Annotated in this window: 109 protein-coding genes (2 of these 109 cut by a window edge); 41 read left to right on the top strand and 68 right to left on the bottom strand. The window is 71.8% G+C overall.

Annotated elements, in window-relative coordinates:
• A protein-coding gene (locus ACX27O_RS08490; RefSeq protein ID WP_358128206.1) for a penicillin acylase family protein crosses the window boundary here: on the top strand, positions 1-470 show its 3' end. The gene continues 1579 nt to the left of window position 1, outside the view; only the last 470 of its 2049 coding nucleotides appear in the window; its start codon lies beyond the left edge, outside the window; it ends in the stop codon at positions 468-470.
• Between the two features lie 61 nt (positions 471-531).
• Here ACX27O_RS08490 and ACX27O_RS08485 read toward each other — a convergent pair whose 3' ends face one another.
• From ACX27O_RS08485 to ACX27O_RS08470, 4 genes are all read right to left on the bottom strand, one after another.
• Positions 532-4245 (bottom strand): S8 family serine peptidase, encoded by a 3714-nt coding sequence (locus ACX27O_RS08485; protein WP_458939191.1) that lies wholly within the window; start codon positions 4243-4245, stop codon positions 532-534.
• A gap of 302 nt (positions 4246-4547) precedes the next feature.
• Positions 4548-5156 carry a bifunctional 4-hydroxy-2-oxoglutarate aldolase/2-dehydro-3-deoxy-phosphogluconate aldolase gene (locus tag ACX27O_RS08480; protein ID WP_030335564.1) on the bottom strand — a complete coding sequence of 203 codons (609 nt, stop codon included), beginning with the start codon at positions 5154-5156 and terminating at the stop codon, positions 4548-4550.
• A gap of 67 nt (positions 5157-5223) precedes the next feature.
• A complete protein-coding gene (locus ACX27O_RS08475) occupies positions 5224-6249 on the bottom strand; it encodes a sugar kinase (RefSeq protein ID WP_030335563.1) in 1026 nt (341 codons plus the stop codon).
• An 82-nt stretch (positions 6250-6331) separates the two neighbouring features.
• A complete protein-coding gene (locus ACX27O_RS08470; RefSeq protein ID WP_210866234.1) occupies positions 6332-7192 on the bottom strand; it encodes a S1 family peptidase in 861 nt (286 codons plus the stop codon).
• A 170-nt stretch (positions 7193-7362) separates the two neighbouring features.
• On the opposite strand from ACX27O_RS08470, the gene ACX27O_RS08465 reads away from it, so the two are divergent.
• Both ACX27O_RS08465 and ACX27O_RS08460 read left to right on the top strand, forming a co-directional pair.
• Positions 7363-8544, top strand: a complete 1182-nt coding sequence (locus tag ACX27O_RS08465) for a low temperature requirement protein A (RefSeq protein ID WP_357634755.1) — start codon at positions 7363-7365, stop codon at positions 8542-8544.
• Positions 8545-8715: 171 nt separating this feature from the next.
• Positions 8716-9894 carry a low temperature requirement protein A gene (locus tag ACX27O_RS08460; RefSeq protein ID WP_458939190.1) on the top strand — a complete coding sequence of 393 codons (1179 nt, stop codon included), beginning with the start codon at positions 8716-8718 and terminating at the stop codon, positions 9892-9894.
• A gap of 10 nt (positions 9895-9904) precedes the next feature.
• On the opposite strand, the gene ACX27O_RS08455 is transcribed toward ACX27O_RS08460, so the two are convergent.
• The 13 genes from ACX27O_RS08455 to ACX27O_RS08395 form a co-directional block, all read right to left on the bottom strand.
• The gene (locus tag ACX27O_RS08455) at positions 9905-10477 is read right to left on the bottom strand and encodes a nucleosidase (RefSeq protein WP_030335558.1); all 573 of its coding nucleotides are present in this window, start codon (positions 10475-10477) and stop codon (positions 9905-9907) included.
• A 37-nt stretch (positions 10478-10514) separates the two neighbouring features.
• A complete protein-coding gene (locus ACX27O_RS08450) occupies positions 10515-13205 on the bottom strand; it encodes an Hsp70 family protein (RefSeq protein ID WP_210866232.1) in 2691 nt (896 codons plus the stop codon).
• Positions 13206-13428: 223 nt separating this feature from the next.
• Positions 13429-14907, bottom strand: a complete 1479-nt coding sequence (locus tag ACX27O_RS08445; RefSeq protein ID WP_210861058.1) for a right-handed parallel beta-helix repeat-containing protein — start codon at positions 14905-14907, stop codon at positions 13429-13431.
• A gap of 153 nt (positions 14908-15060) precedes the next feature.
• Positions 15061-15513: a GNAT family N-acetyltransferase gene (locus tag ACX27O_RS08440; RefSeq protein ID WP_210861056.1), complete on the bottom strand. Its 453-nt coding sequence runs from the start codon at positions 15511-15513 to the stop codon at positions 15061-15063.
• A gap of 31 nt (positions 15514-15544) precedes the next feature.
• Positions 15545-16078, bottom strand: a complete 534-nt coding sequence (locus tag ACX27O_RS08435; RefSeq protein ID WP_210861054.1) for a DinB family protein — start codon at positions 16076-16078, stop codon at positions 15545-15547.
• 94 nt (positions 16079-16172) lie between these two features.
• Positions 16173-16880 (bottom strand): RibD family protein, encoded by a 708-nt coding sequence (locus ACX27O_RS08430; protein ID WP_030335549.1) that lies wholly within the window; start codon positions 16878-16880, stop codon positions 16173-16175.
• Positions 16877-17554 (bottom strand): GTP cyclohydrolase II, encoded by a 678-nt coding sequence (locus ACX27O_RS08425; RefSeq protein WP_030335546.1) that lies wholly within the window; start codon positions 17552-17554, stop codon positions 16877-16879. Before ACX27O_RS08425 ends, ACX27O_RS08430 begins: the two co-directional genes overlap by 4 nt.
• A gap of 59 nt (positions 17555-17613) precedes the next feature.
• On the bottom strand, positions 17614-18552 hold the full coding sequence (locus ACX27O_RS08420) for a lysylphosphatidylglycerol synthase transmembrane domain-containing protein (RefSeq protein ID WP_036412151.1): 939 nt from the start codon (positions 18550-18552) through the stop codon (positions 17614-17616).
• Between the two features lie 66 nt (positions 18553-18618).
• Positions 18619-19437 (bottom strand): class I SAM-dependent methyltransferase, encoded by an 819-nt coding sequence (locus ACX27O_RS08415; protein WP_458939189.1) that lies wholly within the window; start codon positions 19435-19437, stop codon positions 18619-18621.
• The gene (locus tag ACX27O_RS08410; protein WP_030335540.1) at positions 19434-20480 is read right to left on the bottom strand and encodes a glycosyltransferase family 4 protein; all 1047 of its coding nucleotides are present in this window, start codon (positions 20478-20480) and stop codon (positions 19434-19436) included. Before ACX27O_RS08410 ends, ACX27O_RS08415 begins: the two co-directional genes overlap by 4 nt.
• Positions 20477-20875 (bottom strand): 6-pyruvoyl trahydropterin synthase family protein, encoded by a 399-nt coding sequence (locus ACX27O_RS08405; RefSeq protein ID WP_458939188.1) that lies wholly within the window; start codon positions 20873-20875, stop codon positions 20477-20479. The genes ACX27O_RS08410 and ACX27O_RS08405 overlap by 4 nt, the downstream gene beginning before the upstream one ends.
• A 2-nt stretch (positions 20876-20877) precedes the next feature.
• Positions 20878-21861: a zinc-dependent alcohol dehydrogenase gene (locus ACX27O_RS08400; RefSeq protein ID WP_458939187.1), complete on the bottom strand. Its 984-nt coding sequence runs from the start codon at positions 21859-21861 to the stop codon at positions 20878-20880.
• A 149-nt stretch (positions 21862-22010) separates the two neighbouring features.
• Positions 22011-22991: a DUF2804 domain-containing protein gene (locus ACX27O_RS08395; RefSeq protein WP_030335534.1), complete on the bottom strand. Its 981-nt coding sequence runs from the start codon at positions 22989-22991 to the stop codon at positions 22011-22013.
• A gap of 339 nt (positions 22992-23330) precedes the next feature.
• Here ACX27O_RS08395 and ACX27O_RS08390 point away from each other — a divergent pair, with 339 nt between their 5' ends.
• Positions 23331-24653, top strand: coding sequence for an LPXTG cell wall anchor domain-containing protein (locus tag ACX27O_RS08390; protein WP_458939186.1), 1323 nt, complete (start codon positions 23331-23333; stop codon positions 24651-24653).
• A gap of 59 nt (positions 24654-24712) precedes the next feature.
• Here ACX27O_RS08390 and ACX27O_RS08385 read toward each other — a convergent pair whose 3' ends face one another.
• Positions 24713-26536, bottom strand: coding sequence for a glycoside hydrolase family 35 protein (locus ACX27O_RS08385; protein WP_210866226.1), 1824 nt, complete (start codon positions 26534-26536; stop codon positions 24713-24715).
• A gap of 82 nt (positions 26537-26618) precedes the next feature.
• Between ACX27O_RS08385 and ACX27O_RS08380 the strand changes: the two genes are divergently transcribed.
• The 6 genes from ACX27O_RS08380 (at position 26619) to ACX27O_RS08355 (ending at position 33353) form a co-directional block, all read left to right on the top strand.
• Positions 26619-27632 (top strand): LacI family DNA-binding transcriptional regulator, encoded by a 1014-nt coding sequence (locus ACX27O_RS08380; RefSeq protein ID WP_030335527.1) that lies wholly within the window; start codon positions 26619-26621, stop codon positions 27630-27632.
• 152 nt (positions 27633-27784) lie between these two features.
• On the top strand, positions 27785-29107 hold the full coding sequence (locus tag ACX27O_RS08375; RefSeq protein ID WP_357634739.1) for a carbohydrate ABC transporter substrate-binding protein: 1323 nt from the start codon (positions 27785-27787) through the stop codon (positions 29105-29107).
• Between the two features lie 70 nt (positions 29108-29177).
• Positions 29178-30152: a carbohydrate ABC transporter permease gene (locus ACX27O_RS08370; protein ID WP_245233718.1), complete on the top strand. Its 975-nt coding sequence runs from the start codon at positions 29178-29180 to the stop codon at positions 30150-30152.
• A gap of 11 nt (positions 30153-30163) precedes the next feature.
• Entirely contained in the window at positions 30164-31042 is an 879-nt protein-coding gene (locus tag ACX27O_RS08365) for a carbohydrate ABC transporter permease (protein ID WP_210866224.1), read from the top strand.
• A 19-nt stretch (positions 31043-31061) separates the two neighbouring features.
• Positions 31062-31241 carry a DUF6903 family protein gene (locus tag ACX27O_RS08360; RefSeq protein WP_387221746.1) on the top strand — a complete coding sequence of 60 codons (180 nt, stop codon included), beginning with the start codon at positions 31062-31064 and terminating at the stop codon, positions 31239-31241.
• Positions 31242-31361: 120 nt separating this feature from the next.
• Complete coding sequence (locus ACX27O_RS08355) at positions 31362-33353, top strand: discoidin domain-containing protein (RefSeq protein ID WP_458939185.1); 1992 nt, start codon at positions 31362-31364, stop codon at positions 33351-33353.
• A gap of 88 nt (positions 33354-33441) precedes the next feature.
• Here the strand turns inward: ACX27O_RS08355 and ACX27O_RS08350 are convergent, their stop codons facing one another.
• From ACX27O_RS08350 to ACX27O_RS08340, 3 genes are all read right to left on the bottom strand, one after another.
• A complete protein-coding gene (locus ACX27O_RS08350) occupies positions 33442-34971 on the bottom strand; it encodes a hypothetical protein (protein ID WP_387221750.1) in 1530 nt (509 codons plus the stop codon).
• A gap of 9 nt (positions 34972-34980) precedes the next feature.
• Positions 34981-35844, bottom strand: a complete 864-nt coding sequence (locus tag ACX27O_RS08345; protein ID WP_030335515.1) for an alpha/beta hydrolase — start codon at positions 35842-35844, stop codon at positions 34981-34983.
• A gap of 82 nt (positions 35845-35926) precedes the next feature.
• The gene (locus ACX27O_RS08340; protein ID WP_357634727.1) at positions 35927-36523 is read right to left on the bottom strand and encodes a helix-turn-helix domain-containing protein; all 597 of its coding nucleotides are present in this window, start codon (positions 36521-36523) and stop codon (positions 35927-35929) included.
• 78 nt (positions 36524-36601) lie between these two features.
• On the opposite strand from ACX27O_RS08340, the gene ACX27O_RS08335 reads away from it, so the two are divergent.
• The 3 genes from ACX27O_RS08335 to ACX27O_RS08325 all read left to right on the top strand — a co-directional run bounded on the left by ACX27O_RS08335 (position 36602) and on the right by ACX27O_RS08325 (position 40783).
• Positions 36602-38176: a bifunctional NAD(P)/FAD-dependent oxidoreductase/class I SAM-dependent methyltransferase gene (locus ACX27O_RS08335; protein ID WP_357634724.1), complete on the top strand. Its 1575-nt coding sequence runs from the start codon at positions 36602-36604 to the stop codon at positions 38174-38176.
• 267 nt (positions 38177-38443) lie between these two features.
• On the top strand, positions 38444-40117 hold the full coding sequence (locus ACX27O_RS08330; RefSeq protein WP_358128238.1) for a coiled-coil domain-containing protein: 1674 nt from the start codon (positions 38444-38446) through the stop codon (positions 40115-40117).
• 99 nt (positions 40118-40216) lie between these two features.
• Positions 40217-40783 (top strand): DinB family protein, encoded by a 567-nt coding sequence (locus ACX27O_RS08325; RefSeq protein WP_458939184.1) that lies wholly within the window; start codon positions 40217-40219, stop codon positions 40781-40783.
• Positions 40784-40855: 72 nt separating this feature from the next.
• Here ACX27O_RS08325 and ACX27O_RS08320 read toward each other — a convergent pair whose 3' ends face one another.
• Positions 40856-41047, bottom strand: coding sequence for a hypothetical protein (locus ACX27O_RS08320; RefSeq protein WP_357634717.1), 192 nt, complete (start codon positions 41045-41047; stop codon positions 40856-40858).
• A gap of 172 nt (positions 41048-41219) precedes the next feature.
• On the opposite strand from ACX27O_RS08320, the gene ACX27O_RS08315 reads away from it, so the two are divergent.
• A complete protein-coding gene (locus ACX27O_RS08315) occupies positions 41220-42614 on the top strand; it encodes a dihydrolipoyl dehydrogenase family protein (RefSeq protein ID WP_458939183.1) in 1395 nt (464 codons plus the stop codon).
• Between the two features lie 26 nt (positions 42615-42640).
• Here the strand turns inward: ACX27O_RS08315 and ACX27O_RS08310 are convergent, their stop codons facing one another.
• Genes ACX27O_RS08310 through ACX27O_RS08300 form a run of 3 tightly spaced genes read right to left on the bottom strand, consistent with a single transcriptional unit; the run spans position 42641 to position 45267 of the window.
• The gene (locus ACX27O_RS08310) at positions 42641-43408 is read right to left on the bottom strand and encodes a nucleotidyltransferase domain-containing protein (protein WP_210861102.1); all 768 of its coding nucleotides are present in this window, start codon (positions 43406-43408) and stop codon (positions 42641-42643) included.
• Between the two features lie 36 nt (positions 43409-43444).
• A complete protein-coding gene (locus tag ACX27O_RS08305; RefSeq protein WP_210866215.1) occupies positions 43445-44785 on the bottom strand; it encodes a hypothetical protein in 1341 nt (446 codons plus the stop codon).
• Positions 44786-44790: 5 nt separating this feature from the next.
• Entirely contained in the window at positions 44791-45267 is a 477-nt protein-coding gene (locus ACX27O_RS08300; RefSeq protein WP_458939182.1) for a cupredoxin domain-containing protein, read from the bottom strand.
• 124 nt (positions 45268-45391) lie between these two features.
• Between ACX27O_RS08300 and ACX27O_RS08295 the strand changes: the two genes are divergently transcribed.
• Both ACX27O_RS08295 and ACX27O_RS08290 read left to right on the top strand, forming a co-directional pair.
• Positions 45392-46234 carry a copper resistance CopC family protein gene (locus ACX27O_RS08295; protein WP_458939181.1) on the top strand — a complete coding sequence of 281 codons (843 nt, stop codon included), beginning with the start codon at positions 45392-45394 and terminating at the stop codon, positions 46232-46234.
• Between the two features lie 247 nt (positions 46235-46481).
• On the top strand, positions 46482-48887 hold the full coding sequence (locus ACX27O_RS08290) for a ricin-type beta-trefoil lectin domain protein (protein ID WP_458939180.1): 2406 nt from the start codon (positions 46482-46484) through the stop codon (positions 48885-48887).
• Between the two features lie 34 nt (positions 48888-48921).
• On the opposite strand, the gene ACX27O_RS08285 is transcribed toward ACX27O_RS08290, so the two are convergent.
• Positions 48922-49323: a hypothetical protein gene (locus ACX27O_RS08285; protein ID WP_210862237.1), complete on the bottom strand. Its 402-nt coding sequence runs from the start codon at positions 49321-49323 to the stop codon at positions 48922-48924.
• Positions 49324-49433: 110 nt separating this feature from the next.
• Positions 49434-49820, bottom strand: coding sequence for a DUF2267 domain-containing protein (locus tag ACX27O_RS08280; RefSeq protein ID WP_458939179.1), 387 nt, complete (start codon positions 49818-49820; stop codon positions 49434-49436).
• Between the two features lie 177 nt (positions 49821-49997).
• Here ACX27O_RS08280 and ACX27O_RS08275 point away from each other — a divergent pair, with 177 nt between their 5' ends.
• The 3 genes from ACX27O_RS08275 to ACX27O_RS08265 all read left to right on the top strand — a co-directional run bounded on the left by ACX27O_RS08275 (position 49998) and on the right by ACX27O_RS08265 (position 51520).
• Positions 49998-50330, top strand: coding sequence for a nuclear transport factor 2 family protein (locus ACX27O_RS08275; RefSeq protein WP_458939178.1), 333 nt, complete (start codon positions 49998-50000; stop codon positions 50328-50330).
• 242 nt (positions 50331-50572) lie between these two features.
• A complete protein-coding gene (locus ACX27O_RS08270; protein WP_307857870.1) occupies positions 50573-51037 on the top strand; it encodes an ATP-binding protein in 465 nt (154 codons plus the stop codon).
• Positions 51038-51142: 105 nt separating this feature from the next.
• Entirely contained in the window at positions 51143-51520 is a 378-nt protein-coding gene (locus ACX27O_RS08265) for a nuclear transport factor 2 family protein (protein ID WP_030335487.1), read from the top strand.
• A 1-nt stretch (position 51521) separates the two neighbouring features.
• Here ACX27O_RS08265 and ACX27O_RS08260 read toward each other — a convergent pair whose 3' ends face one another.
• Positions 51522-52058: an SUKH-4 family immunity protein gene (locus ACX27O_RS08260; protein WP_210866210.1), complete on the bottom strand. Its 537-nt coding sequence runs from the start codon at positions 52056-52058 to the stop codon at positions 51522-51524.
• 190 nt (positions 52059-52248) lie between these two features.
• Complete coding sequence (locus tag ACX27O_RS08255; RefSeq protein WP_030335483.1) at positions 52249-52719, bottom strand: hypothetical protein; 471 nt, start codon at positions 52717-52719, stop codon at positions 52249-52251.
• A 113-nt stretch (positions 52720-52832) separates the two neighbouring features.
• On the opposite strand from ACX27O_RS08255, the gene trpB reads away from it, so the two are divergent.
• The 3 genes from trpB to ACX27O_RS08240 are packed head-to-tail and all read left to right on the top strand — an operon-like array spanning position 52833 to position 55513.
• Complete coding sequence (gene trpB, locus ACX27O_RS08250) at positions 52833-54005, top strand: tryptophan synthase subunit beta (RefSeq protein ID WP_374224318.1); 1173 nt, start codon at positions 52833-52835, stop codon at positions 54003-54005.
• A complete protein-coding gene (trpA, locus tag ACX27O_RS08245; RefSeq protein ID WP_458939177.1) occupies positions 54002-54724 on the top strand; it encodes a tryptophan synthase subunit alpha in 723 nt (240 codons plus the stop codon). Before trpB ends, trpA begins: the two co-directional genes overlap by 4 nt.
• 57 nt (positions 54725-54781) lie before the next feature.
• Positions 54782-55513 carry a GntR family transcriptional regulator gene (locus ACX27O_RS08240; RefSeq protein ID WP_210861263.1) on the top strand — a complete coding sequence of 244 codons (732 nt, stop codon included), beginning with the start codon at positions 54782-54784 and terminating at the stop codon, positions 55511-55513.
• Here ACX27O_RS08240 and ACX27O_RS08235 read toward each other — a convergent pair.
• The gene (locus ACX27O_RS08235; protein ID WP_210866208.1) at positions 55510-57633 is read right to left on the bottom strand and encodes a PQQ-dependent sugar dehydrogenase; all 2124 of its coding nucleotides are present in this window, start codon (positions 57631-57633) and stop codon (positions 55510-55512) included. The two genes, ACX27O_RS08240 and ACX27O_RS08235, sit on opposite strands and share 4 nt — an antisense overlap.
• Positions 57634-57670: 37 nt before the next feature.
• A complete protein-coding gene (locus ACX27O_RS08230) occupies positions 57671-58618 on the bottom strand; it encodes a LamG-like jellyroll fold domain-containing protein (RefSeq protein WP_210866207.1) in 948 nt (315 codons plus the stop codon).
• Positions 58619-58751: 133 nt separating this feature from the next.
• On the opposite strand from ACX27O_RS08230, the gene ACX27O_RS08225 reads away from it, so the two are divergent.
• Both ACX27O_RS08225 and ACX27O_RS08220 read left to right on the top strand, forming a co-directional pair.
• The gene (locus tag ACX27O_RS08225) at positions 58752-59786 is read left to right on the top strand and encodes a LacI family DNA-binding transcriptional regulator (protein WP_030335470.1); all 1035 of its coding nucleotides are present in this window, start codon (positions 58752-58754) and stop codon (positions 59784-59786) included.
• Between the two features lie 76 nt (positions 59787-59862).
• A complete protein-coding gene (locus tag ACX27O_RS08220; protein ID WP_210862974.1) occupies positions 59863-60738 on the top strand; it encodes an alpha/beta fold hydrolase in 876 nt (291 codons plus the stop codon).
• Positions 60739-60753: 15 nt separating this feature from the next.
• Here the strand turns inward: ACX27O_RS08220 and urtE are convergent, their stop codons facing one another.
• The 6 genes from urtE to ACX27O_RS08190 form a co-directional block, all read right to left on the bottom strand.
• Positions 60754-61446, bottom strand: a complete 693-nt coding sequence (gene urtE / locus ACX27O_RS08215; RefSeq protein WP_400446371.1) for an urea ABC transporter ATP-binding subunit UrtE — start codon at positions 61444-61446, stop codon at positions 60754-60756.
• Positions 61446-62336 (bottom strand): urea ABC transporter ATP-binding protein UrtD, encoded by an 891-nt coding sequence (urtD, locus tag ACX27O_RS08210; RefSeq protein WP_400446375.1) that lies wholly within the window; start codon positions 62334-62336, stop codon positions 61446-61448. Before urtD ends, urtE begins: the two co-directional genes overlap by 1 nt.
• Positions 62333-63520 (bottom strand): urea ABC transporter permease subunit UrtC, encoded by a 1188-nt coding sequence (gene urtC, locus ACX27O_RS08205; RefSeq protein WP_030335464.1) that lies wholly within the window; start codon positions 63518-63520, stop codon positions 62333-62335. Before urtC ends, urtD begins: the two co-directional genes overlap by 4 nt.
• Positions 63517-64404, bottom strand: a complete 888-nt coding sequence (urtB, locus tag ACX27O_RS08200; protein ID WP_030335462.1) for an urea ABC transporter permease subunit UrtB — start codon at positions 64402-64404, stop codon at positions 63517-63519. The genes urtC and urtB overlap by 4 nt, the downstream gene beginning before the upstream one ends.
• Before the next feature lie 75 nt (positions 64405-64479).
• The gene (gene urtA, locus ACX27O_RS08195; protein WP_030335461.1) at positions 64480-65724 is read right to left on the bottom strand and encodes an urea ABC transporter substrate-binding protein; all 1245 of its coding nucleotides are present in this window, start codon (positions 65722-65724) and stop codon (positions 64480-64482) included.
• Between the two features lie 421 nt (positions 65725-66145).
• Positions 66146-67228, bottom strand: coding sequence for a substrate-binding domain-containing protein (locus tag ACX27O_RS08190; RefSeq protein WP_458939176.1), 1083 nt, complete (start codon positions 67226-67228; stop codon positions 66146-66148).
• A 96-nt stretch (positions 67229-67324) separates the two neighbouring features.
• On the opposite strand from ACX27O_RS08190, the gene ACX27O_RS08185 reads away from it, so the two are divergent.
• Complete coding sequence (locus tag ACX27O_RS08185; protein ID WP_030335457.1) at positions 67325-67789, top strand: MarR family winged helix-turn-helix transcriptional regulator; 465 nt, start codon at positions 67325-67327, stop codon at positions 67787-67789.
• Between the two features lie 181 nt (positions 67790-67970).
• Here the strand turns inward: ACX27O_RS08185 and ACX27O_RS08180 are convergent, their stop codons facing one another.
• The 6 genes from ACX27O_RS08180 to ACX27O_RS08155 are packed head-to-tail and all read right to left on the bottom strand — an operon-like array spanning position 67971 to position 72527.
• Entirely contained in the window at positions 67971-68687 is a 717-nt protein-coding gene (locus ACX27O_RS08180; RefSeq protein WP_036412142.1) for an urease accessory protein UreD, read from the bottom strand.
• A complete protein-coding gene (gene ureG, locus ACX27O_RS08175; RefSeq protein WP_245233715.1) occupies positions 68687-69469 on the bottom strand; it encodes an urease accessory protein UreG in 783 nt (260 codons plus the stop codon). Before ureG ends, ACX27O_RS08180 begins: the two co-directional genes overlap by 1 nt.
• Positions 69459-70193: an urease accessory protein UreF gene (locus tag ACX27O_RS08170; protein ID WP_030335450.1), complete on the bottom strand. Its 735-nt coding sequence runs from the start codon at positions 70191-70193 to the stop codon at positions 69459-69461. The genes ureG and ACX27O_RS08170 overlap by 11 nt, the downstream gene beginning before the upstream one ends.
• Positions 70193-71896: an urease subunit alpha gene (locus ACX27O_RS08165; protein ID WP_358137066.1), complete on the bottom strand. Its 1704-nt coding sequence runs from the start codon at positions 71894-71896 to the stop codon at positions 70193-70195. Before ACX27O_RS08165 ends, ACX27O_RS08170 begins: the two co-directional genes overlap by 1 nt.
• Positions 71893-72228: an urease subunit beta gene (locus ACX27O_RS08160; RefSeq protein WP_458939175.1), complete on the bottom strand. Its 336-nt coding sequence runs from the start codon at positions 72226-72228 to the stop codon at positions 71893-71895. The genes ACX27O_RS08165 and ACX27O_RS08160 overlap by 4 nt, the downstream gene beginning before the upstream one ends.
• Positions 72225-72527, bottom strand: coding sequence for an urease subunit gamma (locus tag ACX27O_RS08155; protein ID WP_030335444.1), 303 nt, complete (start codon positions 72525-72527; stop codon positions 72225-72227). Before ACX27O_RS08155 ends, ACX27O_RS08160 begins: the two co-directional genes overlap by 4 nt.
• A gap of 305 nt (positions 72528-72832) precedes the next feature.
• Between ACX27O_RS08155 and ACX27O_RS08150 the strand changes: the two genes are divergently transcribed.
• Positions 72833-73237 carry a hypothetical protein gene (locus tag ACX27O_RS08150; RefSeq protein ID WP_030335442.1) on the top strand — a complete coding sequence of 135 codons (405 nt, stop codon included), beginning with the start codon at positions 72833-72835 and terminating at the stop codon, positions 73235-73237.
• Positions 73238-73263: 26 nt separating this feature from the next.
• On the opposite strand, the gene ACX27O_RS08145 is transcribed toward ACX27O_RS08150, so the two are convergent.
• Positions 73264-74439 (bottom strand): LLM class flavin-dependent oxidoreductase, encoded by a 1176-nt coding sequence (locus tag ACX27O_RS08145; RefSeq protein ID WP_458939174.1) that lies wholly within the window; start codon positions 74437-74439, stop codon positions 73264-73266.
• Positions 74440-74619: 180 nt separating this feature from the next.
• Between ACX27O_RS08145 and ACX27O_RS08140 the strand changes: the two genes are divergently transcribed.
• The 6 genes from ACX27O_RS08140 to ACX27O_RS08115 are packed head-to-tail and all read left to right on the top strand — an operon-like array spanning position 74620 to position 80237.
• A complete protein-coding gene (locus ACX27O_RS08140; protein WP_458939173.1) occupies positions 74620-75597 on the top strand; it encodes an aliphatic sulfonate ABC transporter substrate-binding protein in 978 nt (325 codons plus the stop codon).
• Entirely contained in the window at positions 75594-76427 is an 834-nt protein-coding gene (locus ACX27O_RS08135) for an ABC transporter permease (protein ID WP_458939172.1), read from the top strand. The genes ACX27O_RS08140 and ACX27O_RS08135 overlap by 4 nt, the downstream gene beginning before the upstream one ends.
• Positions 76400-77131, top strand: coding sequence for an ABC transporter ATP-binding protein (locus tag ACX27O_RS08130; RefSeq protein ID WP_030335434.1), 732 nt, complete (start codon positions 76400-76402; stop codon positions 77129-77131). Before ACX27O_RS08135 ends, ACX27O_RS08130 begins: the two co-directional genes overlap by 28 nt.
• A 14-nt stretch (positions 77132-77145) precedes the next feature.
• Complete coding sequence (locus tag ACX27O_RS08125) at positions 77146-78552, top strand: selenium-binding family protein (RefSeq protein WP_210866204.1); 1407 nt, start codon at positions 77146-77148, stop codon at positions 78550-78552.
• Positions 78549-79178: a hypothetical protein gene (locus ACX27O_RS08120; protein WP_030335430.1), complete on the top strand. Its 630-nt coding sequence runs from the start codon at positions 78549-78551 to the stop codon at positions 79176-79178. The genes ACX27O_RS08125 and ACX27O_RS08120 overlap by 4 nt, the downstream gene beginning before the upstream one ends.
• A gap of 42 nt (positions 79179-79220) precedes the next feature.
• Positions 79221-80237, top strand: a complete 1017-nt coding sequence (locus ACX27O_RS08115) for a methyltransferase (protein ID WP_210858966.1) — start codon at positions 79221-79223, stop codon at positions 80235-80237.
• An 89-nt stretch (positions 80238-80326) separates the two neighbouring features.
• Here ACX27O_RS08115 and ACX27O_RS08110 read toward each other — a convergent pair whose 3' ends face one another.
• Positions 80327-81178 (bottom strand): alpha/beta fold hydrolase, encoded by an 852-nt coding sequence (locus ACX27O_RS08110; RefSeq protein ID WP_030335427.1) that lies wholly within the window; start codon positions 81176-81178, stop codon positions 80327-80329.
• Between the two features lie 189 nt (positions 81179-81367).
• Between ACX27O_RS08110 and ACX27O_RS08105 the strand changes: the two genes are divergently transcribed.
• The 4 genes from ACX27O_RS08105 (at position 81368) to ACX27O_RS08090 (ending at position 83425) form a co-directional block, all read left to right on the top strand.
• Positions 81368-81679, top strand: coding sequence for a hypothetical protein (locus ACX27O_RS08105; protein ID WP_030335425.1), 312 nt, complete (start codon positions 81368-81370; stop codon positions 81677-81679).
• A complete protein-coding gene (locus ACX27O_RS08100) occupies positions 81673-81957 on the top strand; it encodes a hypothetical protein (RefSeq protein WP_030335422.1) in 285 nt (94 codons plus the stop codon). The genes ACX27O_RS08105 and ACX27O_RS08100 overlap by 7 nt, the downstream gene beginning before the upstream one ends.
• Positions 81958-82024: 67 nt before the next feature.
• Positions 82025-82891 (top strand): metallophosphoesterase family protein, encoded by an 867-nt coding sequence (locus tag ACX27O_RS08095; protein WP_458939171.1) that lies wholly within the window; start codon positions 82025-82027, stop codon positions 82889-82891.
• A 198-nt stretch (positions 82892-83089) separates the two neighbouring features.
• Positions 83090-83425, top strand: coding sequence for a hypothetical protein (locus ACX27O_RS08090; RefSeq protein ID WP_030335420.1), 336 nt, complete (start codon positions 83090-83092; stop codon positions 83423-83425).
• A 107-nt stretch (positions 83426-83532) separates the two neighbouring features.
• Here ACX27O_RS08090 and ACX27O_RS08085 read toward each other — a convergent pair whose 3' ends face one another.
• Both ACX27O_RS08085 and ACX27O_RS08080 read right to left on the bottom strand, forming a co-directional pair.
• Positions 83533-83754, bottom strand: coding sequence for a hypothetical protein (locus ACX27O_RS08085; protein ID WP_081883978.1), 222 nt, complete (start codon positions 83752-83754; stop codon positions 83533-83535).
• A 593-nt stretch (positions 83755-84347) separates the two neighbouring features.
• On the bottom strand, positions 84348-84956 hold the full coding sequence (locus ACX27O_RS08080) for a hypothetical protein (RefSeq protein WP_030335419.1): 609 nt from the start codon (positions 84954-84956) through the stop codon (positions 84348-84350).
• Positions 84957-85240: 284 nt separating this feature from the next.
• Here ACX27O_RS08080 and ACX27O_RS08075 point away from each other — a divergent pair, with 284 nt between their 5' ends.
• Positions 85241-85492, top strand: coding sequence for a hypothetical protein (locus ACX27O_RS08075; protein WP_167337329.1), 252 nt, complete (start codon positions 85241-85243; stop codon positions 85490-85492).
• Between the two features lie 59 nt (positions 85493-85551).
• On the opposite strand, the gene ACX27O_RS08070 is transcribed toward ACX27O_RS08075, so the two are convergent.
• From ACX27O_RS08070 to ACX27O_RS08050, 5 genes are all read right to left on the bottom strand, one after another.
• Complete coding sequence (locus ACX27O_RS08070; protein WP_458939459.1) at positions 85552-87939, bottom strand: galactose-binding domain-containing protein; 2388 nt, start codon at positions 87937-87939, stop codon at positions 85552-85554.
• A gap of 125 nt (positions 87940-88064) precedes the next feature.
• Positions 88065-89105: a GDP-mannose 4,6-dehydratase gene (locus tag ACX27O_RS08065; protein ID WP_051708736.1), complete on the bottom strand. Its 1041-nt coding sequence runs from the start codon at positions 89103-89105 to the stop codon at positions 88065-88067.
• Positions 89106-89325: 220 nt separating this feature from the next.
• Positions 89326-90546, bottom strand: a complete 1221-nt coding sequence (locus ACX27O_RS08060; RefSeq protein ID WP_210866200.1) for a YeiH family protein — start codon at positions 90544-90546, stop codon at positions 89326-89328.
• On the bottom strand, positions 90546-90692 hold the full coding sequence (locus ACX27O_RS08055) for a hypothetical protein (protein WP_334508459.1): 147 nt from the start codon (positions 90690-90692) through the stop codon (positions 90546-90548). The genes ACX27O_RS08060 and ACX27O_RS08055 overlap by 1 nt, the downstream gene beginning before the upstream one ends.
• A gap of 268 nt (positions 90693-90960) precedes the next feature.
• Positions 90961-92814 carry an adenylyl cyclase gene (locus ACX27O_RS08050; RefSeq protein ID WP_458939170.1) on the bottom strand — a complete coding sequence of 618 codons (1854 nt, stop codon included), beginning with the start codon at positions 92812-92814 and terminating at the stop codon, positions 90961-90963.
• Positions 92815-93020: 206 nt separating this feature from the next.
• On the opposite strand from ACX27O_RS08050, the gene ACX27O_RS08045 reads away from it, so the two are divergent.
• Positions 93021-93485, top strand: coding sequence for a hypothetical protein (locus tag ACX27O_RS08045; RefSeq protein WP_400446406.1), 465 nt, complete (start codon positions 93021-93023; stop codon positions 93483-93485).
• Between the two features lie 115 nt (positions 93486-93600).
• Here the strand turns inward: ACX27O_RS08045 and ACX27O_RS08040 are convergent, their stop codons facing one another.
• Positions 93601-93873, bottom strand: coding sequence for a GlsB/YeaQ/YmgE family stress response membrane protein (locus ACX27O_RS08040; protein ID WP_030335408.1), 273 nt, complete (start codon positions 93871-93873; stop codon positions 93601-93603).
• A 69-nt stretch (positions 93874-93942) separates the two neighbouring features.
• Positions 93943-94698 (bottom strand): alpha/beta fold hydrolase, encoded by a 756-nt coding sequence (locus ACX27O_RS08035; protein WP_051708735.1) that lies wholly within the window; start codon positions 94696-94698, stop codon positions 93943-93945.
• Between the two features lie 111 nt (positions 94699-94809).
• On the opposite strand from ACX27O_RS08035, the gene ACX27O_RS08030 reads away from it, so the two are divergent.
• Entirely contained in the window at positions 94810-97848 is a 3039-nt protein-coding gene (locus ACX27O_RS08030; RefSeq protein WP_245233714.1) for a BTAD domain-containing putative transcriptional regulator, read from the top strand.
• Positions 97849-97855: 7 nt separating this feature from the next.
• Here ACX27O_RS08030 and ACX27O_RS08025 read toward each other — a convergent pair whose 3' ends face one another.
• The 11 genes from ACX27O_RS08025 to ACX27O_RS07975 all read right to left on the bottom strand — a co-directional run bounded on the left by ACX27O_RS08025 (position 97856) and on the right by ACX27O_RS07975 (position 109593).
• Positions 97856-98404 carry a dihydrofolate reductase family protein gene (locus tag ACX27O_RS08025; RefSeq protein WP_030335403.1) on the bottom strand — a complete coding sequence of 183 codons (549 nt, stop codon included), beginning with the start codon at positions 98402-98404 and terminating at the stop codon, positions 97856-97858.
• A 133-nt stretch (positions 98405-98537) separates the two neighbouring features.
• Positions 98538-99092 (bottom strand): hypothetical protein, encoded by a 555-nt coding sequence (locus tag ACX27O_RS08020; protein WP_051708734.1) that lies wholly within the window; start codon positions 99090-99092, stop codon positions 98538-98540.
• Between the two features lie 17 nt (positions 99093-99109).
• Entirely contained in the window at positions 99110-100948 is a 1839-nt protein-coding gene (locus ACX27O_RS08015) for a S9 family peptidase (protein WP_051708733.1), read from the bottom strand.
• The gene (locus ACX27O_RS08010; RefSeq protein ID WP_210861894.1) at positions 100949-102727 is read right to left on the bottom strand and encodes an N-acetylglutaminylglutamine amidotransferase; all 1779 of its coding nucleotides are present in this window, start codon (positions 102725-102727) and stop codon (positions 100949-100951) included.
• 98 nt (positions 102728-102825) lie between these two features.
• A complete protein-coding gene (locus ACX27O_RS08005; protein WP_458939169.1) occupies positions 102826-105495 on the bottom strand; it encodes a glutamate--cysteine ligase in 2670 nt (889 codons plus the stop codon).
• A gap of 239 nt (positions 105496-105734) precedes the next feature.
• Complete coding sequence (locus tag ACX27O_RS08000) at positions 105735-107087, bottom strand: cellulase family glycosylhydrolase (RefSeq protein ID WP_051708732.1); 1353 nt, start codon at positions 107085-107087, stop codon at positions 105735-105737.
• 98 nt (positions 107088-107185) lie between these two features.
• Complete coding sequence (locus ACX27O_RS07995; protein WP_030335398.1) at positions 107186-107668, bottom strand: SRPBCC family protein; 483 nt, start codon at positions 107666-107668, stop codon at positions 107186-107188.
• The gene (locus ACX27O_RS07990; RefSeq protein WP_051708731.1) at positions 107665-108009 is read right to left on the bottom strand and encodes an ArsR/SmtB family transcription factor; all 345 of its coding nucleotides are present in this window, start codon (positions 108007-108009) and stop codon (positions 107665-107667) included. Before ACX27O_RS07990 ends, ACX27O_RS07995 begins: the two co-directional genes overlap by 4 nt.
• A 59-nt stretch (positions 108010-108068) precedes the next feature.
• Positions 108069-108635, bottom strand: a complete 567-nt coding sequence (locus tag ACX27O_RS07985; protein ID WP_360054591.1) for a helix-turn-helix domain-containing protein — start codon at positions 108633-108635, stop codon at positions 108069-108071.
• Between the two features lie 4 nt (positions 108636-108639).
• Positions 108640-109200: a hypothetical protein gene (locus ACX27O_RS07980; protein WP_360054590.1), complete on the bottom strand. Its 561-nt coding sequence runs from the start codon at positions 109198-109200 to the stop codon at positions 108640-108642.
• Between the two features lie 33 nt (positions 109201-109233).
• Positions 109234-109593 (bottom strand): hypothetical protein, encoded by a 360-nt coding sequence (locus ACX27O_RS07975; RefSeq protein WP_030335390.1) that lies wholly within the window; start codon positions 109591-109593, stop codon positions 109234-109236.
• 152 nt (positions 109594-109745) lie between these two features.
• On the opposite strand from ACX27O_RS07975, the gene ACX27O_RS07970 reads away from it, so the two are divergent.
• A complete protein-coding gene (locus tag ACX27O_RS07970; RefSeq protein ID WP_030335387.1) occupies positions 109746-110156 on the top strand; it encodes a VOC family protein in 411 nt (136 codons plus the stop codon).
• 109 nt (positions 110157-110265) lie between these two features.
• Positions 110266-111243 (top strand): aldo/keto reductase, encoded by a 978-nt coding sequence (locus ACX27O_RS07965; protein ID WP_458939168.1) that lies wholly within the window; start codon positions 110266-110268, stop codon positions 111241-111243.
• On the opposite strand, the gene ACX27O_RS07960 is transcribed toward ACX27O_RS07965, so the two are convergent.
• The 3 genes in view from ACX27O_RS07960 to ACX27O_RS07950 are tightly spaced (at most 37 nt apart) and all read right to left on the bottom strand, a layout consistent with a single transcriptional unit that may run on beyond the window.
• Positions 111237-112001, bottom strand: coding sequence for a YqjF family protein (locus ACX27O_RS07960; protein ID WP_030335383.1), 765 nt, complete (start codon positions 111999-112001; stop codon positions 111237-111239). The two genes, ACX27O_RS07965 and ACX27O_RS07960, sit on opposite strands and share 7 nt — an antisense overlap.
• Before the next feature lie 37 nt (positions 112002-112038).
• A complete protein-coding gene (locus tag ACX27O_RS07955) occupies positions 112039-113196 on the bottom strand; it encodes a winged helix DNA-binding domain-containing protein (RefSeq protein WP_030335382.1) in 1158 nt (385 codons plus the stop codon).
• A protein-coding gene (locus ACX27O_RS07950; protein ID WP_081883977.1) for an epoxide hydrolase family protein crosses the window boundary here: on the bottom strand, positions 113193-113980 show its 3' portion. The gene runs 346 nt beyond the window's last position; 788 of the gene's 1134 nt are visible here — the last part of the coding sequence; its start codon lies off the right edge, out of view; it ends in the stop codon at positions 113193-113195. Before ACX27O_RS07950 ends, ACX27O_RS07955 begins: the two co-directional genes overlap by 4 nt.

Raw genomic sequence — 113980 nt, 5'->3', positions numbered from 1 at the left:
TGTTCGCGCCCTGGCTGGCGCTGACGCCGCGGGTCGGTTACGCGCTGGAGCATCTGCTCGGCGCGACCCCGCCGCCCGGTGTGGACATCGGCGCGCTGGTGAGCGCGGCGGCCGAGGAGGCCGGCGACGCGGCCGCCGGGCAGGTGCCCTGGGGTGACCTGCACCGGTTGGCGCTGTGGCGGGCGCTGCCCGGCGCGGACGCCGGGTCCGGTCCCCGGCTCGACGGTGACCACGACTGCGTGCTGGCCACCTCCAGCGTGCCCGGGGTCACCCACTGGTGCCTGCGGGGGCCGGCGGCGCGCTTCGTCTGGGACCTGGCCCGCCGCAGCGACAGCCGGTGGGTGGTCCCGCTGGGCGCGTGCGGGGTGCCCGGCGACCCGCACCACGACGACCAGAGCCGCGCCTGGCTGGCCGGGGAGCTGCTGCCGGTCGTCACCGACTGGGAGCAGCTGACGCAGGAGCGGGACTGACGGCACCGGCCGCCGCCCGGGGTGCCCGAGGCGCCCCCGGCGACGGCCGGCCACAGTGGCGTCAGCGCAGGCCGAACGCCCTGGTGATGCGCTGGCTCACGGTGTTGCCGGCGGCGTCGCGCGCGGTGGTGCGCAGGCTCACGAAGCCGGCCGTCGCCGGTGCGGCCAGCGAGGTACGCCAGCCGTCGCCGTGCCGGGTCAGCCGCTGCTTCTGCCAGCTCGCCCCGTCGTCGTAGGACACCTCCACCGTCACCGCGCCGACAGTGCCGCTGACGTCGGGCAGGTGGGAGGCGACCACGGTCAAGGGTGCCCGCCGCGCCGCCCGGCCGGCGGCGTCGATGTCCACCTGGTAGTCCAGCTGGATCATCGGCAGCACCTCGGCCGACTCCTCCCCCGTCACCGCCGAGGTGAAGCCCCACTCGGTGCGGGTCTGCCGGGAGTACGGGTTGCTCCAGGCGGCCCGGTCGTTCTCCACCACCAGCCGGTACGGCAGCCGCGGAGACGCCAGCCCGGAGACCTGGAGGTACTCGGCGTTGCCCCAGTTCAGCTCCTGGTCACCCTGGTAGAGGGTGGTCCGGTTGACCATGTCGTAGTTGGCGTACGCCTCACCGATGTGACCGCCTCCGTCGCCCCACCCGGGTGCGGGCAGGTAGACGGTGTCCAGGTATCGGACCGGCACGTAGCCGCCACCCATCCGGGGGCGCTGGATCGGCCCGAACCAGGTGACGGCGCTCGGCTTGCCCGCCGGGTAGGTCGTCACCGCCTGCAGGTGCTGACCGGTCTCGCCGGCGATGAACGCGTCGTCGATCCACCGCTGGTCGGCGCTCACCCAGTCGGTTCGCCGGCCCTGCGCCGGGGCCGGCTCCTGGTTGCTGGACGCCCACCCGCGCCAGACGTCGGTGCGGAACTCCAACGCCTTGCCCTGCCGGTAGTTGCGGAACTCCACGTCGACCCGGGCCAACTGCCGCTTCGTGGGCCGGTAGGTGGGGTCGGCCGGCACCGTGCCGGACCAGTGGTGCGCCACGTCGTACAGGTAGCTGGTCTCCGGGTGCGACTCGACGGTGAGCCGCACCGCGCCGCGCTCCAGCGCGGCGATGAGCTGCCCACCCTCGTCCGCGCCGAGCGTGGCCACTGTCACCGGGGCCGGGCTCTCCGGGCTCCACGCGAACTCGTCCCAGGGCTGCAGCCGACCGATGCCGTCGTTCACCACGAGCAGCAGCTTCGCCCCGGCCGCCGCGGCGGCCCGCGCCTGGGTGGCGATGTCGACGCTGTCACTGCGGCGCACCACCACGGCCCGGTCCCGGACCGGCCGGTTGGCCAGCCCCGCCGCCGACGCGTCAGCGACATAGACCGCGTCCAGCTGACGACGACCGGCCGGCAGCGCCGGGGTGGCCCGCTTCACCAACAGATCGTCGTACGAGCGACCGCCCGCCGAGACGGTCAACGCCGGCTGCTCCAGCCGCCACCGGGCGCCGAACTCGAACTCGCCGTCGGTGACCGGACGGCTCGTCGGCAACGCCCACATGCTGTCGTACGAGTCGTCGGGCAGCACCTGACTCTCGGTGAGACCGTTCTTCGTGGACCGGTGGATGTCCATCCGCAGCGCACTGGCGGTGGCCTCCTGCGGCACCCGGGCCTGCACCTGCCGGGCGGCACGCGCGTCCAGGGTGACGGTGCGGTCGGTGTCCAGGTTGACGTCGGTGAAGCTGAGCATCGCCATGCCCTTGGAGTGCGGCCCGTGCACACCGCGCACGTCCGCGGAGATCCAACCGTTCCAGCTCGCCACCGGCAGCCGCAGCGTCGCAGTGCCGCTCTCGGGCAGGTCCACGGCGGTGAACAGGGTGTCGGCGGTGAGGATGACCTTGCCGACGAGCGGCTTGCCGTCCCGGTCCTTGGCGACCAGCGTCAGGTTCTGCCGCTGGCCCTCCTTGCCGGCCCCGATCAGGGTGCGGCCACGCACCGCACCGGCGCCGTCGGTGGCGACGATCATGCCGCTGACCTGCTTCTCCACCGGCAGCTTGTCGTACGCGGCGGTGACCGTCACGGTGGCGGTGCCGCCGGCCGGCACGGTGACCCGGTCGGCGGAGAGCGCGAACAGACCGGTCGGCGCGGTGGCCGCGTCGAGGGCCAGCTTGAGCGCGACCGGCGTGCCGCCGACATTGGTGTAGGTGACGGTGCGGTCGACGGTCATGCCCGGCTGCTGCGGCCACGCCTGGAAGCCGGAGTACGCGCTCGGGGTGGCGAAGACGGTGGCGTGCGCGGCGGCCACCGCGTCGACCCGACCGGCACCCGCCTGGTACGGGGTGTACCCGGGGGTGGCCTTGACCGTGCTGACCAGCGCTTCCTTGATGCGCTGACCGGTCCAGTCCGGGTGCGCGGCGGCGACCAGCGCGGCCGTGCCGGCCACGTGTGGGGTGGCCATCGACGTGCCGCTCATCAGCGTGTAGTCACCGGAGCCGCCCCGCACCAAATGCGAGCGGGCGGCCAGGATGTCCACGCCAGGGGCGGTGATCTCGGGCTTGAGCCCGCCGTCGCCGGCGCGTGGGCCCTGGCTGGAGAAGTCGGCGAGGTGGTCGGTGGCGTCGACGGCGCCGACGGTGAGCGCCGAGTTCGCGGCACCCGGGCTGCCGATCGTGGCCGGGCCGCTGTTGCCGGCGGCGATCACGAAGAGGGCGCCGGTCTCGGCGCTGAGCCGGTCGACCGCCTGGCTCATCGGGTCGCTGCCGTCGGTGGACTCGCCACCCAGGCTCATGCTGACCACCCGGGCCTTCTGCTCCCGGGCCGCCCACTCCATGCCGGCGATGATCCAGGAATCCTGCCCGCTGCCCTCGCTGTTGAGCACCTTGCCGATGTGCAGCCGGGCACCGGGGGCAACACCCCGCTCGGCGCCACCGGACGCGGCGCCGGTGCCGGCGATCGTCGAGGCGACGTGCGTGCCGTGGCCCTTGTAGTCGAGGATGTCGGGCTCCGACGGCACGAAGCTGCTGGACTCGGCGATCTGGCCGAGGAGGTCCGGGTGTTCGGCGTCCGCCCCCGAGTCGAGCACCGCGACGTCGACACCGGCGGCGGTGTTGCCCTCGGCCCACAGCGTCGGCGCGCCGATCTGGGCGGTGGACTCGGCCAGGTCGGCGTGCACCCGGCCGTCCAACCAGACCTTCGCGATGCCGTTGGCCAGGGTCGGGGCGTCGCCCGTACGTCGGGTCGAGCCGGCGGTGAGCGCGGTCCAGAACCGGTCGGCGGTGGCGCGTTGGCGGGTCAGCGCCGCTCCCTGCACGCTGTCCAACGGTCGGACCAGCTCGGCGCCGTCCAGTGCGGGCCGGGTGCGGTTGCGGGCCGCCGCGTCGGTCATCGTGACGATCAGCGGGAGCGCGTCGGTGTGCGCGTCGTCGTAGCCGTCGGCGATGAGGTCGGTGACGTTGAACAGTTGCCGGTCCAGCAGGCCGCTGGTGACGTAGGACAGCGCGGCGTCCGGGTAGACGTAGGTGTCGCCGTCGCGCACGGTGCGGTGGAAGCTCGGGGTGCTGCCGTCCGGTCGGCGCACTGTCGACACCGTGCTGCCGTCCGCCGCGGTGGTGACAGTGACCGTGTCACCGGTGATCAGGGTGACGGTGGACGCGCGCCCGGCGGCGGCCGGGGGCAGGCCCGCCGGGCGGTCGGGGTGGTTCGGCGGGGCGGCGGCCGCTCCCGCGCCGGGTGGGGTGAACCCGGCCGCCAGGGTGAGGGCGGCGCCAAGGGCGATCAGCCCGGATCGGCGACGCCGGTGAGACAGAGCCACGGTGACCTCTTTGTGTCGAGAAGTGGTACGCACCACAGCATCGACGTAACACCCGCCCCGACCGCACCCCCACACCCCGACGCAGTTACGTCATGGCACAAACCCGCCACCCTGCCCCGCCCCGGCCCCCGCCCCGCCCTCCGGCCCGTCGATCTTGCACTTACTGCGCCGACCAAAGCCCTGAATCAGACCCAATCGACAACCACAAATGCAAGATCGACGGCGGAGGAAGGGGTGGCGAGGGGGGGACGGGGGACGGGGGGACGGGGGGACGGGGGGACGGGGGGACGGAGCCGGGGGGGTTAGGGGGTGGTGCGGGTTAGCTTGGCGAGGGCGTCCAGTTGGGTGGTGTCGGAGAGGGCGGAGCCGACGGCCACCACGCGGACGCCCGCGTGCAGGAACGGGCCGGCGTTGCCCGCGTCGAGGCCACCGGTGGCGACGAAACGCAACTGCGGCAACGGACCGGCCATGGCCTTGAACCAGGCCGGCCCGAGGGAGATCGCGGGGAACGCCTTGAGCCAGGTGAGGCCGTGCCGCAGTGCCTGCTGGGCCTCGGTGGGGGTGGCCACACCGGGCAGGTGCGGCAGGCCACGCGCGGCGGCGGCGTCGGCGACCGTGAGGTCCAGGCCGGGCGCGACGGTGAACCGGGCGCCCGCGTCGGCCGCCGCGGCGACCTGGTCGACGTCGAGCACGGTGCCGGCACCGACGATCCGGTCGCGTTCGGCCCCCGCCGCGACGGCGGCCCGCAGCGCCGGCACCGCGTCGGCGGTGGCCACCGGAACCTCCACCACGTCGATGCCGAGGTCCCAGGCCCGCTCGGCGAGCCGAACGGTCTCGGCGACCGGAAGGCCGCGCAGGATCGCCATCACCCGGGCGCCGCCGAAGATGTGGTCGAAGTCCGGTGTGGTCATGGAACACTCCATCCGAGGTCGCGGTGACAGTGTTGCTGCTGGCCGGGGCGCCACCCGGCGGCCCGACTCAGGTCGTCGCCCCCAGGTCGGTCAGGTCGAGCGGCGACCAGGCGTCGGCCGGGGCGTCGATCAGCTTCTCGAACCAGGCCCACGGCGGGACCGGGGCGTTGTCGGCGCTGCTGGTCAACGCCTGCGCCGCCATCAGGTGGCCGAGGCGCAACCGCCGCACGGGGTCGAGGCCGCGCAGCAGCCCGGCCAGGTAGCCGGCGGCGAAGGCGTCGCCGGCACCGACCGGCTCCACCACCGTCACCCGGGGAGCGGGCACGAAGACCGGTTCGGCGTCGCGGACCAGCGCGGTGGCGCCGACCGCGCCGTCCTTGACCACCACCGTCTCCGGAGCGGGCAGCACCTCACGCACGGCCGTCGGGTCGGTGACGCCCCAGAGAGTCTCCGCCTCGTCCTGCCCGACGAAGACGAGGTCGCAGCGGTTGGCGAGGTCACGCAGCACCGGCGCGGCCTGCTCGGCGGACCACAACCGGGCACGGTGGTTGACGTCGAAGCTGACCCGTGCCGCCGGCAACGGCCGGTCGGTCACCGCGTGCTCGACAAGCGCCCGGCAGGACGCGGACAGCGCCGGGGTGATCCCGGACAGGTGCAGCACCCGGGCACCGGCCAGCGCCGGGTCGGCCAGCGTGGCCGGGTCCATCCGGGTGGCCGCCGACCCGGCCCGGTAGTAGTGCACGGCGGTCCCCTGCGGGCCCGGGTCCTTGACGTACAGGCCGGTGGGGGCGGCCGGGTCCACGCACACCTGGTCGACGCGGACACCGGCGGCGGCGACGTGCCGCACGACAGCCCGACCGAAGGGGTCGTCGCCGACCCGGCTCACCCAGGTCGTCAGGTGTCCCAGGCGGGCCAGGTAACCGGCCACGTTGGACTCGGCGCCGCCGACCGAGACGGCGACCCGCTCGGCGTGCTCCAGCGGCTCGCCCGGCGCGGGGCAGAGCACCACCATCGTCTCCCCCACCGCGGCCACCTCCACCGACGGGTAGCCGGCCGGCACACTCGCCTGGTCAGGTCGGGGGTCGGTCGGCATCGGGCACACGTCCTCGCGGCGGGGTGCTGGGCGTCGCCGAGCCTAGGTGTCGCGCGCGGGACGGGCAAGCGGTGTCCCGCGGTCAGGGCAGCGTCAGGCCGTACGTGGCCAGCACCTCCGCGATCGGCTGGTAGTAGGTGGTGCCGCCGGCCGTGCAGTTGCCGGTGCCGCCGGAGAGGATGCCGAGGATGGTGCCGGTGGCGGCCACGTAGAGCGGTCCGCCGCTGTCCCCCGGCTCGGCGCAGATGTTGGTGCGGATCAGGCCGTAGATCACGCCGGTGGCGTAGTTGACGGTCTGGTTGAGACCGGTGACCGTGCCGCAGCGCACCCCGGTGGTGCTGCCGCTGCGGCACACCGCCTGACCGATGTACGCGTTGCCGGGGCCGTTGATGGTCAGCAGGCCGGGGTAGGTGTAGACGGCGCTCGGGTGGGCGATCCGACCGGTGTAGCGGATCAGCCCGTAGTCGTTGGTGGGGTAACTGGTGGCGGTGCGGGTGCCGAGCACGGTGCTCTGGGCGCTGTCGGCGTACCAGGTGGCGGCGGCCGCGGTGCAGTGTCCGGCGGTGATCACGTAGTAGGTGCTGCCGCTGCGTGCGTTCGCGCCGAGCGAGCAGCGCGCGCCGCCGCCGTAGATGCCCTGCCCGCCGGCGATCAGCGGGCGCAGCGTTCCGGGTTCACGGCGCAGCAGCGCGCCGGCCCGATCGGCCACCGTCCGCAGTGCGCTCAGGTCGCGGGGGGTCACGGTGTCGTCGACGGTGAGGGTCATCCGGCCGGTGGCAGGGTCGAGGCCCCAGGCGGTGCCCGCGGTGCGTACCCCGCTCAGCAGGGCCGCCGGGTCGGTGGTGGGCGCGGCGGCCCGGTCGGGGACGGCGGCCTGCGCCGCGCCGGGTGCGACGAGCAGCAGGATGGTCAGGGCGAGGGCGGCCAGTGGGGAGCGACGCATCCGAACCTCCGAAGAGATCGAGATTGATGGATGCAGTGCAGCATCGCGCGACGCTCGCACCGTGGCAAGCTCCGCCCGCCCTCTTCCCCGACCAGCGGGAATCACCGATCCGGAGGACGGCCCGTGCCAGGGCACCGATAATCCTCGGGAGACGCGGCGGGAGGCCAGGCATGACCACCGAAGGGAATGCGACGCTGGTACGCCGGCTGGACGGGTCGACCCGGGCCACGCTGCTGGAGCTGCTCTTCGACGTGGTCTTCGTGGCCGCCCTCGCCCTGACGTCGAAACTGTTTTCCGAAGAGCTCTCGTGGGCCGGCGGCGCCAAGCTGCTGCTGATGCTGACCGCCGTCTGGTGGACGTGGTCGGTCACCGCGACCACCACCGAGTTCTACGATCCGCAGCAACGCCCGATCCAGGCCATCCTGATGCTTGCGATGGTCGGGTCGGTGGCGATGGCGGCATCGCTGCCGATGGTCACCATCGGGCACCAACTGCTCTTCGTGGCCTCGTACGTCGGCACGCACGTCATTCGCTGCATCATCCTGGTCACCGCCCTGCACCGGCAGCGGCACCAGACGGCCAGGGAGCGGGCCACCCGGTTTCTCTTCTGGTTCACGGTGTCCAGCGTCTTCTGGATCACCGGCGCGCTGTCAGAAACTCCGAACTGGGCGCTCTGGGGGATCGCCATAACGATCGACCTGGTCGCCGGGGCGGCCCGCTACCCCACGCCCCGGCTGGGCAAGGTGCCACTCACCCAGTACGGCCGGACCACCGAGCACCTCGGCGAGCGGTACCAGCAGTTCATCATCCTGGCCCTCGGCGACATCATCCTGGTGCCGACGCTGCAGGTCAGCCGGGGCCATCTCGACCACCTCCGGCTCGCCTCCCTGCTCTGCGCCTTCGCCGTCATGCTGCTGCTCTGGCAGATCTACGTCTTCCGCGCTGGCGAGTTGTTGGTGGCAGCCGGGTCCAAGGGGAGCCGCGCCACCCGGTTGGCCCCGTTCACCCATCTGGTCATGCTGGCCGGCGTGGTCAGCACTGCCGCCACGTTCGACCTGGTCGTCAGCAGGCCGACCGGAACGACGCCGGTGCCGTGGCTCGTGCTGATCATCACCGGCCCGACGCTGTTCGTGGTCGGTCGCGTGCTGTTCACCATGGCGGTGTCGTGGGTCATGCCGTGGCGGCGCGTCGCCTGGCAACTGCTGCCGCTGCTGGTGCTGCCGTGGGCCGGCGGCTGGCCGCCGTTGCTGGTGGCCTCGATCGTGGCGCTCGGGTTGGCCGGTCACATCCTGATTCCCGGAGCGGCACGGGAGACCACACCGGGCCTGTGGACGCGCAAGCCCGACGAATGACGGCGCGCCATCGACCGACGTGCCCACCGGCGCCTCGGCGAGGTCCCGGGCGCGGGCGTCCGCCGTGCCAACCTCCGGGCGTCCCTCGGTGAGCGGCGGGAATCGCCGATCCGGGGACGAGCCGTGTCGACACCGCCGATAATTTTCGGAAGAAACGGCGGGAGGCCCGGCATGACCACCGGAGGCACCGGGGCGCTGGTACGCCGTCCGGACGGGTCGACCCGGGCCACACTGCTGGAGCTGCTCTTCGACGTGGTCTTCGTGGCCTCGCTCGCACTGACCTCGACCCTGCTCGCGGAACGCCACACCTGGTCCACCGCCACGATGGTCCTGCTGATGCTGACCGCGATCTGGTGGACCTGGTCGGTCACCGCCACCACCACCGAGTTCTACGACCCGCAGCAGCGTCCCATCCAGGCCATCCTGATGGTCGCCATGGTCGGGTCGGTGGGGATGGGCGCGTCGCTGCCCAAGATCGCCAGCGGGCACGCGCTGGTCTTCGCCGTCGCGTACGTCGGCACGCACGTGATTCGCGGCTTCATCCTGATCACCAGCCTGCACCAACAGCGGCACCGGTTGGCCGAGATCCGCGCCACCCGGTTCCTGTTCTGGTTCCTGGTGTCCGGCGTCTTCTGGATCGCCGGCGCGCTGTTCGACACGGTGAACTGGACCCTCTGGAGCATCGCCATCGCGATCGACCTGGTCTCCGCGGCGGCCCGCTACCCCACGCCCGGGCTGGGCCGGGTGCCCTTCGACCAGTACGAGCGGACCACCGCTCATCTGGGCGAGCGGTACCAGCAGTTCGTCATCCTGGCCCTCGGCGACATCATCCTGGTGCCCACCCTGCAGGTGAGTCGGGGAGAGTTCACCGGGCTCCGGGTCGCCGCGCTGTTCTGCGCGTTCGCGGTCATGCTGCTGCTCTGGCAGATCTACGTCTTTCGCGCCGGCGAACTGCTGGAGGCCGGGGCGAGGGCGGGCCGCCCGGCGCGGGTGGCGCCGTACACCCATCTGGTGATGCTGGCCGGGGTGGTCGGCACGGCGGCCTCGTTCGACCTGGTCGTCGCCCGGCCGACCGGTACGACGCCGGTGGGATGGCTGCTACTGATCATGGGCGGCCCGGCCCTGTTCGTGATCGGCCGCGTCCTGTTCACCCTGCTGGTGTCCATGCTCGTGCCGTGGCGGCGAATGCTCTGCCTCATCCTGCCGCTGCTGACGCTGCCGTGGGCCGGCCGCTGGCCACCGCTGCTGGTCACCACGAGCGTCGCGCTCGGGCTGTGGGCGCACATCCTGCTGCCCGGAGCCGCCCGGGAGACCACGCCGGGCCTGCGGGTGCGGCAACCCGACGACTGACCCGGCACGCTCAGCCGACGTGTCGAGCGGCCCACTCGGCGAGGTCGCGGGCGCACGCGTCCACCGACTCCTGCCAGGTCCGGGCCGCGCCCTCCCCCGCCTCGTCGCTGACCTGCTTGACCAGCCGGCACGGCACACCGGCCTGCGCGGCGGCCCAGGCCACCGCGTACCCCTCCATGTCGACCAGGTCGGCGCGCTGCGCCAACCGGTCCCGCTGCTCGTCGTCGGCCACGAAGGTGTCACCGGTGGCCAGCACCGCGCCCTCGGCGGCCAGCGACAGCGGCGCCCCGTACGTCTCGCCGGTGAGCGTGCGCAGCAGCTCGGTGTCCAGGTCGTGCTGGAGGACGGTGGCGATCTCGTGGATGCCGGCCAACCCGGGACGCAACGCCCCGGCCGTACCCAGGTTGAGCAGCAGGGCCGGGCGCGGCCCGGCGGCCAGCACCGCGGCCACCGCGCTGGCGGCGTTCACCTTGCCCATGCCGGTGAGCAGGACCGGCAGCTCGGGCGGCAGGTAGCGGGCCTCCTCCCCGACGGCGAGCACCACCAACGGACGATCGGCGCGGACCGTACCTCGAAGATTCACCGGAGCATCGTACGAGCCGGCCGGTGGGGCGCTGACGTCAGTCGGTGGTGAAGCGGTACAGCACGAAGTCCTTCTCCGCGCCACAGGCGATCAGGTGGGTGTTCCACGAGCAGGACGAGCTGCGTACGTCCTGCAGCTCGCCCAACTCGTCGACCTTCCCGGACTCGGCCCACACGCCGGCCAGCACCCGGTTGGCCACCACCACGCTGGGCGCCTTGGCGAAGACCAGCAGGTTGCCCTCGTCGAGGCGGACCGCCACCCCGCCCCGGTCCCGCAGCACCGGCTTGCCGGCGGCGTCGAAGATGGTGACGCTCGGCTCCGGGGACTCCCGTTGGGCGAGCAGTTGCTCACCCAACGGGACCAGGCCGGTCACGCCCGGCGCCGACCACTGGATCGCACGCTCACCCTCGGTGGCCGCCACCACCTCGGTGCGCGTGGCGTCACTGTTGGGCACCTGCACCAGGCAGGCCCGTCGGGGACCGCAGGCGACCAGCTCCGTCGGACGGTACTCGTCGTTCCCGGAGCGGTGCAGCACCACCGGTTCGGCGTCGGAACCCAGGTCGTAGGCGAGCAGCTGGTAGCCGCCCTCGTTGGCGGCCACGTACAGGCGGTCCTCGTGGGCGACCACCAGGTCGTCGAGGTCGGCGACGCTGCCCCACTGGCGCAGCACCGCGCCGGATGCCATGTCGAGCAGCCGCACCGACCGGTCCGCGCCCACCTGCACGAGTCGCCGCCCCTTGCCCGTCCACGGGTCGCGGGGCGTGCCGTCGAGGAAGGCCGGTCCGCCCGCCGCCGCGTCGGTGCCCACCGGCCGGACCACGGTACGGCCACCGGCGTACCGGTCGCGGGGGTTGGCTCGGGTCCACTTCGTCGCGCCGTCGGTCAGGCGCAGGCCGACCAGTTCGTCAGCGGCCCGGTCGACCAGCACCGCCGTGTCGTCGGCGACGTAGACGTCGTCGTCCCCACGGAGAACGCGCTGCCAGCGCTGCTCGCCGGTCCGACCGTCGAGGACGGCCATCGGTCGGGGGGTGCTGTCGCCGGGCGCGTCGGCGAGGACCACGACCGCCCCGGGGACGGCGATGACCGCCTCCCAGTCGTCGGCGCGCACGTCGGTCTGCTCGCGCCACACCTCGCGACCGGTGCCCGCGTCGACGGCCACCACCTCCAGCCGGTCGTCGGGCAGCGGGAACGCGAGGTAGGCCCGATCGTCGAGCACCGCCGTCCACATGTCGGTCGGACGTTCGGCGCCGGCCGAGAGCCGGGACAGTTCGCGCAGCGAGGCGAACTCCAGGTCCGGGTAGCGGTCCCGGGTCAGGTAGAGCGTCGCCGCGGTGGCCACCCCGGCCACCGCCAGCACCGCGCCGAGCACCACCCAGCGTGCCCGCCGCCAGCGGGTCCCGCCGCCGCTCGGGGTCGGGGTCGCGCCGGCCAGGCCCGGCCCGGGGGGCGGGCCCACCGGCGGGGTGGATCCCGGCCAGGGCTGCGACGGTACGACCGGCGCGGGTGCCGCGGCCGGGGCGGGCGGGCTCACCGGAGCTGGCGCGGGTGGGGCCACTGGTGGTCCCGCGTACGCCGGGGCGGGTAGCGGCTTGCGCAGTGGCAGGTCGGTCAGGGCACCCTCGGCCACCGGCAACTCGGGCTGGTCCAGCACCGTCGGCGCGATCCCCAGCTCGGCGTGCAGCATCCGGGCCACCAGCGGGATCCGCGACGACCCGCCCACGAGGAACAGCCCGGCGAGCTGGTCGGGGCGCAGACCGGCGGCGGCGATGACCTCCCGGGCCCGCTGCACCGCCCGCCGCAGCAGCGGCGTGGCCACCCGTTCGACGTCCGCCCGGGTCAGCTGGATCGGCTCGGCCACTCCCGGCACCGCGACCGGCGCGACAACGGACCGGGACAGGGTCTCCTTCGCGCCTCGTACCTCGTCCCAGAGCCGGATCTGGTCGCGGCGCTGCGCCGGATCCGCCGGTCGGGTGAGCCGGGCCCACTGCGCGGCGTGCCGCTCACCGACCAGCTCACCGACCCGCCGTACCAGCGCGGCGTCGAGGTCCAGGCCGCCCAGGTCGGGCAGGCCGCCGTCGGCGACCACGCTGAAGCCGGAGTCGCCCCAGGGGTCCGCGCCCTCGTTGCGCAGCACCGCGACGTCGAGCGTCCCGCCACCGAAGTCGAACACCGCGATGGCCCCGCCGACCGGCACCGGACGGTGCAGCACCTGCGTGTAGTAGCGGGCGGCGGCCACCGGCTCCCGCAGCAAACGGGTGCCCGGCGGGGTCGGCCCGGCGAGGGTGTGCTCGGCCGCCTGCGGCCAACCCGCCCGCAGCAGCGCGTCGGCGAGGACCTGCCGCCGCGTCGCGTCCCAGGCGGCCGGGCAGGTGACCACGGCCGGGGGCAGGAAGCCCACCGCGCCCACCGCGGCCCGCGCGACCGACGCCAGCACCGCGGCGAGCAGCTCGGCCGGAGGGTACGCGTTGTCGCCGAGCCGCACGGTCGGCTCGTCCACCCGACGCTTCGGGTTCGCCTCGAACCGGCCCGGGTCGGTCTGCGCCAACCGGCGGGCGTCCCAGCCGCTGTGCAGGGTGCCGTCCTGGTCGGCGTAGACGGCGGACGGACTGAGTGGTTGACCGTCCATCAGCAGCGGACGGGTCCGCCCGTCCGGCCAGCGCAGCACCGCGACCGTGTTGGACGTACCGAGGTCGACACCGAGTGCGAAACCCTCGTGCTGGCCTGCCATTGCCCGATACCTCCGCCGCGACGAGGGGAACTCGATCCCGCATCGTACGCAGCCCCCGCAGCGGTGCTGATCACTCGGTCAGTCGCAGTCGCAGTCGCAGCCGTCAGGACGGTTGACGTCCGCGGGACGGCGGGAGATCGGCGCGACAGCCCGCACCGCTCAGCGCGGCGGTTGACCTACCGACCGCCGGAGCACGTCGCCGCGCTCGGGCGGGGGCGTCACGTCAAAGCTGAACGTTGTCGGCGAGTACCGTGCCGGTCGCCCCGTTGCTGATGCCGCCGGCACCCAGCGAGCGCCATCGTGTGCCGGTGACCGTCATACCCGCCCCGCTGTTGATCGCGACCGCATGCTTCGCATTGCCGTAGGCGACGTTGTCGCGGGCGGTGACTCGGTTCGAGCCGACAATGTCGATGGCGCTGTAGGTGTTGGGCGTCTGGTAACCGGCGTCGGAAACCGTGTTGTGCGCGACCTCGGTGATGTCGACGCCGCTCAGGTGGATGCCCTGCTGGAGCGGTCGGTAGATCCGGTTTCCCAGCACGCGCACCAACTCGGCGTTGACCACCTTCACTCCGTAGCTGCCCGCGCCCGTTACGTGGATGTCGTTGTCGGACACTGTGATCCCGGTGACCTGGGAGAGGTTGTTCCGGGAGATCAGGACGCCGCCGTCGGTGGGCTGGGTGATGGTGTTGCCGACGATGGTGACCCCGATGACCAGGGCTGGAGTCACCGTCTCCTGGCTGAAAACTCGCACCCCGCGCTGGGGCCCGTTGAAGGTGTTGCCGTTGACGACGATGTTGGAGCTGGACGGGTCGCCGACGAAGACGCCGTCCTTGCCGCCCTTGGTGCTGTTGCCGGCGATGATGGTCGTGTTACAACCCCAGCAGTCGATGCTGTTGTCGTCGAAGCCGATGACCGTGTTGCCGGCAATCTTGCCGTTGCGGCCGTAGCGGTTCGAGATGCCCTGCGAAATCGCAACGGGCGGACTGACCGCGGTGATGACGTTGGACTGACAGGTATAGAAGTTGATGCCAACCGCGGCCGAATCGCCGCGGAAGATGATGCCCCAGTTGCAATTGAGGACGCGGTTGTCGGTGACAACGCAGAAGTCGGCATCGGCGACGTAGATCGAGCTGCGATAGTTGTTGTCGGCCACCGTGGAGCCGTGCCCGCAGTGGTCGAAGAAGCAGCCGGCGACTGTGACATGGTGCGCGCCCGAAGAGACGGACACGCCGGAGCCGCCGATGTTCGTGAACCGACAGTTGACGATGGAGCTGTACTGAGCGTCACCCTCGATGATCACACCGACGCCACCCGGCTGGCTTGTTCCGTCGAAGTTGAGGCCGTCGAGCGAGTGGCGCGCCCTGCCCAGACGCATCAGGTTGACTGCGGCACCCGCCTTGATGGTGGCACCGTGGCCTCGCAATATCTGCGGTGTGGCCTGGTAGACCGTGAGCGTGTTCGTGATCAGGTAGACGTTGCCCGGGCCGCCGAAGTCCACGGCCCGGCCCTGCGACAGGCACCGCTGCACAGCCGCGGTGTCGTCCGTGACGCCGTCACCAACCGCGCCATAGTCTTTCGGCGACACCACCGAGGTGTCGGAACCCGCCGCCATCGCCGGCTCAGCGGCGGTCAGCGCCGCAGCTCCCGCCAGCACCGGCGTGCCGTAGAGCAGAGCGCGGCGGCTAAGGCTGTTCTTCGTCATGTCGACCGATCCCCCGTAGGTTGTCTTTGCGCGGCTGGGAGCCTACGCGGGACAGGTCCGACGCGGTGCCCCTCGAAATGAGGGCGGCAGGCACCACTGTGGCGCCCGCCGAGCGCGGCCAGGCCGTCGAACAACCGAGGTGATGCCGCCTGGTCAGTGGACGGACCGGACGGCGACGATCTGACCTCCGCTGGTCTCCCCGGTCGGACGGAATCCGAGGGTGAGATAGAACCCCTCCGGGCCGTCCTCCCCCGATTCCCAGGTCGTGTAGATCTGGTCGTGCCCTCGGCTGCGGGCCTCCGCACGAACGGCGTCCACCGCGAAGCGGCCGTACCCCCGGCCCTGTTGCTCGGCGGCGATGTTCAGCCGCCACAGGCCCGAGCGCCGGTCGTCCGGTCGGTCCCACTCGATGTCGAAGAAGCCCATCAGGAAGCCGACGATCTCATCACCCTCCACGATCAGACGTGGCCAGGCGATGTCGGGCTGCGCGTACGCCTCGGCAAGGGACCAGGCGACCGGGGACGAGTACTTCTCCTGGTCGGGTCGCACCTGCAACCGGCAGGCGGCTTCCACGTTGTGTTCAGTGATCTTCACCAGTCCGGGCACGCCCGCCACCCTATCGACCAGGATCCGCGCATCACCGTCGAGACTGCTGTGCCGCGCGCATCAGCCGGAGCTGGCCGATCTCCGCGACGTTCTTCATCAGCTCGGCGTTGACCCAGCCAATCGTGTGCGTGACGGTGTGGTCGGTCCCGTCCGGCCAGGGGAAGGTCGCGGTGCGGTCGAGGTCACGCTCGCTGAGCTGGTCGAGCAGACCCAGCCACTCGGTGCGCAGGTCACGCAGCCAGGTCACAGTCGGCTCGCCCGGGCCCGGCCAGGTGACGGCCGTGCGGTCGGGCGCGGGCACCCCCCGCAGATGGTCCATCGCCACGGTCCACCACCAGCCGACGTGCCAGGTGAGCCAACCGATCGTCGGCACCGGGACCGGGTCGGGTTCGGTGTCGGCCCAGTCCGGAACCCAGGTGCCGTCGACGCCCTGCCGCACCGACCAGCAGTGGGCGGCCGGCTCCCAGAGGGCGTCAGCCGCGTCGAGTCGCTCGAGGTGGTACTCGAACAGCGACCAGGTCAGGTCGAACTGCCAGCGCAGAAGGGCCAGCGGCGAAACGGACATCCGGGGATTCTGTCCGGGCACCGGCACCGCCGTCGACAGAATAACCAATCGACGGCTCGCGGCAGAGCGCGGCGGCACAGCGCGCGGGCCCCGATCAGTCGGCCGGGCAGCGCTCGGAGAGGGCGTAGCGGAGCAGGACCACGTCGCCGATCTGGCGAGCCTCGGCCAGGCGGGCGCGGCGACCCGGGTGCCAGGGGAAGCGACCCTCGCCGACGAACCGGGGCGCACGGCCGTCGCCGACGAAGAACGGGGCGACCACCAGGTGCAGTTCGTCGGCGAGACCGGCGGCGAGGAACTGGGCGTGCACCGTCCCGCCGCCCTCCACCATCAACCGCCGCACACCCCGCGCGGCCAGGTCGCTCAGCAGCCACCCCGGGTCGACGGGCTCACCCGCGTCGACCACTGTGGCCAGTCGGCCGACCCGCTCCTCGGTCTTCTCCAGCGCGCCGGTGGCGCAGTAGACGAGCCGCACCGAATCACCGGCGGTGAAGAAGCGCGCGGTCGGGTCGAGGTCGCCCTGGGCGGTCAGCGTGACCTTGGTGGGCGAGGCCTGTCGACCGGCCGCGACCCGCTCGGCCCGACGGCTCGGGGAGCGCACCAGCAGCCGCGGGTCGTCGCGCCGGACGGTGCCGGCGCCGACCAGGATGGCGTCGCAGCTGGCGCGGACCGCGTCGACGCGGTCCAGGTCCTCGTCGTTGGAGAGCAGTAACCGCTGCTCGGTGGCGTCGTCGATGTACCCGTCGATGGAGGCGGCGCAGCTCAGCAGCACGTACGGCCGCGTCGGCTCCGGCCGGCAACTCATCGGGGCTGCTCAGGAGTGCGACCCGCGAGCGCGTCCGCCGCCTCGATCTCCGCCGCCTTGGCCGCCTTGGCCGCCAGGTACTCGGCGTTGGCCGGCGACAGGAAGACGCTGGTGAGGATCCGTTCGACCACGTCCACGCCCAGCCGGGTCAACTGGTCTTCCTTGTCCGGGTTGCTGCTGAGCAGTCGGACCCGCGGCACGCCCAATGTGGCCAGCATCTGCGCGGCGGCCGTGTAGTCCCGCTCGTCCTCGCCCCGGCCCAGCGCGACGTTGGCCTGGTAGGTGTCCAACCCGGCGTCCTGCAACGCGTACGCGTCCAGTTTGGCGTACAGGCCGATGCCACGGCCCTCCTGCCGCAGGTAGAGCAGGAACCCACCGGTCTCGGCGATCCGCTGCACCGCCTCGCGCAGTTGGGGGCCGCAGTCGCAGCGTTCGCTGCCGAACACGTCGCCGGTCAGGCACTCGCTGTGCGGACGCACCAGCGGCGCCTCTCCCCCGACCGCGAGCCGGTCCAGGGCACCGGCCCAGTCACCGAGGCCGAGGGCCAAATGCTCCCTACCGTCCACCAGGCCCTTGAAGGTGAACACCCGGGCGGTTGTGGAGTAGCCGTCGGGAAACGCCAGCGGCACCGTGACCTGCGTGCGGATCGTGGCAACCGGCAATGCTTCGGGCATGGGACTCCTTCGTCCGGCGCCACCGCCGTCCGGCGACGCGTACCGTCTCACCATCGACTTCAACAGCCGCCGTCGGAGGTGGCTTCCCGGGCGGCGGCCGGAGTTCGACGCCGACGGGCCAGCAGCACGGCGGCACCCGGCAGGCTGGCCACCAGCACCAGTGCACCGTAGACGGTGGCGGTGGCGACACCCTCGGCCGCGCTGAGACCGGCCGCGCCGAACACCCACGCGGCCACCCCCTCCCGTGGCCCGAAGCCGGCCACGTTCAACGGTAGGCCCATGGCGAGCAGGGCGAGCAGCGTCAACGGCAACAGTCGGGACAGCGGGGCGTCGGATCCGGCGGTGCGCGCCGCCACCAGGAAGGTGGCCAGGTGACCGGCGACCATCACCGCTGAGGCGACCAGCACACCGAACCAGGTGCGCCGCGCCAGCAGCCCTGACCGCACGTCCGCCACTGCGGTACGCAGCGCCGTGGCCCAGCGGGACCCGCCCCCGTTGGGCAGGACCCGGGCCGCCAGCACGACGACCAGACCGCCGGCGACGACGAGCGCGGCGGCGACCGGCAGGTACGGCCGCACCGGGGACGGGAAGGCCGCGAGCACCACCAGCGCGACGCCGACCAGGACCACCTGCCCGGCGGTACGTTCCCAGACCACCGCGCGGATTCCCCGGCTGACGTCACCGGCGTCGCGGCCGTGGCGCACCGCCCGGTGCACGTCGCCGAGCACACCGCCGGGCAGTGTGGCGTTGAGGAACACCGCCCGGTAGCAGTGCGCCACCGCCGTCGCCAGTGGCAGGCGGACACCGAGGCCGCCGGCGACCAGGCTCCACCGCCACGCCGCGCAGACCGTGGTGAGCACCCCGATGACCAGCGCCGCTGCCAACGCCGGCGCGTCGATCAGTCGTACTCCGGCGAGGAACGGGCCACTGCCCACCTGCCACAGCAGGACGGCGAGCAGACCCACCCCGCCGACCACTCGTGCCCAGGCCCAGAACATCCGCGCCGGCCCTCCCCTTGAAGATCGTCCACTTGCCCTAGTCCACGTACCCAGGGCGTGAACGGTTCATCCACCGGCGAGGAGGTCGGTGTGGTCGACAAGCACGGTGAGTCGGCCGGCGGCCGCGTCGGCCAGCCGACGGCGGGCGTACGCCTGGGCGGGGCCGGCCAGGTCGGGGCGCTGCGCGCAGGCGGCCCCGAGCCAACCTCGGAACCACTCGGCGGCCAGGTCGGCCTGCTCCGGGCCGAGCCGCCACGGGCTGGGTCGTTCCCGCACGTCGACGCCGTGCCGGGCGAACGCGGCGACCGTGGCGGCGGCGGCATCCGGGCCGAGCAGCCGCCGGCCATCGACGGTACGCCGCTGGTGGTCGTTGAACGCGGCTTCGACCTCCCCGTCGAGCGGGTCGGTCGGGCTGAGCCGGACCCGCCCGGTCACCGAGATGGCGAACAGCGCGGGCCGGCCGACGCAGGCGGCCACCACCCGTTCGACGTCCTCCGCGGTGAGCATGTCCAGCAGCGCGGACGCGGTAACCAGTGACGCCTCGGCCAGGTCGGCGGCGGTCAGCCGGGTGAGGTCACCGCAGCTCGTCCGCACTGTCACCGGGGCGCCGTCGGCGGCTCGCACCCCGGTCATGCCCTCGGCGGCGCGGGCCAGCAGGTCGGCGTCCCGGTCGTGCAGCACCCAGTGCTGCGGCCCGGGCAGCCGGGCGGCCAGCCAACGACTCATCGAGCCGGTGCCGCTGCCCAGGTCGTGGATCACCATCGGGGCGTTGGCGGTCGGCCGGGCGCGGACGGCGTCCAGCAGGTCCTCGGCGCGCGCCGCCGCGTCGGCCGGCTCCCGCAACCGCAGCCAGTCGGCGAACGGCAGGGTCTCCTCGGCGGTCATTCCGCCACCTCCTTCAGTACGCCGGCCAGCAGCGCGGCGGTCACCGACCAGTCGGTCAGGGTGTCGCGCCGGGCGAGCGCGGCACGCCGTAGCCGGGCGCGCAGCGCGTCGTCGTCCAGCCAGCGGATCAGCGCGGCGGCCAACGCCGCCGGGTCGCCGGGCGGGACCAGCAGTCCCGGTCGGTCCCCGTCGGGGGCGTGGCCGAGCGCCTCCGGCAGCCCGCCCACCTCGGTGGTCACCACCGGCAGGCCCCGGGCCAGCGCCTCGGTGACGACCATGCCGTACGTCTCGCCCCGCGACGGCAGCACCAGCAGGTCGGCGGCGGCGTACGCGTCGTCCAGCGCCGCGCCGGTCAGCGGGCCGGCCAGCCGCACCCGCTCGGTGAGACCCGCCCCGGTCAGCCGGTCGCGCAGCCGGTGCACGAGGTCCGGTTCCCGGGCCAGCGTCCCGGCGCAGAGCATCGTCCACTCCCGCCCGACCAGCGTGGCCAACGCGTCGACCAGCACGTCGTACCCCTTGTGGTGGGTGACCGCCGCGACGCAGAGCAACCGGTCGCCGGTCGCGGAGCCGGCAGCCGGCGGCGCGGGCCGCACCCCGGGCGGCGCGGCCCGGATCCGCTCGGCGAGCCTCGGGTGCCGGGCCAGCAGGGCGCGGCGGGTCCACTCGCTGGTGGTGACGACGGCCCGGGCGGTGGCCAGCGCGCGGGCCTCCGGCTCGTCGTCGAGCGGCAGGTGCACCAGGACCACCAGACGCAGCCGACGGGCGTGCGGGGCGAGCAGGTCCGGCACGGTCGAGGCGATCAGGCCGTCGAACAGCACCACGGCGTCGTCGGGCGTGGCGGCGAGCAGCCCGGCCAGCGTCGCCCGGTCGGCCGGCTCGGGGTGCGGCCACGCGCCGGGCACCGGGTGCTCGTGGACCGACCAGCCCCGCTCGCCCAGCCCGGCGCAGATCCGCCGGTCGTAGCAGTTGCCGCCGCTGGGCGTGGCCGGGTCGTCGATGTCACCGGGCAGGACGACGTGCACCGCCCGGCCCGCATCGGTCACAGTGACCGCTCGTAGCTCGCCCAGGCGATGTGCGACTCGTGCAGGGTGACCGTGATGCCGGCCAGGTCGCGCGCTCCCGCTCCCAGCTGACCGGCGTGCACCCGCTCGACCAGTCGGTCCGCGACAGTACGGGCCAGCACCTCCGTGGTGGTGTTCACCCCGGCGAAGGCCGCCTCGTCGTCGAGGTTGCGGTACGTCAGCCCGCTCAGCACGGCCCGCAGCTGCTCGGTGGCCAGGCCGATGTCCACGACGATCCCGTCGGCGTCCAGGTCGGGCCGGCGGAACGTCGCGTCCACCACGAACGTCGCGCCGTGCAGGCGTTGGGCGGGCCCGAAGACCTCGCCTCGGAAACTGTGGGCGATCATCATGTGGTCTCGAACGGTCACGCTGAACACTGTCACTCCCCGTCGTCGTAGGTGATGAGGTGGCAGAGGGCGGGCAGGTCACCCGAGCTGAGTCGGGCGAGCACGTCGGGCAGCTCCGCGAACCGGGACGCGCCGGTGATCAACGCGTCGAAGGCCGGGTCGTCGAGCAGGTCCAGGGCGAGCGCCAGGCGGTCGGCGTAGCTGCGCCGCCCCCGTCGGGCGGGTGCCACCATGCCGACCTGGCTGCTGCGGACGGTGAGTCGACCGGAGTGGAACGCGCCGCCCAGCGACACCTGCACGGGGCGGTCGCCGTACCAGCTCAGCTCGATGACCGTGCCCTCCGGTGCGAGCAGGTCCAGCGACTGTTGCAGGCCGGCGGCGGTGGCGCTGGCGTGCACGACCAGGTCACGGTCAGCGCGGGCGTCGGCCGGGTCGGCGAAGTCGACACCGAGCGCCCCGGCCACGCCGGCCCGACGCGCGTCGGTGTCGACCAGTTCGACGTGCACGCCGGGGAACCGGGCGAGCAGCGCCGCGACGCAGCAGCCCACCATGCCGGCGCCGATCACGGTGACCCGGTCACCGACCAGCGGCGCGGCGTCCCACAGCGCGTTGACGGCGGTCTCCACGGTGCCGGCGAGCACCGCCCGGGCCGCCGGCACCCCCTCCGGCACGGGCACCACGGCGGTGGCGGGCACGACGTACGCGCTCTGGTGCGGGTGCAGGCAGAAGACCGTCCGCCCGAGCAGGTCCGGCGGGCCCTGTTCGACCACGCCCACGCTGAGGTAGCCGTACTTCACCGGGCCGGGGAAGTCACCCTCCTGAAAGGGCGCGCGCATCGCGGCGTGCTGGTCGGCGGGCACCCGACCGGTGAAGACCAGCGTCTCGGTGCCCCGGCTGACCCCGGAGTAGCGGGCCCGGACCAGCACCTCGTCGGGGCCGGGGGCGGTCAGCGACACCGGCCGGATCTCGGCCGCGCCGGGTTCGCGCACCCAGCAGGCGTACGCCTCGCGGATCACCGTCGCGCACCTCACCTCTTGTTCTGGGCCGAACGGCCAGCCTTCCGTGCCCCGGTCGGGGTCGTCGATCATAAACACGGAGGCGAGGTGTCCACAGTTCGAAGCGCTGCCGTGCGCTGGCGCGGTGTGCGCGTGGTGGCGGCAAACCACTACCAGCGGTTGCGTGCCTCCTCGGCCCAACCGACGAGCCCGTCGAGGCTCACCGTCGTTCCGTCGTCGGTCTTCGCCCAGCCGGAGAAGTGCCCGAAACACTGGTGCGTCTCGTTCGCGACGACACCCAGGTTGGTGCGGGACACCTTCTCGTGGAACGGCTGGAACTCGACAGAGACCCGGTCGCCGCTGATCCGCCAGGGGCGCAGCCAGTCCGCCCGGTCGTAGGTCCAGCGCAGCTCCTCGCCGATCTTGTGCAGGCGACCGTCGACGAAGAGGCCGTTCTCGGTGACCCCGGTGCCGTCGGTCCACCGACCGCCGAGCTGGATCGCTCGTCCCGGCGCCGCGCCGGCGGCCCAGTTCCAGCTGACCGAGTACGGCCATCTGCCGCGACCGTGGTCCAGCACGGCGAACGCGTCCGGCCCACCGATCTCGTACGTCTGGCCGTGCAGTTCCAGCGTGCCGAGCACCGGGCGGCCGACGTCCTTGACCGTGTACTGGAATCGTCTGGTGCTCCACGGCACGACGACCCCGAGTGACTCGTGACCGGCCGGCAACGGCACGTCCACCTCCAGCCGTACGCCACTGGCGCTCGCCGAGATCGCGGTGCCGTCCGGGCGCTGGACGATCCGGATCGCCAGGCCACCGCCGCGGGCGCCCGCCTCGCCCACGCCGCAGTGCGGCGGTAGCACAGCGCCCCGCGCCAGCGGCACCACCACGTCGGCAGTCGTCTCGGTGCCGCTGTCCCGGTCGAGCACGTAGACACTGTGCACACCGGCGTAGTCCAGCGACGAGGCGACCAGCCCGATGATGTGCCGTGGGGTCACGATGCCCCAGTACTCCCATCGTTTGGTCCGGCCCCAGCCGCGCAGGTTCGCGGTGTGCAGGGGACGCCGGGTCCAGCCCACCGCCGCGGGGTTGAGTCGCCCGTCCCGTTGGCACAGGTCGACAGGCGAGAGCAGCTCACGTTCGTGCGTCACGAGCTGCACGATAGCCGCCCCTGCCCCGCCGGCTTGACTGACACATCGATGCGACCTACGGTCATATGACATCGGACATAGGATGTCATAGGATGTGGTGTATGCGGCAGCTTTGGCTGCTCCTGACTCTTTCTCTCCCGTCGTCCTGGTAGCCGCTCCCGCCCACCCCCACCGGTCTGGTGCGGCGGCCCGGCCCCGCCTGCGGCCACGAACCCGCACGAGACCGGCAGGAATCCCCCGTCATCGGCCGCCTTAGCGCCAAGCGGCCCGACGCTGCCGGGCGGCCACGGACATCGGCGTCCTGGCCGTCCGGCATCCCCCCTCAAGGAATAGGACCCCATGAAGCTGTCCGCCCTCGGCCGTATCGCTCTGGCCACAGGCATCACCGTGCTGGCCACCGCCACGCTCCCCGGCACCCCCGCGGCCGCCGCACCGGTGAAGAGGAAGATGCTCCCCGTCCTGGTGGAGTTCAGCGACGCCTCCTTCCAGTTCCCGGACAAGGTGAAGGCGTCCACGCCGGACACCTACTTCGGCGCGAAGAGCGACTCGGCCGCGTCGTACCTGTCGGAGTTGTCGCGTGGGCAGTACAAGCTGGTGCCCGCCGTACCGGAGCAGTTCCTCGGCCCGATCAAGCTGGACCTCAACGCCGCCGGCTGCCCGCACGGCAAGATCAATCAGATGACCCGTGACGAACTCGCCAAGCGGGGCCTGGTCGCGGGCGAGGACTACGACAGCATCTCGATCGTCTTCCCGGCGCAGAAGACGAACTGCCCCTGGGCCGGCCTCGCCACCCTGCCCGGCCCGACCACCTGGATCAACCTCTACGGCACCGCCAGTGGCATCGACGTCGTCGGCCACGAACTCGGGCACAACCTGGGCTTCGGGCACCAGGGTCGCGTCAAGTGCACCGGCGGCAACCTGGGCGCGTGCAAGTCAGGGGGCGCCAGCCACACGACCATCATGGCCGGTGGTTACCGGCCGGCCGGCTTCTCCGCACCGGAGATGATCCGTGCCGGATGGCTCAACGGCGGGGCGTCCCAGAAGGTCACCAAGTCGGGGGTCTACACGCTGCGCTCCCTGCACGGCAAGGGCAGCGGAGTCCGGGCCCTGGACATCGCCCTGGGCGGCGACCGGCTCGTCATCGAGTACCGCCACGCGGCCGGCAACTTCGACGCGAAGCTCGAGGGCGTGCACGCCTACCGTGTCCCCAAGGGCTCCTACGGTGCCTCGTCACTCATCGACACCACGACGGCGGACAAGACAGCCACCAACAACGCGCCGCCGAACGCGGACGCCATCACCAAGCTGACGGACAAGGCGAGCAAGCTGTCAGTCGCCGTCGTGTCCTCCGGCGGTGGTCAGGCCAAGGTCAAGGTCGCGCTCAACGGCGACTCGCTCGCCTCCATCGACGCGGCCCCCACGAAGTCCCCGTCCCCGTCCCCGAGCGCCACCCCCACCCCCAGTGCGAGCCCGAGCGCGAACACCGCCACGGAGGCCGAGTCCGACGGCTCCGAGCCGGTCACCGAGCTCGGCTCCCGGGAGCTGACCGCCGACGACGACAGCTCGACCACAATGCCGCTCGTCGCCGGTGGCGGTGCCGCCCTGCTGGCGGCCGGCCTGGGATTCCTCCTGCTGAAGCGTCGCCGCGGCAAGCACGCCTGACCGGCCGGTCGGGCCCGGTCGCCCGCTCGCACGGCGGGCGACCGGGAGCGGTCAGACGGTCATTCGAACTCCTCCACGTACTCCTCGGTGGGGCCCAACTCGGGCTGATCGCGCAGCTCCAGGACCGGGCCGAGCCGGTCGGTGTCCAGTACGACGATCGTGTTCTCGCCGGCGCGCAGCAGTGGCGCGGGGCAGTAGAGCGTCACCTGCGGACCGATGTCCCAGTAGCGACCGAGCAGGAATCCGTTGACCCAGACCATGCCGTGCACCGAGCCGGGCAGGGCGAGGAAGGTGTCCGCCGGCTGCTCGACGGGCACCGTCGCGACCGCGAACCCGGCGCCGGTGCTGGCCGGCCCGGCGGTGGTGGCGCGACGCAGGTCGTCAGGTGTCCACTCGGCCAGGGCGATCGGCGAGCTGGCCCAGCCGTGCACGATCCGGCGGTCGACGAGCACTGGTCCGAGCAGGCCCTTGTGCTGACCGACCAGTGGGCCGTAGTTGATCCGGCCGAGGTTCTCCACCAGGATCTCCAGGCGCACGATCGCGCCGGTGCCGCGAATCGGTATCTCCGGATGATCGGCGTCGGCGACACCGATCGGCACGCCGTCGGCGAGGACGATCGCCCGGTCGCGCACGTCGCTGAGGATGATGGTGTGCTCGCCCGTCGGGATCTTCGGGTGGGCGGTGAGCAGCACCATCCCGGCGTCCAGGCCGAGTTGTTCGAAGGTGGCCGGCCGCGGACCGGTCGACTCCGGTGCGGGCACGGCGCGCAGGCCGGCGATCAGGTCGGCGCGGTGGGTCAGCGGCACCCGCGTCGGCGGCAGCACCGGCATCCGCTCGGGCACCCGCAGTTGCCCGGTCACGCCGAGCGCCGCACGCATGGCGTGGAACTTGGCGGTGAGCGTTCCGTCCTCGGCGATGGGCGCGTCGGAGTCGTAGCTGGTGATGGTGGGCTGAAGCCGACCCCGGTCCGCGTTGGCGCCGGCCCACAACCCGAAGTTGGTGCCGCCGTGGGCCATGTAGAGGCTGACGCTTCCGCCCTCGCCGAGGATGGCGTCGAGAGTGCGCACGGCGCTGTCCACCGTGCGGACGTGGTGTCGCTCGCCCCAGTGGTCGAACCAGCCGTTCCAGTACTCGGCGACCACGAACGGTTCGTCGGGCCGGCGCGTGGCGAACAGGGCGCGGGCGGCCTCGGGCTTCGAGCCGAGGGTGGCCGCGGCGAGGGTGCCCGGCACCGTGCCCGCGTCGTGCATCAACTCGGTCGGGCCGTCCGCTGTGAACAGCAGCTCGGTGATGCCGCGCTCGAGCAGGGCTGAGCGAATCCAGTGCAGGTACGCCTCGTCGTCGCCGTAGCTGCCGTACTCGTTCTCGACCTGTACCGCCACCACCGGTCCGCCGGCATGCGTCTGCTGCCGTGCGATACGGGGAATCAGCTCGTCGAACCAACGCTCGACCGGCCGGATGAACGCCGGGTCGGAGCTGCGCAGGACCACGTCACGCGCGGTCAGCCAGGCTGGCAGGCCGCCGTTGGACCACTCCGCGCAGATGTACGGGCCGGGCCGCAGGACGACGTCGAGGCCTTCTTCGCCGGCGAGCGCGATGAACGCCTCGAGGTCACGCCAGCCGTCGAAGCGGGGCGCGCGCTCGGCGTGCGGCTGGTGGAAGTTCCACGGCACGTACGTGTCGAGGGTGTTGAGACCGAGGTCGGCCAGTCGCCGGATCCGGTCGCGCCACAGCTGTGGGTGGACCCGGAAGTAGTGCAGGGCGCCGGAGAGGACACGGTGGGGGACGCCGTGCCGGTGAAGCTGACTGCCGCTCCAGCCGAGCGCGGGTGATGGCCTGGGCGACGGTGTCAGCGTGCTGCTCGGCCGGGTCGTCTCGATCATGGCAGAAGCCTATGTTACCCGTGCCATTTATAACAATGGCGCTAGGATGCCGCCGTACCGGGTTCTCAGGAGGGCGGGGCGGATGACCGAGGCGACAATGCGCGACAAGCAACCGAGCATGACCGACGTGGCACGTGCCGCTGGCGTGTCGGCACAGACGGTCTCGCGTACGCTGCGCAACTCGCCGAACGTCAACGCGGAAACCCGACGTCGCGTACTCGACGCGGTCGAGCAGCTCAAATACCGGTACAACGGCGCTCCCCGGCTGCTGTCCTCGGGACGAAGCTTCACCCTCGGCCTGGTCCTGCTACAGGCCGGCGGCTACTACTCGCGCTCGGGGGTCACCGCCGGGGTGGAGGCGGCGGCCGGTCAGGCGGGTTACTCGGTGAGCATCGCGACCATCGCCGAGCTGGACACCGCACTGATGGAGAAGTCCCTGCTCAAGCTCTCTGATCAGGGCGTCGACGGCATCATCATCGCGGTCCCGTTGATCTCCGTGACCCAGCGGATGGAGGACATCACCCGGGACATCCCCACCGTCACGGTGGACGGCTCGCGCACGACCGGGGCGCGGGTGCTGGGCATCGACCAGCACGAGGCGGGGCGCGCGGCCACCCAACACCTGCTGGACCTGGGGCACCGCCAGGTGTGGCACGTAGCCGGGCCGGACGAGTGGATCGAGGCGCGGCAGCGTCGGCAGGGCTGGCAGGAGTGCCTGGCCGCTGCCGGGATCGACGCGCCTCCAGCCCTGGAGGGCGACTGGTCGCCCGAGTCGGGCTACCGGCTGGGGCAGATCCTCGCGATGATTCCCGAGGTCACCGCCGTCTTCGTGGCCAGCGACGAGATGGCCTTCGGGCTGATCAAGGCGCTGCGGGAGCGCGGGCGCTCGGTGCCGCAGGACGTCTCGATCGTGAGCGTCGACGACATCGAGCTGGCCGCCTACTGCCACCCGCCGCTCACCACCGTTCGGCAGGACTTCTACCGCTCCGGGGCGGCTGCTGTCGCACTCCTGCTCGACACCGAGTCGGAGGGCGAATCGCTCACGCCAGCCACCCTGATCGTCCGGGAGTCCACCGCGGCGCCGCGGCCACGCTGACCGTCCTGCTGCGGGCAGATCATTCTTGACGGGTCATGTTACGGGTGCCACAGTAACAACGCGCGGCCCGCCCAGCGATCTAGGCGGACCGTGTCTCGTGCTCGCCTCTCACTCCCGCACCGTTGTGCGTACCGCCACGGAGGACCACCCCCATGTTGAGAAAACCCATCGTCCTAGCCGTCGCCGCGGCGACGGCGCTCAGCCTGCTCACAGGTTGTTCCGGAGGCGACGACAACGCCGACGGCAAGAAGAGCCTGAAGGTCGCGGCCTTCGAGGGCGGCTACGGCCGGGACATGTACCTGCAGGTCATCGAGGCCTACAAGGCGAAGCACCCCGATGTGGACGTTCAGCTGCAGCTCTCGAAGACCCTTGAGGACGAGATCAGCCCCAACATGAAGGCCGGCAAGTTCCCGGACGTCGTGGTGCTGCCCCAGGGCCGCAAGGCAGCGCTCGCCGAGACGCTGGTCAAGGACAAGGCACTGGAGGACCTCACCGGAGTCCTGGACATGACGGTGCCTGGTGAACAGGTCACCGTGCGCTCCAAGCTCGCCGACGGGATCGTGGGCAACCTCAGCACCAACCCGTACAACGACGACAAGACCTACCTGATGCCGATGTACTACGCGCCGACCGGGCTGGTCTACAACAAGGGCCTCTTCGCGCAGAAGGGTTGGCAGGTCCCGACCACCTGGGACGACATGTTCAAGCTCGGCGACGCCGCCAAGGCCGAGGGCATCGCGCTGTTCACGTACCCGACCGCTGGCTACCTGGACTCGTTCTTCTTCGCGCTGCTCGCCGACGTCGGCGGTGAGCAGTTCTACAAGGACGTCATGACGTATTCCGAGGGTGTCTGGAAGACCGCCCAGGGGCGCCAGGTCCTGGACATCACCGCCCGGCTGCTGAGCTACGCGGCGAAGACCACCGTGGGGTACGCGAACGAGCAGGACTTCACCAAGAACCAGCAGTCCCTGCTCGACAACAAGACCCTGTTCATGCCGAACGGCACGTGGGTCGTCGGCGAGATGAAGGACGCTCCGCGCGCCCAGGGCTTCGAGTGGGCGATGGCCCCGCTGCCGGCGGTCAACGCCGGTGGTAAGCGCTACCTGACCACGATCGTCGAGTCCGCCTGGGTTCCCAGCGGCGCGCAGAACAAGGACGCCGCGAAGGACTTCGTCGCGTACCTCTACTCCGACGAAGCCGCCGGCATCTTCGCCAAGGCCAACGCGATCCAGCCGATCAAGGGCATCGCCTCGACGCTGCCCGCCGAGATCGCCCCGTTCTACCAGCTCTACGAGGACCCGAGCATCTCCGCCCTGGTGGGTGGCTTCGGAAGCACCGCGCCGGTCGAGGGCGTGAACATCAAGGGCACGCTCTTCGACACCGCGAACAGCATCATCAGCGGCGACAAGACCGTCGACCAGTGGCAGACCGCGCTGAACGACGCCAGCGAGAAGCTGCGGCAAGCGGGCAAGTGACGCCCCGGCGGCAGCCCGGAACAGGGCTGCCGCCGACCCCTCCCCCCGCGAGAACCAAGGACTGGTCACGGTGACGACGACCCTCACTCCACCACCCAGAGGCGCCAGCAAGCGCGCGCCCAGCCGACCCCCGGTGTCAGCGCGTGGCAGCGCCGCACGCGGCCGGCCCGGCGACGGCCGATTCGTCGCCGCCTGCCTGCTTCCGGCACTGGCACTGTTCGCGCTGTTCATGATCTGGCCGACCGTCAGCGTGTTCCGGATGTCGCTCTACAGCTGGAGCGGTTTCTCGGCGCAGATGCGGTTCGTCGGCCTGGACAACTTCACCAAGCTCGTCGACGACGAGCAGTTCCTCCGCGCGTTCCAGAACACCGTCGCGCTGCTCGTGGTCGTGACCGTGGTGACGATGGGGATGGGTCTGTTCCTCGCCGCCGTCATGACCCGGCAGAAGCTGCGCGGCCACACCCTCTACCGGTTCGTGCTCTACATCCCCAACGTGCTCTCGGTCGTGGTCATCGCGGCCATCTTCTCGGCCGTCTACGACCAGGAGAACGGCCTGCTCAACGGCACCCTCCGGCTGCTCTCGCTGGACGGCCTGCAACAGGTCTGGCTGGGCGACCAGAAGCTGGTGCTCTATTCGGTCGCGATAGCGATGCTGTGGCAGTCGCTCGGCTACTACATGGTCATCTACATGTCGAGCATGGCGAGCATCCCGGAGGAGTTGTACGAGGCCTCGGCACTCGACGGTGCCTCGGCAGGTCGGCAGTTCTTCGCCGTCACGCTGCCGCTGATCTGGCAGAACCTGCGCACCACGCTGACCTTCTTCATCCTCAGCGCGGTCAACCTCAGCTTCGTGCTGGTTCGGGCGATGACCGGCGGCGGCCCGGACGGTGCCTCCGAGGTGCTGCTCAGCTACATGTACAAGCAGGCGTACACGAACTCGGCCTACGGCTACGGCATGGCCATCGGCGTGGTGATCTTCGCTTTCTCGTTCCTCGTGTCGCTCCTGGTGAGCCGCGCGACCCGGCGTGAGCCCCTCCAGTTCTAGAGGACACTCCCATGACCACGATCAACAAATCCGGTCCACGGCCCGGCCGTGGACTCACCCACCTGCTCGTCGGTGCGATCACCCTGCTCATCGTCATCCCGGTCGGCTGGGTGCTGGTGGCCTCGCTGAAGCGCAAGAGCGAGTTCTTCGGCAGCCCGTGGACCCTGCCCGAGGGCCTTCACCTGCAGAACTACGTCGACGCGTTCGGCGGCGCGCAGATGGGCCGCTACTTCGCCACGTCGGTACTGGTCACGCTCCTCGGCCTGGTCTTCGTGCTGGCGGTCTCGGTGCCGGCGGCGTACGTCGTCGCCCGGTACGAGTTCCGCGGCAAGGGCATCGTCGAGGTGGCGCTGCTGGCCGGGCTGTTCGTCAACGTCAACTACATCGTGGTGCCGATCTTCCTGATGCTCGTCGACTGGGACCGCGCGCTGGTCGACGTGTTCCCCGACGGGTTCTTCCTCGACAACCCGGCGATGCTCTCGGTGGTCTACGCGGCGACCTCGATCCCATTCACGATCTACCTGCTGACTGCGTACTTCCGGTCGATTCCGGGAGACTTCGAGGAGGCCGCGCTGCTGGACGGGGCATCCCGATTCCGGATCATGACGCGGGTGATGCTGCCGATGGCCCGCCCGGCGGTCACCACGGTGATCCTGTTCAACTTCCTGGCCTACTGGAACGACTTCATCATCGCGCTGACGCTGCTGCCCGGTGAGGGCAAGACGTTGCAGGTCGGCCTGCTCAACCTGATGGCGGCGCAGAAGGCGGCCGCGGACCCGGGGCGGCTCTACGCCGGCATGGTCATCGTCATCGTGCCGGTGCTGCTCCTGTACGCGCTGATCCAGCGCCGACTGATTCAGGGCATGGCCGCCGGCGGCGTCAAGGGCTGAGGCCCGAGAAAGGGATGTCATGAAGGAACCGACGCATGCCGTGCTGCTCGTCGTCGCCCGGCTGCTGCTCGCGCTCGCCTGTGTCGTCGCCGTGGTGGTCGTCCGACCCACTGTCGGGTGGGGCCACCTCGCGATCATGCTTGTGGCGCTCGCCGTCCTGATCGGTCTTCTCGCGGACTACAACAGAAAGTTCCGGTGAGCCGCGGCGTGCGGCGGGCCCGAGCTCCGCCGGGGGCGTTCCCTCCCGGCATACGAACGAGACAGCGCAAGGAATTGACAGACTCCCCCACCCCGACCACCCCCACGGTTAGGACTCTCGATGCGCCTGTTCAGGTCCTCGTTGGTGGCTTTGACCACGCTAGCCACCGCAGTACTGGTCGCCGCGCCCCCCGCCGCGGCAGCCGCCACGAACTACTACGTCGACTGCTCCGCGAGCACGTCGGGCAGCGGCACCCAGGCCAGCCCCTGGAACAGCTTCACACCGGTGAACGCCAAGACGTTCGCCGCCGGAGATCAGATCCTGATCCGGCGGGGCACGACCTGCGCCAACCAGCAGCTCTTTCCCAAGGGTTCCGGCGCGGCCGGCGCACCGATCATCGTCGACGCGTACGGCAGCGGCGCCAAGCCGGTGCTGGCCGGCAACGGCGCTGTCGTCGACGTCGTGAAGCTCTACAACCAGCAGTACTGGGAGATCCGCAACCTGGACATCTCCAACAAGGGATCGGCGATCGCCACCCGCCGCGGCGTGCACATCATCCGTGAGAACTCCGGCACCGGCACCTACTACCGGGTGACCGGGCTCAGCGTCCACGACATCAACGGCAACCAGACCAAGAAGGACGACGACGCCAGCGCCGGCATCTTCTTCGAGGTCCTCGGCTACACCACGCAGACGAAGTTCGACGACGTGCTGATCAACAACAACACGATCGGCACCGTCGACCGCTACGGCATCCACTTCTGGACCCGCTGGATGGTCCGGCCCGAGCTGGCCAACCCCAACTGCGGTTCCACCTGCGGCAACTGGCTTCCGCAGACCCGGGTCGTCGTGCGCGGCAACACGGTCACCGACATCGGCGGCGACGCCATCGACGTGCACCACACCCAGAGCGCCCTGGTCGAGAACAACCGGGTGGACGGCTTCCGGGTCCGCGAGCCCGCGCAGTGCGCCGCCGGCATCTGGGGCTGGAACATCAACGACGCCCTGTTCCAGTTCAACGAGGTCAGCGGCGGCCGGAGCACCTGTGACGGGCAGGGCTTCGACCTGGACGAGGGCAACATCCGCACCATCTACCAGTACAACTACAGCCACGACAACGAGGGCGGCTTCATCCTGCTCTGCAACGGTGGAGGCTCGACCACCAAAGACAACATCGTGCGCTACAACATCAGCCAGAACGACCGCGGCCAGATCTTCGACCTGGTCTGCGGGAAACTCACCAACACGAAGATCTACAACAATGTCTTCTACGTGGGCGAGGCAGCCCAGATCATCAACAACGGCAACGGCTCGGCCGGCGCCAATGTCGAGTTCTACAACAACATCTTCTACGTGACCTCGACCCAGGCCAGCTACAACGCCGGCGCGCTGCTGTTCGACTCCAACGTGTTCTACGGCCAGCACCCCGCCGGCGAGCCCGCCGACTCGAACAAGATCACTACCGATCCGCTGTTCGTCGCGCCGGGCACCGCCACCTCGATCAGCAACGCCGGTGGCTACCGGCTCCGCGCCGGCTCCCCGGCGCTGGCCAGTGGCCAGGTCATGACCAGCCCGGGCAGCCGCGACTACTTCGGCAGCACCGTCACCCCGGGTTGCCGTCCGGACCGGGGCGCACACCAGCTCAGCACCGTCTGCGTGCCCAGCGCCGGCGTCATCCCCCGCACCGGATGGTCGCTGAAGTACGTGGACAGCCAGGAGACGGCCGCCGAGAACGGGGCCGCGACCAACGCCTTCGACGGCAACCTCAGCACCATCTGGCACACGAAGTACACCGGCGGCAACGCCCCGATGCCCCACGAGATCCAGATCAACCTGGGCGCGAGCTACTCCGTCTCCGGAATCCGCTACCTGCCCCGGCAGGACGCAGGCTCCGGCGCTGCCAACGGACGCATCGGCCAGTACGAGGTCTACGTCAGCACTGACGGCACCAACTGGGGTACGGCCGTGGCCACCGGCACGTTCGCCAACAACGCCAGCCAGAAGGAGGTCCGGTTCACCGCGAAAACGGGCCAGTATCTGCGACTGCGCGCCCTGAGCGAGGTCAACGGCAACCCGTGGACCACCGCCGCGGAGATCTACGCCCTCAACTGACCGACACATCAGGGAGCCTCCGGCATCGCGCCGGAGGCTCCCTGGCGTACCCATGGTTCACCACCTCGGGGTGCCGCAACCGTCTCGGTCACCGCCAGACCCTGTCCGCGATGTCGTAGACCATCGTGCGGTCGACCTGCTTCGGAAGCGACTGGCCGAGCCGCCACGACCCGGACGTGGCGTGCAGCTCGACGGTCACCGAGCCCCGCGTCGCGGGGCCCAGCTCGCCGACCCAGTGCCGGTTCTCTTCGATCAGCCGCTGCACGGTCTCGACGTCGGGCGCCGTCACCTCCACCACGGTGGTGTCGGCGAGCGCCGAGCCGACCAGCAGGGCCAGGAGCCGGCCCAGGACCGCCGCAGGCACCGCGGGGTCCGTCGTTTCGACAGACACGTAGCAGTCGTCATGCCCGGAGAACAACAGGCGTGAGCCGGCCAGAGCGGGTAGGACCGGCTCGTCGAACGTGGCCGTTCCAATGGTGACGATCATTTCGTCGACGCGCTCGGCGGAAGGCGTACCCGGCACGTCGACAAGGGTCAGCTCGTAGGGGTACCAACCGGCCAGGAACCGGGGCAGCTGCTCCCGGGGTATCAGCAGGGCCTCTTCGCTGAGGCCGACGACGCCAGCCGCCAGCGCGCGGACCTCATGCACCTCGAAGCTGACGCCCTGTTCGGCAGCGATCCGTGACGGCCGCCACTGCTGATACTCCTCGTCCAGGAAGCTGTTGGTCTCCACCCCGACAACCATGATGGTGTCGTTCCCGGCGAGCATCAGCACGTCGGCCAGCTCGGCGGCCTGCGCCGCAGTCGCATTCACCATCCAGGAGCCGCCTGTCTCGCGAACACTGAAGCTCAACGGGAAGGGTGCACCGTCCAGTCCCACGCTGTTCACGGAGAACGCGCCATGAGGTTTGACCTGGACCGTGGCGCCGTCGCGCGTGCCGTCCCCGGCGATCGGATAGCCGATCGCGGCGATGTCGGAACGCAGATCGGCGACGCTGAGCTGCGGATTCAGGGCCCTCGTCACACGGTCGGTGAGCAGCCGATGGGCAACGATGTGCTCGACCGCCGCACGGTCCACCGTCATCTCGTAGTAGTCGACGGCGAATTCGACGAAGCGGTCGACGATGTCGTCGAGCAGGATGTCGAGCATGCCGGACCCATCCGGGCCGCTGTCATCGTACGGTCGGTGCAGTGGTGGGAAGGTGATGCCGTCACCGGCGTGCCAGCGGTCGTCCTCCACCAGCCGCCACAGCACGGTGGTCGCCACGAGTCGGCCGTCCTCGTCGCAGAAGGCGGGTTCCGTCAGCTGAGAACGCAGCACCTCCGGGACGCCGTCGACCAGACCGGGCCACAGCTCGTGGTCCGGATGACGGTACGGCGACATCGCCGATTCATGGTCGAAGAGCCGGATGAAGGCGCCGTCGGGGGTGAACACGACGGCCCACTCGTCGCCGCTGCCATTGCTCATCAGCGCCGCCTCGTCCGTGCCCCAGGTCGAGGTGTAGGCGTAGTAGGGGTCCCCGCCGTCGATGATGCGCTCGAGTACGGCCAAGGCCTTGCAGCGCTGGCGCAGCCGGTCGATGTCGGGGAGTTTGGCGGCGACGTCGTAGGCGGTCACCGGGTCACCCTACGGAGGCGGCAGCACCCCGGTGTCGGGGGCAAGGACTCGGGTGAAGAACACCAGGGTGTCGCGGATCAGCGGCTCCAGCGGCACCCCGACGAAACAGTGGTCGGCGCCCCGCACCACCGACAACTCGACCTCGGCACCCGCCGCGGTCAACGCCGCGGCGAGTTCCTCGCTCTGCCCCACCGGTACGACCAGGTCCTCCTCGCCGTGCACCAGCAGCATGGGCGGGGCGTGGCCGGTGACGTAGGCGATCGGACTGGCTGCCCGGCCCAGCTCGGGGTTGCCGGCCAACGGAGCGCCGATCAGCAGCGACTCGGGCGAGTCGGCAGCGTCGTGGTCGATCGTCCCGGCCGGGTGGGCCTGCGACTGAATGGTCAGCAGGTTGGACGGCGCGTACCAGCAGACCGCCGCCTGGACGCGGGTGTCGTCCTGGTCGTCCCCGGTCAGCGCGAGCATCGAGGCGAGATGTCCGCCGGCCGACTCGCCCCAAACCCCGATCCGTTCGCGGTCCACGCCCGCCGTGTCGCCGTGTCGGCGCAGCCAGCGGACCGCCGCCGTGACGTCGTCGAGTTGGGCGGGGAAATGCGCCTCGCCGCTGAGCCGGTACTGCGCGGAGGCGACCGCGAAACCGGCCCGGATGGCGGCGGTGAAGGGATCCACCTCCATGAGCCACTCCGGTGGCTGCTTGGGCGAGCCGAACAGCCACGCGCCACCGTGGATCCACACCAGGACCGGGACCGGTTGGCGGGCCGCCACGGGCACGACCAGGTCCAACGTGAGCGGGCGGAAGCCCGGGACCTCGTTGACGACGATGTCACGGTGCTCGATCCGGTCGCTCCGGGGCCGGGATGCCGCGTCGGTCATCGCGCCATCTTCGCACCGACGGTCCGTGTTGTCGGGGCGTCCCGGTCGCGGCGACGCCCCGACAACACGGAATCCGCGTTGGTCACTGCTGTTTGTCCGGGCTGGCGGGACGGGCGCGGACGTGCAGCCGCTCCCCCTGCGGCCCGAACAGGCTGAGGGCTTCGGCGGTGCCCGGGCCGGGGTTGAAGAAGAGGTGCGGGATGCGGGTGTCGAACTCGGCCACCTCGCCGGGGGTGAGCGTCAGATCACGGTCACCGAGCAGCAGGCGGATCCGGCCGGAGAGCACGTAGAGCCACTCGTACCCCTCGTGGGCCTGCGGGATCCGGCCTCCGGCGGACGGGTCCGGCGGGAAGATCTGCTTGAACGCCTGCACACCGCCCGGCCGGCGGGTCAGCGGCAGGTACGTCACGCCGTGCCGGACGATCGGTTTGGGGCGCACCCGGGGGTCGCCGGTGGCCGGGGCGTCGACGAGTTCGTCCAGCGCCACCTGATAGGCCCTGGCCAGCGGGAGCAGCAGCTCAAGCGTCGGTCGACGGCTCCCGGACTCCAGCCGGGACAGGGTGCTCACCGAGATGCCGGTCAGGTCGGCGAGCTGGGTGAGCGTGGTCCCGCGTTGGTGACGTAGGGCACGCAGCCGGGGGCCGACGGCCGCCAGCGCGGCACTGTCCTCGTTTGCCATAACGGCAAGGATAGTTGCCGCCGGGCTGGCGGCGGCGGATGGTGGTGACAGCCGACAGAACACGAGGGGGACGAACCGGTGGACGAGACATACGACGTGGTGGTGGTGGGCGGCGGCGCTGCCGGGCTCAGCGGCGCCCTGGCGCTGAGCCGGGCCCGACGGTCGGTGCTGGTGATCGACTCCGGTGAGCCGCGGAACGCGCCCGCCGACCGGATACACAACTACCTGGGCCGGGAGGGAACGCCGCCCGGTGAGCTGCTCGCGGTCGGACGGGCCGAGGTGGCCGGGTACGGCGGGCAGTTCCGCACCGGGCGGGTGCGCAGCGCCACCCGGGACGACGACGGGTTCCAGCTCAGCCTCGACGACGGCGAGCCGGTGCGCGCCCGGCGGCTGCTGGTGACCACCGGGCTGACCGACGAACTGCCCGACGTGCCCGGCCTGGCACAGCGGTGGGGTCGCGACGTGCTGCACTGCCCGTACTGCCACGGCTGGGAGGTTCGGGACCGTCGCATCGGCATCCTGGCGACCGGGCCACTGGCCGTGCACCAGGCGGAAATGTGGCGACAGTGGAGCTCCTCCGTGCTGCTCCTGCTGCACGACACCCCGGCACCGGACGCGGAGACCGCCGAACGGCTCGCCGCCCGCAGCATCACGGTGGTGCCGGGCCCGGTCGCCGCGGTGGAGGTGACCGACGACGTGCTGACCGGGGTACGGCTCGCCGACGGTCGTGTGGTGGCGCTCGACGCGATCGTGGTGGCGACGCGACTGACCCCCCGCGCCGACCTGCTGGTGGGGCTGGGCCTGGCCCCCGAAGAGGTGACGATGGGTGAGCATGTCATGGGTGCCCAGATCCCGGCCGACCCCACCGGCGCGACCGCCGTCCCCGGTGTCTGGGTGGCGGGCAACGTGGCCGACCTCCGGGGACAGGTGATCACGTCCGCCGGGGCCGGGTTGACCGCCGCGGCGGCGATCAACGCCGATCTCATCGCCGAGGAGACCCGCGACGCGGTGGCCGCGTACCGGCAGTTGGTGGCCACGACGTTCGAGGAGCCGGCGTGGGAGGAGCGCTACCAGTCCCGGCCCTCGGTGTGGAGTGGGCGGCCGAACCCGCAGTTGGTCGCCGAGGTCACCGACCTGACCCCGGGGCGCGCGCTGGACGTGGGCAGCGGCGAGGGCGCCGACGCGGTGTGGCTGGCCACGCGTGGCTGGCAGGTGACGGCGGTGGACATCTCCAGCACGGCGCTGAGCCGGGCGGCCGCGAACGCCGAGGCCGCCGGCGTCGGTGACCGGATCGAGTTCACCCACGTCGACCTGCGGGACAAGCCGCCCGCCGAGCAGGCGTACGACCTGGTGTCCGCGCAGTTCATGCACCTGCCTCGGCAGCAGCGGCAGGAGTTGTTCGCCCGGTTGGCCGCGGCGGTGGCACCGGGCGGCGTCCTGCTGATCGTCGGCCACCACCCGTCTGACCTGTGGGGGGCGGCGCACCGGATGCACATGCCGGACGCGATGTACACCGCGCAGGAGGTGGCCGCCGATCTGGACCCGATCCACTGGGAGGTGCTGACGGCGGAGGAACGCGCCCGCCTCGCCACCAACCCCGACGGCGAGGACGTCACCCACCACGACGCGGTCCTGGTCGCCCGCCGACGCTGACCCGCACCGGCCCGTCGCCCCGCGTCCGCACGTCGACCTGCGTCGATCATGGACTTTCCCCGGATGACAAAGGTGGTGGAGCAGCACCTTTCCGGCACCACGAGTCCGTGATCGGCGCGGGAACGGGGGAACGCGGGGCGACAACGTGAGAGGGGGTGGGGCAGGACTTCGCATGAGGTCCGCTCGGCGGTAGCGTTGCGCCACACTGACGGCCCGTGGGGCAGGCGACCGCCGACCCTGACGCCCCGATCGTACGGAGGATGGTGCATGTCCATCGGCGCTGAGCCGCACGCAGCACGCGACGATGCGGCCTCCCGGCCGAGCTTCGAGCTCGCCCTGCGCGGATACGACAAACGCCAGGTGGACCGGCACCTGGAGCAGCTCGACGGTCAGATCGCGATGCTGAGCGGGGAGCACGGGCGTTCCGCCGTCCGAGTCCGTGAGTTGACCGCCGAGGTGCAGCGGCTGCGTGCCGAACTGGCCGAGCTTCAGGAGCAGCCCGTGCAGGTGGACCGCGCCTCGTTCCACGACCTCGGCCCGATGGTCGGCGAGATCATGGCCCTCGCCGAGAAGCAGGCCGGGATCATCACCGAGTCGGCCACCGACCGGGCGAACGAACTGCGCAGCGAAGCTGAGCGGATCCTCGCCGACACCCGTGAGCGGTCCGCGCAGGCACGTCAGGACCTGGCCGAGGAACTGGCCGCCCGGCGCGCCGAGCAGGAGCAGGCGTACGAGGAGCGGCGCACCCTGGCCGAGGCCGAGTTGACGGCGATCCGCGAGCACGCCGAACAGTTGCGGGCCGACGGTGAGGCCGCGCACGAGCGCGCCCAGCACGAGGCCAAGCGGATCACCGAGCAGAGCGCGCAGCAGCTCAACCAGACCCGGGTGGCCGCCGACGCGCTGATGAAGTCGGCCCGTACCCAGATCCAGCAGGAACTCCAGTCGGCCCGCGCCAAGAACCAGCAGGAGATGGCCCAGTGGCAGGCCAACGTGGAGCGAGAGGTCAACGAACGGCGCACCGTCGCCGAGCAGGACATCGCCGAACAGCAGGCCGCCGCTGAGCAGGAGCTGGCCGAGCAGCGCAGCGCGACCGAGCAGCAGATCGCCGCGCTGCTGGCCGAGGCGCAGCAGCACGTGACCGAGCTGCGCAACCGCGCCGACGAGCAGGCCGCCAGCCAGCAGCAGCAGCTCGCCGCCCTGCAGAAGGAGCTTGACGAGCGCCGGCAGGAGGCCGCGGAGCTGCACGCCGAGCTGGACACCGGCCGCCAGCAGCTCGCCGAGATCCGCCAGGAGGGCGAGGCGCTGGAGAACGAGCTGTCCCGGATGCAGCAGCGGCTCAGTGAGGTCCGCCGGGACCTCACCGCCGAGAACGCCCGCCTGGACGAGGCCCGCCGGGCCGGGGACTCCGCCGAGCGGCACGCCAAGGAGGTCCGCGCCCGCGTGCAGCGGGAGGCCAAGCGGGTGGCCGACCTCGCCGCCGCCGCGGTCATGGCCGCGGCAGCCGGCGGTACGGAGACCGCGGAGTACCCGATGGTGGGTTCCCGCGCCAGCGCCGATCGACCCGCCCCCGAGCGGACCGGTGTCGAGCAGCTCACCGTCGACCGCGTCGGCGTCGACCGGCACGCCACGGAGCGAGCCCCGGTGGCCGACGCCGACGCCGATCGCGCCACGTCCGACCGCTCCCCTGTCGACAGTGGCCCCGCCGACCAGGCCCCGGCCGAGCAGGTGGACGGCGACCCGGCCGAGCAGGTGAACGGTGAGCACGGTGGCGCGGCGGTGGTGGCGGACGAGTCGGTGGCGCCGGACGCTACTGCTGCCCGTGAGGTGAGTGCCGACGCCGAGCCGATCTTCCCCCGGCACATCGGCACCGACGCGCCGACGCCCGTGCCGTTCCTGGCCTTCGGGCAGCCGGTCAGTGAGAACGGCGCCGCCCGGCACTGACCTCAGCAGCGGTTGCACCCGGGCCCGGAGCACCTCCGCACGGGCCCGGGTCGACCGCCCGGGGTTGGCAGCCAGGTCCGTTGTCCGTAGTGTGCGGCGGTGACGAGAAGCGAGCGACTCGCCGACCAACTGGACCGGCACTGGCGCAAGAACCTGCGACCGCGGCTGGACGATCTGACGGATGAGGAGTACTTCTGGGAGCCGGTGCCCGGCTGCTGGAGCATCCGCCCACGTGGCACGTCGGCCGCACCGATGTCAGCAGGTTCGGGGGCATGGACGGTGGACCACGCGTCCCCTGACCCGGTACCGGCGCCGGTGACCACCATTGCCTGGCGGTTGGCGCACATCATCGTCTCCTGCCTGGGTTATCGGGTCGGATGGCACTTCGGCGGCCAGGACGTCGACTCGCAGACCTTCGCCTACGCGGGGACCGCTGACGAGGCGCTGCACCAGCTCGACGAGATGTACGGCAGATGGAACGCCGGAGTCCGCGAGCTCTCGGACGCGGACCTGGAGAATCCGCCGCTGGTGGGTACCGAGCGGTTTCCGATGGAGGGCATCGTCCTGCACGTCAACCGGGAGCTGATCCATCACGGCGCCGAGATCTCCCTGCTGCGCGACCTCTACCGCTGGCAGGACACAGACGTGGCTCACGACGGAGGCTGAGCCGACCGGGCGAGATACCGCCGCAACTCGGCGGCCTCCCCGTCGGTGAGGACGGGGGCGAAGTCGAGGTGCTCACCGGGCGATCTGATCCAGCGGTACGCCGAACAGGCGGGCCGCACCCTGGCGTGCCACCGTGCGCACCTCCCGCAGGCTGCCGGTGGCGCCGGCCAGCACCTCCCCGTCAGGTCCTTCGACCAGCACCGCGTACGACCGATCCGGCTCATGGCGGACCCGGGCACGGAACTGCGGCGGGATGTCAGGCATCCACCGATGATCCCTCACCGGGCTCGCCGCGTGGGTCCTCGGCACCTGGTCAGGGTCCGGGTGGATTCTGCGCGGAACCGGATCGCCGCGCCCGACGGAGCTGGCAGGCTGGGCTGGCCGCCGTGCACCAGCGGTGGCCGCCGGCCTGGCCGGTGACCGAGAGGAGCGCCGGGTGACCGACCAACCGGAGGAGTTCGACCTGCTCGTCGTCGGTGGCGGCAAGGCCGGGAAGACGTTGAGCATGGACGTCGCCCGATCCGGGCAGCGGGTCGCCATGGTCGAGCGCGGCATGATCGGCGGCAGCTGCATCAACGTCGCCTGCATCCCGACCAAGGCGTTGGTGACCAGCGCGCGGGCCGCCCGCCAACTGCGGGACGCGTCGGCGCTCGGCCTCACTGTCGACGGCGGCCGGGTCGACGTGGACCTGTTGCGCGCGCACAAGCAGGACGTGGTCGAGGGGATGGTCGCCGCCAACCGGCAGCAGTTCCTCGACTCCGGCCTGCACCTGGTGATCGGCGAGGCCCGGTTCGTCGGCCCACGGACCGTCCGGGTGGCCCTCGCCGACGGTGGCGAGCGGCTGCTGCGCGGCACCGACGTCGTGATCAACACGGGGACCCGCCCCCATCTGCCGTCGGTGCCCGGGATGGCCGAGGCCGGGGTGCTCACCAGCGACGAGCTGCTGCGCCTGGATCGGCTGCCGGCCCGGCTGGTGGTGCTCGGCGGCGGCACCGTCGGGGTGGAGTTCGCGCAGATGTTCGCGTCGTTCGGCAGCGCGGTGACGCTGGTCGAGGGCGGTCCACGGCTGCTCACCCGGGAGGATCCCGACGTGAGCGACGCGGTGATGCGCGTCTTCCTCGACGACGGCATCGACGTACGGGTGGGTGTGGCGGTAGCGCGCATCGAGCGGGACCCCGACGGCGCGTTGCGGGTGACGCTGGACGACGGCGGCGTGGTGATCGGGGACGACGTGCTGGTGGCGGCCGGCCGGGAACCGGTCACTGACGGGCTCGGCCTGGACGTCGCCGGCGTACGGCTCAGCGAACGGGGCTTCGTGGAGGTCGACGACCACCTGCGCACCAGCGCCGAGCACACCTGGGCGGCCGGAGACGTCGCCGGCAGCCCCCAGTTCACCCACGTCTCGTTGGACGACTACCGGATCATCAGGGCGAACCTCGCGGGAGGCCGGCGCAGCACCGCCGACCGGCTGATCCCGTACACCGTCTTCACCACCCCGGAGCTGGCCCGGGTCGGGCTGACCGAGACCGAGGCGCGCCGCGCCGGGTACGACGTCCAGGTCGCCCACCTGCCGGTCGCCGCCATCCCCCGGGCCCGCACCCTGCGTCAGACCCGGGGCATGTGGAAGGCGGTCATCGACACCGGCACCGACCGGATCCTCGGCGCGGCGCTGCTCGGCCCCGAGGCCGGCGAGGTGATCACCTCCGTGCAGCTGGCCATGCTCGCCGCGATGCCGTGGACCGCCCTGCGGGACGCGGTCATCACCCACCCGACCATGACCGAGGGCCTCAACCTGCTGTTCGCCTCGCTGGAGTCCCGCCCGGTCCGCTGAGCGCCGCTCGACCAACCGTGCACCGGCTACCCGGCGATCTCGTCGCGTACCCGTTGCTGGAAGGCGCGGGCCTGCGCCCCGGTGGGCGGCGGCCCGCCGTGCCGCGCGGCGACCGCCTGCCGGATGACCTCGGCCGGGTCCCCCGCGTCGATCAGCCGCTGACCGGCCGCCGTCTTGGCGAGCCAGATGCCGTCGCGGTGGCGCACCAGCGATCGGCAGGCCCCGAGCACGGCGTCCTCGGTGCCGGGTGCGGGTTGGTCGGCGGGCGGTGTGGGTAGGGCGAGCCACCAGGTCAGCGCCTCGACGAGCAGCCGGCGCAGGTCGGCCGGGGCGAGGTCGGCGAAGACCTCCCCCGCTGGCGGCCCGAGCAGCGCGAGTCCGCTCTGGTGCAGGATGCTGCGGTCGAGGCCGTACCAGAACCGGCCGTCGGCGACCGGGCGGTCGGCGGGGTCGAGGGTGCGCCGGAACGGCATGCCGGCCCCGGTGTTCAGTTCGACCTCGAAGCCGGGCTCGGGGGTGCCGGAGGCGGCCACCGCCCGGTCGTAGACCACCAACTCCAGCCCGCGCGCCGGGCAGGGCAGCGCCTCGTGCCGCAGCCGCGCGACCAGCGCCTGCTTGGCGTCGGTGCTGAGCGGCCCGGCGCTGAGCAGCGCCACGTCCACGTCGCTGCGACCGGGCTGGTACGCCCCGAGCCCGACCGAGCCGGCGGCGTACGCCCCAACCAGGTCGGTGCCGAGCACGTCCCGGGCGGTGCTGACCAGGTCGTCGAGGTAGCGCTGAAGATCGGAGTGCACGGGCCATCATGGCGCACGGCTCGGAACCGGGCGGCACTACCCCGCGTAGAGCAGCAGCAGACCGGCGACGGTGTAGGTGACCATGAGTGCCAGCAGGGGCAGTTGGCCGGCCACCGCCCGGGCCCGGGGGAACAGGTACAGTGCGCGGTCGTGGGCGAGCAGGGTGCCGAGCAGGTGTCCGAGGACGATGACGGTGATCTGCAGGGTGGCCACCCCGGAGGGCGTGACCAGCGCGGTGTGCGGTTCCCAGTCGGCGGTGCCGAGCCAGTTGGCACCGGTGCCCAGCGGGTCGGAGAGCAACGCGACGGTGCGCTGGCCCTCCAGGATCAGCAGCGAGTAGTAGTGCGCCACCACGTACCCGACCGCGATCGGCACGATGGAGTGGGCGATCTCGCCCGGCACGGCACGGGCCTCGGCCGGGTCGGCGCGACCGATGCGCGCCGCGGCGCCGGTGGCGGCGAGGTACGCCACCGCGACGGCGGCGATGACGAGGCTCAGGCCGGCGCTGCCGGTGACCGCCGGGTGCAGGCCGTTCTCCTGGCTGAAGCGCAACCAGCCCGGCGCGTTGGAGAGGCTGTCGTACATGGTCGAGCCGAGCAGCACGATCACCACGGCGACCAGCCCGGGGCGGGGACGCAGACCGGCGATCCCGTCGAGCGGGTTGCGCCACACCAGGACGCCGTCGGCGGCCCGGCCGAGCGGGGCGAGCTGACCGATCAGGGTGCTGTACGCCTCGAACGGGTCGGCGTGGTCGAACCAGCCGGCGCCGAACACCACCGCGCCGACCAGCAGGAGCACCGCGTACCCGGCCAGCCAGGCGGTGATGACCGGCAGGGTGGCCCGGTCGGGGGCGACCAGTTCCAGCCAGACGAACCCGAACAGGGTGGCGGCGGCGGGCCACCATCCGACCCCGTCGGGCAGTTCACGCAGCCCACGGTGCGGGTCTCGCCGCGCGGCCAGCGCGGCGAGCAGGTGCACGGTGCGCAGCGGGTTGACCGCCCGCCAGACCGGGCCGAGCAGCAGCGACAGCGGTGCCAGCCCGACCCAGAGCAGGACGTAGAGCGTGCCGGCCGTCGGGTTGTCAGCGGTGTCCGGCCCGCCCAGCAGGCCGAGGCAGAACCAGGCCGCGGCGAGCAGGCCGAGCCCGCGCAGCGCCCACCGGACGGCCTGCGCGTCGACGAGTCGAGCGAGCCAGCGCGGCACGGGACGACCGCCGCTGGCGTCCCGGTCGAGCCGGGGTTCGCGCCACAGCACACCCAGTGCCACGAACGTGACGACGAGGGTCAGCGCGGCGGCGACGACGAGCTGCGGCAGCGTGATCGGCAGGTCCTGGCGGCCACCGACACCGTGGGCCAGCAGCGTGGGAGCGGCCGTCATGCCGCTCAGCGGACGACGAGCTGGAAGAGCACCAGCTCGGAGTCGTGCGTCTCCACCTCGAACAGTCCGGTCTGGTCGGCGCGGAACTCGACCGAGCCGGGCGTGCCGGCCGGCAGCCGGGCGCCCAGGTCGTAGCCGTGCACGTGCAACTCGTCGGACACGTCGGAGGTGACAGTGATCCGGACCAGCTCGCCCTTACTGACGGTGACCCGCCCGGTCGGCGGATCGACCCGCCGCTTCGCGATCGTCACGGTGATCTGTCGGTCCACCGCCGGGGTGCTGGCGGCGGCGCTGGGGGTGCCGGTGGCCGTCGGGGCGGGTGCGGTGGGGGTGGCGCCCGACGGGCCGGCGGACGTCGGCGCCGTCGAGGGGGTGCCCACCGAGGGGTCGTCGTCCTGCCCGCAACCGGCGAGGAGCAGGGCGGCGAGGGCGACGGCGGCGACGGTCGCGGCGGTGCGGGCGGCGGGGGTGCGGACGAACACGGGTGGACTCCGAACGACGCGAGGGGGACGGGTGTCGGTTTGATCGTCGGGGAGGAGAACTCTACGTCTTGTTCGGTGCCGGGGAAATGACCATGATGAACGAATGCGATCGAAGCTGGTCACTGTGCGTAAGGTTCTGAGCCGTACCGTGGCGGCGCTGGCAGCGGCCCTGGCGGTGTCGCTGCTGCTGCCGGTCGCCCCGGCGTACGCGCACGGCCAGCTGGCGACCTCCACCCCGCTGACCGGCACCGTGGTACGCGAGCCGCTGACGCAGCTGGCGTTGTACTTCACCGAGAAGCCGGCCTCGAACGCGCACTTCGCCGTCACCGGGCCGGACGGGTCGCGAGTGGACAGTGGCTGGTCGCACGGTGAGCCGAAGCGACTGGACAAGCCGGTCACCGAGTACTTCATGGTCAATGGCGTGTTCGAGCCACGGCTGTACCACACCGGCTTCCCGGCCATGGTGACCGTCGCCCACTGGCCGGCGAAGGGCCGTTACACCGCCAGCTATCTCTCCGTGGCCTCCGACGGTGAGGCGGTGCGGGGCGAGGTGAGCTTCGACTACCAGGGCCCCGGCACGCCTGCCCCGGCCGGTTGGTCACCGCCCACGGCGGGGCCGGATCCGGCGCTGCTCGCCCAGGCCGAGGGTGAGGGCTCGACCAACCCCGGAGCCACCGGCAGCCCGGTCGCCCCCACCGACGCGGCGGCGGACGACCCGGCCGGCGCCGCCCCGGAGCAACGTGACGGCGGCTTTCCGGCCTGGCTGGTCCCGGCCCTGATCGTCGTGGTGGTCTCGGCGGTGGTGTTGCTGGCGGCCCGCCGTCGACCGGCGGCGCGGGGCGCCTCCCCGGCGGGCCGCCGGCCGGCCGGCCCGGCGGGTCGGGGCGCAGGCGCCCGCAAGGCCGCGGGTCCGACTCGGAAGACCGGTGCCCGGACGGGTGGTCCGGCGCGGCGCGGACGGCGGTAGCCACCGCAGCAACCGGCATTCTTCGCGTACCGCCTCGAACTTTCGCACGGACATAGGAAACTTTTGATGTATCGAGGTGAAGCCATGGACAGTGCAATCGAAACACCTTAATGTCTCGACCCATCAACCCGGTGTTTCCGCACTGTCACTCGTCGGCGTCGAGGACGTTACGGAGCCGGGGCCGACGGTCATCCTCACCGCTGATCCACGCCGGCCGTCGGGCACTCCACTGCCTCCTGGAGGAACGATGGGCACACCCCTGCTACGCCGACTCCACCATCCCGTCCTCGGTGCGCTGGCGCTCGTCCTCGCCGCCGGCCTCTGGGCCGTCCCCGCCACCGCCGCCCCCGCGCAGGAACCGGGCGTCACACTGCGCGTCTTCGACGTGCAGGTGCCGCTGTCCGAGCTGTGCACCCTCAAGCCCGCCCAGACCCCGAACGTGGACAAGCTGATGTCCACCATCAACTGGACCTCGGCGGCCGACTTCGGCTTCGAGGACAACTTCGTCTCGCAGGTGCTCGGCAACATCACCACCACCCAGGCCGGCAGCTACACGTTCCGGCTCAGCAGCGACGACGGATCCAAACTGTCCATCGACAATGCCGTGGTGATCAACCACGACGGGCTGCACGGCGCCACCCCGCCCAAGGAGGGAACCGTCACCCTCACCGCCGGCCTGCACCCGCTGCGCATCGACCACTTCGAGCGCGGCGGTGGACAGCAGATCATCCTGGAGTGGAAGACGCCCGGCTCGTCGGCCTTCGTGGTCGTACCGAACTCGGCGCTGAGCACCGACGCCGGCGTGGTCCGGGTGACCGCGCCCGGCCGCAAGGAGTGCGAAGGGGTCTTCGACTCCCCCGGCGACGGGCTGCCGCTGACCGGCGTGCACCCCGGCTACACGCTGACCAACCTGCGGCCCAGCGGCTTCCAGCCGAAGGTCACCGGGATGGACTGGCTGGCCGACGGCCGGCTCGTCATCAGCACCTGGGGCGGTAGCGACCAGTCCGGCACCTCCCAGGACGGCGAGGTCTGGATCCTCGGCAACACCGGCGGCTCGACCAGCCCAGGCACCGTCACCACCAAGAAGATCGCCGGCGGCCTGAAGGAACCGATGGGGCTCAAGGTCGTCGACGGGGTGGTCTACGTGACCGAGAAACAGCGGTTGACCCGGCTGGTGAACACCGGCGGCGACGAGGCGGCCGAGCGCCTGGAAACCGTTGCCACCTGGCCCTACGGCGGCAACTTCCACGAGTTCGCCTTCGGCCTGCTCTACGCCGACGGGTTCTTCTACCTGAACCTGTCGGTGTCGATCAACTCCGGCGGCGCCACCACCAACCCGCAACCCGCCACCAACCGGGGCACCACCATCAAGGTCAACAAGGACACCGGCGCGGTCAGTTACGTCGCCGGCGGCCTGCGTACGCCGCACGGCATCGGCTGGGGTCCGGAGGGCGGCCTCTTCGTCACCGACAACCAGGGCGGCTGGCTGCCCTCGTCGAAGCTGGTGCACGTCAAGCAGGGCCGGTTCTTCAACCACTACACGAACCCGGCGGGGCCGTTCGACACCGCCCCGGTCACGCAGCCGGTGCTCTGGATGCCGCAGAACGAGATCGCCAACTCGCCCAGCACGCCGCTCTACCTGACCAGCGGCCGGTACGCCGGCCAGTTCGTGATCGGCGACGTGACCTACGGTGGCCTGCAACGGGCGAACGTGGAGAAGGTCAACGGCGAGTACCAGGGCGCCCTGTTCCGGCTCACCCAGGGCCTGGAGGCGGGTGTCTCCGAGGTCAACATCGGCCCGGACGGCGCGATCTACGTCGGCGGGCTCGGCGCGGGCGGCAACTGGGGCCAGAGCGGCAAACTGTCGTACGGCCTGCAGAAGCTCACCCCGAACAGTTCCACCACGTTCGAGATGCTCGCGATGCGCGCCACCACCACCGGCTTCGAGGTGGAGTACACCCAGCCCGTCTCGGCGGGGACCGCCGCCGAACTGGCCGCGCGCTACAAGATCAAGCAATGGCGGTACGTGGCGACGTCGGCCTACGGCGGGCCGAAGATCGACGAGGAGACGCTGACCGTCACCTCGGCCACCCTTTCCTCGGACGGAAAGAAGGTCACCCTGGTGGTGCCCGGTCGCAAGGCCGGTCGGGTGGTGCACCTGCGCTCGCCGCGCCCGTTCACCTCCACCACCGGCCAGTCACTGTGGAGCACCGAGGCGTGGTACACGCTCAACTCCATCCCGGGCAGTCCGCCACCGCCGAGCGGCGGCACCATCACCGGCGTCGGCGGCAGGTGCCTGGACGTCGACAACTCGGGCACCGCCGACGGTACGAAGATCCAGCTCTGGACCTGCAACAACACCGCCGCGCAGTCGTGGACCCGGGTCGGCGACACCTACCGCGCGCTCGGCAAGTGCCTGGACGTGGACAATGCGGGCACCGCGAACGGCACGAAGATCCAGCTCTGGACCTGCAACGGCACCGGCGCGCAGGTCTGGCAACCGCAGAGCGACGGGTCGATCCGCAACCCGCAGTCCGGGAAGATCATGGAGGCCGCCGGCGGCAACACCGCCGAGGGCACCCAGATCCAGCTCGGCACCTATGCGGGCGGCGCACACCAGAAGTGGGTGGTCAGCAGCGGGGTGACCGGCTGACAGTCGGACGTGGGGGCGTGGCCTGATCGGCGGGTCAGGCCGCGCCCCGGCCCTTTGGCCGCAGGTCACCGGCGAGCAACGCGGACGCCGCCAGCGCCGCGGCCAGCACCCCGGTCACCGCGATGACGAATCCGCGCTCGGCGCCGCGGGGCGCCAACGCGACCCCGACGGCCAGCGCGGCGAGCGCCGCCACCGCCATCATCAGGCGGGCGGCGTCCGCGAGGCGCACCGCCCGGCGGCGGGCCGCGACCATGATGGTCAGCACGCCGAGCGCGCCGGCCGCTCCGATGATCGACCAGGACAGCCCCAGAGCGCGGGTCGGCGCGTCGACAGCTGTCGTCCCGGCGTACGCCAGCAGGCCGAAGGCGACGACCAGCAGACCGCCACGCCGCCGGGCCCGCGCGGCGTCCACACCCTCCGGGGTACGCGTCGCCATCGCCTGACCTCCACGGTTGACCGCTGTCGCACCGGCATCATCCCCCGGTCGGCCCCGCGCGGAGAAGACCCCCGCCCCGGCATCCTGTGGGAGGCGCTCCGAGGCGTCGGTCAGGGGCCGTGCGGCAGCGGCTGCGCCAGCGCCCGCAGGTCCGCCGGCAACTGGGCCAGCGCGTCCTCGAACTCCCGGTGCCCGACCACCCGGTGCATCGTCTGCAACACCGCGCGGGTGCCCCGCTCGGCGGTTGGGCGGTCGATCCCGGCGCGGTCGGCCACCCGGCGCAGGAACTCGTCGTAGTCGAACGTTTCGGCCGGCTCGGCCGCCTTGACCAGCAGCGGGCTCAGTTCGTCGGCCAGGTGGGGGGCCAACGCGCCCGCCTCCCCGCCGCTGAGCCGCTCGGTGAGGGTCCGCAGGACCGCCTCGGTGAGCGGGCGCGCCTGCTCCGGCGAAACATTCGCGCGTGCCGCAACCTTGTCGACGAACGCCAGCTCGGCCATGTCCCCGCCCTTCGCCTCGGAGACGCGTGGCTACCCGGGCCACGCGGCAGCAAACCCGGCGGCCGGCGCGATGGTTCTGCTGGTTGCCCCGCGCGACGCCGTCGGCTTCTCGTACGGTGAGGTCGGACCGGGAACCCGACGGCTGCCCGACGGCGGCCCGTGCCGCAGGAGGAGCAGATGGCCCTCGACCTGCCAGACGTGATCGACCGGTACTTCCGGGCCGTCAACGACCGGGACCTGGACGCCTTCGTCGCCTGCTTCGCCGACACCGCCAGCGTCGCCGACGAGGACCGGCTGTACGACGGGCGGGCCTCGATCCGCTCCTGGCGGCAGAAGAGCATGGACGCGTACTCGTACACCGCCGAGCCGGTCCGCCTCACCCCGCAGGCGGGCGATTCGTACCTGGCCCTCACGCGGGTGTCCGGCGACTTCCCCGGCAGCCCGGTCGAGCTGCGGTACCGGTTCACGCTGCGCGACGGGCTGATCGGCGCCCTGGACATCCGTCAGTGACGGCGAACCCGTCCACCGGCCCGACGGCAGCACCGTGCCGCGAAGTCCGCCCCGGCCGCGCGGTGACCGTGTCCGGCCAGCGAGCCCAGCCGGGCGGTCCGGCCCGCAGGTGATCAACCGCCGAACGGACGAGACGGCCAACGGGTCAGTGGATGACATGATGTGAAGAACAGCTGTCGCTACGAGAAGGGTTCCGGCTGCCCGATGGCGCACTTCGAGGCTCGCACGCCGACGACACCCGCGTGGATCGCGGTGCCGCCGGCCGGGCAGCCGCGTCGGGCGGGCTGATGCCGGGAGAGCGACGGGAGGCCGTGGCCGAGCAGAATGTCCCGACCCACGCCACAGACACCATGGCGTACCAGGTCGCGACCGACGTGCGAGCGCTGCGCGCGTTCGTCAGCGCCGGGGCGCTGGCCCGCGGCCTGTCGGCCGAGCGGGTGGAGCTGTTGACGCTGGCGGTCAGCGAGCTGGCCACCAACACGTTGCAGCACACCACCGGCGGCGGCTGGGTCCGGCTCTGGGCGGAGTCGGGTCAGCTGTTCTGCGACGTGGTCGACCACGGGCCGGCGCGGGCGTTCGGGCGGAGCATGCCGGCCGCCGACTCGGTACGCGGTCGCGGGCTGGCCATCGTCGAGCAGATCTGTGACGAGGTGGCGGTGCTCACCGGCCCCGGAGAGACCGTCGTACGGATTCGCCTGAGTCTGTGAACGTCGGCGGCGATCCCCGCCCACGCGGGCCACGACGGCTGTCACAATGCGGACAGCCCGGGCCGACGGTGGCCCCGGGTCAGCCCCGAACAGGAGGACGCCACGATGCCGGACAGCGCACGCGAGGCGGAGCTGCTCGACGCCGAGCGCACCCTGCAGGCCGCCCAGCGAGCCGGCGACGTCGCCGCCCTGGACCAACTGCTGGTCGACCAGCTGATCGCCATCGGCCCGGACGGGCGTGCGCTCACCAAGCAGGACGACCTGACCGCCCACCGGGACCGCCGCTCGGTCGTCGAGGAGTTGGTGGAGGAGGAACTGGACCTGCTTGTCGTCGGTAGAACGGGGGTCACGTTCTTCCTGGGTCGGGTGTCCGGAACCCTCGACGGGGTGCCGTTCGCGGCGCGGCTGCGCTACACCCGGACCTGGGTCCACGACGACCCACACGGCTGGCGGGTCCTGGCCGCGCACATCAGCCCGGTCTGACTCAGCTCGGGTCCTCGTCGTCCTCGTCGTCCTCGTCGAGCAGGCCCTGCTCGTCGAGGAACGCGAACCACCGGTCGTCGGCGGGGGTCAGATCGGCGTAACCCGGCCCGAGCAGGTAGTAGTCCACGAAGGATTCCACGTCGGGGGCGAGCTCCTCGAACGCGTCGGACATGAACCACTCGGTGCCGGTCGGTGGGAAGTACCAGATCGCTCCGGTGCCACGGTCCATGAAGACCGGTTCGTCGCTGCGGGTGCCGATCACCAGCCAGCCGGCCCGGTTCTGCGGAATGGCCGAGAAGTCGGGCGCGTAGTCCAGGTGGTACTGGATCCCGGGCAGGGTCGACGTGGACGCCAGCTCGACCCGACCCGCCCGTATCCCGTCGGTCACCAGCAGGAGATCCCGCAGGTCGGCCGGGAGCCCCGCCGGCACGGCGTCGATGGCCGCCCCCTCGCCGAACTCGGCGTACGCCAGGCTCTCCGGCAGATCGGCCAGGTCGGCCCGCAGCTCCTCGATGAGCTGCCGCAGCTCGGCGTTCACCGCACCACCTCTGTTCGGATGAGGCCTCGTCCGGCAAGGCTCCGGCTGCCCGGAGACCCACGAGCCGATGCGCGGTTTGGTTCTACCACGCATCGGCTCGTCGCGGCGTCACCTCGCCGATTCCGCCTAACCAACGGGAACGGGAACTGCCCACGATCCGGTCCCGGTGTGCTGCCGTCGAGCCCTTTCCTCAGGTCACGACGGCGTCGATCGGGCCGACGCGCAGGGTGCCGTCGTTGAGGGGGGTGCAGCGGATGCCGCCGGTGGTGCGCAGCGCCTTCCAGGCCCCCGGGCCGACGGTGACGTCCATCCAGGCGCACGGTCGGGCCGCCCGGTTGACCCGCAGGCTGACCGGGCCGTCGCCGGAGTCCAGCACCAGCACTCTGCCGATCAGCTCGTCGACGGCGATCCCGGTGGTGAGGATGTTGCGCCGCACCTCGGCCAGGCCGATGCCGTCCGGCAGCGATTCCCGGGCGATGACGGTGACGCTGGCGTCGCGGTGTGCCTGCTGACCGAAGTAGCGGTCGCCGACGATGCCGAGGCCGGCCCGGATCCGGACGGCGTCGACCAGCTCGCCGGGTGGGGCGGGTGCCGGACCGTCGGCGGGCCGGCCCAGGAAGCGGTGCACGGGCGAGGCCAGCAACTCGACGATCTCCGGCATGACAGGAAGTCTACGAAGCGCACGGGGTGCCGCGGCGCAGGTCGACGGATGACGAGGCGGGTCGGCTGTTGCCAGGGCACGGCAGACTGTTCTATAACTGTTGTATGAGTTCTATAACAGTACGCGCGACGGTTCCCCCCGGGCGGTACGGAAGCTATGGCGGGCGGTACGTGCCGGAATCCCTGATCCCCGCCTGCGAGGCGGTCGCCGAGGCCTTCTCTGAGGCGTGGGCCGATCCCCGGTTCCGTGGCAGCCTCACCGCGCTGCTGTCGGCGCACGTGGGACGACCGACGCCGCTGACGCCGGCCGTGCGACTGTCGGCCGAACTTGGCGTGACGGTGCTGCTCAAGCGGGAAGACCTGACGCACACCGGATCCCACAAAATCAACAACGTGCTCGGGCAGGCGCTGCTGGCCCGGCGCATGGGGCGTACCCGTCTGATCGCCGAGACCGGAGCGGGCATGCACGGCGTCGCGACGGCGACGGCCGGCGCCCTGCTCGGTCTACCGGTGACGGTGTTCATGGGCGAACGCGACGTGGAACGCCAGGCGCACAACGTCTTCCGGATGCGGCTGCTGGGCGCCGAGGTCGTTACGGTGACCACCGGCAGCCGCACGCTCAAGGACGCCACCAGCGAGGCCATGCGCCACTGGGTGACCGACGCCGACGAGGCGTACTACTGCGTGGGCTCGGTCATCGGTCCGCACCCCTATCCGATGATGGTCCGCGAATTCCAGCGCGTCATCGGTGACGAGGCCCGACAGCAGTGCGCGGCCGAACTGCCCGCTGCCACCCCCGACTACGTGGTCGCCTGCGTCGGCGGCGGCAGCAACGCGGCCGGCACGTTCGCCGGGTTCGTCGAGACGTCGGCGAAGCTCGTCGGGGTCGAAGCCGAAGGCGGCTCCGGCGCGGCGAACGGGGAGGTCGGCGTTCTGCACGGCTTCCGGTCGCTGTTCCTGCAGGACGAGCACGGGCAGATCAGGGAGGCGCACTCGATCGCGGCCGGGCTGGACTACCCGGGCGTCGGCCCCGAGCACGCGTACCTGCGCGATCTGGGGCGCGCCCGGTACGTCACCGCATCCGACGGGGAGGCGATCGCGGCCGCCGTCCGGCTCGCGCGGGCCGAGGGCGTGCTGCCCGCCATCGAGTCGGCCCACGCGCTCGCCTGGGTCGTTCGCGCCGCCGGCACACCGGAGCTGCCCAGCGGGTCGACAGTGCTCGTCACCCTCTCGGGGCGCGGCGACAAGGACGTGACCACCCTGATCGCGGAGGCGGACCTCGGATGAAGCTGTTGATGCCCTACATCACCGGCGGGATCGTGCCCGGTTGGACGGCCTTCCTGAGCGCCTTCGCGCACGCCGGGGCCGACATGATCGAGGTCGGGCTGCCGTTCTCCGATCCCACTGTGGACGGCCCCACCATCCAGGAAGCCTCGGACGCGGCGCTGGCCCGGGGCACCACGCCCGCCTCGGTCCTGGCGGACCTCGCCGGAACGCGGGTGGGCATCCCCCTGGTCGCCAGCACGTACGCCAACATCGCGCTGCGGCCCGGGTTCGGCGACGCGCTCGCGGCGGCCGGGGTGACCGGGGTGATCGTGCCCGACCTGCCCCTCGACGAGCTGGCCGGGTTGCACGTGCCGGGCGTCCAGGTGAGTCTGCTCGCCTCACCCGCCACGCCGGACGACCGGCTCGCCGAGATCGGCCGGCGCAGTCAGGGTTTCGTGTACGCCGTGTCGGTCATGGGCACGACCGGCGAACGTGACCGGCTCGCGCCCTCGGCCGTCCTGCTGGCCGCCCGGCTCAAGCAGGTCACCGACCTGCCCGTGCTGGTGGGCTTCGGCATCTCGACCCCGCAGCAGGCGGCCGAGGCGGCGGCGGCAGCCGACGGCGTCATCGTCGGCGCGGCCGTCATGCGGCGCATCCTCGACGGCGCGAACCCCGCCGAGGTCGGGGCCTTCGTGGCGTCGCTGCGGGCCGCGCTGTCGCCGGTGGCCCCCGTGCGATGATCGGCGGTGGCCGTCGACGACGGGGGGCGGACAGTCGACGCATCGGGAGGCAGACCAGTGGCACGCTATCGGGCCATCGCCGCCGACCTCGCCGCCAAGATCCGCGACGGCCACTACCGGCCGGGCGACGCGCTGCCCGCGCAACGCGAGCTGAGCGCGGCGTACGGCGTCACGGTGATGACACTGCGGCAGGCCCTGCGCGAACTGAGCGCCGAAGGGCTGATCGTCCAGCGGCCCGGCAAGGGCACCTACGTCGCGCCGTCGCCCGCGGCGTACCAGCTGGGATCCTTGCGGAGCTTCGGCGACGACCTGCGTGAGCAGGGCCACGAGGTCCACACGACGGTGCTCTCCCGCGCGCAGCGCCGGCTGCCCGCACGCGTCGCGGCCCGGCTGCGGGTCCGCGAGGCCGAGACGGGTCTGCGCCTCGAGCGGGTCCGCGCGTTCGCCGGCCGCCGCGCCATTCACCAGATTTCCTGGGTACGCGAGCCGCACGCGAGCCGGTTGCACGACGTGGACTTCACCGGCACGTCGCTGTACGCGGCCCTGGCCGACCTCGGCGTGACGGTGGCCCGGGCCTCGGAGACGATCCGGCCGGAGGTGTTGAGCGTCGACGTGGCCCGGCATCTGGACGAGGCCGAGGGAGCGCCGGTGCTGGTCAGCGACCGGATCACCTACGCGCCCGACGGGACGGCCCTGGTGACGGACCGGGCGACGATGGTGGGCAGCATGATGCAGATCACCGCCGACCGGGCCGCCACCGGGCTGTCCCTGCACTACGGCGCGGTCTAGCCCGCCATTGACCCGGTGCCGGCTGGTGTGCCGGTGACGGTCAGGTCGCGCACTCGGCCCACGTTGTCGAACGACCCGAAGCCGACCCGCCCCGCGCCGAACGTGGTGTCCTTCGCGGTCAACAGCGGGTCCCGGTCTCCGTCGACGTAGACGGCGATCTCGCCGGTGGCCGGCAGGTGCACCACCCGCACCCGGTGCCACCGGGCATCGGTGATCGCCGGGTTCGCGCCCCGGGACCGGCCGTTCCACTGGTGGTCGATGCGTTCCCGGTCGGCGTTGTCCACCTTGAAGATGCCGTTGTGCGGATAGATCGTGTTGTCGGTGGAGAGGTGGGCGTAGTAGAACTCGGTGTCCGAGCGCCAGCCGAAGACGATGATCACGTCCCGGTTGCTGACCTCCACCGGTGTGTCGAGCCGTACCTGAGCGTCCACCCGCACCGACGACCACGCCGGTCCGGCGGTCAGCACGGCGTACTCGAAGGGTCGGCGCGGACCCGGCCGGCTCTCCCCGGCCTCGGCCAGGATGACCTGGTCGCCTGCGAACCGCCACTTCGCCGGCGTCACCGGCGCCCAGTTGGCCGCCCCGGCGGTGCGGCGCAGCGTGACGTCCCCGACGTCGCCGCTGGCGTACCCGGTGGTGCCGGTCACCTTCCAGACCTTCCCGTTGGCCTTCGCGACGACGTAGAGCTCACCGGCGGCGTCGGTGCCGAAGCGCAGGTCGACCCGGTTGGGGTCGCCGGGCGCACCCGGCGCGGACAGGTCGCGCATCCGGACCGGGGTGCCCGCCGGGTCGAAGAGGGCGAGCTGGTGGATGGTGGCCAGACCCCGGCCCCGGCGCATCTCGTTGGCCTCGGTGTAGAACACCCGGCCGTCGACCAGGTCACCGAAGACGTACTTGCCGCGCAGCGCGGGCAGCGTCCGCCCCCGGTAGACGAAACCACCGGCCACCGCGACACCGACGTCGTCGGTGCAGTTCCAGCCGGCGGCGGGGTCGTGGTCGTACGCGGCGACCGGGTAGGTGTAGCCGTAGCTGGCGTCGTCGGCGGGCAGCGGGAGCAGCCGGTCGCAGGGGTTGGTGGCCGTCTTGTCGAAGACGAATGAGCCTTCCCGCTCGCTCCAGCCGAAGTTGTCCCCGGCACGGACCTCGTAGATCGCCTCGACGGCGTGTTCACCGATGTGCCCGAGGTACATCCGACCGGTCGCCCGGTCCCAGCTGAACCGGTGCGGGTCCCGGAAACCCACCGCGTAGAGCTCGCCGAGCGCGCCCGCCCGCCCCACGAACGGGTTCGTCGGTGGGATGCCGTAGCGCCCGTTCGCGGCGTTGGTGCCCCGGGGGTCGATCCGCAGCAGCTTGCCGTGCGGCACCGCCAGGTTCTGCGGGTCGGTGTTGCGCGCGCCCTGCCCGCCGTCGCCGACGGCGAGGTACAGCAGGCCGTAGTCGCGGTCGTGGCGCTTGGCAGTGGGGTCGAAGTTGATTTCCTGGATGCCGTGCACCTGGCCGCCGAAGCCGATGCGCAGCACCTCGCGGTGCGTACCGGCGAAGGTGGCGGCGCCCGGGTCGGTCGCCGTCCACTCGATGATGACGCCGTGGAAGAGCGTGTTGGGCTGGGCGTAGTCCGGTACGGCGGTCGTCGTCGACGCCAACTCGGTGTGGATGGTGTAGAACCGGCCGTTCACCCCGAACTCCGGATGGAACGCGACATACCCGAAGCCCTGGCCGAGCCCACGACCGGAGAAGAACCGCGGCGCGAACGTCGCGGCCACGTCCAGGTAGACGTGCGGCACACCATTCTCGACGAGGTAGAGGCTGCCGTTGAGGTCGGGCACCGCCCGTCGGCCGGAGCCGTCGGGCACCTCCATGATGGTGTTGATCCGCGCGGTACGCATGAGCCGCGCGTCGGTCGGCGCCGGCGTGGGGTACGACTGCGGGAAGCTGGCGTACTCGCTGAGCACCAGCCCGAGTCGGGACTGGGTCGGCATCTCGGGGATCGGGTCGTAGACCGCGTCGGCGGCCCGTGCGGGCGTGGCGACCAGTGTGGACAGGATCAGCACGAGGGCGGTGAGGCAGGCCCTCACTGTTAGCCGGCGGGTGGTGCCGGCCCGGCGGTGCACTGTGCGCACGCGTGTCTCCTTCTCGGTGGGACGGTGCCGAGGGTGGTCAGCGGGCAAGGTGGCGGTACTGCCTCCGTACGTCGTTCGCGGAGACCACACTGTCGAGGAACATCAGGCCGTCCATCCGGCAGTCGCACGGGTTGCGTTCCACCGTGTCCTGCGGGAAGCTGCCGCCGATCTTGATGCCCCGGGGGTCGGACGCGCTGGTCAGGTGCGGGCCGGGTCCGGACACCAGCCACGGGTCGTCGGTGCGGGTGTAGAAGCCGTCCACCGGTTCACCGTTGCGGTAGAGGGCGAGCGCGCCGGTGTCGAAGTCGAAAGTGGCGGCCAGGTGCACCCACTGCCCCACCGGCAGCAGCTCGCGCCAGTCCTGGGTGGCGGCGAAGGTCTGCGAGTTGCCGCCGTCGAGCCGCCGGCCGAGCGCGACGAGGCGCACCTGCCCGTCGACGTCGATCAGCTCCAGCAGGGCGCGGACGCCGTGACCGTCGGAGTCGCCGGTCAGCACCCCGGCCAGGCCGATGGCGTTGTACCTGTCGTCCGGGTCGGCGGTGGTGGAGTTGGGCAGCGGGCTGTCCATGTTCAGCTTGAACCAGCCCATCACCGTGGTGCCGGCGGTGGCGCTGAAGGCGCGCAGCGTCCGCACCCCGCTGGCCGACCAGGTGCCGGCCTTCCAGTCGTCGTTGCCGGCACCAGTGGGGTCGACCTGGCGGGTCTGCACCGCGTTGCGGCTGCCCCGGTAGGCGTGGTCCGGCACCCGCATCGCCGCGCCGCCGTTGACCAGCTCGATCTCGGTGCCGGAACGGCCCTGGTCGCGTTCCAGGGCCGGGTCGCCGGGCACCGGGTGGTCGAAGTCGTACGCGGCGACCAGATGCGTGCGCAGCGCCGGGTGGACGTCGGGCGAGGTGTGCCGGTCCGCCTGTGCCGGTGGCGTGCCCACACCGGCCAGGACGCCGATCGCCAGCAGGGAGACGGCCGCTCGTCGGGCAGTGGACATGGCTGTCACCTCGTTTCGCGGCAGGGAGGATGCCGGTCACGTAAGCGCTTACGTAAGCGCTTACGTACCCTAGGCTTCGATCAATGTCACTCGCAATAGATCGGGTGACATGAATGTTTCCGGAGGGTTGCGGATGTCCAGGGCCAGCCGGCGGCCGCGCCTCGTGGACGTCGCCGAACACGCAGCTGTCTCGCTGGCGACCGCCTCCCGGGCCCTCGCCGGCCGCGCGGGGGTCAGCGCCGAGGTGGCCGACCGGATCCGCCAGATCGCCCGCGAGCTGGGCTACGTGGCCAACCCGTACGCCCGCACCCTGGCCGGAGGAGCCACCTCCACCGTGGGTCTGATCGTCCACCAGGTCGACGACCCGTACTTCGCCGAGATCGCCGCCGGGGTCATCCAGCTCGCCGCCGAGCAGGGGCTGCTGGTGCAGATCTGCCAGTCCGGCCGCGACCCCGACTACGAGCTGCACCAGCTGCGCCACCTGATCGCCCAACGGGTCGGCATCGTCCTGATCAGCGGTTCCGGCTACGACGACCCACGGATGGAGAGCGCGGCCCGCGCCGAGCTGGCCGCGTTCCAGGACCACGGCGGCCGGGCCGCGGCCATCGGCCGACACGCGCTCGGCGTCGACGCCGTCCTGCCGGACAACGAGGCCGGTGGCCACGCCCTCGCCCAGCACCTGATGGATCTCGGCCACCGACGGATCGCGGTCGCCGCGGGCAGCGCCGGCCTCACCACCGTCGCCGACCGGCTGGCCGGGGTCTCGGCGGCAGTGCGCCAGCGCGGCCGGTCCCCCGTCGACCTCGCCGTCGTGCACAGCGCCTTCACCCGCGACGGTGGGCGCGCCGCCGCCGAGCGGATCCTCAACGAGCATCCGGAGACGACGGCGATCATCGCGCTCAACGACGTGATGGCCATGGGCGTGCTGTCCACACTGCGGTCCCGCCGGGTGCCGGTGCCCGCGCGGATGTCAGTGGTCGGCTTCGACGACGTCTCCGTGGCCGCCGACCTCGCACCCAGCCTCACCACCATCCGGCTGCCGATGACCGAGATGGGCCGCACGGCACTGACCCTCGCGCTCAAGCCCCGCACGACCCGCCCCCGCCGCCGCCCCACCGGGCACCTGCTGGTCGTCCGCGACTCGACCGGGCCCGCACCGACGAGCTGACCGCAATGCCGCACCGCGACGGCCGGACGTCTGGCACGGTCGAGGGGTCCACCCCGTGACCGGATCAGGAGAGTCAATGGCCGAGAACGCCGTACGCCACCGGACCGTCGACGTCGACGGCATCGCGATCTTCTACCGCGAGGCCGGTCCCGTCGACGCGCCGGTCGTGCTGCTGCCGCACGGGTACCCGTCGTCATCGTTCCAGTTCCGCCACCTGCTGCCCGCGCTGGCCGACCGGTGGCACGTCATCGCGCCCGACTACCCGGGCTTCGGTTACAGCGCGCTGCCCGACCCCGACCGGTTCGCGTACACCTTCGACGCCCACGCTCACCTGCTCCAGCGCTTCGTCGACACGCTGGGGCTGACCCGCTACGTGATCTACCTGCAGGACTACGGCAGCCAGTTCGGGCTGCGCCTGGCGATGGCCGCCCCGCAGCGGGTCGCCGGCCTGGTCATCCAGAACGGCGACATCTACCCCGACCAGCACGGGCCCAAGTACGAGCCGCTGAAGCGGTTCTGGCGCGACCCGACCGACGAGGGCCGAGCGGAGTTGGCCACGGCGATCAGCGAGGACGGCTTTCGCGGCGAGTTCCTGGGCGAACTGCCGGACCGGCTGACCGACCGGGTGAGCCCGGACCTGTGGCGGCTCTCCGGCGCGCTGGTCACCGATCCGCGGCGGCGCGACGCCTGGCTGCGGCTCCTCGCCGACCAGGGCAGCACCGTCGCCTGGTTCCCGCGCCAGCAGGAGTACCTGCGGACCCACCGGCCGCCCACACTGATCGTGTGGGGGCCGCACGACGGCTACATGCCCGAAGGCGCGGCCCGCGCCTACCTGCGGGACCTGCCCGACGCGGACCTGCACCTGCTCGACGGCGGCCACTGGCTGCTCGAGACGCACCTCGACGAGGTCGTCCGGCTGGTCCGCGACTTCCTCAACCGGCTCCAGCCGTGACAGACGCCCCGCCGATCAGACCGCCAGGGCGGCCCGGACCTCCCGCTCCGCCGTGACACCCCCGTCGCCGTGCGAGGTGACCCGGCCGGACTCCAGCACGTGGTAACGGTCCGCCACCCGCAACGCGAAACCCAGGTGCTGCTCGACGAGGAGCACACTGAACCCGGCCTGCCGGGTCAACTCGACGATCCGCTCCTGGATCTCCGCGACCACCGACGGCTGGATGCCCTCGGTCGGCTCGTCGAGCATCAACAGCCGGGGCCGGGTGATCAGGGCACGGGCGATGGCCAACTGCTGACGCTGACCGCCGGAGAGCAGCCCGGCCCGACGCCGCAGCAGCGGGCGCAGCGCCGGGAACAGATCCAGCACCTCCGCCGTGGCCACCGCCCCGTCGCGCCGGCCGTCGGCGACCAACCGCAGGTTCTCCGCGGCGGTCAGGTGCGGGAAGCACTGCTGGCCCTGCGGGACGTACGCCATCCCCCGCGCCACCCGCTCGTGCGGCCCGGCGCGGGTGACGTCCGCACCGTCCAACTCGACGGTGCCGGCGCTCGGACGCAGCAGGCCGGCCGCGACCCGCAGCAGTGTGCTCTTGCCGGCGCCGTTGTGCCCGAGCACCGCGGCCACCCCGTCGGGCGGGACGGCCAGGTCGACCGCGTGCAGCACCCGAGAACGCCCGTACCCGGCGTGCACCCCGCGCAGCGTCAGCATCATGCCTCCCGGCCGGTGCGGGCCGACCCGGCGTCGACCGGGTGGCCAAGGTAGACCTCCTGCACGCGCGGGTCCGCCTGGACCTGCGCCACGGTGCCCTCGCTGAGCACCCGCCCGGCGTGCAGCACCGTGACGCTGCGCGCGAACCGGCGCAGGAAGTCCATGTCGTGCTCGATCACGACGACAGTGCGGTCCCGGCTCACCGTCTCCAACAGGGCGCCGGTGGCGTCGCGTTCCTCGTGGCTCATGCCGGCGACCGGTTCGTCCAGCAGCAACAGCCGGGCGTCCTGCACCAGCAGCATGCCGATCTCCAGCCACTGCTTCTGGCCGTGCGCGAGGGTCCCGGCGAGATGCCCGGCGCGCCCGGCCAGCCCGATGGTCTCCAGCGCCGCGGCCACCTCGTCGGGGACACCACGGCGACGCCGGGCCAGCGTCGCCCAGCTGCGCCGGGCCCCGGCGGCGATGTCGAGGTTCTGCAACACCGACAGCTCCTCGAAGACCGTCGAGGTCTGGAACGTCCGCCCGATGCCGAGCCGGCTGATCCGGTGCACCGGGCGACCCAGCAGCTCCTCGGCACCGAAGCGGACCGAGCCGGTGGCCCGGACCAGGCCGGTGATCGCGTCGACCAGTGTGGTCTTGCCGGCCCCGTTCGGCCCGATCAGGAACCTGATGTCCCCGGCGGGCACCTCCAGGCTGACCCCGTCGACGGCGGTGAAACCGTCGAAGCTGACCCGCACGTCGCGGACGGACAACCCGTCCAACCGTTCCCCGCTCGTGCCGTGCAGGCCGGGCATGCGCTCACGGCCCTCGCTGCGCTCGGTGCGTTCACTCATGCCGTGCCGGTCGGGCATGCGCTCACGGCCCTCGCTGCGCTCGGTGCGTTCACTCATGCCGCAGGCACCTCCGTCCGTTCGGCGCGTCGTCGGGCCGCCGGCAACCACCCGCGCCGCACCGGCCGCGCGCCGACGTCACGGCGGCGAGCCAGCGCCCACAGCGACGCCAGGCCGCCGGGAAGGAACGCCACCACCACCACGAAGAGCAACCCCTGCAGGTACGTCCAGGTGCCCGGGAACCGCTCGGAGAGGGCGGTCCGCGCCCAGGCCACCGCCACCGCGCCGAGCACCGGCCCGAGCAGTGTGGCCCGGCCACCCACAGCGACGCCGATGACGAACTCGATCGACGGGACGATGCCGATCAGCGCCGGCGAGATGATGCCCACCGCCGGCACGAACAGCGCACCGGCCAACCCGGCCATGCCGGCCGCGACCACGTACGCCACCAGCTTGACCGACGCCGGGTCGTAGCCCAGGAAGCGGACCCGTTCCTCACCGTCGCGGACCGCCACCAGCAGCTCGCCGTAGCGGCTGTGGATGAGCTGCCGGGTCAGCGCGAGCAACGCCAGCAGCGTCCCGGCGATGATGAAGTACACCATCCGCTGGTTGACCGGGTCGTCCAGGTCGTAGCCGAAGAAGCCCTTGATGTCGGTGAGCCCGTTGGTGCCGCCGGTGGTGCCCTGCTGACCGATCAGCAGGATCACCATCGCGGCGGCGAGCGCCTGGCTGAGGATGGCGAAGTACGCGCCGCGCACCCGGCGGCGGAACACCAGTGAGCCGAGCCCGAAGGCGACAGCCATCGGCAGCAGCACCGTGGCGGGCAGCGCGAACCACGGGCTGGCGAACGGCCGCCACCACAGCGGCAGCTCGTCGAGCTGCCCGTACAGCTGCATGAAGTCGGGCATCCCACCCGGGCCCGCGTCGGCGAGCTTGAGGTGCATGGCCATCGCGTAGCCGCCCAGGCCGAAGAAGACGCCCTGGCCCAGGGTGAGCATCCCACCCCGGCCCCAGGCGATCCCGATGCCGACCGCGACCATGGCGACGCAGAGGTACTTGGCGAGCAGCGCCAGCCGGAAGTCCGACAACACCAGCGGGGCGACGGCGAAGAGCAGCGCCGCGCCGAAGGCGAACCCGGCCGCCGTCCGCAGCCGCGAGCGCCGTCCCGGCGGGTTCGGTGGTGCGGCGCCGGCGGGGGCCGGTGCGACGGCGGTGCTGGGCGGCGCGGGGGTGACGGCGGTCATGCGAGGCTCCTGGTCCGCAACGTGAACAGGCCCTGTGGTCGCCACTGGAGGAACGCGACGATCGCCACGAACACGATCACCTTGGCGACGCTGAGGGTGGTCAGGTACTCCCCGGTGGCCTGGAGCACGCCGAGGGCGAAGGCGACCATCACACTGCCCTTGAGCTGGCCGATCCCGCCGACCACGACGACCAGGAAGGCGTCGATGATCAGGTTGGTGCCCATGGTCGGGCCGATCGGGCCGAGCAGGGTGAGCGCCACCCCGGCCACCCCGGCCAGGCCGGAGCCGAGGAAGAAGGTGGTCCGGTCGACCCGGGAGGTGGCGATGCCGGACACGGCGGCGAGGTCGCGGTTCTGCACCACCGCGCGGATCCGACGCCCGAGCGGGGTGAGTCGCAGCGCCAGTGTGAGCGCCGCGACGGCGGCCAGCGCCAGGGCCAGGATGAACAGCCGGTTGTTGGCGATGGTCAGCCCGCCGGGCAGCGCCACGTTGCCGGTGAGCAGTTCGGGCGCGCGGGTCTGCACGTTCGGGCTGCCGAAGACGTCGCGGGCCAGCTGCTGCAGCATCAGTGACACCCCCCAGGTGACCAGCAGGGTGTCCAGCGGTCGGGCGTAGAGCCGGCGGATGAGCAGCACCTCCAGCAGGACACCCATGGCGCCGGCGACCACGAACGCCACCGGCAGCGCGACCACCAGCGACAGGCCGGCGCCGGTGATGCTCTGCTGCAGGACGTAGGTGGTGTACGCGCCGGCCATGATGAACTCACCGTGCGCCATGTTGATCACGTTCATCTGGCCGAAGGTCAGCGCGAGGCCGAGCGCGATGAGCAGCAGCACCGCGCCGATGCTGATGCCGGTGAAGAGTTGACCGAAGAGGACTGTCACGGTGGGTACTCCGTACTGCTGGTCGGGTGACCCGGGCGGGGCGCGTCTCCGCGCGGCCCGCCCGGGCCGGCGTCGTCAGCTCAGGCCGCTCGCCCACGGGTAGGTCTTGAGGTACGGATCCGGCGCGACCGGCTTGCCGGAGTTCCACACCTCGGTGATCAGACCGTCCGCGCCGATCTTGCCGATCCGGGCGGTCTTGGCGATGTGCTGCGTCTTGCCGTCGACGGTGACCAGACCCTCCGGCGCGTCGAAGGTGATGCCGTCCGAGGCGGAGCGGACCTTCTCCACGTCGAAGGCGCCGGCCTTCTCGACCATCGCCTTCCACAGGTGGACCCCGACGTACGCGGCCTCCATCGGGTCACTGGTCGGTTTGTCCGCGCCGTACTTCGCCTTGTACGCGGCCACGAACTTCGAGTTCGCCGCGCCCGGGGTGGTCTGGTAGTAGTTCCAGGCCGTCAGTTGGCCCTCCAGGTACTGGGTGCCGATGCTCTTGACCTCTTCCTCGGCGATCGACACCGACACCACCGGCATGGCGGCGGCGGTCAGCCCCGCGGACTTGTATTCCTTGAAGAAGGCCACATTGCTGTCACCGTTGAGCGTGTTGAACACCGCGTCCGCGCCGGACGATTTGACCTTGTTGACGATGGTGCCGAACTCGGTGGAGCCCAGCGGCGCGTAATCCTCGCCCAGCACGGCCATCCCGTTCGCGGTCGCGTACGCCTTGATGATTTTGTTCGCGGTACGGGGAAACACGTAGTCGCTGCCGACCAGATAGACCGACTTCGCGCCCTGCGCCTTGAGGTAGTCGAGCCCCGGAACGATCTGCTGATTGGTCGTCGCTCCGGTGTAGAAGATGTAGGGCGACTGCTCCAGACCCTCATACTGCACGGGGTAGAACAGCAACGCCTTGTTCTTCTCGAAGACCGGTTTGACCGCCTTGCGGCTGGCCGAGGTCCAACAGCCGAAGACGGCGGCCACCCGGTCCTCGGAGATGAGCTTCTCGGCCTTCTCGGCGAAGGTGGGCCAGTCGGAGGCGCCGTCCTCACCGACCGGCTGGATCTTCTTGCCGAGGACACCGCCGGCCGCGTTGATCTCCTCGACGGCGAGCATGATGGCGTCGCGAACGGTGACCTCGCTGATCGCCATGGTGCCGGAGAGCGAGTTGAGCAGGCCCACCTTGACGGTGTCGCCGGAGACGTCGGCGCTGACGCCGGTGGCGCCGCCCTCGTCGGTGGTCTTGCTGCCGCACGCGGTCATCGCGGCCGCGGCGACCACTGTCATGGCACCCGCCAGGATGCGGCGGCCCCGGAATAATGACATCTACTCTCCCTGCGGTGCACTCAGGTGACGTTAAGGACGGTCGGTGCGGTCCGATGGAGCTGACGTGGGCGATGCCGAGGTCGACGGGTGGACGCCGTGCGGGGCACCGGATCGGATATGGGCAGGGAAAGCGTCGACCGGCATGATTGCGCGGGTGTTTCCCGGTCCTTAATTGACTGTTTCCGAGGGGCCCGTCAGGCGCGCACGAAAAACGGCCGACACCGTGGGGAGGAAACGGTGTCGGCCGTTGGGAAAGACGCGAGATAAGTGCCACCACAATGGTGGACGGAAGAATCCGCCGACGGTGGGCGCACAATGGTGACAGCTGACCGCCCGGCCAGATACTTCACGCAGGAAGCATCTTAGGACGGGATCGGGTGGCGCTGTCAAGGGCCTGGTGGGCCGATTCCCGACGCCCGGTTCAGAGTTGGGCGAGCACTGTGAAGTCCAACCCGTCCGCCTCGGCCAGGTAGATGCGCTGACGCACGTGCCGCTGACGCAGCCGCAGCCGTCCACGCGGCCCGTGGTAGGCGACCGTGTCGGCGGCCGTCTCGATGGCCCGCACGTCGAGGGTGCGGGCCTGACCGATCAGCGCGGCGAGCAGCATGACACCCTCGTAACAGGACTCCCCCAGGCTGCCCAGCGGTGGCGCCTCCACCCCGAAACGCCTGGCGAACTCGCCGTGGAAGTCGAGGTTCTCCGGGGTCATCAGCCCGGCGAAGAAGCCGGCCGTGCTGTACAACCTCCGGGTCGCGCCGGCACCGCTGGCCAGCAGCATGTTCTCGTCCATCAGGGTGCTCAGCCGCAGGCAGCGCTGATCCAGGCCGGATCGGGCGAACGCGCGGTTGAACCGCACCGCGTCGGCACCGACCAGCAGCATCAACACCGCGTCCGCGTCACTGTGCTCGATGCGGCGCAACACCTCGGTGAAGTCGTGCGCGTCCAACGGCAGGAAGTGCCGGCCCACCACCTGCCCGCCGCCGCGCAGCGCGTACCGCTGGGCCGCCCGCGAGGTACGACGCGGCCACACGTAGTCGTTGCCCACCACGAACCAGCGACGCACCCCCTGCTCCCCGGCGAGCAGCCGCATCGCGGGCCACAGCTGGGCATCCGGTGTCTCGCTGGTCAGGAAGACCCCTTCGGTACGCTCACCGCCCTCGTAGAGTGCGGTGTAGACGTACGGCACCCGGTGCGCCACGCGGGGCGCCAACGCCTGGCGCATCGAGGAGATGTGCCACCCGGTCACCCCCTGCACGGCCCCCACCGACACCAACGCCTCGACCTCGGCAGCCACCTCGGCCGGCGGTGCGCCACCGTCGACCGGCACCAGCCGCACCTCCCGGCCCAGCACGCCACCACACCGGTTGATCTCCTCCACCGCGAGTTGCGCGCAGAGCTCGCAGGTGGGGCCGAACATGCCGGCCGGCCCGCGCATCGGGTAGACCAACGCGATGCTGACCACGGCACGGTCGACGGTCAGCCACGGCGGTGCCGGCGCGGACATGAGCACATGATTGCCCGGCCCCCGACGGAAGACCAGCGCTCACCACTGGCCGGGACGACTCGCTACCATGACACTGCCACCGGACCAGGGAGTTTCATGTCAGACGTGCCCGGGGCGCCAGCCGACCTGCTGCGCTCGCTCACCCGCGCCGAACGGCTGCTCTCCCGCCGGTTGGGCGCTGTGCTGGCCGACGACGGGCTGAGCATCGAGGCCTGGCGGGTGCTCTGCCTGCTCTCCGACGGCCAGGGTCACCCGATGAGCGAGGTGTCCGCCGAGGCGTCGCTGCCGCCGGGCACCCTCACCAAGCTGGTCGACCAGCTCGTCGACCGCAATCTCGTCTTCCGCCGGATCGATCCGGTCGACCGCCGTCGGATCCGGGCGTACCTGAGCGATCGAGGCCGCCGCGAGCACGCCCGCCTGGACGAGCGGGTCCGCGCGAGCCTCGCCGAGTTGGGAGTGCCGCACGCCGCCGACCTGGCGAGCCAGCTCGACGACCTGATCGGCCGTCTCGCCCCGGCTCCACAGCGGGAGCACGTTCACGCGTCCGGCCGCCACCGCTGACCTCTGGCCGGCGCACCGACCAACCCTGGGCGAGCCGCCCGTCTCGCCCTGCTCCCGACGCGAACGCCACCCCGCCGCGAGCGTGATGTCTGTGAGTCATCACGATGACTCACAGACATCACGCTCTCCGCAGTGTCCGCTTCCGAAACGGCCGGGGCGCCAGGAGGACCGACAGGGCTTCCTAGCCAGTGAGCTGGGCGCGCAGGGTGTGCGCGTCGGGGGCGGTGGCGGTCCAGAGCGTCGCCGGTCCGCCGGCCAACGGCAGCCGGGCGACACCGCTCTCGACCGTCGGCGGGTCGACGGGTCGCGACGGGTCGACCACCAGCAGCGACCCGGTGGCCGGGGCGCCGCCGAGCACCGCCGGGCCGGCCCAGCCCGGCGCGTGCGGTCCCACCGCGAGGGACTGGCGCAGCAGTGGTCGACCCGCGTAGTCCACGTGGGTGTGCACCACGGCGCCGCCGGGCGTCTCGCCGTACCGGCCGCAGATCAGCTCGTCGCGCCAGCGCAGGCTCGCACCGGCTGCCAGCTCGACTCGGGACTCGGCGAGATGCGCGCAGCCGGCCGCCGCGACCAGCTGTTCCGGAAGCCAGTGCAGCGTGGCACCGGCGTGTACCACCGCCCGCACCGCCATCCGGGACACGGCACCCGAGCGGCCCGGCAGGGCGATGGACGCGGCGACGCTGTGCACCCGGACCGCCGCTCCCGGGCCCACCTCGATCTCCAGGCGCAGATCGTCGCCCGCGAGCGGTCCGGCCGCCCCGCCGACGAGGTGCACAGTGGCGACACCACCGTCGGTCGGGGTCTGGCGCAGCAGCAACGGCGTTTCGCCGCGCAGCTCGACCACTGCTGTGCCGCCCCGATCGTCGGCCCGGGCGACGAGCCGGGCGAGTGCTCGCATCAGGCCGGGCCGACCGGCGCGGTGAGCGGGTGCAGGTCGGCGTGGTGGGCCAGCTCGTGCCGGATCCACTCCGCGACCGCTGACGCCGTGGGATCTCCCACGATGGACAGGAAGAGGGTCGGGAGGTCGCCGCGCCGGGCCCGCGCGTCACGGTCCATGACCGCGAGGTCGGCACCCACCAGCGGTGCCAGGTCGGTCTTGTTGATCACGAGGAGGTCGGCGGCGGTGACCCCCGGCCCACCCTTGCGGGGCACCTTGTCCCCGCCCGCCACGTCGACCACGAAGATCTGCCGGTCGACGAGCCCTCGACTGAAGGTCGCGGTCAGGTTGTCCCCACCGCTCTCCACGAGGACCAGGTCCAACGGGCCGACCGTCTCGGCCAGTTCGTCGACGGCGTCCAGGTTGGCGCCGATGTCGTCGCGGATCGCCGTGTGCGGGCAGCAGCCGGTCTCCACCGCCCGGATCCGGGCGGGGTCCAGCACCCCGGCCCGCCGGAGGAAATCGGCGTCCTCGGTCGTGTAGATGTCGTTTGTCACCACGCCGAGCCGCAACTCGTCGGCGAAGGCCCGGCAGAGGGCGGCCACCAGGGCCGTCTTGCCGGAACCGACCGGGCCGCCGATGCCGACCCGCAGGGCACGGCCGGCGCGCGCCAACGGCGGGTGGGGGTCCACCCCCGGCTCCGGGTGGGTGTGCGGAACGGTCTCGTCGTGGGGTGGGGCGGCCGGCGGCGTGGTCGGGTCGACGGCGGGCACAGCGTTCGGCACAACGGTGTCAGGACGCAAAGAGACGCACCTCCCAGGTGGCATGGATTTCGGCATGGATGTCGGCGAGTGGAGCGGCGGCGGCCGGCAGCCGCTCCGGTGGGCCGTCGGCGGCCCGTGCCGCGTCGGCAGCGGTGCCGTCGCAGGCGTCGGCCAGACCGACCAGCAGGGCCTGGACCCGGTACGGGTCGAGGCCGAGCAGACGTACGCCGGCACTGGCCGCCCCGGTGACCGTCCCGTACGCGGCGATCGTGGCGGTCTCGACGCGGGACAGCCCGGCCGCGGCGCAGAGCAGACCCAGCACCAGCGGTTGGTGTGCGCCACCGGGCGTCGCGGGCAGATCCGCGAACGGGGCGTCCGGCCAGATGGCCCGGCCGGCCCGCAGCAGAGCCCGGCCCTGTCGGCGCGAGACCGCCCGCAGCGCCGGTGCTGCGGTACGCGCGTCCAGCTCCGCGTCGAGCCGGGCCAGCGCCTGCGACCTGACGGCGGGTCCAGTCAGGACACCCGAGCGGGTTGGGTGCGCCGAGCCGACGGTCTCGGGCACCGCCGTCCGGTGCGCGGCCGCCGCGAACGCGGCGCCGACCAGACCGGCGGTGGCCAACCGACCGGCCAGGAACGCCTCCAACGTGACCAGGTCGGTGACCCGGCCGGCGGCGACGGCCGCCTCCAGACCACCGGAGTGCGCGTGCGCCCCCGCCGGGAACCGCCCGTCGGCCAACAGCAACAGCAGGCTCGGCGTCGCCATCAGAACAGGAAGTACCGCTGGGCCATCGGCAGCCGGGTCACCGGGTCCGGCTCCACCACCTGCCCGTCGATCCGCACGGTGAAGGTGTCCGGGTCCACCTCGATGCGCGGCATCGCGTTGTTCTCCGGCAGGTCGGCCTTGCCCCGCGACCGCACGTCGCTCACCGGCACCACCCGGCGGCGTACGTCCAGGCGGAGCCCGGCGTCCACTGCCGCCGGAGCCACGAAGGCCAGGCTGGTAGCGGCCGCCGCCGCGCCGTACGCCCCGAACATCGGCCGGGGCAGCATCGGCTGGGGTGTCGGGATCGAGGCGTTCGCGTCACCCATCTGGGCGTACGCGATCATGCCGCCCTTGAGCACCAGGTGCGGTCGGACGCCGAAGAACGCCGGGTCCCAGAGCACCAGGTCGGCGAGCTTGCCCGGCTCGACCGAGCCGATCTCCCGTTCCAGCCCGTTGGCCATCGCCGCGCAGATCGTGTACTTCGCCACGTACCGTCGGGCCCGGTGATTGTCGGCGGCCCCGTCACCCAGCAGCGCGCCGACCCGGTCCTTCATCACGTGGGCGCTCTGCCAGGTCCGCGTGATCACCTCGCCGACCCGGCCCATCGCCTGCGCGTCGGAACCGATGATCGAGATCGCGCCGAGGTCGTGCAGCAGGTCCTCGGCGGCCATCGTGGATGGTCGGATCCGGCTCTCGGCGAAGGCCAGGTCCTCCGGCACGGACGGGTTGAGATGGTGGCAGACCATCAACATGTCCAGGTGCTCGGCCAGGGTGTTCGCGGTGTACGGCCGGGTCGGGTTGGTCGACGACGGCAACACGTTCGGCTCGCTGGCCACGGTGATGATGTCCGGCGCGTGCCCGCCACCGGCGCCCTCGGTGTGGTACGAGTGGATCGCCCGTCCACCGATCGCCCGCAGGGTGTCGGCGACGAACCCGGCCTCGTTGAGCGTGTCGGTGTGGATCGACACCTGCACCCCGGACGCGTCCGCCACCCGCAGGCACGCGTCGATCGCCGCCGGTGTGGTGCCCCAGTCCTCGTGCAGCTTGAAACCACCCGCACCGGCCCGCAACTGTTCCCACAGCGCGTCGTCGGAGACGGTGTTGCCCTTGCCGAGCAGCAGCACGTTGACCGGCATCGTGTCCAGCGCCTCGTGCATCCGGGCCAGGTGCCAGGCGTTCGGGGTGACAGTTGTCGCGCGGGTCCCCTCGGCCGGCCCGGTGCCGCCGCCGACCAGCGTGGTGACGCCGCTGGCCAGCGCCTCGGTGACGATCTGCGGGCAGATGAAGTGCACGTGGGTGTCGACAGCGCCGGCGGTGAGGATCCGCCCGTTGCCCGCGATCACCTCTGTCGACGGGCCGATGACCAGGTCGGGGTGCACGCCGGGCATGGTGTCCGGGTTGCCGGCCCGACCGAGCGCCACGATGCGCCCGTCGCGCAGCCCCACGTCGGCCTTGACCACGCCCCAGTGGTCGAGCACCACAGCGCCGGTGATGACGGTGTCCAGGGCCCCCTCGGCGCGGGTGGCCCGGGACTGCCCCATCGACTCGCGGATCACCTTCCCGCCGCCGAACACCGCCTCGTCGCCGCCCGCGCAGTGGTCGGTCTCCACCTCGATCAGCAGGTTCGTGTCGGCCAGCCGGATCCGGTCACCGGTCGTCGGCCCGTACAGGTCGATGTAACGCTCCCGCCGCACGGCGCTCACCGCGGCGACCCGTCGGCCGTCGGGGTGTCGAGCGGTCCGGCGCACTCGCCCCGCAGGCCGGGCACGACGCGCGCGCCTCCCAGCGGGACGAGGTCGACGCTGCGGCTGATGCCCGGTTCGAACCGGACCGAGGTGCCGGCCGGCACGGCGAGGCGCTGCCCCCACGCCGCGCCCCTGTCAAACGACAGCGCCGGGTTGGCCTCGGCGAAGTGGTAGTGCGAACCGACCTGCACCGGGCGGTCGGCGGTGTTGACCACGAGCAGCGTGGTCAACGGGCGACCCACGTTGATCTCGACCGGGTCGACCGCCGGCAGGATCTCCCCGGGGATCACGGGATCGGGTGGTGCACCGTCACCAACTTGGTGCCGTCCGGGAACGTCGCTTCCACCTGCACCTCCCTCAGCAACTCGGGGATGCCGTCCTGGACGTCGTCGCGGCCGAGCACCGCCCGGCCGGCCGACATCAGGTCGACCACCGACCGCCCGTCGCGGGCCCCTTCGAGGAGGAACGCGGTGATCACCGCGACGGCTTCGGGATAGTTGAGGCGCAGGCCGCGTTCGCGGCGGGCGCGGGCGACATCGGCCGCGACGTGGACGAGCAGGCGGTCCTGCTCGTGCGGGCTGAGGAACACGGGGCTCTCCCGGTGGGTCGGCGTGCCCCGGCTCGCCGTCGGCTCCGCGCGGAGCCACCCCGGGCGGACCCGGGGACGAGCTGGGAGTCACACGACCGCCGGGGCACCGCCGCCGGGGCGACCCGGGACTCCACCATCCCGGCCCGCACGACGGGCAACCGGCGGTGTCGGGTCGGATGCGGACCGCACCGCCCACCGCTGAGCCGACCGTAGAGGATCGCCACCGACCGAGGCAACAGCCCACCGGATCACACCGGACGCCGACGCGTATTCCCGTGAAGCGGTCGGCAGGGCATGATCGCCGGATGACGGCGACGAGGGGTACGCGGGCACTGCTCGGTGTTCTGTTCCTGGCGGCGGCCACGATCGGGGCGTGGGTCCTGTGGCTGGGCTGGGACACCCGGTACACGGTCGACGCGCAGACCGGCGCGAGCAGCGGCCCGTACGAGCCGTGGCAGGTGATCGGCTGTGTGTTGACGCTCGTCCTGCTGGCCGGGCTCGCCGGGACGCGGCTCAGCCCGTGGCTGGTGGCGCCGGTGATGACCGTGGCGTTCACAGCGGTCTGGTCGTGGCGGGCCGCCGGGACCGACGACAGCGGGCTGTGGGTGGTAGGCGGAATTCTGGTGCTGGTCGGGATGGCGGTCGGCAGCACGCTGGTGAGCCTCGCCGGGCGGCGGATCGGCCGACGGATGGCCCGCCGACCCGCCTAGCCGCGGCGGCGGTGCCGTCGGCCGGGTCAGCGAGCCCCGACGGGTTCCGGCGCGGGCGAGCCGGCGAACGGGATGTCGACGTGGCTCGCCGCGCTCCGCGCGCCGTCGGGGTGCCGCCACAGCCCGCGGTCGCGCAGGATCGGCAGCACCCCCTCGCCGAACCAGTACGCCTCCTCCAGGTGCGGATAGCCGGAGAGGATGAACTCGTCGATGCCGAGCGCGTGGTACTCCGCGATCCGATCAGCGACTTCGGCATGGCTGCCCACCAGCGCGGTACCGGCCCCGCCACGGACCAGCCCGACCCCCGCCCACAGATTGGGGGCGACCTCCAGCCCGTCGCGGGAGCCACCGTGCAGGTCGAGCATCCGGCGCTGCCCCTCGGACTCGCTGCGGCGCAGCCCGTCCTGGACCGCCCGGATGTCGGCCTCGGCGATGCCGTCGAGCAGGCGACGGGCCTGCGCCCACGCCTCGTCGGCGGTGTCGCGGGCGATGACGTGCAGCCGGATGCCGAAGCGCAGTTCCCGCCCGACGTCGGCGGCCAGCGACCGGACCCGGTGCAGCTTCTCGGCGACCTGGGCCGGCGGCTCGCCCCAGGTGAGGTAGACGTCGCTGTGCCGTACCGCCACGGGCAGGGCTGCGGCCGACGAGCCGCCGAAGTAGACCGGCGGGGCCGGGTCGGGCAACCGGTGCAGCCGCGCCTGCTCGACGCGCAGGTGGCTGCCCGCGTGGTCCACCGTCTCCCCCCGCCACAGCGCGCGGACGACGTGCAGGAACTCGTCGGCCCGCGCGTACCGGGCGTCCTTGTCCAGGAAGTCGCCGTAGGCCCGCTGCTCCGATGACTCGCCGCCGGTGACCACGTTGAGCAGCAGGCGGCCCCGGGACAGCCGCTGGAACGTGGAGGCCATCTGGGCGGCGAGGGTGGGTGAGGTCAGGCCGGGCCGGAAGGCCACCAGGAACCTGAGGCGTTCGGTGACCTCGGTGAGCATCGCCGTGGACAGCCAGGCGTCCTCGCACCATGCGCCGGTGGGGGTGAGCGCGCCGACGAAGCCGAGTTGCTCGGCGCTGCGGGCGATCTGTCCGAGGTACGCCACGCTGGCCGGGCGGGCGCCTCCGGCGGCACCGGTCGGTACGCCGTGCCCGCCGCCGACGATGTCGCGGCTGTCGCCGTTGGTGGGCAGGAACCAGTGGAAGGTGAGGGTCATCGCGGCTCTTTCCGTGAGCGGGGGCGGTCGGCGCACGCGGTGACGCGAGCACCTCCTGAGGGGTGGGACGATCCCGCCGACAGCCTACCCATAAAACCTATCGGGTTAGTAGGCTACCGCCCACGATCCCCCACGCCGGTCGATGCGGCCCGGCGCACCTGCCCGACCCAAGGAGCCGCCATGCGCACCCCCTCGACGCCTCATCCCCCGCGTCACCGCCTGCTGACAGCCGCGTTCACCGCGCTGGTCCTGCTCGCCACGGCCGCCGTGAGCGCCTGCGGCGGGTCGGCCGACGCCGGAGACGAGGCGGGCAAGCTGCGAATCGGCTACCAGCGCTTCGGAGGGCTGAGCCTGGTCAAGGCGCGCGGCGAGACCCCGGGCGTCGAGTGGTCGCTGTTCGAGAGCGGGCCGGCCCTCACCGAGGCGCTCAAGGCCGGGTCGATCGACATCGGACAGGTCGGCGAGGCCCCACCCGTCTTCGCCGCCGCCGGCAAGATCCCGTTCTCCATCATCGGCACCTCGGCTCCGATCCCGCAGGGCGAGGCGGTGCTGGTCAAGGCCGACAGCGGCTACCGCAGCTTCGCCGACCTCAAGGGCCGGACGATCGCCCTCAACAAGGGCTCCAACGTGCACTGGCTGCTGGTCCGGCTGCTGGAGGCCAACAAGATGACGTTGAAGGACATCAAGGTCAAGTACCTCAAGCCGGCCGAGGGACGACCCGCGTTCGACAGCGGACAGGTCGACGCCTGGGTCATCTGGGACCCGTACTTCGCGCTGGCCGAGCAGCCGGGCGTCCGGGTGCTCGCCGACGCGACAGGCCTGGCCAGCAACCGCGAGTACGTCCTGGCCGCGCCCCAGGCGCTCGACAAGCGCTCGGACGACATCCGGGCGTTCCTGCAGCGCTACCGCGAGGTGACCGACTGGGGCATCGCGAACCCGCAGGAGCGGGCCCGCACGCTGGCGCCGGAGCTGAAGATCCCGGAGGACGTCACCAGCCGCGCTCTCGACCGCAGCGCCAAGCCACTCGCCCCGGTCACCCCGGCCATCGGCGACGAACTCCAGGCGATCACCGACAGCTTCATCGCCCTGGACCTCATCCCAGGGCCGGTCGACCTGCGATCGCGGGTCGACGACCGGTTCAGCGCGGTGTTCCAGTGAGCCGGGCGACGCTGGTCGAGGCGCCCGACGAGATCGCGGCGACGGCGCCGGTCGTACCCCGTCGTCAGCGGCCGGCCCGGCGCTGGCGGCGGGCGGTGAGCCCGGCGGTGCTGGTCCTGTGCTGGGAGTTGGCCGCACGGACCGGGCTGCTGGCGGCCGAGAAGCTGCCCGCGCCCAGCGACGTCCTGGCCACCGGGTGGCGGCTGAGCCGGGACGGAACACTCGGCATCCACCTGCTGGACTCCCTCACCCGCGCCGGGGCGGGCCTACTGATCGGCGGCCTGCTGGCGCTGGTCCTGGGCACCGTGGCCGGGCTACTGCGACTCGGCGACGACCTGGTCGATCCGCCGGTGCAGATGGCCCGGATGTTGCCACACCTCGGGCTGGTGCCGTTGCTGATCATCTGGGTCGGCATCGGCGAGTCGCTGAAGATCAGCCTGGTGGCGCTGGGCGCGTTCTTCCCCATCTACTTCAACACCTACGCCGGCATCCGCGACATCGACGAACGACTGGTCGAGGTCGCCCGCACCTGCGGGCTGGGCCAGGCCGCCCGCCTGCGCCACGTGGTGCTGCCCGGCGCGCTGCCGTCGCTCTTCCTCGGCCTGCGGCTGGCGATCGGGGCGGCCTGGCTCAGCCTGGTCGTCGGCGAGCAGGTCAACGCCCAGACCGGGATCGGCTTTCTGATGATGGAGGCGCGGGAGTTCAGCCAGACCGACGTGGTGGTGCTCGGCCTGCTCGTCTACGCCCTGCTCGGGCTGATATCCGACAGTGCGTTGCGGGTCCTGGAGAGGAGGATGTTGACATGGCGTCGCGGACTGCGGGCCACCTGAACGGCGCCGAGCCGGTGCTGACCGCCCACGCGGTGCGCCGGGCGTTCGGCCCGACCGTCGTGCTGACCGGGGTCGACCTGAGCATCGCCCGCGGTGAGGTCGTCGCCCTGCTCGGCGGCAGCGGTTCCGGCAAGAGCACACTCCTGCGGATTCTCGCCGGGTTGGACGGCGACGCCAGCGGGACGATCGTCGTGCACGGCACCGCCGCCGTGGTCTTCCAGGAACACCGGTTGCTGCCGTGGAAACGGGTGGCGGACAACGTGCGGCTCGGGCTGTCCGGTGTGGACGCTCCAGGGCGTGTCCGGCGGGCGCTGGCCGAGGTCGGTCTCGCCGAGCGGCACCGCGCCTGGCCGGCCGAGTTGTCCGGCGGGCAGGCGCAGCGGGTGGCCGTGGCGCGGGCCCTGGTCCGCGAACCGGACCTGCTGCTGCTCGACGAGCCGTTCGGCGCGCTGGACGCGCTGACCCGGCTGCGGATGCAGATCCTGCTGCGCCGGCTGCGCGCCGAGCACGGTTTCGCCGCCCTGCTGGTCACCCACGACGTGGAGGAGGCGTTGCTGCTCGCCGACCGGATCCTGCTCCTCGACGAGGGTCGCATCGCCGCGGACCTGCCCGTCGACCTCGGTGCAACCCGTACCCCGGACGACCCGGCCTTCGGCGCGCTGCGCCGCCACCTGCTCGACCGACTTGGCGTCCCCACCACCTGATGAGCGGAGCTGTGATGACCCGCTGGACTCCCGATCCCACGTTCTACCCCTCGCCGCGCGAGGCGGTGACCGCACCGACGGAGAAACTCGCCTACGTGGCGGCCTTCGACCGGGCGGCCAGCCGTCCGGACGCCATAGTGGTGCTGGACACCGACCCCGACTCCCCCGAATACGGCCGGGTCGTTGGCTGGACCGACCTGCCGTACGTCGGTGACGAGCTGCACCACTTCGGCTGGAACGCGTGCAGCAGCGCGCTCTGCCCGACCGCCCCGCACCCGCACGTCGAGCGGCGCTACCTGATCGTGCCCGGCCTGCGGTCGTCGCGCATCCACGTGCTCGACACCCAGCCTGATCCACGCCAGCCGCAGATCGTCAAGGTGATCGGGGCCGAGGAGTTGGCGAAGCGGGCTGGCTACTCGCGGCCGCACACAGTGCACTGTGGGCCGGACGGCATCTACCTCTCGGCTCTCGGTGGCGCGGACGGCGAGGAGGGTCCCGGTGGCATCGCCATCCTGGATCACACCACGTTCGAGGTACGCGGGGCGTGGGAGGCCGACCGGGGTCCGCAGTTCCTGGCGTACGACGTGTGGTGGCACCTGACCCAGGACGTGCTGGTCACCAGCGAGTGGGGCACTCCGTCGATGATCGAGGACGGCATCATCGGTGAGTTGCTGCTGGGCCGACGCTACGGGCACGCCATCCACTTCTGGGATCTGGCGAAACGCCGGCACGTGCAGCGGGTCGACCTGGGCGATGCGTATCAGATGCCGCTGGAGCTGCGGCCGGCGCACGACCCGACGAAGTCGTACGGGTTCGTCGGTGTGGTGATCAGCGTCGAGGACCTGTCCGCCTCGATCTGGTTGTGGCACCGCGACGGGGACGGCTGGGCGGTCACCAAGGTGATCGACATCCCGGCCGAGCCGGCCGACCCGGCGGACCTGCCCGACCTGCTCAAGCCGTTCGGCGCGGTGCCGCCGCTGGTGACCGACATCGACCTGTCGGTGGACGACCGGTTCCTCTACGTCTCCTGCTGGGGCACCGGCGAGCTGCGCCAGTACGACGTCAGCGACCCGCTGCACCCGGTACAGACGGGCTCGGTGCACCTCGGCGGGATCGTCCGCCGCAGCGCGCACCCGTCCGCGCCGGACGAGCCGTTGGCCGGTGGCCCGCAGATGGTCGAGGTCAGCCGGGACGGTCGGCGGGTGTACGTCAGCAACTCGCTCTACGGCGCGTGGGACGACCAGTTCTACCCCGACGGGGTGGGCGCCTGGTTGGCCAAGCTCGACGTCGACGTGGACGCCGGTGGGCTCACCCCTGATGAGCGGTTCTTCCCGCACGGGGACGAGTTCCGGGGCCTGCGGGTGCACCAGACCCGGTTGCAGGGCGGGGACGCCTCCTCCGACTCGTACTGCTTTCCGTGACCCTCACCGCCCTGGCGACGCTCGCCGCGCTCGGCGCGTTCCATGGTCTGAACCCGGCGATGGGGTGGCTGTTCGCGGTGGCCCGGGGCCTTCAGGAGCGCAGCCGGATGGCGTTGCTGCGGGCCCTGCCGCCGATCGCGGCGGGGCATCTCGCCTCGGTGGCGATCGTCGCCGCGCTGGTCGCCGCGACCCGGTCGGTGACGGCGAGCAGCGCCCTCGCGGTGCTCGGCGGCGTGCTGCTGGTCGCGTTCGGGCTGTGGCGACTGCTCTCCGAGCGGCACTTCCGCTGGGCGGGGATGCGGTTGTCGGCGGGGCAGCTCGCAGGTTGGTCGTTCCTGATGTCGTCGGCGCACGGCGCGGGCCTGATGCTGGTGCCGGTGCTGGTGGCCGAGCCGGTGCCCGGGGGTCACTCCGGGCACCTGGCCGCCGCGCCGGTCGGTGCGCTGTCCGGCCTCGCGGCGGCCGGGGTGCACACCGTGGCGATGCTCGGCGTCGCCCTGGCCGTGGCGGTGCTGGTCTACCAGGTGTTCGGGGTGGGTGTGCTGCGTCGGGCCTGGTTCAACGTGGACCGGCTCTGGGCCGGGGTGCTGGTGGCCGCGGGGTTGGTGACGTTGCTACGGGCGTGACCGTCCATCGTGGAAAGCGCCGATCTGTGATCTCATGTCGGCATGATCACTCCCACTCCCCTCATGCGTCTGGTGGCCGGTGTGTGGGGGTTCAAGACCCTCGCGGCCGGCGTCGAGCTCGGCCTGTTCACCAGGTTGGCCGGTGGGCGGACGATGACCGTCGAGGAGGCCGCCGCCGAGTTCGGGTTGCCCGATCGGCCGGCGGACCTGTTACTGGCCGCCAGTGCCTCACTCGGGCTGTTGGAGAAGGCCGGCGACGCGTACCGCAACTCCGAGTTGGCCGAGCAGTTCCTGGTCGAGGGTCGCCCGTACTACTTCGGCGCGCAGATCCGCTACTCCGACCTGCGCACCTACCTGCCGTGGCACCGCATCGGCGAGGCACTGCGCACGGATCGCCCGTTGACCTGGGACCCAGAGGCCCAACAGTCGATGTTCGACACCGCCGACCCGGAGATGCTGGCGCAGTTCTGGGACGCGATGTTCTCCACGTCCAGCTTCACCGCCAGCGCGTTGGCCGACGCGTACGACTTCTCGGCGCACCGCCGCCTGCTCGACGTCGGCGGCGGGGCCGGCGCGTTCCCGATCGAGTTCTGCCGCCGCCTGCCCGAGCTGCGGGCGACGGTCCTGGATCTGCCGCACGTCTGCGTGCGGGCCCGGGAGCGGATCGCGGAGGCCGGCCTGACCGGGCGGATCGACGCGGTGGCGGGTGACTTCCTCGCCGACCCGGCGCTGCCGACGGGCCACGACGTCATCCTGCTCAGCATGATCCTGCACGACTGGGACGAGCCGACGAACCGGGCGTTGCTGGCCCGGTGCCACGCGGCGTTGCCGCCCGGCGGGGCGATCGTCGTCTGCGAACTGCTGCTCAACGACGAACGCACCGGGCCGCCCGAGGCGGCGCTGATGGGGATGAACATGCTTGTCGAGACCGAGGGTGGGCGCAACTATTCGGGTGCCGAGTACGCGGCCTGGCTCACCGACGCCGGTTTCGTCGACGTGCGGACGGTGCCGTTCGACGCGCCGGGGGCGAACGGCGCGGTGGTGGCCCGCCGGGCCTGACCGACGACGACACCCGGCCCCGGTGCGAACCGTGGGCCGGGTGTCGCGGCGCCTCACGGCGCTGGCGTCCGATCGGCTACCGGTACGGGTCAGGCGCGAGCCTTGGCCGGCTGCTTCATGAAGTCCATGATCGCCTTGTTGACCTCGTCGGCGTGGGTCCACGGGATGCCGTGCGGCGCGCCCTTGAGCGTGATGAGCTGGCCGGTCGGCATCATCGGCCCGAGCCGCTGGCCAGTCACCGGGTAGGGCAGCACCCGGTCCTGGTCACCCTGAATGATCAACACCGGAATGTTGATCTTCGGCAGGTCGGGGCGGAAATCTTCCTGCCAGGCGTCCACACTGTCGTGGGTGGCCTTGCCGGAGGCCATCGCGCCGATCTGCCAGTGCGCCCGGTACGCCTCCTCGCTGACCCGCTTGCCCATGTTCTGGTCCGGGTTGAAGAACGCGTCACAGAAGGACGTCAGATAGGCGAAGCGGTCCTTGATGATGGCGTCCTGGAAGCCCTTGAAAAGCTTGCGGTCGACGCCCTCGGGGTTGTCGTCGGCCTTGGCCAACATCGGTTGCAGCGGGCTGAGCAGCACGGCCCGGCTGACCCGCTGGGAGCCGTAGTTGGCCAGGTAGCGGACGACCTCGCCGGTGCCCATCGAGTGACCGATCAAGGTCACCTCGTTCAGGTCCAACTCGGTCATCAGCACGTCCAGGTCGGCGGCGAACGTGTTGTAGTCGTACCCGAAGGCCGGCTGCGCCGAGTTGCCGTTACCGCGCCGATCGTAGGTGATCGTCCGGTATCCGGCGTTCTGCAGCACGCTGGTTTCCTTCTCCCACGTTGCCCCGTTGAACGGGAAGCCGTGGATGAGCACCACGGGCTTACCGGATCCGTGGTCCTCGTAGTACAGGTCGATGGGTGCGGAGTTTTCCGTCCCCACGGTAATGAAAGGCATGTTTTTCTCCTGCTCCGGTGTGGGCTGTCGGACGCCCCGCGCTTTCCCGTCGGGTCGCCGGATATGCGGCCGAGGGCCGTCGCCCCAGGCCCGCCGGTCCCCCTCCGGACGACCGGTCCCGGCATCGACATCTATCAACCTCGTCGGTAGGGTCGCCGGTAGGAAAGTTTCGGCGTACGGGAGGTGGGCATGCTTCGAAAAGTCCCCGCGGCGCTGGCCGTCGGAGCGGCGGTGGCCGCCCTGGGCGGCACGCCGGCGCAGGCCGACCCGGTGGTGCCACGGCACGCCATAGTCATCTGCCAGAGCGCCAGCTTCTACGCCAACTACGACTCTGCCGGCGGCCCCACCGGCCTGAAGCGCACGCTCGTCTACGGCAACAAGATCGGCCACACCCCGGGCGCGCATCCGGTCTACAACGGGTGGGCGGCCGCCTTCGACTTCGGCCCGAACGACTGGGGTTACCTGCGCTCCGAGTGCATCGGCGGGTACGACTCATGGTGAGGGCCCGGGTGACGGCCGGCGTGCTGGCCGGGATCGTCGCCGCGACCCTCGCCGCACCGGCGCCGGCGCAGGCCGCCAACGGCACCATCGGTCAGCGCGAGACGGTGTGCGCGAGCGACCTGTTCGTCCGCACGCAGCCCAACGGCGCCTGGATGGGCACCCTCTACCAGGGTCAGACGTTCCTGGTCGAAGGTCCCCGTAGCGGCGGCTACGTCTACGGCTTCGCCTACGGGTACATCAACCGGCGCGGCTGGGTGCAGGACGGCTGGTTCTGCTGAACGGGCGGCCGGCGACGCGACCCGATCGGAGTGCCCCGATCCGGCCGCGGCGGCCTAGCCTCGAACGGTGAGCCCTTCGCCCCGGCTGCGAGCCGTCAGCGACCTGCACATCAGCTACGCGGAGAATCGCGCGTTCGTCCAGGAGCTCCGGCCGGACCACCCTGGCGACTGGCTGCTCGTCGCCGGTGACGTGGCCGAGCGGTACGCCGACATCGAGTGGGCTCTCGGCCTGCTGAGCAGCCGCTTCGCCCGGGTGGTCTGGGCGCCGGGCAACCATGAGCTGTGGACGCCGCCCGGCGACCCGGAGCACCTGCGCGGCGAGACCCGCTACCGCGAGCTGGTCGAGCTGTGCCGGCGGCTGGGAGTCGTCACCCCGGAGGACCCGTACCCCGTCTGGGACGGCGAGGGCGGCCCCGCCACCATCGCCCCGCTCTTCGTGCTCTACGACTACACGTTCCGGGTGCCGCAGGCGCGCACCAAGCAGGAGTCGCTGAACCTTGCGTACGCGGCCGGGGTGGTCTGCACGGACGAGGCGCTGCTGCACCCCGACCCGTACCCGAGCCGGGAGGCGTGGTGCGACGCCCGCATCATCGAGACCGAACGCCGGCTGGCCGAGCGCGGCCCGGCGCTGCCGACGGTGCTGGTCAACCACTACCCGCTGGTGCGCGAACCCACCGACGTCCTGTGGTTCCCGGAGTTCGCCCAGTGGTGCGGCACCGTCCGCACCCGCGACTGGCACCTACGCTTCGGCGCGTCCACGATGGTCTACGGGCACCTCCACATCCCCCGCACCACGTTCTACGACGGCGTCCGGTTCGAGGAGGTCTCGCTGGGCTACCCGCGCGAGTGGCGGCGACGCGGCCCGGTCCCGGACCCGGTCCGCACCATCAACCCCGCCGACGACATGCGCCGGCGCGAGTCCGTCAGCGGGTGAGGCCGACCACCGTCGCCAGCCGCGCCACGCCGGCCGGCGCCGGCTGCGCGCGGGCGACATCGGCGATGAGAGTACGCGCCAACGGCCGCCACCGAACCTCAGCCGGCGCGACACTGTCCGCGTCGACGAGGACGCGACCGTCTCGCGCATGCCCGAAACGTCTGCCACGCCGCCATAAGGCTCCGCGACAATGGCCACATGCTCACCTACGTTCGTTGGTACTGCCCAGATGACGACCGCTGGTGCTACGACGAGCTGGACGCTGATCGGTGGGCACTGCGCCACGTTGAGCAACGCGCATCGGACGGGGCCTTCTTCGCGGCGGCATCGCTTGCAGAGGTGCTCATCGCTCGCGATTCGGGAGTGGTGGGGGCGGTTGCCGAGTACGACCAGCGGTACGGCTGTGTGCCGGAGTCCCCGTTCCCTGGACCGAGCCTGGTGGTGGAGCCTGCTGTGGAAAGCCTGTCCTCGGAGGATTTCGAGCGCCTGTGGCGGGAGGCTCGTCGGCATCTGGAACAGCAGACCGACAATTGACTCTTCGTCCCGAAGAAGCGATCGCCGGCGATGAGCTGCGTCGTCACCCAGTGGTCACCGGCCCCGCCCGTCAGACGTCGAAGCGCAACGCGGGCCGCTCAACTCGCTCAGCAGGGCAGGCAGGTCGCCGAGGGTGGCGAACGCACGTCCGCTCCAGCTCGGGTCGGTGTCGTTGTGCTCGGTGGTACGAAGCACGCGACGTCGATCCCGTCGGCGCCGAGCTCGTCGGCGAGCGGAGCGTAACGGCGCAGGGCGTCGGTGGCGGTCGCGGTGCCGCGTTCCAGCCTGAGCATCGCCTTCATGCTGAACGGCGGCCTGTTCTTCGCCACTCGCTTCACCACCAATCCGCGTCAGGCACGCGAGGCACCGTAGCCAGCGGGCGACAGTGCGAACAACCGATTTGGGCCGGTTCGGCTGGGCACCTGCGCCGACATCACGGCCGGCGGCGCGTGTGGTGACCGCATGGCTGGCAGCATGGGCGGATGAGGTCGAGGCTGCGCAGGCTCCACATCGACGGCCGGGAGTTCACCTGGAAGGCCGACATCCGGGCCGCACCTGGCTCTGACGGCCGTCTTCACCGCTGCATAAGGCTCCGCGTATGGGGTGCGGGAAAAGCCGGTCGCGCCCTACAGGCCGATGTGACCGAGCGGCCCACCGTTGCCGCTGACGGTCGATACGTCGAGACCGACGTGCACGGCAGCGGGGAGGCGTACCCCTACCCGACAGCCGCGGACGTACGCGTTCTGGTCCGTTACGGCCTGCGCGCTGGATGGACGCCGCAGGCGTTGGGTGGGACGTTCACAATCGCCCCGCCGACCGAACTTGAGCTACCGCGATTCGCCGTTACCGAGCCTGTGTGAAGCGTTGAACTGCACCGTGAGGGCACCCGGTCGTCTTGACAAGTGGTGGGGTTCTGACGTGTTCAGAGGGGCTCGAAGAATCGAGTGGACCAGGTCGCATCATTCGTCGGGCCGAACACCCAACCATTGGGCCCGTCGTACGGCGCGGCGAGGATGTGCTCTGGGACGAGGAGGTAGTCGAGTCCGCTGAGTGCCCCCTCGATCCGTGCGCGGTCGTCCGGGTGCAGGTGAGATGTGTGGGCCCACGGAGCGGAAGATCCGCACGCGGCAAGGCCACCAAAATTGCTGACGCTCACACTCAGAGACAGTGGGATTCGGGTACGTTTCGTGCGGCTGCGACTGACCTCGGCGGGAATCCAGATGCTGCCGAAACATGCGGAGTCCTGGGCCAGCCCCACGTCGCATCGGCAACCGTAGGCCTCGCTCAATCGCTCCGCGAGCCGGTCGAACCGACCCTGGGTCGCCGCGCGGTCGAAGTGCCGTGGCATCTCCAGACCATCACCTGCGCCTGGCTGCACCCGAGCGTTCGAGACCGCCAGCACCGACTGCGGCACTACGCCCTCGACCATGACCCGCGTGAGCGACTCCGGGCTGAGGCCGTGCTCCACCGGCGCGACCGGCTCGTCCAGCTCCCGGAGCAGCGACCACCATTCCGCATCTGACATTGTCACGCGAGGCACCGTAACCAGAGGGCGACAGAGCCGACAAACAATTCGGGCCGGGTCGGCCTGCCACCTAGCATCGTGGCCAGTCCGGGCGGCGGATCGATGCAGCTAGGGATCCCCCTACCAGCCGCGCTTCGGAGCTTGGCGGGAGTGTGCGATTGAGCCTGGATATCGCGGTGTGGATACCCGACGACGACTCCTACGCCGGCCGGCAGGTTGTGGAGGATCCGCCGGGCACCAGCACGGCGGTGGGAGCTGAAGCCTTCCGTCATTCACTGTGGGGTTCCGCGGTGACTCGTCAGCTGGGCGCGACGTTCCTGCCACAACTCGCCGATGTCACGGTCGAGAATCGGGGTAACCTCCAGGTCTTCCCCGGTCAGCTCGATGCCTTCGACCAGGAGTGCGTCCGCCTGGCGGAGAACGTCGAGCTGCTGGCCGCCGCGACCGGATACGACGCGGAACGCATCCTCCGCTACCTGGCCAACGTGCGGGATGCCGTGCAGCGCGCCAGGGCGGTGCAGGGCGGCATCATCATCTGGTAGTCGGCGTACGGGTGGAGGGGCGGCCACCGGTCGGCGTACGGCGGCCGCCCCTCGTCCGGTCAGCTGGCGTACACCTCCAGTGCCGCCAGTTGTCCGGCCGGCCAGCCGGTGTTACCGGTCACGGTGATACGCACATAGCGGGTCTGCGCGCCGGTGAACGTCAGCGTCACCTGGTTGCCCGTCGACGGGTCGAAAGTCCGCCCCGCCGAGGAGACGAGGGTCCCGAAGCCGCTCCCATCGGTGCTGCCCGCGACGGCGAGGGTCTGCGTCCGACTCCCCCAGGCTGACGACGGCGGCAGCTTGAGCACCACCCGCCCGACCGTGCGTGTCGCGCCCAGGTCGACCTGCACCCACTGCGGGAACGCGTTGTTGGCGCTCTCCCAGTAGCTGTTCGCGTCGCCGTCGACCACGTTGCCCGAGCCGTAGCTCTGGACGTGGCTGCTCTCGCTGGTGGACCGCCCTCGGGCCAGGTCGGCGTTGGTCGGGGCGTCGGTGGTCACCGTGGCCGCGTTCGAGGCCGCCGAGGTGTTGCCGGCGGCGTCGCGGGCGACGACGGTGAAGGTGTACGAGGTGGACGCGGCCAGTCCGCTCACGGTCGCCGTGGTGCCCGTGACCGTGCTGACCACCGTGCCGCCCTGGCGTACCTGGTAGCCGGTCACGCCGTTGTCGTCGGTCGACGCCGTCCAGGCCAGGGACACGCTGCTCGCCGTCCGGTCGGTCACCGTGAGGCCACTCGGGGCGGTCGGCGGGTTGTCCGTGGTGCCGCCGGCGGCGTACACCTCGACCTGGGAAAGCTGGCCCGCCGGCCAGCCGGTGTTGCCGGCGATGCTCAGCCGGATATGGCGGGCCGTGGTGGTCGGCAGCGTGCGGGTGACGGCGTTGCCGGTGGCCGGGTCGAAGGTGAACGCGGAGGCGGCGGCGATGGTCGAGAAGGAGCTGCCGTCGACGCTGCCCTGCACGGTGATGGTCTGGGTACGCGCGCCCCAGCCGGCGGGCAGCCGCACGACGAGCTTGTTGACCTGGTGGTTGGCGCCGAGGTCGACCTGCCACCACTGCGGGAACGCGCCGTTGGCGCTCTCCCAGTAGCTGCCGACGTTGGAGTCCACCGCGTTGCCCGAGGGGAATCCGCTGCCCTGGCTGCTGGCCGCTGTGGACCGGCCGGCCGCGAGGTCACCGCCGGTCGGGGGCGGGGTGCCGAGGATCGGCGGGGTGGGGCGGACGGCGGTGAGGCCGAGTTGCCCCTTGAGCATCCGGCCGCCGTCGGCGGTGATTCGCAGGTAGTAGTCGGCGGAGCAGGCGACGCCGTCCTCGTCCAGGGCCCGGATGTTCGCGCCGGCCGGGGTGGTGGCCTGGGTTTCGGACGTCTTGGCGATCTGGTTGCCCTCGTTGTACTCGTCGAACATGGACACGTACAGGCCCTGGGAGCCGAGCCGGATCATGTTGTAGATGTGCCGCCAGTAGAAGTCGCCGTGTTTGCGGTGCCCCCCGGCCAGGTCGCCGGGCATCACGCAGGGCAGGTAGTCGATGCCGCGCGCCGCGCAGTCGGCCATGTCGCCGACGTTGACGTTGACGTAGTACGAGTCCAGTTCCTCGACGGTCCTGGCCCGGTAGACCATCCACGGCGAGATCGCGTGGAAGGCGTGGTAGACGTCGAGGAAGCCGGGGCGGGAGTCCTCGATGCCCTGCCGCCACCAGGTGGGCACGCCGCCGATGACGTAGCAGCCCTGCGCCTTGAACCAGTTGATCACCTCCAGGCAGGGCCCGGGGGTGAAGGGGCGGCTGGGCTCGCTGAACCCGAAGCCCCAGATGCAGACGACCGGCTTGCCGTTCTGCCGGGCGTACGCGGACGAAGCGGTGTGCGCCGCCATCTTCGTCGTCCAGTCGGTCTTGACCTCCGACTGGAAACTCAACCAGTCGGTGACGTCGTACATGATGTAGAACTTGCGGTTGTACCGCTCGGCCGCGGAGCGCACCTTCTGCGCCATCGCGTCGCGGGTCGGGCCCTCGTCGCCCATCGGGTTGAACCGTTGCAGGGCGGCGGTGTCGCAGCCATACTCCTGCATCCAGCGGAAGTGGGTGTCCACCGTCTGCTGGTCGTACGAGGAGAAAAGGGTGGCCGGCTGGCCGTTGCCCAGGTTGGGGTACGCGGTGGGGTAACTGCGGGAGTACTCCCGCATGTCCGGCCAGGACACGATGGTGGTGTTGGCAGGCGAGGGCGGCTGGAACCGGTCGCGGCTCCAGTGCCACCACCCGCCGATCGGCGCGCCGTCGCCGGGGGCGCTGAACCAGCCCTGGTAGCCGACCGTCACCTTGCCGACCACGTCCCCGGGAGGACTGGCGGCGTGCGCGGGGCCGGCCACCGTGTTGAGCAGCTCGGTGGTGGAGGCGGTGGCGAGGGCGGACCCGGCCAGTACCGATGTGACGAACCTGCGGCGGGACACCGCCATGACGACCACTCCTTCTTCGACGGAAGGCATTGACGGTCATCGTGGCAGCAGTGGATGCCGCACCGCAAGAGTGAGACTGTTCGATGAAATTCCCGATCAGATGACGGGAAATATGCGCTGGGATGTCAGCGACTGAGCGCCCACGCCGGGGACAGGATGTGGCTGCCGGTCTGGCGGCGGCGCGCTTCGCGCACCGTCATCCGGACGCCCTCGGTGAAGCCGACAGTGGGGTGCCAGCCGAGCAGCTCGCGCGCCCGGCGGGTGTCCAGCGCCATGTCGCGGACCTCGCCCGACCAGGGCAGCGGCTCGTAACGGGCCACCTCGTCGACGCCGAACGCCTCCCGGACGGTGTCGTACACCTCGTTGACGCTGGTCTGCCGCCCCGAGGCGATGTTGACAGTCCCCACTCCGCTGTGGTGACAGGCGAGCGCGATCGCCTCGGCGACATCGCCGACGTAGACGAAGTCCCGGGTCTGCGTACCGTCGCCGTGGATGACCGCCTGCCGGCCCCCGAGCAGCGCGTCGACCATCAGGGACACCACACCGCAGTCGCCGCCCTCCTGCCGGGGCCCGTAGACATTTCCCAACACCATCGAGGTGTACGACAGGCCGTGCTGACGTCCGTACCAGTCGAGGTAGTGCACGCCGACGGCCTTGCTGACGCCGTACGGGCTCACCGGCGCGATCGGGTGGTCCTCGCGCACCGGCAACTCGTGCGCGGCGACGCTGCCGAAGATGTCGCTGCTGGTCGCGTTGACGATCAGCCGTACGCCGCTGCGGGCGCAGGCGTCCAGCACGTTGACGGTGCCGAACACGTTCACGTCGGCGTCGTACAGCGGTGAACGACGGGCGGTGGGAAGGCTCGGCTGCGCGGCGAGGTGCACCACCACGTCCGGCTGCCACTCGTGGATGACCTCGACACCCTCCGACGCGCGGATGTCACCGGAGATGACGTCCGCCTCGGTCAGCCCGCCGCACACGGCGTCGGCCAGGTTCTCGATCCGGCCGGTGGAGAAGTTGTCGAGCACCCGGACCTGGCTGCCCATCAGCATCAGCCGGGCGACCACGTGGCTGCCGATGAAGCCGGCGCCGCCGGTGACCAGCACGCGTCGGGGCACCAGGCCCGTCGGCGGATCGACACCGACGGCGGTGACGGGCAGGTCCATGAGGAACTCCTTGGAACGACGGAACGGTCGGCCCGCAGCTGCAACCGGCCGACCGTAACCCACCCAACAGCTACCAAACGGACACTTAGCCCAATGCCCTGCGTGGATACCCGTGATTCGGTCCCTAGAGGTCAGTTTTCACCCATTCAGCTGCACGTCACCGGTGTCGCTAGTAGTTTGCTCACGGGCTGTCGAGACGACCCTGCGGCGACCGCCCGCCTCATGCTGAGAAATTGCGGAACAGCAGGGACGCCAGGCCGAGCGCCAACGCGAGGTTGAACACCGTGGCGCTGGCGAACACCGCCACCGGTCGCCAACCCGCCTCCCGCAGCGACGCGACCCGGACCTCCAGACCGATGCTGACGAAGGCCAGGATCAGGAACCAGACGCGCAGGTCGTTCACGATGGCGATGGTGGCCTTCCCGTCCGCACCCGTCGCGTCGAGGTACCAGGTGGCGATGACCGAGGCCGCGATGAAGCCGAGGACGAACTTCGGGAACCGCGTCCACAGCTCACCGAGACCTGGTCGGGCCGCGCCGGGCCGTCGTTCCACCCGCAGTGTGAAGTACGCGGTGAGCGCGACCGCGACCACACCCATCAGGGCGTTCTGGGTGACCTTGACGATGCTGGCGATCTGGAGAGCCTCCTCCCCGGCGAGCGCTCCCGCGGCGGTGACCGCGGCCGTGGTGTCGATGTTGCCACCGATCCAGGCACCGGCCACCGCGTCGGAAAGCCCGAACACATCGGCCAACCAGGGCAGGATGAAAATCGACGGCAGCGCGAAGACGATGACCAGACTCGCCGTGTAGGCCAACTGCTCGCGGCGCGCCCGCACCGCGCCGGCGGCGGCGATCGCCGCGCTGACCCCACAGATCGACACCGCCGACGCGAGCAGCGCCCGCAGCTTGTCGTCGAGGCCGAACCGGCCAGCCAACCACCAGGTGAAGAGGAAGACCCCGCTGATCAGCAGGATCGCCTGGGCGATCGCCGGGCCGGCGGCGCTGGCGATGACCGCCAGGTTGATCGACGCCCCGAGCAGCACCAGACCGGTCTTGATGAAGAACTCGGTGCGGAACGCGGCGGCTATCCGGTCGCGCCACCCGAGCACTGTGACGGCGACGTTGCCGAGCAGGCCGAGCAGGATCGCGTAGACCGGGTACTCGATCGCCGCTCCGATGTCCTCGACGGCGGTGCCCTCGGCCCAGGCCGGGACGTTCTGCTCCAGAAAGCGGGTCAGCGCGGCGAGACCGACCACGATCAGCAGGCCGACTGCCGTCCAGGCCCAGAACGCCCCGTCACGCACCACACTGGTCGGACCGGCGGGGTCGACGGTGGTCGGCGACGTACTCGGCTCGGCCACGTCTTCGGCGGGTGCGTCGCTGGCCCGGGTGGCGTCGGGCGTGCCGGGCTCGCTGCCCGTGCGGGTCGCGTCGGCGGTCATCAGGGCACCAGCCCGGCGGGGATGGCACCGAGCAGGACCAGGGCGAGCAGTGCCAGCCCGAGGATTGTCGCGACCCAGTCCTCGTTGAACGCGAGCCGGGACTCCCCTGCGGTCTCCGGGTTGGGGGGTGACGGGTCGGTGGTCATGGCGTACCTCCATGGTGGTGAACCGATCCGGCGCTGCCGGATCGGTCGGACGTGCGGTGGCGTGCGTTCGGAGCCCAGCCGGTGCGCGGGGGTCACGAGTCGACGCGCGATCCGGCGGTGAGGAGTGGACCAACCGGCATTCACCTATTTTCCTACCGGGTCGATAGGAATTCAAGACCGTTGGCGCGGATTCTCCACGCATCGCACCACCTACGGCGGTGCCGGAGCCGACGACCGGCTCCGGCACCGCCGCTACGCCCGATCCCCGCTACGGGGTGGGGTACTGGCTCAGGTAGACCGGGGCGCCGACACGGGTCATGTCGGCCGCGTCCCCGACGCCGTTGACCACGTGGTCGATCGTGCCGGCGCTGAGGTTGACGGTCATGATGTGGTGCAGCCGCACCCCCGGCCGGTTCGGCACCTCGAAGCCGTTCTCGGTGTGGATCGACGGGTTGTTCTGGTTGAAGACGTACACCCCGCCGCCGTACAGGGTGTGGTGACGCACCCGGTCACCGACCTTGTACCCGGCCCAGCCCTCGACCGGGCCGTTCATCCAGTCGGCCTGCGTCGGCGGGTCGTACGGCAGCTCGTTCTGGTAGAGGATCGTGGTGCCGTGCTCGCCGTTCCAGACCGTGTTGTACCGCTGGAAGTGCTCGACGAACAGCCCGGTAGCGGTCACGCGGTCGCCGTTGATGACGGCCCCGTAGCGACCGGTGTTGGTACGCCAGCGGTCGGTGTCACCGTTGACGCCCTCGGTGAAGCCCTCGACGCCGTGATCGCCGCGCCACACCCAGGTGTGGTCGATGAGCACGTTGTCGCTGTTGACCTCCAGCGCGGTGTTCGTCCGTCCGATGTGCGGACCGCCGACCCGGAAGTACACGTCGGAGAGCGTGGTCGGGTTGTGCGGGCTGCTCGCGTTGTGGCCGTGCTGGCGTCCGACCCGCAGCAGGACCGGCGACTCGACGGTGCCGGCGTCGATCGTGACACCGGCGACGATCACCCCGGGCACACCGGCCACGTCCAGCGGGATCGCGCCGTTCACGGCGGTGAGCGTGGCGTGCCCGATCCCGAGCACCACGGTGTCCGGACGCCGGACCTCGATGCTGCGCGCGATGTCGTACGTGCCGGGGGTGAGCAGCAGGTGCTTGCCCCGGGCCAGCTGGCTGTTGATGACCCGCACCGGGTCGGAGGGCTTGGCGATGAAGAAGTCGCCGATCCCGATGGTCCGCCCCGGCGTCATGCCGTCGGCCCAGGAGACGCCCCGGCTGTCCCGCTGGGCGGCGGGCACCCGCACCTGGTAGCGGCCCTTGCCGTCGACGAAGAGGTAGGGCTTCTCCCGGCTGAGCGGGGTGGTCTCCAGCGTGGTGTAGGGCGGGTCGGGGAAGCTGGCGTCGTCCGGCGCGCCCTCGACCCCGGCGAACACCTGGTTCCACACCGCGTTGGACCAGCCCGCGACCTCGCTGTTGCGGGTCAGCCACTGCTGCTGTGAGCCGTTGGTGGTGGCGGGCAGCCGCGAGTCGGCGATGAAGCCGCCGCTGGCGTACTGCGGACCGGCGGTGCAGTAGTCCATCAGCGACAGACCACCACCGCCGATGTTCAGCCGGCGCATCGACACCGCCTGGGACACCGCCCAGAAGTTCGCCGACGACCGGCAGTCGTCCTGGCCGGCCGCGTTGATGGTGAGCGAGAGGTTGGACAGGGTGCGCCAGAAGTTGACCAGCGCCAGGCAGTTGCCGGTGCCGCCGTCGGCCAGGCAGCGGTTGTAGACCTCGAGTTTGCCGTTGATGGCGACGTCGGTGGGCGAGGCGCCCAGGCCGGACACCTCGGTGTAGTAGCCGACCTTGGCCTGCAGCGGTTGCGCGGCGGTGCCGTACGTGCCCGGCTTGAACAGGTAGGCGTGCCGCTCGGTGCCCATCTCGTTGTCGACCTGCCGGGCGTGCGCGGCGTCGAGGGTCTGCTGGATCTGGCCGACCGGCATGGACGGGTCGAAGATCGTCACGTTCGGGCCGAAGTCGGGTGCGCCGTGCGTCGGGCGGCCGGCGGTGGCGGCGGTGCTGGACATGGTGACGGCGGCGGTCACCAGCAGGGCAAGGGTGAGGGTACGTCGGGACGGGCTTGTCATGCGGTTCGTCCTCTCCGCTGACCGGACCGTCTCGTCCGGCGCAGCTGGGGCGGCGTGAGAGCGCTCTCTGACCACAGCGGCCGAGAACGGGTCGCGCGCCGAAGGGGTCGACATGTTTCTACCCGTTAATTCGGCCGGCCGCCATGACCGGGCCGGCGAACTTCGCGCCGGGCGGAGGAGGATGACGGACGACCTGGGAGGTGCCGATGCCGCTCGACCCCCTGCCCCACCTGGACGAACACGCCACGATCATCAACGCCGGGCCCGACCGGGTCTGGCCCCACCTGATCGACGTCGTGGAGAGGTCCTTCTCGCGGTTCGGCGCTAGCGGGTACGCCCGCCTGGTGCATGCCGCCGACCCCGTCACGTCCGGGCCCCGACCCCTCAGCGAGGGCTCGACACTGCCCGGATTCCACGTCGCCACCGCGATCCCCGGTCAGGAGCTGGCCCTGCGGGGCAGCCACCGGTTCTCGACGTACGCGCTGACCTTCCGCCTCGACGCCGACGGTCCGACCCGGTCACGGCTGCGCGCCGAGACACGCGCGGTCTTCCCCGGCCTGGCCGGCGGCCTGTACCGGCAGATCCTGCTGACCTCGGGCGGCCACGTGTTCGGCGTACGCCGCCTGCTAGCGGCGGTCCGCCGCCGATCCGAACAGGGATCCGTACGCTGACGAGAGGGGTTCGTGATCCCGACCGCACGGTCCACGTAGCTGGTCCAGTTCAGGGTCCGGACACGGCGAGGCCCGCCCTCCGGGGGAGGGCGGGCCGGCACGATGGTGCGAGAGGTCAGCGCACCCGACGGCGGCCGTAGGCACCGGCTGCGACAGCCACGCCGACAGCCGCGAAGGCGACCTGGATGACCAGCTCGATCCAGTCGATCCCACTGGTGTCGTCGACGCCGAAGACACCGGCAACGAGCGTGCCGAGGATCGCCGCGATCACACCGATGAGCAGCGTCAGCCAGATCGGGATGTTCTGCTTGCCGGGGACCACGAGCCGGCCCAGCGCGCCGATGATCAGACCGATGATGATGGCGGCGAAAAAGCCGGAAACTTCCACGGGGATTCGTCCTTCCAGAGGGATGTCGTCGACAGGTGATTGCCCCGAGCAACCGATTGCGAAACACCCCTACGCCTCCCCCAGGAACTCGTCGATCATCGGGGCCAGCCAGTCGGCGCGCTGCGGGATCGTGGTGTGGGTGGTGCCGGGCAGGATGGCCAGCCGGCAGGCCGGCAGGCCGGTCAGGTCGCCGGGCACCGCGCCGCCGAGCAGCCGGAACATGCGCACCGCGTGCTCGGGTTGGACGATGTCCGCGTCGCCCAGCACGATCATGGTGGGTGCGGCCAGCGCGCGGACCTGCTCGGGGGTCCACCGGGGCAGGTTCGCGTCCAGCACCTTCATCTTCGTGACCAGGGTGGCCCAGCCCGCCGGGTCCGGTGCGGTCCGCAGGTACTCCTCGTGGAACTCCGAGCCGTGCAGGTGCTCCGGTTGCAGGTCCTGGATCCCGTCGAGCAGCCCGGGGTGCAGGCCGTCCTCGTCGAAGCTCACCGAGGCGAGCACGAGGCGGCCCACCCGGTCGGCGTGGTGGGTGCCGAGGCGCAGCGCCACCGCCGCGCCCATGCTCCAGCCGAAAACGTCCGCCCGCCCGATGCCCAACCGGTCGAGCAACTCGACGACGTCGGCGGCGAAGTGCTCCACGGTCAGCGGACGGTCCACGTCGGGGGTGTGGCAGTGAGCCTGCAACTCGACGGCGATCACCCGCCGGGTCTTCGCCAGCGACGGCAGGATCGTGCCGAACGACGTACCGATGCCGGAGAGTGCGCCGTGGATCAGCACCAGTGGGCGGCCCTCACCATTGCCATGCGCTTCGGAGTAGATGTCCATGCCCACACCGTGCGCCCGCGCGCTTATGGTCGACTTCAGGTCGCCTTACCGGTGTCGAAGCCCCTGGCCGGCCGGCGGCGGGCCCGGACGGCGCCCCGGCAAGGCCATAAGATGACCGCCGTGCAGTTCGGGGTGCTCGGGCCGCTCGCCGTGACCACCGACGCCGGCGAGCCGGTGGTGGTGCCCGGCACGAAGGTACGGGCGTTGCTGGCCGACCTGCTGGCCAACCGCAACCAGGTGGTCTCGGCGGACCGCCTCATCGACGACCTGTGGGGTGACGACTCCCCCGCCAACCCGGCCGGCGCCCTCCAGGTGCGGGTGTCGCAGCTGCGCAAGGCGCTCAACGACGCCGAGCCGGGCGCCCGTGAGCTGGTCGAGTCCCGGCCACCCGGCTACCTGCTGCGGGCCGACGCCGTCGACGCGGACCGGTTCGTCGACCTGAGCCGCAGCACCGACGTCGAGCGGCTGACCGAGGCGCTGGCACTGTGGCGCGGCGAGGCGTACGCCGACGTGGCCGACGCCGCTTTCGCCAGTGCCGAGGCGGCCCGCCTCGCCGAGCAACGCCTCGTCGTGCAGGAGCGGTTGGCGCAGGCCCGGCTGGCCCGGGGCGAGCACGACCTGGTGGCCGCGGACCTGACCGAGCTGGTCGCCCGCCATCCGCTGCGCGAGGGGCTGCGGGCGGTGCAGCTGCGCGCGCTGTACGCGGCGGGCCGCCAGTCCGAGGCGTTGGACAGCTACGCCGACCTGCGCGAACGCCTCGCGGAGGAGTTGGGCCTCGACCCCGGCCCGGAGCTGGTCGCCCTGCACCGCAGAATCCTCGAACGGGACGCCGGCCTCAGCGCCCCGCCGAAGGCGGCGATCATCCGGAACAGCCTGCCGGCCCAGCTCGACGAGTTGGTCGGTCGGGCCGAGGCGTTGGCCGAGCTGCGGGCGCTGCTGTCCCGGCAGCGGCTGGTCACGCTGGTCGGCCCGGGTGGCGTCGGCAAGACCCGCCTGGCCACCGAGACGGCCCGCGCGCAGTCCTTTCCGGACGGCGTCCAGCTGGTCGAGTTGGCGCCGCTGCCGGCCGGTGACGCCCGGGTCGCCGAACAGGTGCTCGGCGCGCTGGGCGGCTATGAGACCGCCGGCACGAGCCTGTCCCCCGCCGACCGGGTGGTCACCGCCCTGCGGCACCGGCAGCTGCTGCTCGTGCTGGACAACTGCGAACACGTCATCGAGCCGGTCGCCGAGCTGGTCGCCCGGCTGCTGCGCCACGTGCCCGGGGTGAGCGTGCTGGCCACCAGCAGGGAGCCACTCGGGCTGACCGGTGAGCAGCTCTGGGAGGTACCCCCGCTGCCCGTGCCGCACGACGGTGACCTGGACACGGTCCGGCGCTCGGCGGCGGCCCGGTTGTTCGCCGCCCGCGCCGCCGCGCAGCAGCGCGGTTTCCGCCTCGACGGGCAGAGCGCGGCGGCCGTGGCCCAGCTCTGCCGTCGCCTTGACGGCCTCCCGCTGGCGCTGGAACTGGCCGCGACCCGGGTACGCGCGCTGGGCGTGCGCGGCGTGGTGGACCGGCTCGACGACAGGTTCCGGCTGCTCACCACCGCGCAGCGGGACGTGCCACCCCGGCAGCGGACGCTCACCGCGGTGATCGCCTGGAGCTGGGACCTGCTGGACGAGCCCGACCGGATGGTGCTGGCCCGACTGGCGGTGTTTCCGGACGGGTGCACCCCGCAGGCCGCCGAACACGTCTGCCGCACCGACCTGGACACCCTGGCTCGACTGGTGGACCGATCGCTGGTGGTGCTCGACGACTCCGGCGCGGCCCCGCGCTACCGGCTGCTCGAATCGGTGGCCGCGTTCTGCCTGGAGCGCCTGAGCGACGCCGACGAGGTCCGCGCCCGGCACGCCGCCTACTACACCGAGCTGGTTGAGCGCGCCGACCCCGGGCTGCGCGGGGCCGAGCAGCGGCGGTGGCTGGCACAGCTGGACGCCGAGACGGCGAACCTGCGTGCCGCGCTGGACCACGGTGGCGGGCTGCGGCTGGCCGTCGCACTGAGCTGGTACTGGTTTCTGCGTGGCCGGCTCACCGAGGCACGGCGTGCCCTGTCGGTGCGCGGCGACCCGGCGCAGGAAGCCCGCGCGGCGGCCTGGCGGGTGGGCTTCGCCCTGGTGCGGGGCGAGGCCGTCGCGCCGGCGCAGGTGCGCGCCGCGGTCGCCGGCGACCCGGACGGCCGGGGCGCCTGGTTCGCGGCCAACGCGGTGACCGGCCACAGTGACCTGGCCCTGGCGGCGGAGCTGTTGCCCACCCCCTCCGACGCGTGGACCGAGGCCGCGGTGCTCACCACCCAGGCCAAGATCGCGCACGTGCTGGGCGACCAGGCAACGCTGGAGCGGGCGGCGACCCGCAGCGCCGCGCTCTTCGCCGACCTCGGCGACCGGTGGGGGCAGCTTCAGGCGACCGAGTGGGTGGGCGCGTTGGCGGAGATGCGCGGCGAGCACGACCGCGCCGCCGCACTGCACCGCGACGGGCTGCGCTGGGCCGAGCAGCTTGGGCTGTGGCCGCAGGTCGGCACCGAGCTGTCCTGGCTGGCGTGGCTGGCGGTGCAGACCCGCGACTACCCGCAGGCCCGGGAGTTGGCCGAACGCGCGTACCGGCTGGCGCAGGAGCACGACTCCCCCAGCGCACTGGTCTTCGCCGAGATGAGCCTCGGGCTGGCCGCCCGCCGCGACGGCAAGCTCGATCTGGCCGTCACCCACCTGACCCGCCTCGCCGAGCGGGGGCGAGCCGAGGCCCAGCCTGCGCTCTACCTGCCACCGGTCCTGGTCGAGCTGGGCTACGCGGTCGAACAGGGGGGTGACCCGGACACGGCGCTGGCCCTGCACGTCGAGGCGTTCGAGGTCGCCGAGGCGATGGCCGCGCCCCGCGACGCGAGCTACGCCCTGGAGGGGATGGCGTCGGCGGTGCGGGCCCCGGAGGCCGCCGCCCGGTTGCTCGGCGCGGCCGCCGCGGCGCGGCTCGCCACGCAGGCTCCGCCCGCCCCGGCCGAACGCGACGAGATCGAGCGGGTGACCGGTCGGGTGCGCGCCGCGCTCGGTCGGGAACGCTTCGACGCGCTGGTCGCCGAGGGCGCGAAGCTGAGCCCGGGCGAGGCCCGGGCTCAGCTCTGACCGGTGCTCAGCGCTTCGGCTGGTACGAGGCGACGATCACGCCGCTCTTGTGCACCCGGGTGTCGACCAGGTCGAACGACGCCTTGAAGTCGGTCAGCGGCACGGTCACGCTGGCGGCGCCCTCCAGCACGGGGTGGATCCAGAACCGGACCTCGTCCACCAGACCGGCCCGGATCAGCTGGGCGGTGACCGAGCCGAAGCCGTACTGGATGATGTTCCTGCCCTCCTGGGCCTTGAGCGCGGTGACCGCCGCGACCAGATCGCCCTGGAGCACCTCCGTGTTGTTCCAGGTGGGGTTGGTCAGGGTGGTGGAGGCGACGTACTTCTTGACGTTGTTGAAGTACGCCGCGCCCGTGGTCGGGTCGCTCTCGTCCATGTTCGGCCAGGCCACGGACATGCCGTCGTAGGTGGCCCGGCCCATCAGCATCGCGTCCGCCTCGTCGGTCTGCGCTCCGGCGAGGCTCATGGCCTCCTCGTCGAAGTACGGCCCGGTCCACATCGGGTTCTCGATGACGCCGTCGAGGGTGATGTAGGTCGAGTTGATGAGCTTGCGCATCGGAATCTCCTGGGTGTCGGTCGTGCTCTCCGGTGACACCCAGAACTCTGCCGGCGACCGCTTACGATTCGCTTCAGGTGCCCTTTCGCGGGCCCGGAAGCGGGCCTGACAGCGGGCCCGACGGCGGGCCCTTTCACGGACCCGACGGCGGGTCCGGAAGCGGGTCGGTCAGCGGGATCGGCAACGCCTGCGGGGTCACCGCGCCGCCGCCGGTCGAGTGGGCCGGGGCGGGACGGTCGCCGACGCGACTGTGCAGCCGTCCACGCCCGGCCGGCCCGGCGCGGCGGGTCACCTCGACAGTCACCATCCGCACCGGCGGTGGTGGCACGGCGAACCGCCCGACGCCCCACCGCACCCAGATCGGGATCCGGCCGGCGTCCGCCTCCGCGCGCAGCTTCTGCACGGTGCGGGCCCGGTCGGTGTGGTCGACCTCCACCACCACGGGCGGGCCGTCCGGGCGGGCGCACGCCACGTCGAGCACCGAGTGCCGCTGCTGAAGCGGCGGTGGCAACGGCAACACGCTGGGCGCGCGCCGGTAGACCCGCCAACCCTGGCCCTCCGCCCACCGCACCACCGCGTCGATCACCCGCGCGGTGACCTCGTCGGTGTCCAGGTCGACGAACGTCAGCTCGGCCAGCCAGCGGCCCAGGTCCGCGGCCAACCGCTCGCCCTGCGCCGCGACCTCCACCGGCGCAGGATAACGCCTCAGCCGAGCACGCTCGCGGTGGCGGCGAGGTGCCGGGTCAGCCAGGCGGCGGTGGCCGTCCGGGCCGCCTCGGCGTTGGCACGGCTCAGGAAGTCGTGCCCCTCACCGGCGAGCACCAGGTGCCCGTGCGGCACACCCCGGGCGGCGAGGGCCTCGGCGACCTGCGCCGACTCGCCCGCCGGCACGTTGGTGTCGTTGGCGCCGTGGATGAGCAGCACCGGCACGTCGAGCCGGTCGATGTGGGTCATCGGCGACAGGTCGCGCAGCAGGTCCGCGTCCCGCCGCGGGTCGCCGTACTTGCTGACGGCGGCGGCGGCGATCCACGGCTCGGTGCCGGCGAAGAAGGTGTGGAAGTCGGAGATGCCGCACTCGGCGACCCCAGCGGCGAACAACCCGGGGAAGTTCACCAGAGCCGCCAGGACCAGATAACCGCCGTAGGAGCGGCCCAGGCAGCCGAGCTGACCGGGCCGGGCGACACCGGCGTCGACGAGGAATTCGGCGCAGGCCGCCACGTCGGCGATCGCCCCGTAGCGGCCGGCGAGGTTGTCGGCGGCGACGAAGGAACGGCCGAACCCGGACGAGCCGCGCACGTTGGGTGCGAACACCGCGACGCCCTGCGCCACCAGGGCCTGGAACAGCGGGTGGTAACCGGGACGCTCCTGCGCCTCCGGGCCACCGTGCAGGCTGATCGCGGTGGGCCAGGGACCTGGCCCGGCCGGGCGGTAGAGCCAGCCGGAGAGCGGCAACCCGTCGCGGGCCCGCAGGTCGACAATGTACGGCGCGACACCGGCGTCGTCCGTACGCGCGGCGGTGTCCGACCGCAGCGGGCGCGACGCCCCGGTCGACGGGTCGACCAGCCACACCTCGCGGGGCCGCACCGGCCCCTGCGCGGTGAGGCAGAGCAGGCCGCCGTCGGCGGCGAAGACGGCGTCGCCGAGCACCTCGCCGGGGGCGGCGACGGCCCGCTGCACCCCGCTGGTGAAGTCGAGCAGGCTCAGCTCGCTGCGCCCGCCGTAGGTGTTCCACAACAGCGCGCCGCGCTGCCCGTCCGCGCTCGGCGTGACGTGTTCCAGTTCGGCGTCCGGCCGACCGGCGAGCCGGGTCGGCGGTTGCTCCGGTCGGGTCAGGTCGACCCGCACCAGCGCGGCCAGTTCCGAGTACGCGTCGGTGCGGGCCAGCACGCTCGTGCCGTCCGGGCCGAACCACCCCTGGTCGGTGCTGCCCCGTCCGCTGTCGGGCAGCAGCCGCCGGCGAACCCCGGTGGCCACGTCGAGCAGCTCCAGCCAGCGGGCGTTGCGCGGGCCGCGACGCAGCAGGGCCGCCCCGCCGTCCGCCGTGACGTCCAGGAGGGTGAGCAGCTCACCCTCGGCGAGCACCCGCCGGTGTCCGGTGGCCGCGTCGACCAGCAGGGCCCGCCCGTGCGCGTCGGTCTCGGTGACCGCCATCAGCGCGCCGCCGGGCAACCAGCCGGCCAGTGTGGCGCTACGCCGGCCGAACCCGGCGACCTGGCGGCGTCGCGTGCCGTCCGGGCGCAGCACCCACAGCTCGGTGCGGGGCGCACCGCCGGGGGCGACGACGCAGGCCAGCCACTGCCCGTCCGGGGACCAGCTCAGCGCGAGCACCGGCTCGTCGCCGACGGGCAGCGCGACGGGCGTGCCCGCGTCCACCTCGCAGACCCAGACGCCGGGCGTACCCGCCCGGTCGGAGAGGAACGCCACCCGGCGACCGTCCGGCGACGGCGCGGGGGCGAAGTCCGCACCCACCGGCGGCGACACCGGACGGGGGATCGCGGGTCGGGCCCGCCGGGCGGTGCGTGGCGCCTCGGTCCGTACGCTCATCTAAACCCCGATCCGCTGCAACCAGAGCTCCAGCAGCCCGAGCTGCCAGAGCGCGTTGGAGCCCAGCGTGGTCCGCCGGGCGTTCGGCGCGTCCAGCAACTCCTCCAGGTAGTCCTTGCGGAACAGCCCACGCTCGCGCGCCGGTCGGGCGGTCAGCGCGTCCCGCACGTCGTCGAGCAGCGGGCCGGCGAGGTGCCGGATGGCGGGCACCGGGAAGTAACCCTTGGGCCGGTCGATCACCTCGTCCGGGACGATGCCCCGGCTCGCCGCCTTCAGCACACCCTTGCCGCCCTGCGCCAGCTTCATCGCCGGTGGGCAGGCGGCGGCCAGCTCGACCACCTCGTGGTCGAGGAACGGCACCCGGGCCTCCAACCCCCACGCCATCGTCATGTTGTCGACCCGTTTCACCGGGTCGTCGACCAGCATCACCAGGCTGTCCAACCGCAGCGCCGCGTCCAGCGCGGTGTCCGCGCCGGGCGCGCCGAAGTGCGCGGCGACGAACTCCAGGCTGGCGTCGTGGTCGAGCATCCACTCGGGCGCCAGGTGCCCGCCGAGCGCGTCGTGGCGACGATCGAAGAACACCCGGGCGTACGCCTCGACGGCGTCCGCGCGGGCCACGTTGGCCATCGGCGGGTACCAGTCGTAGCCGGCCAGGATCTCGTCCGCGCCCTGCCCGGACTGCACCACGGTGATCCGCTGCGAGACCTCCTCGGAGAGCAGGTGGAACGCCACGCAGTCGTGGCTGACCATCGGCTCGCTCATCGCCGCGATGGCCTGGTGCACGGCGGGGACGAAGCGCTGCGCGCCGATGCGGATCTGCTGGTGGTCGGTGTCGAAGTGGCGGGCCACCAGGTCGGAGTAGTGGAACTCGTCGCCGCTCTCCCCCGCCGCCGCCTCGAAGCCGATGCTGAAGGTGGCCAGGCCGCTCTGGCCCTGCTCGGCCAGCAGGGCGACGATCAGGCTGGAGTCGAGACCGCCGGAGAGCAGCACGCCGACCGGCACGTCGGCGACCATCCGCCGACGTACGGCGGTGCGCAGCGCGGCCATGAGCCGCTCCTGCCACTCGTCGGCGGACATGGCGGGGGCGGCGGCCCGGTTGAACTCCGGCCGCCAGTAGGTGGTGTCGGTGCTCCGACCGTCCGCGGTGATCACCCGCACGGTGGCCGGCGGCAGCTTGCGGACCCCGGTGAGGATCGTGCGGGGCGGCGGCACCACCGAGTGGAAGCTCATGTAGTGGTGCAGCGCCACCGGGTCGAGGTCGGTGTCGACGTCACCGGCGGCGAGCAACGCCGGCAGCGTCGAGGCGAAGCGCACCCGGCCCGGCCCCTCGGCCAGGTAGAGCGGCTTGATGCCGAGCCGGTCCCGGGCCAGCACCACCGTGTGCGTGGCCAGCTCGACCAGGGCGAACGCGAACATCCCGTAGAACCGTTCGACGCAGGCGGTCCCCCACCTGTGGTACGCCTTGAGGATCACCTCGGTGTCCGAGGTGGACCGGAAGGCGTAACCGGCGGCGGTCAGCTCGTCGCGCAACTCCCGGTAGTTGTAGATGCAGCCGTTGAAGACGGTCGCCAGACCCAGCTCCGGGTCGACCATCGGCTGCGCCCCCGCGTCGGACAGGTCGATGATGCGCAGCCGGCGATGCACCAGGGCCACCGGTCCGTGCTGCCACCGCCCCTCGCCGTCCGGTCCCCGGGAGGCCAGCGCGGGGAGCATCCGCTCGACGGCCGCCAGGTCCGGTGGTGACCCGTCGAGGCGGAGTTCGCCGCCGATACCGCACATTCGCACGCACCTCTCATCGGCTGGGTCCGCTGGGCCGCTGACCGGTCCAGGCTTGGCGGGCCGGGTTGCGTCCCGATGACGGGTCAGTCAAGCGTGGGTTACACCGGCGGTTCGTCGGCTCCACCGAGCAGCCAGGTGTCCTTCGACCCGCCACCCCGCGACGAGTTGACGATCATGCTGCCGGCCGGCGCCACCCGGGTCAGCGCCACCGGCGCCACCTCGGCGGTGTCACCGAGGAACACGAACGCCCGCAGGTCGACGTGGCGGGGAGCCAGCGCCGCGCCGTCGAAGACCGGGTGGGTGGTCAGCGCGACCACCTCCTGGGCGATCCACCGGTGCGGGGCCGCGAGGATCTGCTCCCGGACCGCGTCCAACTCCTCGGCCTCGGCCCGGGGGCCGATCACCACCCGGTCACCGCCGTACCCGTCGACCGGCTTGAGCACCAGCTGGTCGAGTCGGCCCAGCACCTCGGCCCGCTGCTCGGGCAGCCCACACAGGTATGTGGGCACGTCTCCCAGCAACGGCTTCTCGCCCAGGTAGTACTCGATCAGCCGGGGAACGTAGGCGTACAACGCCTTGTCGTCGGCGACGCCGTTGCCCAGCGCGTTGGCCAGCGTGAGCCGCCCGGCGTGCACCGCGGCGAGCAGCGGCCACCCCAACGGCACCCCGTCCGCGCCCGGCGCGTGCAGCAGCGCCTCCTCGTCCATCCGCAGGTAGATCACGTCGACCTCGCGGCGGCAGCCCTCGCGGACCAGCCGGACCCGGCCCTCCTCCACCAGCAGGTCGCTGGTCTCGGTCAGCGGAACCCCCATCTCGTCGGCGAGCAGCCGATGCTCGAACCACGCCGGATCACCCGGGCCGCCGCTGAGCACCACCACGGCGGGGTCGTCGGCCGCGGCCGGCGCGGCGGCGACCAACGCCCGGTACAGCATCGCCGGCGTCTCGTCGGCGGGCAGCAGGTCCTCCGGCACCGGCAACTCCGGCAGCACCGCCCGGGTCAACCGACGGTTCTGCACCGCGTAGCCGAGCCCGGAGGGCACCCGCAGGTTGTCCTCCAGCACGTACCAGCCGCCGTCCGGGTCGCGGACCAGGTCGGTGCCGGACACCTGGGCGCGGGTGCCCCGCCGGCCCATCAGCGCCCCGGTCGGGCGCAGCCCGGGTGACGACTCCACCACCCACGCCGGCACCACGCCGTCGGCCACCACCGTCCGGTCGGCGTAGACGTCGCGCAGGAACGCGTCGAGGGCGCGGGCGCGTTGCACCAGGCCGGTACGCAGGGCCCGCCAGTCGGCGGCGGGCACCACCCGGGGCACCAGGTCCACCGGGAAGAGCCGGGTGCTCGCCTCACCGGCCACGCTGAACGTCACCCCCCGGGCCCGCTGCTCCTCGTCCCGGTCGTGCTCGCGTTGACGCAGGACGCCGGCACCGAGCTGACGCAGGGCCGCCAGCATCGGGGCGTACACCGGTTGCGGCCCGGCCGGTCCGAATACCTCGTCGCCGGCGTCGGCGTACGTGGGCAGCGCCGGTGGTGTCGACGCACCCGGCAGCGGCCCACGGGCCCGACCCCGGGTCTCGTCGAGCAGCAGGTCGACCACGTCGGCCAACCGGCCACGCCGCTCGTACGCCCGCCGCTGCCGTGCGGCGGAGCTGCCGTGCTCCAGCGCGTACCGGGTCAGCTCGCTGACCTGCTCCCAGTCCCCGGTCGCCGCCAACTGCGGGCGCAGGTCGGTCACCAGGCGGCGGACCGCCTGGGCGGCCGGCACCGGCCGGGCCGAGCGGGGCAGGTCGAGCAGGTCACCTTCCAGGCCGGAGCGGGCCGCCCGCCACACGGCCGCCCGCAGCACCGGTGGTCGCACGGCGGTGCGCTCCACCCCGGCGCGCAGGGCGGCGACCTCCCGCCGGACGAGCGCCCGGAACAGGCCGGTGAGCAGGACGATGGTCTCCACGTCCGGGTTGGCGTCGGTGATCCGCAGCTCCACTGTGGGCACGTGCGCCGACGGCCGGACGTCGAAATAGATCATGGCGGGGTCGGTGATGGTCTCAGAGGCGATCAGTTCGGCGACCAGTGCCTCGTGGTCGGCGGCGCTGGTCACCTCGCCCGGGTCGCCGGCGGTGGGCCAGCGTTGCCAGACCAACGACCGGACGCTGGCGTAGCCGCTGTCCTGACCCATCCAGTACGGCGAGCTGGTGGAGAGGGCGAGCAGCACCGGCAGCCACGGCTGGACCCGGCGGGTGACCGCCACCGCCAGGTCCCGGTCGGCGACGCCGACGTGCACCTGCGCGCCGCAGATCAGCTGCTCCCGGGCGAGCATCTGGTACTCGTCGAGCATCCGCCGGTAGCGGGAGGTGGGTGTGACGCTGGGGTCACCGTCGGCCCGCAACGGCACCGTACCGGCCGCCACGATGCCCAGCCCGACCCGGTCGGCGACCTGGACCGCGCTGTGCCGCAGCCCGGTCAGCTCGGCGCGGATCTCGTCGAGGGTGCGGCAGACCGCGGTGTTGGTCTCCACCACGCTGCGGTGCAGCTCGGCGGTGAACGAGGCCGCCGGCAACCGGTCGAGCAGCTCGCCGGCGCGGGGCACCAACTCCCGGGTGTGCAGGTCGACGACGTGGAACTCCTCCTCCACCCCGATCGTGGCCAGGTCAGCCGGGTCGCCGTCGTCGAGCGACAGGGCCCGGTTGGTGCGCGGCGTGGGCGCTGTCCGGCCATTGCCGGACCGGCCCACCGGCCCGTCGTACGTCGGCGCGTTCGTGGTGTTGTCGGCCATGGTCACCCCGGTTCGCGTGTCGGTGGTGTCGACTGTCCGACGAGCGTTCCCAGGGTTGGTACCGGGGGCGTTTCCGGCGCGTTAAGGTGACCCGCCGTTCTGTCCATCCGCCGGCACGGCGATCGATCCGCGCGCTGCTGCCTGATCGACACGGGCATGGCGATGTCGGGGTATCCCGTCGATCCGGATACCCCGACATCAGTGAACTCGTGTCGATCATGGCCTGGGAGCGGCCGGGGTCACCTCATGTTCGCCACCACGAACGGCGCGTGGCCGTGCAGGTAGTTGGTCCACCCGCCGGTCACCGGCGCGCCCGGGCTGAGCAGGTTGGTGGTGTCGGTGCCGACGTCGAGCTTCCAGGCCGTCCAGGAGATGCCGTTCGCCTTCATCCAGTCGATCCAGGACTGCGCCTCGGGCAGGCAGGCCCGGCCGTCGAGGCCGCCGTCGGCGTTGCTGGCGCCCCACTCCGTGACGAACAGCGCCAGACCCGCGCGGATCGCGGCGTCCCCCTTGGCCCGCAGCGACGACCCGTGCGTGCAGGAGTAGAAGTGCAGCGTGTACATCAGGTTGGTGCCGGTGACCGGGCTGGCCGCCGCGACGTCGACGTCCTGTGACCAGGTCGGGGTGCCGAGCACGATGATGTTGTCCGGGTCGGCGGCGCGGATCGCGGACACCACCGCCTGGTGGTACGGCTTGATGACGGTGGTCCAGCTGACCTGGAGCGGCTCGTTGTAGGGCTCCCAGATGACGTTGGGCAGGTTGCCGTACCGGCGGGCCAGGTCGCCGAAGAACGCCACCGCCTGGGACTGGTTGTTCTGTGCCTCGTGCGCGTGCCAGTCGACGATCACGTACACCCCGGCGGTGACCGCGTTGTTGATGATGGTCTCCACCTGTGCGCGCGCCTTGGCCGGGTCGCTGAGGTACGCCCCCGCCGGCTCCACCCCCATCGCCGCGCGGATCACCTGGAGGTTCCAGTTGTCGCGCATCCAGCGCAGCGCGGAGAGGTTCTCGGCGTACGGGGCGGTCTCCCAGTTGAGCCACATGCTGCTGATGCCGCGCAACTGCACCCGGGCGCCGGACTTGTCGCACATCGTGGTGCCGCAGACCCGCAGCTGCCCGTGCCGCTCGACGGGCGTGCCGGTGGTGGGCGGCGGGGTGGTCGGGGGTGGCGTGGTCGGCGGCGGTGTGGTCGGGGGCGGACCGCCGGCACAGCCGGTGCCGTTCACCGTGCAGTTGAGCGGGGTGCCGGTGCCGTTGACGAGGAAGCCGAACGAGGTCGAGGCGCCTGCGGCGAGGTTGCCGTTCCAGGACACGTTGGCGAAGGTGTAGTGACTGCCCGAGGTGGTCTGCTGCGCGTTCCACGACTGGGTGATGGTCGAGGAGGACGGCAGGTCGAACTCGACCCGCCAACTGCTGATCGGCGCGGAGGTGTCGTTGGTGACGGTGACCTGCCCCTGGTAGCCGTTGCCCCAGTTGTTCGTCACCGAGAACACGGCGGTCGCCGCGCTGGCCGGTGTGGCGGCGACCGCCGCCGCCCCACCGGCGAGCAGGCCGGCGACGGCCAGGGTCGTGACAAGTCTCAGTGTGCGCATGCGGAACCCGCTTCGGATCGACGATGGTGGCCTGAGGCGGGGCGGCGCCTCCGCGAACAATATCGATCAACGCCGATGCAGGCAAGCGGAGCCGCTGCTCAGAGGGTCCTGGCGAGCTCGACGAGCTGGTCCAGCGCCGCACCCCAGCCCTCGTGGAAGCCCATCTCCTCGTGCGACTTCTTCGCCGACGCGTCGGCGTGGATCGCGGTGGCGGTGTACTTCGTGCCGGCGCCGTCCGGCTCGATCTGGATCACCGCGGTGAACGGGAAGCCGTCGGCGGTGACGATCGGGCGGAACCCGGCGCCCATGGCGGAGGTGAAGACCAGCGTCGAGCCCTCGTCGGCCACCAGGATGCAGCCGCTGCTGGGAAACTCCTGACCCTCGGGCGAGCGCATGGTGGTGTCGAACCGGCCACCGGGCCGCAGGTCGATCTCGCAGGCGACGGTCGACCAGGGTTTCGGGCTGAACCACCGCATCACCAGCTCGGGCGTGGTCCAGGCGCGCCAGACCAGTTCGGGGGCCACGTCGACGCGGCGCTCCAGGACGAGATCGAGGTCGGGGTTCACCGGGTAGGTGGTCATCGCTGTTGCTCCTTCAGGTCGTAGAGAACCGAGTCGAGTTGGTCGAGGCGTCGGGTCCACCGGGCGCGTTGCGCGGCGAGCCAGGTGTCGAGGCGTTCGAGCGACTGAGGCGCGAGCCGGTAGGTGCGCACCCGGCCCCGCTTCTCCGACGTCACCAGGCCGCAGCGCTCAAGGACGTGCAGGTGCTGGGTGAACGACGGCAGCGCCATGTCGAACGGGCGGGCCAGCTCGCTGGTCGTGGCCGGCCCCTGGGCCAGGCGCTCCACGACCTGGCGGCGGGTGGGATCGGACAGCGCGTGGAGCACGCTGTCGAGCGCGTCGTCCCCCACATGCTTAGCCATACGCCTAACTATTCCACCGGGCTGACGCTTAGGTCAATCCCTAAGTGTCAGCCCGGTGGTCAGCGGCGGAACGCGTTGAGCACCAGGTCGGCGTAGCGGCGCCACACCGCCGGGTCGCGCTCGTCGAGCACGATGAGCTGCCGAACCGCCCCGCAGAGAAGCACCCGGATGTCCAACTCCCCGGCGTCCTGGCGGATCCTGCCGGACAGCCGGGCCGCCGCCACCAGCTGCCCGATCAGGCTCAGGATGCGCGCGGCGGGCACCAGTCGGCCCTCGAAGAACGCGTCGGCGAGGACCCGGTCGCGCGCCAGGCGTCCGAACAGGTCGGGCACGAACGAACACCACTCCTGGTACGCGTCAGCGCCGTCAAGCGCCGCGCGGATGCGCTGCTCCAGCTCCTCAAACTGCCGCTGGACCACAGCGACGATCAGGTCCTCCTTGCTGGGGTAGCTGCGGTACACCGTCGCGCGACCCACCCCGGCCCGCTCCGCCACCTGCGGCACCGTCACCTGCAGACCCTGCTCGGTGAAGAGCTCCCGGGCGGCGGCGATGACCCGCTCCTGGTTGCGACGGGCGTCCAGCCGCCGACGGGGTGCGTCCGGGTCGCTCGGCGTCGGTGGGGTCATGGCGTCAGTCTGCCCGTTCGGTCCCGCCGGTCAGCAACGGCTCGTCGCCGTACACGGTGCTGAGTTCGACGTTGAGCACCGTGGCCACCCGTCCGAACGACCAGTAGTAGCCGATCACCTGGAGCACCTCGACGATCTCGCGCTCGCTGAGATTGGCCCGGACCTCGTCGAAGAGGTCGTCGGGAACGCGCGGTGAGCGCACCACCTCGGCGGCGAACCGGATGAGCGTCCGGTCGTCCGCGGCAAGGCCCGGGTTGTCGAGGTCCCGGCTGCTGATGATGTCGCGGGTGCGCTGGTCGACGCCGGCGGCCTCGGACATCGGGCGGTGCTGGGCCGCCACGAACTCGCACCCGGCGTACTCGGCGACCGTCAGGATGACCAGCTCCCGCGAGCGGGCGGGCAGCTCCAGCGAGGTGAACTGCGCCTTCGCGAGCTGGATGAAGAGGGCCACCGTGCCGACCGAGTGGGTCAGCATCTTGACCATCGGGTCGGGCGGCAGGGCGGACAGGACGTCGCGGACGTCGGCCGGGATGGCGTTCGGGTCGGGGTCGGCAAGGCGGGGCATGGCTCTCTCTCCGGTGCTGATGGTCGAGGTGGGTCAGGCGGGCAGGTCGAAGCCGGTCTCGCTGAGGTGGCGGAACCGGCCGTCCTCGGCGTACGACCCGAAGATCGCGATCTCCCGCCTGGCGGTCGACCCGTCGACCATGGTGATCTCGAAGACGTGTCGTTCGGCGTAGCGGAGACCGTCGCGCAGCTCGTCGAGAACCCGTACGGTGCCGCCGGCGATCTGGGCGCGTACCCGGGTCACCATCTCGACGAATCCGGCCCGGTCGAGGGTCTCGCCGTCGCTGCGGTGGGTGTAGTCCGGGGCGTAGAACTCGTCGAGCGCCTCGGTCAGGTCGCGGGTGGGTTCGAAGACCACCGCGCGCAGGGCGTCGCTGATCCGTACCGGGGTCATGGGGGCTCCTCGTGGTGACGGTGGGGCATATCCGGACTCACAGGTCCGCTTCGTGTTCACCGTACCGGACTCACGAGTCCGCTTCTGGTGAGAGTCGTCACCGCGCAGTTTCGGATAAGCGTCCGGCGGCGCGGACCCCTACCGTGACGTGCATGTTCACCGCGATCACGCACTCACAGATCTACGTCCTCGACCAGGACGAGGCCCTCGACTTCTACGTCGGCAAGCTCGGCCTGGAGGTCAACGCCGACGTCGACATGGGCTTCATGCGCTGGCTGACCGTCAACGTCCCCGGCGAGCCGGGTCGCCAGATCCTGTTGGAGAGGCCCGGCCCACCGGCGCTGTCCGAGGAGACCGCCCAGCAGGTCCGCGCCCTGGTCACCAAGGGTGCGATGGGCGGCTCGCTGATCTTCTCCACCGACGACTGCCGCAAGACGTACGAGACGCTGCTGGGCCGGGGCGTCGAGTTCACCGAGGAACCCACCGAACGCTTCTACGGGATCGACTGCGCCCTGCGCGATCCGTTCGGCAACAGCATCCGCTTCACCCAGTTGACGTCCTGAGCGGCGAGAAGTCCCGAGGGGCGACGCGGGCACCCGACCATCGGGGCGGTCGACCCGGCCGCCCGACGCGCGAGGTGCCCGCCGGCCGCGTCGGTCGTAGCCTGGGGCCATGCGAACCACCACGCTGGGCAGCACCGGCCCCGAGGTCGGCGTCATCGGCCTCGGCTGCATGGGCATGAGCCACGGCTACGACATCACGGGCCCTCGCGACGACGACACGTCGATCTCCGTCATCCGACAGGCACTGGACCTGGGCGCGACACTGATCGACACGTCGGACGTGTACGGGCCGTACACCAATGAGGAGCTGGTCGGGCGGGCGCTCACCGGCGGCGAGCGGGAGCGGGCCGTGCTGGCCACGAAGGTCGGCCTGGTGGCCACCTCCCCCACCGGCGGCCCCGGCAACTCGCCGAGGATCGGCAACAACGGCCGCCCGGAGCACATCCGCGCGGCGATCGACGAGAGCCTGCGCCGACTCGGCACCGACCACGTCGACCTCTACCAGCTGCACCGGGTCGACCCGCAGGTGCCCATCGAGGAGTCCTGGGGCGCGATGGCGGAGGTCGTGGCGGCCGGCAAGGCCCGGCAGATCGGGCTCTCCGAGGTGACGGTCGCCCAGATCGTGCGCGCCCAGGCGGTGCACCCGGTCGCGTCGGTGCAGTCCGAGCTGTCACTGTGGACCCGCGACCCGTTGACCGAGGTCCTGCCGTACTGCGCCCAGCAGGGCATCGCCTTCCTGCCGTTCTCCCCGCTCGGCCGCGGTTTCCTCGCCGGCCGGTTCAGCTCGTTCGACGACCTTCCCGCCGACGACTTCCGGCGCGGCCTGCCGCGCTTCCAACAGGACGCGCTGCGCGCCAACCTCGCCATCGTCGCCCGGGTCCGGGAGATCGCCGACCGGGCGGGCGTCAGCCCCGCGCAGGTCGCCCTCGCCTGGATGGTGGCCCAGGGTGATCAGGTCATCCCGATCCCCGGCACCAAGACCCCGAGATACCTGCTGGACAACTGCGCGGCCGCTGACGTGCGGCTCAGCGCCGAGGACCTGGCCGACCTGGACGCCCTGCCCGCGCCCGAGGGTGGCCGCTACTGAGCCCGCGGCGGCCCGGCGGCACGTAGCCGGGCCGCCACCGGCGGGCCGAACCGGACTCCGACACCGGGCGAGTAGAGCACGCTGACCGGCGGCCCGACCGGTGCCGGCAACCCGGCGGCGGCGACCAGCTCGTCATCCAGGTGCAGCAGCTCGCACCGGTGCAGCGGCCAGCTCGGATGCCAGTTCGGCAGGTGCAGCGTGCGTCCGTACGCCCGGGTGTGCAGCCCCCAACGGGCGGTGAGGAAATGGTCGAGCGGGGTCGGCTCGACGATCCGTTCCCCGACCCGCACCACCATCCGGCTCGTCGCGCCCGCCGGCCCCGGCCAGCGCCGCCGGCACCGGTAGGTGCGGCGGTCGCCGTCGCGTGCCAACCGCATCGACGACCAGAGGTACGGCAGGCGCAGCGTCGCCCGGGCCACCAGCACCGGCACCAGGCGGGACGCGTCGAGCGACCGGAACACCACAGCTCGTCGGCCGTCGTCGTCGACGGAGTAGAGCCGGACGTTGGTTTCTGAGAAGGTGCCGAAGTAGGGCACCCCCGGGCCACGGCCGAAGCCCAGCCCGACCATCCGGAAACCGATCAGGCCGACGTAGCTGACCCCGTGGAGCGTGTCGGGACGGGTCCCGACGGGAAGCAACGGCGCGACGAGCGCCGGATCGACCGCCCAGTGCAGGAACGTGAGGTCCTCCCAGCGCTGCCGCAGCACCGCCCAGGGGAACGCCTGCCGGGGCGCGTGGTCGACCGGTTCGGGAAGCACCCTCTCATCCTCGCCCAGTCGGCAGGCTGGCGTGGTCTCAGGCGTGCGGGCCGACACTGACGGTGCCGACGGTCAGCGACGCCCGGCCCTCCAGGATCTCGCCGACCCGGTCGACCTCCTGCGCCAGCGCCCGTTGCCGGGCCGCGTCGAGCGGGCGCAGCGGCTCGACGGTGACGCGGATCGACCGGCCGGAGCGGCGCTGGTGCCACACGCCGGCGACCACCCCGTCCACCAGCAGCACCGGGTAGTTGCCGGCCTGTCCACCGGCGAGCGCCCGGGTGGCGGCGGCACCGGGGAAGAGCCGCTCCCGGGGGTGGCAGCCGACCGCGTACGCGTCGAAGTAGGGCAGCAGCCGTAACCCGGACGGCCGGTCGTCGGGGAAGTCGGAGTCGTCGGCGGCCACCCAGGCCGTGGTGCCCTCCACTGTCACCTCGGTCAGATCGAGCGAGTCGAACAGCCATTTCCCCCACGCCGGTGGGACCGCCAGCCACCTGGCGAACTGCGCCGGGGTGGCCGGGCCGTACGCGTACAGGTAGCTGCGCACGAGTGCGGCCAGGGCGGCGCGACCGGGCATCGGCGCGAAGTCGGGCAGCCACCGGGTCGGGCTGGTGTACGTGGTGACCCGACCGCGGTTCGGGCCGAAGCAGATCACCCCTCTGCGGGTGGCGTCGGTCATCGCGGCGACCCACCGGGGCCACCTGTCCTGAAAGGCCTCCATGACCAGGTCGCCCGCCCACGGGCCGGTACGGGCGACGATCTCCTCGGTCAGCTCGGCGGTGGTCAGGTCAGCCTCGGCGACCGCGTCGGCGATGGCCGCGAGGACCTGCTCGGTCTGCTGGGGCGTCAGCAGGACCACGCTGCGTTCCCACGACGGGGCCGGCAACGCGGTCAGCGCGCCGACCCACATCGGCAGGTCCGCGGCAGCGAGCAGGTGCACGGTGCCGCGTGGCCCCCGGGTCTTGACCAGCGTGCGATCCGTCCACAGTGCCCGGCGCACCAGGGCGCGGGTCGCGCCCGGCACCCGCAGCCCGACGGACAGCTCGGCGGCCGACGCGACCTGGGCGTGCGCGCCGCACATCGTCGACACCACGTCGGCGACGCGTACCGCGTCCGGTGCCGCGCCCGCCGCCGGTGTGTGCAGCCCGTGCCGCTGAAGTCGTCGGGCGGAGACCTGGTCCCAGCTCAGCTCGGTCATCGCAACTCTCGGAAGAACGTGCGGATGTCCGCGGCGTGCGCCAGCGGCTCGTCCATCGCCACGAAGTGGCTGCCCGGGTTGCCCTGCGGCCAGTGCACGATGGTGTTGTCCCGTTCTGCGAGGCGGCGCATCAACGCGGACCCACCGCCGTACACACCGGACGGCACCCGCCGTTGGCCCGTCGGCCAGGCGAAACCGCCATCTTCGGTAACGGTCAGCCGCTCGTACATGGGCCACGACGACGTTCCGGACGTGCCGGTGAACCAGTAGAGGCTGACGTTGGTGAGCAGGTGATCCCGGTCGATGGCCTGCTCCGGCGTGGGCACCGTCATGGTGAACTCCTTGAACTTCTGCATCATCCAGGCCAGCAGCCCGACCGGCGAGTCGTTCCAGGCGTACGAGAAGGTCTGCGGCGCCGCCCGCAGCAGCGCGTGATGGTCCACGCCACCGCTCATCCACCGCTGCATCTGCTCCCACTCGGCGCGTTCTGCCACGCTCATGTCCGGCACGTCGGCGGCGGTCGGGAAGCCGAACCCGCCGTCGATGTGCACACCGACCACCCGCTGCGGCGCCACCGCCGCCACCCGCGGCGCGACGTACGCGCCAAGGTCGCCGCCCTGGGTGCCGTAGCGGTGGTAGCCGAGCCGGGCCATCAGTTCGGCCCACATCCGGGCGAGCCGGTCGATCGTGAAACCGGCCGGCGGCGCCTGCGAGAAACCGTAGCCGGGCACCGACGGGACCACCACGTGAAACGCGTCGGTGGGATCACCGCCGTGGGTGCGCG

The sequence above is a fragment of the Micromonospora sp. SD19 genome, assembly GCF_054462275.1.
Note: the sequence above shows the minus strand (reverse complement) of the source record. Positions and strands in the feature narration are given on the sequence as shown.

Coding starts and splice junctions, on each gene's coding strand:
- ACX27O_RS08480 (WP_030335564.1), bottom strand. CDS start 5,156: ATGACCACACCGGACTTCGACCACATCTTCGGCGGCGCCCGGGTGATG.
- ACX27O_RS08475 (WP_030335563.1), bottom strand. CDS start 6,249: ATGCCGACCGACCCCCGACCTGACCAGGCGAGTGTGCCGGCCGGCTAC.
- ACX27O_RS08470 (WP_210866234.1), bottom strand. CDS start 7,192: ATGCGTCGCTCCCCACTGGCCGCCCTCGCCCTGACCATCCTGCTGCTC.
- ACX27O_RS08465 (WP_357634755.1), top strand. CDS start 7,363: ATGACCACCGAAGGGAATGCGACGCTGGTACGCCGGCTGGACGGGTCG.
- ACX27O_RS08460 (WP_458939190.1), top strand. CDS start 8,716: ATGACCACCGGAGGCACCGGGGCGCTGGTACGCCGTCCGGACGGGTCG.
- ACX27O_RS08450 (WP_210866232.1), bottom strand. CDS start 13,205: ATGGCAGGCCAGCACGAGGGTTTCGCACTCGGTGTCGACCTCGGTACG.
- ACX27O_RS08445 (WP_210861058.1), bottom strand. CDS start 14,907: ATGACGAAGAACAGCCTTAGCCGCCGCGCTCTGCTCTACGGCACGCCG.
- ACX27O_RS08435 (WP_210861054.1), bottom strand. CDS start 16,078: ATGTCCGTTTCGCCGCTGGCCCTTCTGCGCTGGCAGTTCGACCTGACC.
- ACX27O_RS08430 (WP_030335549.1), bottom strand. CDS start 16,880: ATGAGTTGCCGGCCGGAGCCGACGCGGCCGTACGTGCTGCTGAGCTGC.
- ACX27O_RS08425 (WP_030335546.1), bottom strand. CDS start 17,554: ATGCCCGAAGCATTGCCGGTTGCCACGATCCGCACGCAGGTCACGGTG.
- ACX27O_RS08420 (WP_036412151.1), bottom strand. CDS start 18,552: ATGTTCTGGGCCTGGGCACGAGTGGTCGGCGGGGTGGGTCTGCTCGCC.
- ACX27O_RS08415 (WP_458939189.1), bottom strand. CDS start 19,437: ATGACCGCCGAGGAGACCCTGCCGTTCGCCGACTGGCTGCGGTTGCGG.
- ACX27O_RS08390 (WP_458939186.1), top strand. CDS start 23,331: ATGAAGCTGTCCGCCCTCGGCCGTATCGCTCTGGCCACAGGCATCACC.
- ACX27O_RS08385 (WP_210866226.1), bottom strand. CDS start 26,536: ATGATCGAGACGACCCGGCCGAGCAGCACGCTGACACCGTCGCCCAGG.
- ACX27O_RS08380 (WP_030335527.1), top strand. CDS start 26,619: ATGACCGAGGCGACAATGCGCGACAAGCAACCGAGCATGACCGACGTG.
- ACX27O_RS08375 (WP_357634739.1), top strand. CDS start 27,785: ATGTTGAGAAAACCCATCGTCCTAGCCGTCGCCGCGGCGACGGCGCTC.
- ACX27O_RS08365 (WP_210866224.1), top strand. CDS start 30,164: ATGACCACGATCAACAAATCCGGTCCACGGCCCGGCCGTGGACTCACC.
- ACX27O_RS08360 (WP_387221746.1), top strand. CDS start 31,062: ATGAAGGAACCGACGCATGCCGTGCTGCTCGTCGTCGCCCGGCTGCTG.
- ACX27O_RS08355 (WP_458939185.1), top strand. CDS start 31,362: ATGCGCCTGTTCAGGTCCTCGTTGGTGGCTTTGACCACGCTAGCCACC.
- ACX27O_RS08345 (WP_030335515.1), bottom strand. CDS start 35,844: ATGACCGACGCGGCATCCCGGCCCCGGAGCGACCGGATCGAGCACCGT.
- ACX27O_RS08340 (WP_357634727.1), bottom strand. CDS start 36,523: ATGGCAAACGAGGACAGTGCCGCGCTGGCGGCCGTCGGCCCCCGGCTG.
- ACX27O_RS08330 (WP_358128238.1), top strand. CDS start 38,444: ATGTCCATCGGCGCTGAGCCGCACGCAGCACGCGACGATGCGGCCTCC.
- ACX27O_RS08320 (WP_357634717.1), bottom strand. CDS start 41,047: ATGCCTGACATCCCGCCGCAGTTCCGTGCCCGGGTCCGCCATGAGCCG.
- ACX27O_RS08305 (WP_210866215.1), bottom strand. CDS start 44,785: ATGACGGCCGCTCCCACGCTGCTGGCCCACGGTGTCGGTGGCCGCCAG.
- ACX27O_RS08290 (WP_458939180.1), top strand. CDS start 46,482: ATGGGCACACCCCTGCTACGCCGACTCCACCATCCCGTCCTCGGTGCG.
- ACX27O_RS08285 (WP_210862237.1), bottom strand. CDS start 49,323: ATGGCGACGCGTACCCCGGAGGGTGTGGACGCCGCGCGGGCCCGGCGG.
- ACX27O_RS08280 (WP_458939179.1), bottom strand. CDS start 49,820: ATGGCCGAGCTGGCGTTCGTCGACAAGGTTGCGGCACGCGCGAATGTT.
- ACX27O_RS08275 (WP_458939178.1), top strand. CDS start 49,998: ATGGCCCTCGACCTGCCAGACGTGATCGACCGGTACTTCCGGGCCGTC.
- ACX27O_RS08265 (WP_030335487.1), top strand. CDS start 51,143: ATGCCGGACAGCGCACGCGAGGCGGAGCTGCTCGACGCCGAGCGCACC.
- ACX27O_RS08255 (WP_030335483.1), bottom strand. CDS start 52,719: ATGCCGGAGATCGTCGAGTTGCTGGCCTCGCCCGTGCACCGCTTCCTG.
- trpA (WP_458939177.1), top strand. CDS start 54,002: ATGAAGCTGTTGATGCCCTACATCACCGGCGGGATCGTGCCCGGTTGG.
- ACX27O_RS08230 (WP_210866207.1), bottom strand. CDS start 58,618: ATGTCCACTGCCCGACGAGCGGCCGTCTCCCTGCTGGCGATCGGCGTC.
- ACX27O_RS08225 (WP_030335470.1), top strand. CDS start 58,752: ATGTCCAGGGCCAGCCGGCGGCCGCGCCTCGTGGACGTCGCCGAACAC.
- ACX27O_RS08220 (WP_210862974.1), top strand. CDS start 59,863: ATGGCCGAGAACGCCGTACGCCACCGGACCGTCGACGTCGACGGCATC.
- urtE (WP_400446371.1), bottom strand. CDS start 61,446: ATGCTGACGCTGCGCGGGGTGCACGCCGGGTACGGGCGTTCTCGGGTG.
- urtD (WP_400446375.1), bottom strand. CDS start 62,336: ATGAGTGAACGCACCGAGCGCAGCGAGGGCCGTGAGCGCATGCCCGAC.
- urtC (WP_030335464.1), bottom strand. CDS start 63,520: ATGACCGCCGTCACCCCCGCGCCGCCCAGCACCGCCGTCGCACCGGCC.
- urtA (WP_030335461.1), bottom strand. CDS start 65,724: ATGTCATTATTCCGGGGCCGCCGCATCCTGGCGGGTGCCATGACAGTG.
- ACX27O_RS08190 (WP_458939176.1), bottom strand. CDS start 67,228: ATGTCCGCGCCGGCACCGCCGTGGCTGACCGTCGACCGTGCCGTGGTC.
- ACX27O_RS08185 (WP_030335457.1), top strand. CDS start 67,325: ATGTCAGACGTGCCCGGGGCGCCAGCCGACCTGCTGCGCTCGCTCACC.
- ACX27O_RS08180 (WP_036412142.1), bottom strand. CDS start 68,687: ATGCGAGCACTCGCCCGGCTCGTCGCCCGGGCCGACGATCGGGGCGGC.
- ACX27O_RS08170 (WP_030335450.1), bottom strand. CDS start 70,193: ATGGCGACGCCGAGCCTGCTGTTGCTGTTGGCCGACGGGCGGTTCCCG.
- ACX27O_RS08150 (WP_030335442.1), top strand. CDS start 72,833: ATGACGGCGACGAGGGGTACGCGGGCACTGCTCGGTGTTCTGTTCCTG.
- ACX27O_RS08145 (WP_458939174.1), bottom strand. CDS start 74,439: ATGACCCTCACCTTCCACTGGTTCCTGCCCACCAACGGCGACAGCCGC.
- ACX27O_RS08140 (WP_458939173.1), top strand. CDS start 74,620: ATGCGCACCCCCTCGACGCCTCATCCCCCGCGTCACCGCCTGCTGACA.
- ACX27O_RS08130 (WP_030335434.1), top strand. CDS start 76,400: ATGGCGTCGCGGACTGCGGGCCACCTGAACGGCGCCGAGCCGGTGCTG.
- ACX27O_RS08125 (WP_210866204.1), top strand. CDS start 77,146: ATGACCCGCTGGACTCCCGATCCCACGTTCTACCCCTCGCCGCGCGAG.
- ACX27O_RS08115 (WP_210858966.1), top strand. CDS start 79,221: ATGATCACTCCCACTCCCCTCATGCGTCTGGTGGCCGGTGTGTGGGGG.
- ACX27O_RS08110 (WP_030335427.1), bottom strand. CDS start 81,178: ATGCCTTTCATTACCGTGGGGACGGAAAACTCCGCACCCATCGACCTG.
- ACX27O_RS08105 (WP_030335425.1), top strand. CDS start 81,368: ATGCTTCGAAAAGTCCCCGCGGCGCTGGCCGTCGGAGCGGCGGTGGCC.
- ACX27O_RS08100 (WP_030335422.1), top strand. CDS start 81,673: ATGGTGAGGGCCCGGGTGACGGCCGGCGTGCTGGCCGGGATCGTCGCC.
- ACX27O_RS08090 (WP_030335420.1), top strand. CDS start 83,090: ATGCTCACCTACGTTCGTTGGTACTGCCCAGATGACGACCGCTGGTGC.
- ACX27O_RS08070 (WP_458939459.1), bottom strand. CDS start 87,939: ATGGCGGTGTCCCGCCGCAGGTTCGTCACATCGGTACTGGCCGGGTCC.
- ACX27O_RS08065 (WP_051708736.1), bottom strand. CDS start 89,105: ATGGACCTGCCCGTCACCGCCGTCGGTGTCGATCCGCCGACGGGCCTG.
- ACX27O_RS08060 (WP_210866200.1), bottom strand. CDS start 90,546: ATGACCGCCGACGCGACCCGCACGGGCAGCGAGCCCGGCACGCCCGAC.
- ACX27O_RS08055 (WP_334508459.1), bottom strand. CDS start 90,692: ATGACCACCGACCCGTCACCCCCCAACCCGGAGACCGCAGGGGAGTCC.
- ACX27O_RS08050 (WP_458939170.1), bottom strand. CDS start 92,814: ATGACAAGCCCGTCCCGACGTACCCTCACCCTTGCCCTGCTGGTGACC.
- ACX27O_RS08045 (WP_400446406.1), top strand. CDS start 93,021: ATGCCGCTCGACCCCCTGCCCCACCTGGACGAACACGCCACGATCATC.
- ACX27O_RS08035 (WP_051708735.1), bottom strand. CDS start 94,698: ATGGACATCTACTCCGAAGCGCATGGCAATGGTGAGGGCCGCCCACTG.
- ACX27O_RS08030 (WP_245233714.1), top strand. CDS start 94,810: ATGACCGCCGTGCAGTTCGGGGTGCTCGGGCCGCTCGCCGTGACCACC.
- ACX27O_RS08025 (WP_030335403.1), bottom strand. CDS start 98,404: ATGCGCAAGCTCATCAACTCGACCTACATCACCCTCGACGGCGTCATC.
- ACX27O_RS08015 (WP_051708733.1), bottom strand. CDS start 100,948: ATGAGCGTACGGACCGAGGCGCCACGCACCGCCCGGCGGGCCCGACCC.
- ACX27O_RS08010 (WP_210861894.1), bottom strand. CDS start 102,727: ATGTGCGGTATCGGCGGCGAACTCCGCCTCGACGGGTCACCACCGGAC.
- ACX27O_RS08005 (WP_458939169.1), bottom strand. CDS start 105,495: ATGGCCGACAACACCACGAACGCGCCGACGTACGACGGGCCGGTGGGC.
- ACX27O_RS08000 (WP_051708732.1), bottom strand. CDS start 107,087: ATGCGCACACTGAGACTTGTCACGACCCTGGCCGTCGCCGGCCTGCTC.
- ACX27O_RS07995 (WP_030335398.1), bottom strand. CDS start 107,668: ATGACCACCTACCCGGTGAACCCCGACCTCGATCTCGTCCTGGAGCGC.
- ACX27O_RS07990 (WP_051708731.1), bottom strand. CDS start 108,009: ATGGCTAAGCATGTGGGGGACGACGCGCTCGACAGCGTGCTCCACGCG.
- ACX27O_RS07985 (WP_360054591.1), bottom strand. CDS start 108,635: ATGACCCCACCGACGCCGAGCGACCCGGACGCACCCCGTCGGCGGCTG.
- ACX27O_RS07980 (WP_360054590.1), bottom strand. CDS start 109,200: ATGCCCCGCCTTGCCGACCCCGACCCGAACGCCATCCCGGCCGACGTC.
- ACX27O_RS07975 (WP_030335390.1), bottom strand. CDS start 109,593: ATGACCCCGGTACGGATCAGCGACGCCCTGCGCGCGGTGGTCTTCGAA.
- ACX27O_RS07970 (WP_030335387.1), top strand. CDS start 109,746: ATGTTCACCGCGATCACGCACTCACAGATCTACGTCCTCGACCAGGAC.
- ACX27O_RS07965 (WP_458939168.1), top strand. CDS start 110,266: ATGCGAACCACCACGCTGGGCAGCACCGGCCCCGAGGTCGGCGTCATC.
- ACX27O_RS07955 (WP_030335382.1), bottom strand. CDS start 113,196: ATGACCGAGCTGAGCTGGGACCAGGTCTCCGCCCGACGACTTCAGCGG.